Origin of the sequence: Pseudomonas sp. 3HC3 (assembly GCF_044904505.1) — a bacterium.
GTDB classification, from domain to species: Bacteria; Pseudomonadota; Gammaproteobacteria; order Pseudomonadales; family Pseudomonadaceae; genus Aquipseudomonas; species Aquipseudomonas putida_Y.
Genome location: NZ_JADDRH010000007.1, coordinates 1 through 115343, shown reverse-complemented (window position 1 = coordinate 115343; position 115343 = coordinate 1). Strand labels below are relative to the sequence as shown.

Sequence of the window (115343 nt, the reverse complement as noted above, 5' to 3'; positions counted from 1 at the left end):
AAAAAACGTTGGCTTGTTCAGCAGCACTGCTGGTCGCGCCTTATGCTTCTGCCGCGTTCGTGGAAGACTTCAAAGGCAGTCTTGAACTCCGTAACTTCTACTACAATCGCGATTTTCGCAATGACGGTGCCACTCAATCCAAGCGCGATGAGTGGGCGCAAGGCTTTATTTTGAACCTGCAGTCCGGTTTTACAGAAGGACCGGTGGGCTTCGGTATTGATGCGATGGGCTTGCTGGGGGTGAAGCTTGATTCCAGCCCGGACAGAACAGGATCAGGGCTGCTGGCCTACGATTCCGACAGGAATGTTGAGGATGAATACGGCAAGTTCGTGGCCACCGCCAAAGCAAGGATGGGCAAGACGGAATTGAGGATAGGGGGAGTAAACCCTCTGATGCCGCTACTCTGGAGTAATAATAGCCGCCTACTGCCTCAGATCTTTCGCGGTGGCTCGCTGACCGTCAACGACATCGATAAATTGACGGTAACGGCTACAAGGGTCAACGCAGTGAAGCAGCGTAATTCCACCGATTTCGAATCACTCACAGCATTTGGCTATGCCCCGGTTGAGGCAGATCACTACAACTACCTGGCATTTGACTTCAAGCCTGCGAAGGACATGACCTTCAGTTTGCACGCCGCTGAACTTGAAGATCTCTACAAGTCCTACTTCGCCGGCATTAAAGTCATCAAGCCGTTGTTGGAAGGCAATGTGATCGCGGATGTTCGCGTGTTCGATGCCAGCGAGACGGGCGCCAAAAAGCTGGGTGAGGTGGACAACAGAACGCTGAGTAGCTACTTCGCCTACAGCATCAAGGGGCACACCATCGGCGGCGGTTACCAGAAGGCTTGGGGCGACACCTCGTTTGCGTTCGTAAACGGCGCGGATACCTATCTGTTCGGCGAATCGCTGGTCAGTACATTCACTGCCCCTAACGAGCGAGTGTGGTTTGCGAGGTACGACTTTGATTTCGCCGCTTTGGGTGTACCGGGCTTGCTGTTCACCACCCGGTACATGAAAGGTGATGATGTCGATCCTGATCTGCTGACGAGCCGCCAAGCCGCTTCACTCCGCCTCAACGGGGAGGAGGGCAAAGAATGGGAGCGGGTCACTGATATTTCTTATGTCATTCAGAGTGGGCCGGCGAAGGGTGTTTCGTTCCAGTGGCGTAACTCCACGAACCGCTCGACCTACGCTGACAGCGCTAATGAAAATCGCTTGATCATGCGCTACACCTTCAACTTCTAAATAGCGAAATGGGCCGGCCCTCTGGAGCCGGCCCTTTGTTATTCGCCCCGGAAATCTCCTACCTGATTAAGGGGAGTGCGTGGGCATTCGGATTCGCCCATGGCCGCAAACGTTCCGGTGAGGGCAATGTTGGAAAGGTCACGCGCGTTGAGGTGCTTGGGCATGCCTTGACAGGGGCGCCGACTGGACGATCCATCCTGGATTGCTCGCAAGGCAGTGCGCCACTGTTCTTAGGCGCAAGCGAAGGAGGCGGCTATGGTTCAAGAAATCCCGATACGCCAGTGTTTAGTGTTATGGTATAACATCATTTGCCATAAGGCAGACGCAGATCTTGCCTTCTTCATCTGTGCGCCAATACACACTCAACCCCGCGTCAGGAACCTCCATGCGATTCACCCCAGCCTCGTTCGCCATCTTCACGGCAATGTTCACACCTGAAATCCTCGCCGAACAGACCGGTACCTCCACCATCGTCCTCGGTGAAGTGAATATCACCCAAACGGCCGGTACAGCCTTGAGCACTGAAAATGTGCTTACGTCGGTCGACGTCCTGGGCGGCGACCAGGTGCGAGACAAAAATGTGATGAACAGCTGGCAGTTGTTGGGGCAGATGCCGGGCATCCAGCTGACTGAAACGGGGCAAGGTGCCGAATCAGGCAAGGTCACTTTTCGCGCGTTCAATGGTGAGGGCTACATCAACGGCATCAAGACCCTGATCGACGGTGTGCCGAGCAACGTCAACAGTGGCAACCAGCGCTTCATCGATATGATCTTCCCGCTGGACATCGAGTACATCGAGGTGGTGCGCGGTACCAACGATCCGCGCTATGGGCTGCACAATATCGGCGGCAACATCAACTTCGCGACCCGCCAGGGGGGGAACTATGTCGATAGCCGTGTGACTTACGGCAGCTTCGATACGCGCGAAGTGCAGTTGGCGGTCGGGCACGAGGAGGGGAATTTCGCCCAGAACTATATCCTCGCCAAGCAAGACAGCAACGGCTATCGCGACCACAGCGAATCCAACAAATACACGCTCGGCGGCAAGTGGTTCGTCAGCAACGACGAACAAGACTTCCGTGTCGGCCTGATCGCTCGCCTGTACCACCACCAGGCCCAAGAGTCAGGCTTCCTCACCCGCGAACAACTGCACGCCAGCCGTACCCAATCGCCGGCCAAGAACGCCAATGATGGTGACGACCGTGACATGAAGCAGCTGAGCCTGCACGCCGACTGGCAGCTTGACGACGACCTGAGTCTGAGCAGCAAGCTGTACTACAACAGCTACAACGATGATCGAACCCTCACGTTCACCGATTACCAGCCCGGCAACGCGCCACGCCAGCGTCGGCAGTGGGATGAACAGCAGCGAGGCATGCTCAGCAACCTGACCTGGCGCGCTGACGATCTGCTGACGCTGGATGGCGGCATCAACTACGAGGAGCAGGACAACCAGTACCGTCGCCTGCGCTACAACTATGGGATCCCGACTGATTTCGACGCCACGCCGGCACGTGTGCAGAACGATGACACTTACACCCTGCGCAATATTGGCGGTTATGTGCAGGCGGTCATTCAGCCGACCGACGCGCTGAAGATCATTCCTGCCATGCGCGTCGACAAGTTTTCGGGTAACAGCGAGACACTCGGCGGTGTAAAGGCATCCCTTCAGGATTACGGCTGGATCCGCCAGCCGAAGCTGAGCGTAATCTATAGCCTCACGCCCGAGATCGACCTTTACGCCAACTGGGGGCGTACTTTCCAGATTCTTACGGGCTCCGGCGGGCCAGCTTATAGGGTGCCTGGGCAAGCCTCGTACGACCCGTCGATCAACACCGGCAAGGAAGTGGGCATCAAGTTTCAGCCATTCCCGGGCGCTCAGGCGCGGGTTGCGCTGTGGCAGCAGGACGCGACCGATGAAGTCGCGAACATGCCCAGCACTGGCACCACGGTTGGCCTTGGCGAAACACGCCGGCGTGGTGTGGACATGCAGATCAGTGCTCAGTTGGACGATCAATGGACGGTTTGGGCGTCCCACGCGATCCAGGAGGCCAAGGTGGTCAAGGCCTACGCTGCAAACGGCCAGTCATTGTCGGGAAAAGAGGTATTTTCCACTCCGCGCTACATCAGCAATGTGGGTGTCGACTACCGGTACAATGATGACTGGAAGTTCGGTGCGCAGGGGCGGGCGCAGGGCAGCTACTACATCGACGAGTTGAACGAGCAGGGCAAGTACGGCGGTTTTGTGGTCGTGGACGCCAGTGTCAGTTACCGTGTTACCTCGTCGACCAGCGTCGATCTGCAGGTTAAAAACCTGCTTGGCCGTGAATACGAATACGTCTGGTACGACAACTTCTTCTGGGGCGGCGACGACCAGGCGATGTTCTCGCCAGCACCTGGCCGCTCAGCGTTCGTGTCGATAAACATGAGTCTTTGACAGGGGCATTGGCAAGGAGCCTCTTGATGGCGAAACATATCGCCTTCAAGAGGTCTGCGGGATCAACAGGCCAGTGCAGCTTAAGCCACTGCTGCCAACTTGGCGCTGGTCTGCCGACGACGGTAGGCACTGTCACGGCTCGCCAGCCACCAGTACAGCGGCGAGGTGACCGCCAACCCTACCAGCCACGACAGGTCAGCCCCGTTTATGTGCTCGGAAATCGGCCCGACGTACAGCGGGGTGTTCATGAACGGTATCTGCACCACGATACCCACAGCGTAGGCGATCAGTGCCTGCGGGTTGTAGCGCCCGTAGATCCCACCATCGACCTGGAAGATCGACTGGATGTCGTAGTCGCCTTTGTGAATGGCGTAGAAGTCGATCAGGTTGATCGCCGTCCACGGTACCAGCACCACCAGCAGTACCAGCACCATGTCAACGAAGTGGCCGATGAAGTCTGCCGAAGCGAACACCGCTACCACGCAACAGGCCGACAGCACGATCAGCGACAGCACTGCCCGGCTTTTGGCGGTGGGGATCCAGCGGTAGGCGAACGTTTGCACCAGGGTGATGATCGACAGCACCGCACCATACAGGTTGAGGGCGTTATGGCTGATCACGCTGAGCAGGAACAGCACCAGCATGATCGGGCCGAGCGTGCCGGTGGCCAGCTTTACCGCATCCATGGTGTCCATGCCGGCGGGAATCGCCAGCACGGCTACGGCGCCGAAGATGAACGACAGGCTTGAACCCAGGGCCGAGCCCAGGTAGGTGGTCCAGAAGGTCGAGCTGACTTTTACATCTGCCGGCAGGTAGCGCGAGTAGTCCGACACATAGGGCGCAAAGGCGATTTGCCACAACGCCGCCAGCGACACGGTGGCCAGCCAGCCGGCCAGGTTGAAGCTGCCACGGGTGAGGAAATCGTCGCTTTGTACATGGGTGAAGATGTAGCCGAAGCCGACCACGATACCGATACCCAGTACCCAGGTGCCAATGCGATTGAGCACGTGGATGAAGCGGTAGCCGATGATGCCGATGATGCCTGAGCCCAGCGCACCGATGACGATGCCCACCGGTACCGGAACGGCGTCGACCACGCCATGCAGTGACTTGCCGGCAAGGACGATGTTGGAAGCGAAGAAGCCGATGTACATGACACCGGCGATCACCACCACCAGCAGCGCGCCGAGGGTGCCGAACTGAGCGCGGCTCTGGATCATCTGTGGAATGCCCATTTGCGGGCCCTGGGCCGAGTGCAGGGCCATCAGCACCCCGCCAACCAGGTGGCCGACAAGGATGGCGACGATGCCCCATACCAGGTTCAGGTGGAACAGTTGCACGCCCAGCGCGCCGGTGACGATGGGCAACGGCGCGATATTGCCGCCGAACCAGAGCGTGAATAGATCCCTTACCTTTCCGTGGCGGTCTTGCGGGGGCACGTAGCCGATCGTGTGTTTTTCTATCAGGGGTGCCGAATTGGCTGCACTGGTCATGACTGACTCCAAGGCAAGGTAGGGCATTGGGAACTGCCCGGGGGCGTGCCGGCGGTGGGCGACGCGTTCTTGTTGGAGCGATGATGAGGGGCGCGGGGATAACGAGAAATTAGTAAATATGTACCCATAAACCTTAAAAAACCTAAGGCTGACAAAAGCTTAAGCGGGTGACGGTAGCAAGGAGAGTGCCAGCTGGCTGAAGGCCTTGGGGTAGAGGGGCGGCGGGTTGGCAACCGGATCACGGTGGGCTGGGTTGGTGCGATGTGCGCGTTTTCAGGGCAGATGAAAGGTTGCCTGGGCCGGCCTCTTCGCGGGTAAACCCGCTCCTACAGCAGGCGCGGGTTTACCCGCGAAGAGGCCGGCACAAGAGGAAACAGCTACATGGGGAGCAACCGATCCTGAATCACTTCCTTCATCACCAAGGTCGAGCTCAAGCGTTTCACATTGGGAATACTGGTCAGATGCTCGTCATACAGCTTCTGAAACGCCGGCAGGTCCTTGGCCACCACATGCAGCAGGTAATCCGGGTCGCCAAACAGCCGCTGCGCTTCGACAATCTGCGGGATCTGCGCCAGTGCCGTTTCAAAGTCCGCCACCGGCTGGCGGGTCACCTCGCGTAGCGTCACGAATACCAGCGCGGCAAAGTTCAGCCCAAGGGCGCTCGGTGCCAGCCGTGCGTGATAGCCCAGAATGGCTCCGGACTCTTCCAGTGTCTTCAAACGCCGATGGCAGGGTGACAGGCTGAGACCTACACGGTCAGCCAGTTCGGTTACCGACAGCCGCCCGTCTTTTTGCAGCTCGGCAAGGATTTTTCGATCAGTTCTATCCATTGGGAAGAATCTTCCAATTCATGAATGCTAAGGGGAAATATACGGAAGAAAATCCCCGGGCGAAATCCGTAATCTTTCGACATCCCAATGCAGTAGATAAGGAAGATTCAAGTGGCTATCAGTGTGCTGACGGCGTTCTGGGCTGTGTCGATGCTGTTCGTGATGACCCCGGGTGCAGACTGGGCCTATGCCATCTCTGCAGGTATGCGCGGTCGCTGGGTGATGCCAGCGGTGGCGGGGATGTTGTCGGGGCATTTCCTGGCCACGCTGGTGGTGGCGGCCGGGGTTGGCAGCCTGCTGGCTGGTCACCCGTTGGCGCTGACCTTGCTGACCCTGGCGGGGTGCACCTATTTGCTGTGGCTGGGCGGCAACCTGTTGCTCAGCCCGGCATTGCCGGCGGCCGGGCAGGGTGGCGTGGGGGAGTCGGGCTCGCGCTGGGCGTTGAAGGGTTTTTGCGTCAGCGGCCTGAACCCCAAGGTATTCCTGCTGTTCCTGGCCCTGCTGCCGCAGTTCACCGACCCGCAGTCGAGCTGGCCCGTACCGTTGCAGATCTTGTTGCTGGGGCTGGTCCACCTGTGCAGTTCGCTGGTGATCTACACGCTGGTCGGCTATGGCGCCAAAGCTGTGCTGAGCACCCGGCCGGGAGCGGCAAAGCTGGTCGGGCGGGTGTCGGGGATGGCGATGATTACCGTGGCTCTGGGCTTGATAGCCGGGCAAGTGACCTGATTTACCGGTTCAGAATGACTTCAGATACACTCGCTGCACCCTAATGCACAACCAGGAAGTGCCCATGCCCGAAACCACGCAACTGCTCACGTTCGCCTTGATTTGCCTCGGCATGGTCCTGACCCCAGGGCCGAACATGATCTACCTGATTTCCCGCTCGATCTGCCAGGGCCGCCAAGCCGGGTTGATTTCGCTTGGCGGTGTGGCTCTAGGCTTCGTCATCTACATGTTCTGCGCGGCAATGGGCATCACAGCGCTGGTGATGGCGGTACCCTTTGCCTACGACGCGCTGCGTATCGGTGGCGCGCTGTACTTGTTGTACCTGGCCTGGCAGGCGCTGCGGCCGGGTGGCCGTTCGCCGTTTCAGCTCCGTGAACTGCCCGCCGACAGCCCGCGACGGCTATTCACCATGGGGTTTGCCACCAGCCTGCTCAACCCCAAGATTGCCGTCATGTACCTGTCGCTTATGCCGCAATTCATCGAGCCGGGCCACGGCAGCGTGCTGTTGCAGTCGCTGGTGCTGGGTTCGACGCAGATCGCCATCAGCGTTACGGTCAATGCGCTGATTGCGATCATGGCCGGTTCCATCGCCGTGTTCCTGGCTGGCAGACCGCTGTGGCAACAGGTTCAGCGTTGGTTGATGGGAACGGTGCTGGCGGGGCTGGCGGTGCGCATGCTGTCAGAAGGGCGCCGTTGATCACCTATTGCGATGCAAGGTATCAGTGGCCGAGTACTTTCCCGAGCATCTGGCACACCTGTTCTGCCGAGTAGGGTTTGGCCAGAAAGGTGAACCCTTGGTGCCCACCTTCGGCAATCGCCTCGCTGTACCCCGAAGTAAGGATCACCGGCAACTGCGGGCGCTGGCGGCGAAGTTCGCGGGCCAGCGCCAGGCCACCCAAGCCGGGCATGACCACATCGGAAAACACCGCATCAAAATCACCTGCGGGGCTGGTCAACTGCGCCAGCGCCTCTTCCGCTGAGCGCGCATAGCTGACCCGGTAGCCGTGGTCCTCGAGGAACTGAGCCGTGAAGCTGCCCAGGTCGGGGTTGTCTTCTACCACCAGTATTCGTTGCCGCTCGCCCTGTACCTGCGCCTGGCTGCCGGCCGAGGCGTCTTCGGGCAAGGTCACAGGTGAGTCCTCCTGCGGCAGGTACAGGGTAAAGGTGGTGCCCTGACCGGGGATGCTGTTCACCTGTACATCGCCCCCGGATTGCTTGGCGAAACCGAACACCTGCGACAACCCGAGCCCGGTACCTTCACCCGGGGCCTTGGTAGTGAAGAAAGGGTCGAAGATGCGCTCCATCAACTCGCTGGCAATACCGACCCCGTTGTCGCTCACCGATATCGCCGCGAATGGGCCTGGCAGTGGAGGCTGACCGCGCAAGGCCGGCAGGCACTGGTCGGCCTGCAGACGCAGCTGCAAGGCACCTTCACCCGCCATGGCATCGCGGCCGTTGAGCATCAGGTTGATCACCGCGGTTTCCAACTGGCTGAGGTCGGCGCGGATGTGGCAGGGCGCTTGCGGTAACTGCAGCTCGACCCGGATGCGCGCGCCAGTGACGGTGTCGAGCATGTCGGCCATGGCCTCCAGCCGAGGCCCGGCCTCGAACACCTGTGGGCTGAGGGCCTGCCGGCGGGCGAAGGCCAGTAGCTGGCCGGTCAGTTTGGCACCACGGTCGACCGTGTCGGACATGGTCTTGAGGTAGCGCTCGCGGCGCTCCTCGGCCAGGTTGGGGCGCTGCAGAAAGTGCAGTGACGAGCGGATGATGGTCAGCAGGTTGTTGAAGTCGTGGGCTACGCCACCGGTCAGCTGGCCAATGGCTTCCAGCTTCTGGGCCTGGCGCAGCACGGCCTCGGTGTGCAGCAACTGAGTGGTGCGTTCTTCGACGCGATGTTCCAAGGTGGTGTTGAGCGTTTCAAGGGCCGCCATCGCTTCGCGCACTTCGGCATGGGCCTGGGCCCGTTGTATGTGCGCCCAGCATCGTTCGGTCACTTCCCTGATCAGTGTTTGCTCGTAGTCGGTCCATGCCCGGGGTACGCGGTCGTGAATAGCCATCAGTGCGGTCAGCCTGCCACCCTTGATCAGTGGCATGCAGATGGTGGCCGTAATGCCGATGGCCTGAAAAGTTGCCGCCTCGTCAGCGGCCAGTTCGCGCAGGTTGTCGTTGATCACCAAGGCCAGGCCGCTGCGCAGGCGGCTGACCGCCAGGCTGCCGAAGTCATGCAGGTGATAGTGGCCCACCAGGCGTGGTGAGCCGGGTGTCACCGCATCGCCGCAAATGGTGAAACCGTCCTCGTCGGGGTCCATCACCGCATAGGCGCAGCTGGACAGGCCAAGGTGCTCGACCAGCATGCGGGTGGTGATGGCCATGATCTGGTCCGGGTCGGCCGCCTCGGTCACGGCCCGCCCGAGGGTATCGAGAAAGTGCAGGCGTTGGTTGGTGACCACGCTGGCGGTGGTTTCGGTGACCGTGTCGAGCATGCCCAGTATCTCGCCATCATGGCCGCGAATCGGGCTGTAGCAGAAGGTGAAATAGGCCCGCTCCAGGCCGCCGTTGCGGTCGATCGTCAGCGGGAAGTCCTCGATGTACACCGCTTCACCGGCCAACGCACGTTCTGCCATATGGCGGATTTCGTCCCAGGCTTCGTGCCACACGTCGCGAAAGGGGATGCCCAAGGCCAGGGGCTTGCGACCCAGAATCGGGGTGAAGGCATCGTTGTACAGGGTGATCAAGTCCGGGCCCCAGAGCACGGCTTGCGGAAAGCGCGAGGCAAGGCACAGAGCCATCGTGGTTTTCAGCGCGTCGGGCCACTGTTCCAGCGGGCCCAGCGGGGTGGTGGCCCAGTCGTGGTTGCGGATGCGTTCGGCCATTAGCCCGCCGCCGTCTAGCCATCTAGCCATGTGCTTTGCCGGTCCTCTTTCTCAAGGCCCCTAGGGTGCACCGAGAATAGACCGTTGGCGAGGGTTTTGTGAGTGGCCGTGCCACTGCACAAGCCTCTGCAACTGCGCGATCCGAGTGAGTGCAGGTTCAACCGCGAAGCGGCCGGACAGGCTAGCGGATGAAGTGCACCTTGCCGGTGTCATCATTGCCCATGTAAATGCCATACACCCCGGCCTGCCGCTCAAGGATGTAGCGCTCGAGAATTTGCCGGATCGCCGGGTAGTAGATCTCATCCCAGGGGATTTCATCCGGCTCGAAGAACTTGTACGCCAGCGTCTCCGGCCCGTACTGCCCGGTTTCTTCGGTGACGATGGCGCGGAAGATGATGTACACCTCGCTGATCTTTGGCACGCTGAAGATCGAATACGGCGAGACGATGTCCGCACGTACGCCGCTTTCTTCCCATACCTCGCGCAGCGCCGCCTGCTCGGTGGTTTCGCCAGCTTCCATGAACCCGGCAGGCAAGGTCCAGGTGCCGGGACGTGGCGGTATGGCGCGCTGGCACAGCAGGTACTTTCCATCGCGCTCGATGATGCAGCCGGCGATGATCTTGGGGTTGATGTAATGGATATAGCCGCAGCCGGCGCAATGCAGGCGTTCGTGGGTATCGCCTGTGGGAATGCCCCGGGCCAGTTCCGTGGTGCAGTGCGGGCAGTAGCGCGGGGCATTGGGCATGATCAGCGACCTATGCGGGGTTCCTTCAGGGCCAGGGGTTCGACAATGTCGCGCACCTTGGCGTTGTCATCCTGCTTCTGGCGCAGGTAGTCCAGGGCCACTTTGGCGGCGGCGCGGACGTGGTCGACCGAGGCCTGGTGGGCGACCAGCGGGTCGCCGCCCTTGATGGCCTCGACGATCTTTTCCATTTCGCGGTTGCTGGCGCCGCGGCGGTTTTCCTGCGATACCGAGGTGGCGCGCAGGTAGCTGATGCGGGCTTGCAACTGGCGCAACTGCTGGGCCGCCACCTGGTTGCCAGAGCCTTCCAGCAGCACATCGTAGAAACCTTGTACCGAATCCAGCACCTGTTGCAGCTCGCCTTCTTCCAGTGCCTCGCGGTTCACTTCCAGCGCACGTTCCAGAGCACGGATGTCCTTGGCCTTGGCGTTGAGGGTGAACAGTTGCACGATCAGGCCTTCGAGCACACAGCGCAGCTCATAGATGTCACGCGCGTCTTCCAGGGTGATGATGGCCACGCGCGGGCCCTTGGCGTCGGCGAACTCGACCAGGCCTTCGGACTCCAGATGACGCAGCGCTTCACGTACCGAAGTGCGGCTGACGCCGAGGCGGTCGCACAGGTCGCGCTCTACCAGGCGGTCGCCGGGCAGCAGGTGAAAGTTCATGATTGCGGTGCGCAGCTTGTCGAGCACGATTTCGCGCAGAGTAACGGGGTTGCGGTTGACCTTGAAGCTGTCGTCGAGTGGCTGGCGTTTCATCAGGTGCGCTCTTTATGAGGCTGTTGCGCCAACATCGCGGAATGCCCCGAACCGAGGCTTTCCATGCAGTGGTTCGAACAGCCCGTTGTTAACGGGTTGGCTCCGCATCGGCTTCGGCAAACGCTTCACGGGCCAGGCGGAAACTGTCCACCGCCGCGGGTACGCCGCAATAAATGCCGACCTGGAGCAGGATTTCGCGAATCTGTTCACGGCTCAGCCCATTGCGCAGGGCACCGCGAATGTGCAACTTGAGCTCGTGGGGCCTGTTGAGCGCGGAAATCATGGCCAAGTTTATCATGCTGCGCTCTTTCAGCGACAAGCCTTCGCGGCCCCAGACGTGACCCCAGCAATACTCGGTGACCAGCTCCTGCAACGGTTTGGTGAATTCATCTGCGTTCTGGATCGAGCGGTTGACGTAATCCTCGCCCAGCACTTGGGTGCGGATCTTCAGGCCCTTTTCGTACTTTTCATTGCTCATGTGCAGTACTCCGGCATAAAACAGGGGCCGCAACCGAGGGTGAGACGATTAGCGCGACCCCTGAAAACAGGGGCATCGGTGTTGGCTTCTTCGCGGGCTTGCCCGCTCCCACAGGTTCCAGAAACTGTGCAATACCTGTGGGAGCGGGGAAGCCCGCGAAGAGGCCAACACCGACTTCAAGATATATCAGCCAAGCGGCGGCAGGGCGCCGAGCTTGCCTTTGTGGTAGACCATGGGGGTCACCGGCTCGGCCGGCAACACCAGGTTCTTCACCGCACCGACAATGATCGCGTGGTCACCGCCGTCGTACTCGCGCCACAATTCGCACTCGATGATCGCCGTGGCCTTGGCCAGCAGGGGGTTGCCCAGCTCGCTCAGGTGCCACTCGATGTCTTTGGCCTTGTCCTTGCCCTTGCCTGCGAAGGCATAAGCCTCGGCGGTCTGGTCGGCGGACAGCAGGTGGATGGCGAACTGCTTGCTATCGCGCAGGATCGGGTAGGTGTCGGAGGCGTAGTTAGGGCAGAACAGCACCAGCGCCGGGTCGATCGACAGCGCGCTGAACGCACTGGCGGTGATGCCGACGATGCCGCCGTCGGCGTCCAGGGTAGTCACGACCGTGACGCCGGACGGGAAGGAGCCCATCACGTCTTTGTAGATGCCGGGTTCGATCATCTTGTGTTCCTCCTAGCGCATCACGAACGGGTCGGGCATCGGCGCGGTGGACAAGTTGATCCACACGGTCTTCAGCTCGGTATAGGCCAGCACCGAATCGATGCCGCTCTCGCGGCCGTAGCCGCTGTTCTTGAAGCCGCCTATCGGCGCCATGGCCGACACGGCGCGGTAGGTGTTGACCCAAATGATCCCCGAACGCACGTCACGGGCCAGGCGATGGGCACGGCCCAGATCGCGAGTCCAGATGCCGGCAGCCAGGCCGAATTGCGAGTCGTTGGCTATGGCCAGGGCTTCTTCTTCGGTCTTGAAGCGGATCACCGCGGCGACCGGGCCGAACACTTCTTCCTGCATGATGGTCATCGAGTTGCTGTCACACTCGAACAGGGTGGGCTCGTAGAACCAGCCGTCACCTTCAACGTCGGCACGCTTTCCGCCCATATGCAGTTTGGCGCCTTCGGCCTTGGCTGCTGCCACCAGGCCTTCGACGACAGCCAGCTGCTGTGCGGTGGCCATCGGGCCCATTTCGCTGGCGTCGTCCTGCGGGTTGCCGATGCGGATGCGCTTGGCGCGGGCAATCAGGCGCTCGACGAATACGTCGAAAATTTCATCCTGCACCAGCAGGCGCGAACCGGCCACGCAGCTTTGCCCGGAAGCGGCATAGATGCCGGCCACGGCGCCATTGATGGCGCTGTCCAGGTCGGCGTCGGCGAAGATGATGTTCGGCGACTTGCCACCCAGCTCCAGCGACAGCTTGGCGAAGTTTTCGGCACTGCTGCGCACCACGTGGCGGGCGGTGGCGGCACCGCCGGTGAAGGCGATCTTGCGCACCAGCGGGTGGCGGGTCAGCGCCGCGCCGGTGCTGGGGCCGTAGCCTGTGACCACGTTGACCACCCCGGCCGGGAAGCCGGCCTCAAGGGCTAGACGGGCCAGCTCGAGAATGGTCGCCGAGGCGTGCTCGGACGGTTTGAGTACGATGGTGTTGCCGGCAGCCAGGGCAGGGGCCAGCTTGATTGCGGTGAGGTACAGCGGGCTGTTCCAGGGGATGATCCCGGCAACCACGCCGATTGGCTCGTGCACGGTGTAGGCGAACAGGTCGGGTTTGTCCAGCGGCAGGGTGCCGCCTTCGAGCTTGTCGGCCAGCCCCGCAGTGTAGTGGAAGAACTCCGGCAGATAGCCGACCTGGCCGCGGGTTTCGCGGATCAGCTTGCCGTTGTCACGGCTTTCCAGCTGGGCCAGGTGCTCTTTGTTCTCGGCAATCAGGTCACCCAGACGACGCAGCATCTTGCCGCGCGCGGTGGCGGTGATGCTGCGCCACGCCTTGCTGTCGAAGGCACGCTGGGCGGCCTGAACGGCCAGCTCCACATCGGCTTCATCGGCGTCGGGCAGCTGCGCCCAGGCCTGGGCGGTGGCCGGGTTGAGGCTGTCGAAGGTCTTGCCGCTCTGGGCATCGCGCCATTGGCCGTCGATGCACATCTGGAAACGAACGAGGGTCATGCAACAATCCCCTTGGCGGATTCGGTGAGGGTGCGGGCTTGGGTGAGGAAGTCCAGCAGCATCTTGTTGACTTCACGCGGTGCTTCCACCGGCATCATATGCCGTTGCTCGGCGAGGACCACACTCTGTGCGCCAGGAATACAGGCGGCGAGCTGGCGGGTCATGGCCGGGGTGGAGCCCGAGTCGAGTTCGCCAGTGGCGATCAGCGTCGGCACCTGGATACTGCCCAGGTCGTCGGCGCGGTACATGTCCTGAGTGGCGAACAGCGAATAAGTGGTGTGGTAGCCCTGCGGGTCGTTGCTCGCCAGCACCTGGCGAATGGCGGCGACCTGCGCGGGGTTGGCAGCCTTGTATTCACGGCTGAACCAGCGGTCCAGGGCAGCATCGACGTTGGCGTCGGGGCCCAGTTCCGCCGCCTGGGCAGCACGCGCGATCACCCCGGCACTCTGCTCGGGGGTGCGGTTGAACACGCTGTTGAGCACGACCAGTGCAGCCAGGCGCTGCGGGTAATTGAGGGCGAATGCACGGGCAACCAGGCCACCCATGGAGAAGCCGATCACGGTGGCTTGTGCGATTTGCAGGTGGTCAAGCAGTTCGGCGAGCTGGTCGGCATAGCCTTCCAGCGGAGTGTCGGCAGCCGGTACGCGGCTTTGACCGTGGCCGAGTATGTCGTAGGCGATGACGCGGTAGTCGTTGGCCAGGCCAACGAACTGACCGCCCCACATTTCCTTGTTCAGGCCCACGCCGTGGATCAGTACCACGGGTTGGCCCTGGCCGACATCCAGATAACTGGTGCCGGCAGGTGTGCGTTCAGCGACAGGCTGAATCATGGAGGGCGCTCCTTGAAGGTCGGGCGCGGCGGGTAAGCACGCCACGCCCCGGCCCGTCTTGGTTATTGTTATTGAGCGTTGGCTTTTTCGGCAGCCAGTTCTTCCAGGTCGATGTAACGGTTGCCGATGCGCGGGTGCAGGCGGCCGCCGTCGGCTGCGCCCAGGACCACGACGATTTCATCGGCACGCGGTGCGTCTTCGATCTGCATTTCCAGGGTGATGTAGTGCGAACGCAGGCCTTCGTCGTCCTTCTGCATCATCGGGATCTGAATCGAAGTGCCTGGGCCGCCGCGCTTGTTGGTGAAGCTCAGGTAGCTCTTGGCCTGCACTGCCTCGCGGTAGTGGTTGCCGAAGCGCAGGGTGTGGATCACGGCCGAGGCGTGCTCGATTTCGCCATCGGCGCCGACAACGGCGGCCTTGCCGTAGGCTTCGATCTTGTCGGCACCGCCGATGGCAGCAGTCAGGCGCTCGACCATCAGGGCACCCAGCTCCGAGCAGTTGGCGCGAATTTCCGGCTTCAGATCTTCAACGAAACCGCGACCGGCCCATGGATTCTTGATCACGACGGCCAGGCCGACCATGGTCACCGGCTTGTCGGTGGCCTTGCCGCCTTCGATGCGGGTCTCTTCGGAGTAGGTGACGATCTTGCGGATTTCGAAACTCATGGGTGGCTCCTGGTGAGGGTTATCAGCTCTTGTTGTCTGATGGTATACCATAATATTTGTTGTGCAAGAGGTGTCAGGAAATTTCTCTTGTCGGGGGACGAAAGGTGGCCTGATGCCTTGATTTCTCTGTTGTCTGTACTGGTCTCTTCGCGGGCTTGCCCGCTCCCACAGGGACTGCACAGGTTTCAAAAAAAAGCCCGCTCACGCAGGCCGAAGGGGCCCACGGGAGCGGGCGCGTCCCGCAATGTTTCAGGCAATGGGAATTCAGGCGAACGCCGGCACCACTTCCTTGATGAACAGCTCCAGCGACTTTTTCTTCTCGGCGTGGGGCAGGCTGTTGTCGCACCAGAAGCTGAACTCGTCGACGCCCAGTTCCTGGTAGTACTTGATGCGTGCGATGATTTCTTCCGGGGTGCCGATCATGGTGTTCTTGCGGATGTTCTCCAGCTGGAACGCCGGCACTTCGGCAAATTTCGACTCTGGGCTTGGCTCGAGGAAGCCGTTTACCGGGGTGGTCTTGTTGCCGAACCAGGCATCGAACGTGCGGTAGAAGCGCGATATGGCCTGGGCGCCGACTTTCCAGCCTTCCGGTTCGGACGGGCTGTGCACGTGAGTGTGGCGCAGCACCATCAGTTGTGGGCGCGGCACGTCCGGATTGTTGTCCAGGGCGGCCTGGAACTTGTTCTTCAGGTCCAGCACTTCTTCGTCCCCCTTCATCAGCGGGGTGACCATGACGTTGCAGCCGTTGGCCACGGCAAAGTTGTGCGAGTCTGGATCGCGTGCGGCGATCCACATTGGCGGCGTGGCGTTGAACGGCTTCGGCACGCTGGTAGAGGTAGGGAACTTGTAGACTTCGCCATCGTGGGCGTAGTCGCCTTCCCACAGCTTTCGCACGACGGGCACCATCTCGCGCAGCGCCTTGCCTCCATCGGTGGCGGGCATGCCATTGGCCATGCGGTCGAATTCGAACTGATAGGCGCCGCGGGCCAGGCCCACTTCCATACGACCGTTACTGATCACGTCGAGTAGCGCGCATTCGCCCGCAACGCGGATCGGGTTCCAGAACGGCGCGATGATGGTGCCGGCGCCCAGGCGGATCTTCTCGGTGCGTGCGGCCAGGTAGGCCAGCAGTGGCATCGGGCTTGGCGAAATGGTGTATTCCATGGCGTGGTGTTCGCCGATCCACACGGTGCTGAAACCGCCGTTCTCGGCCATCAGGGTCAGTTCGGTCAGGTCTTCGAACAGCTGGCGGTGGCTGACCTGTTCATCCCAACGTTCCATGTGCACGAACAACGAAAATTTCATGGGTTTTTCCTCAACGCTTGTTGTTACCCGTCAGTAAAGCGGGCTTCAGTGTGGGGGCGGGCTTGCCCGCGAAACAGAACACGCGGTGGGTGGCACCGGCTTCGCCGGTGTTCGCGGGCAAGCCCGCTCCCACAGGGGTCTGCGTCGAATTGCAGGCTTCAGGCAAAGGCCGGCAGGCTGGCCATTTTGCCGCGGCAGTACACCATGGGCCGTGGTGCTTCTGCCGGGACGATCAGGTTGTGCACCTTGCCGACCATGATGGCGTGGTCGCCACCTTCGTATTCACGCCACAGTTCACATTCGATCACCGCGGTTGCGCCGGCCAGGATCGGGTTGCCCAGTTCGCTCAGGCTCCACTCGATACCGCTGGCCTTGTCCTTGCCCTTCTTGGCGAACGCGTAGGCTTCTGTCTGTTGCTCACCCGAGAGCAGATGAATGGCAAAGCGCTTCTGTTTGATCAGTACCGGGTAGGAGTCGGAGGTGTAGTTGGGGCAGAACAGCACCAGTGGCGGGTCCATCGACAGGGAGGAGAAGGCGCTGGCGGTCAGGCCGACGACCGAGCCGTCGTCGTCCTGGGTGGTGATGACGGTAACGCCGGACGGGAAGGAGCCCAGAACGTTCTTGTAGACAGTTGCGTCGATCATCGGGAGTACCTCTGAAGGGCTGCGGTGGTCCGCGGTTTTTATCGTTGATGTGTCTGATGGTATACCGTAATACCTATTTTGCAAGCGGAATTTTCAACCTGGCTTTTCCACGATGAACGGCTCAAGGCCACGTATATCGTGGCCTTGAGCGATCAGGTGGTTTGCCGCCTGGATTGCGCAAGCGGATCAGCGGGCGTTTTTTACTGCGGATCAGTGTTGTCAAAAGTTTGGAATACCATAATATGGTCCGCAGCTGAGAGGCCGCCTAGATGCGGTTTCCTTACAAAGATAAAAACGACCTTTCGAGCTGAAAACCATGTCCCAACCGTCGTCGCAACACCAGTTTGTCGAGAATCACACGGTCGATTACGTTCCACCTGCCGAGCGCCATGGGAAGGCGCGCGACCTGTTCACCCTCTGGTTCAGTACCAACATTGCACCACTGCCCATCGTCACTGGTGCCATGGTGGTCCAGGTGTTCCACCTGAACCTGTTGTGGGGGTTGATAGCCATCGTCCTGGGCCATCTGGTCGGGGGCGTGGTCATCGCCCTGGCCTCTGCGCAGGGGCCGCAGTTGGGCATTCCACAAATGGTGCAAAGCCGTGGCCAGTTCGGCCGTTACGGCGCCTTGCTGATCGTGTTCTTCACCGCGCTGATCTATGTCGGCTTCTTTATTTCCAACATTGTCCTGGCAGGCAAGACCATCCACGGCATCGCCCCGAGCGTGCCGATGCCCGGCGCGATCGTGATAGGCGCCCTGAGCGCTACTGCTATCGGCGTAATCGGCTATCGTTTCATCCATATTCTCAACCGCATCGGCACCTGGGTGATGGGTTCGGCTTTGCTGGCCGGTTTCATCATGATGTTCATCCAGGACCTGCCGGCAGACTTCTTCAGCCGCGGCGCGTTCAACCTGTCGGGCTTTATCGCCACCGTGTCGCTGGGCACCATCTGGCAGATCAGCTTCTCGCCATATACGTCAGACTATTCGCGTTATCTGCCGCGTGAAGTGGGTATTGCCAAACCGTTCTGGGCGACCTACCTGGGCGCGACCCTGGGTACCATCCTGTGCTTCAGCTTTGGTGCAGTGGCCGTGTTGTGTGTCCCGCAAGGCACTGACGCAATGGACGCGGTGAAGCAGGCTACCGGCTGGCTGGGCCCGATCCTGATGGTGCTGTTCCTGCTCAACATCATTAGCCATAACGCCCTCAACCTGTATGGCGCGGTGCTGTCGATCGTGACCGCAATCCAGACCTTCGTGGCCGAGTGGACGCCGAGCGTCAAGGTACGGGTGATCCTGGCCTCGGTCATTCTGGTGGGCTGCGGGATGGTTGCACTGAATGCCTCGGCGGACTTCATCGGCCAGTTCATCGGCCTGATCCTGGCGTTGCTGCTGGTGCTGGTGCCGTGGGCTTCGATCAACCTGATCGACTTCTACCTGATCAAGAAGGGCCAGTACGACATCGCCTCGATCTTCAGTGCTGACGGCGGCATCTATGGTCGCTTCAACCACCACGCGATCATTGCCTATGCCTGCGGCATCCTAGTGCAGTTGCCCTTTGCCAACACGTCGCTGTATGTGGGGCCGTATTCCAATATTGTGGAAGGGGCCGACTTGTCGTGGCTGTTTGGTTTGCTGGTGACGGTGCCGCTGTATTACTGCCTGGCGACGCGCGGCAAGGCGGTTAACGGTGCGCGGGTTATCAGCGTCAACGACTGACAGTTGCAACGGGGGGCTGCAAAGCAGCCCCGACTATGGCCGTTTGGTCGATTTCCGTGCTTTGCTGGATCAGGTATTCCCGCGCCCGCCATGCTGCCTGCGATACGCCCCCGGTTGTACCCCCACTGCCTTGGCAAACGCCCGGGTGAATGCGGCCACCGACTGATACCCTACCTGCGCGCCTACCTGCTCAACGGTATGCCCCGCCTGCAGCAACTGGCTGGCATGGCGCATGCGCAGCGCCAGCAGCACTTGCCCCGGCGATTGCCCGGCCAGTTCGCTGAAGCGCTTGAAAAATGCCGAGCGTGACAATCCGGTGCAAGCGGCCATGTTCTCCATGGTCCAGGGTCGCCCCGGTTGCTCGATCAATTGCTCCAGCAGCCCGGCAAATAGCGGCTGGCGGGCGAGGGTGACCAGCCCGCCCAGCGATTGGCCGGCGTGCACCTGCTGGCGCAGCACATACAGAAACAGCAAATGCGTCAGCCGCTCGAGCAGCGCCTGCGACGGCCCGGGCGCGCGTCGGCACTCCTCCAGAATCAACCCGAACAGCGCCCGCGCTGCGCAGCCTGCGGGGTCTTCGGCACGCAGCAGGATCCACTCGGCCAGGCCCTCGACGATCAGCGACGACAGGCCCGAGTGGAAATGAAAGAACCCGCAGACCAGCCCGACTCCGTCGCCAGCCGCATTGTCCAGTGCCTGCATGGCCTGACGCGGTTGCGCACACGCGTCGACCGGGTCATGGTCGCTGGACAAGCGATAGGCCAGGTCGCGCAGCAGGAACACGGCATCACCTTTCTCCAAGCGCACGGCCTGGGGCTGGCCGTCAATGTGCAGCCAGCAATGGCCTTGCACCACCAGGTGGAAGCTGGCGCGGCCCATGCCCTGGGTACTGGCATGCCAGCCGCCGCAATAGCGGCCTACATGAAACAGGCTGGCATCGAGCTCCAGGCCTTCTAATAACCAATCGACAAGCGGGCTGGACGAAATCATCTAATGCAAAGACTCAGGAGCAAGGAAAGGCGACTGACGAATATGGAGGGTAGTTCTTATAACCAACAGACTGTAGTGATACTCATCAAAGGAGATCACTGCATGTCCTCGCGCATTACTTTACACACGCTGCAGAGCGCCCCGGAAGCGGCACGGCCGTACCTTGAGAACGCGCAGAATAATTCCGGCTTCATCCCCAACCTGCTCGGCGTGCTGGCCAATGCCCCGGCGGCGCTGGAAACTTACGTGACCGTCTCGGCACTCAATGGCAAGTCTGAGCTTGGCCTGGCCGAGCGTGAAGTGGTGCAACTCATCGCTGCCACCCAGCATGGCTGCGACTTTTGCGTAGCCGGCCATACTGCCGTAGCACTGAACAAGGCCAAGCTGCCGCAGGAAGTGGTCGATGCCCTGCGTGCCCGTGGCGAACTCCCGAACGCCCGCTACGAAACCCTGGCCGCCTTTGCCCGGGAAGTGATCGCCACCCGCGGCAATGTCAGCGAAGCCACCTACCAGGCCTTCCGTGACGCCGGCTTCAGTGAAGGCAACGCCTTGGAGGTGATTCTGGGTGTAAGTCTCGCAACCCTGTGCAACTTTGCTAATGTTTTCGCCCAGACGCCACTCAACGAAGAGCTTGGCAAATACCGCTGGCAGCCTTCTGCGTAGGCCACCTGTGATAATGGCCATTACATGGCCGCTGTAGGAGCGGCCTTGTGCCGCGAACGGGCCGCACAGCGGCCCCGGCGTTCCCTAAGGAGCAAGACCATGCAAGATTGTGCATTTCGACACTGGCTGGATGCCAATGCCGAGGCCATCGATCGGGGCCTGTGCGAACCGCAGCAGGTGCTGGCCCAGATCGCAGAATCGCAGTTGCTGCGCACGGGGGTCGATCCAGCGTTGGGCGGTACGGGCGGCCAGGTGACCGACGCGGTCGAGGCCATCGCCGCCATTGCCAGCCGCTCGTTGGCTGCGGCTTTCGTCTGCTGGGGCCAGCGTGCCTTCATCGAATACCTGCTGCACAGCCCCAACCAGCCGCTGCGTGAGCGCCTGCTGCCACGTCTGTTGACCGGTGAATTGGCCGGTGCCACCGGGCTGTCCAACGCCATGAAGTTCCTGTCCGGTATCGAAGCGCTGCAGGTGCGTGGCCGCTCGGCAGCCGATGGCTGGCACCTGGAAGGGCGACTGCACTGGGTGACCAACTTGCGCAAAAGCGGCTTCGTGGTGGCGGCGGCCATCGAGGATGAAGCCGGCGGCGCGCCGTTTGTGCTGGCCATTCCTTCCGACGCTCCAGGCCTGGAGCGCTCTGATGATCTACAACTGATGGGCCTGCAGTCGAGCAACACGGCAGCACTGGCGTTTCACCAGGTGCCGCTGGCGCGCGACTGGCTGCTGCATGAAAATGCGCGCGAATTCCTGCCACGGGTACGCCCGGCATTCCTGGCGCTGCAATGTGGCATGGCCATTGGCCTGGCGCGACGGGCGCTGGAAGAGGTTCAGGCGCACCTGCATGGCCGAGCCTCGTTCCTCGACGAAGCCCGTCAGGTGCTCAGCGAACGCCTGGAAAACACCGTCAGCGAGCTCAAGCAGGGCTTGCTCGAAGGTCGCTTCCAGCAGCAGCCGGCGGCCTTGTTCAAGCTGCGCATCATCTTGGCTGAAAGTGCTGCCGACGCGGTACAACTGGAATTGCAGGCCAGTGGCGGCAAGGCTTACCTCAGCGAATATGGCGAAGGTTTTGCTCGCCGCTGGCGCGAGTCGGCCTTCGTTCCGATCGTCACGCCCAGCCTGGTGCAGCTGCGCGCCGAACTGCAACGCCAGGCGGGCGCTGCATGAGCGCAGTGTTGCTGGAGGCCCGCGACATCAGCCTGGGCTACCCGCGTGAGGGTGGTTGGCAGCAGGTACTGGCGCAGTTCGACCTGCAGCTTGCGCCGGGTGAAGTCGTGAGCATTCTTGGCCCCAGCGGTGTGGGCAAGTCAAGCCTGCTGCGGGTGCTGGCAGGGCTGCAGCAGCCTGGCGGCGGCAGCGTGAGCTTGCACGGCCAGCCGCTGCAGGGGCCGCACCCGCGTCTGGCGGTGGCCTTTCAGGACCCAAGCCTGCTGCCATGGCTGAGCCTGGAGAAAAATGTCGCCTTCGGCCTGGACTTCGCCCGTCAGCCCAGGCTGGCTGACGCCGAACGACGTGCACGCATCGACCACGCAATTGCCGCTGTGGGCCTGGCCCACGCCCGTGGCCAGTACCCGGCGCAGTTGTCTGGCGGCATGGCCCAGCGCACCGCACTGGCCCGTTGCCTGGCACGCCAGCCCGAAGTCTTGCTGCTGGATGAACCCTTCGGTGCGCTGGATGAGGTAACCCGTGCCGACATGCAGCAACTGCTGCTGCAACTGATCGCCACCCACAACACTGCGGCGGTGCTGATTACCCACGATATCGACGAAGCGTTGCTGCTGTCTGACCGGGTTCTGCTACTGGGCAACCACCCAGCGCACATCCTCGGCCAGTGGCACATCGACCTGCCTCAACCACGGACGCAGCGGGTCGAAGAACTGGGCGCTTTGCGTATCGAAATCCTCAAAACCCTTCGGCGGGCAAGCCGCACAGTCGAACCTGCCCCAACCCCGTTGCCCTCGGAGGCTGTCCATGTGCATGGATGACTGCTGTTCCTCTTCTTCACGTCGTGATTTTCTCAAGCTCGGCGCCATGCTCACAGCTGCCGGTGCATTGCCGTTGCTGTCGAGCTTGCAGGCGCGTGCTGCTGTCGAGCCGGACGCGCCGGTGCGCATCGGCTACCTGCCGATCACCGATGCCACGCCGCTGCTGGTGGCACATAACAACGGCCTGTTCGAGGCCGAAGGCATCAAGGCCGAGCGCCCGGTGCTGCTGCGCAGCTGGGCGCAGGTGATCGAGGCATTCATTTCCGGTCAGGTCAATGTCATCCACCTGCTTTCGCCGATGACGGTATGGGCGCGCTATGGCAGCAAGGTGCCAGCCAAGGTGGTGGCCTGGAACCACGTGGGCGGTTCGGGCCTGACTGTTGCGCCGGATATATCCGACGTGCAACAGCTCGGTGGCAAGACAGTGGCCATTCCGTTCTGGTACTCGATCCACAATGTGGTACTGCAACAGATGCTCAACGACAACGGCCTGACACCGGTGTCGAAGCCGGCCAATGCGCAACTGGCCGCCAACGAAGTCAACCTTCTGGTGCTGCCACCGTCCGACATGCCACCCGCCTTGGCCAGCAAGCGCATTGCCGGCTACATCGTTGCCGAGCCGTTCAACGCACTGGCCGAGAACCTCAAGGTAGGCCGCGTGCAGCGCTTTACCGGCGATGTTTGGCGCAGCCATGCGTGCTGCGTGGTGTTCATGCACGAGCATGACCTGAATAACCGCCCGGCGTGGTCGCAGAAAGTGGTCAACGCCATCGTCAAGGCCCAGCAATGGACCCGTGACCATCGCACCGAAGCCGCCGCACTGCTGTCCAGGGCGGGCCCCAACAAATACACCCCGCACGAGCCTGCGGTGCTGACCAAGGTCCTGGCGCCAGCCGCCGAAGACCGTGCTGGCTACATTGCCAGTGGCGCCATTCGCCATCAGCAGTGGGACGAAAAGCGCATCGACTTTCAGCCATACCCGTTCCCGAGTTACACCGAAGAGCTGGTCAAGCGCCTGAAAACCACCCTGATCGAAGGCGACAATGCGTTCCTTGCCGGGCTGGATCCGGCGTATGCCGCCCGCGACCTGGTCGACGATCGCTTCGTGCGTAATGCTATCGCGACAGTGGGTGGCCCGTCGGTATTCGGCATTGCCGACAACTTCGAGCGTAGCGAGGAGTTTGCGGTCTGATGCGCAAGCATGTCGTACATGCCGGCCTTGGGCTGGTCGGGTTGCTGGCCTTGTTGCTGCTATGGGGGGCCGGTGTTGCAGTGTTTGGCCAGGCCGACGGCCTGTCGGCGCGCTTTTCGCCGGCGGCAACCCTGGCCAGCCTGGTCGAGCTGCTGGGGCAGGGCGAGGTCTATGGGCATATCTGGGTCAGCCTCAAGCGCATCTTGGTTGGGCTGCTGCTGGCGCTGCTGATGGGCTTGCTGGTAGGCAGCTACCGGCACCTGGAGGCGGCGACCACGCCGGCATTCCAGTTTCTGCGCATGATATCGCCATTGTCGTGGATGCCTGTGGTGGTGATGCTGATGGGCGTGGGTGACCAGCCGATCTACTTCCTGCTGGCGTTTGCCGCGTTGTGGCCGATCTTGCTGAACACGGCGGCAGGGGTGCGTCAACTGGACCCGCGCTGGCTGCAACTGAGCCGCAGCTTGAGTGCCACGCGCTGGGAAACCTTGTGCAAGGTGATCGTGCCGGGGGTGATCGGTCACGTGCTGACGGGGGTGCGCCTGGCCATCGGCATTCTGTGGATTGTGCTGGTGCCGTGCGAAATGCTTGGGGTGAGTGCGGGGCTTGGGTATTTCATTCTTGATACCCGCGACCGGCTGGCGTATTCCGAACTGATGGCCATGGTGCTGCTGATTGGCGTGCTGGGGTTTGTGCTGGATGCCCTGGCGCGTGGGCTGCATCGACGCTGGGTACATGGCTGAAAGGCCAATGGGGCTTCTTCGCGGGCTCGCCCGCTCCCACAGGTACATCACCGGCCTTGGGCCTTACGGTATTCCTGTGGGAGCGGGCAAGCCCGCGAACAGGCCCTTGGATCAATGCACGTTCTTGCGCTGGCGCACACATTCCTGGGCTTGAGCGGCCAGTTCATCCAGCCACTCATCGCGCATCTGCTCCGCTTCGATCATCGCATCCTCACCCTGCTGGTTAAGCAGATAGGTGTGAATCTGCAGCACTTCAGCCGTCTGATAGATCGGCGCAATGTCCAGGCGCCCGATCAGCGCACCACTGGGCTGGCCGGTACTGCTCATCAGTACTTGCGGTCCATTGGCGGCCACTACTTGCATGCCCATCGCCTCGAACCACGGCACTTGGTTGGCAAAGGCGTTCAGCTCCACGCAGGCATGGCGTGACTGCAGGTCGCCCAGCAGAGCACGGGCGATGCCCTGGCGGCGATGGTTGGTGGAAACGGCCAGAAAGGCCAATGCACAGGCCTGCCCATCGTCCTGGGCTGGCAGCGAAAGGGCAAAGCCCAGCATCTGGTCCGGTGCTTCGGCATCCAGCGCCAGGGTGAGTGCCACGCCCAGACCGCGGGTGCCATCCAGCGCTTGCAGGTACTGGTGTACTTCCATGCCGACGCCGTACTGGTACAGCGGGTACAGCGGGTTGTCGACGGCGATGGCGACACTGCTCAATTCGCCGACATTGTGAATGACCAGCTCGCGGATCTGGTTCTGGAAAGATTCGGGCGGCACGCTGTCGAGGCGGCTCAGGATGAACATCTGGGGGGCTCCGGCGGATGAGAATACAACCCGCGCTGTGTTGGCGCGGGTTGTACAGTCTAACCGGTTTTGCCGTATCAGCCGTGTGTCTGTAAGGCACCGAGCATCAGGTCGAGGTTTTGCACGGCAGCACCAGAGGCACCTTTGCCCAGGTTGTCGAACACTGCGGTGAGCAGTACCTGGCCATGCTCGGGGTTGGCGTACAGCGCCAGGCGCAGGTCATTGCTGTCATTCAATGCCTCGGGATCGAGGTTTGCCGCAGCGCCGCACTGATGCAGGGGCATCACCTGGACATGGCGGGCACCCTGGTAATGCTGTTCCAGGCAGGCTTGCAGTTGCTCGGCGCTGATGTGTCCAGGCAGCAGGCGAAGTTGCAGGGGAATGCTCAGTACGATGCCTTGGCGGTAGGCGCCATAGCCGGGCATGAACATCGGCCGCGCCGACAACCCCGCATGCTGCTGGATCTCCGGTACGTGCTTGTGCGCCAGCTCCAGGCCATACAGCTGTAGCGCAGGGGCTTTGGCGGCGCCGGGCTGTTCATGCCGCTCAACTGCCGTGCGACCACCGCCGGAGTAACCAGAGACGGCGTGGATGCTCAACGGATAGTCAGCAGGCAGCAAACCGGCCTTGACCAGCGGGTGCAGCAGCGCGATGGCCCCAGTGGGATAGCAGCCGGGGTTGCTGACACGCTTGCTTTGCGCGATACGCTCGGCTTGCTGTTCGTCCAGCTCCGGCAGGCCATACACCCAGCCTGGTGTGGTGCGGTGCGCTGAGCTGGCGTCGATCACCCGTACTTGCGGGTTGTGGATTGCGGCTACGGCCTCGCGGGCGGCATCGTCGGGCAGGCACAGCAGGGCGATATCGGCGCTGTTGATCGCTTCGCAGCGGCGTTGCGGGTCCTTGCGCTCTGCCTCGGGGAGGGTCAGCAGGCGAAGGTCGGTACGGCCCTTCAGGCGGGCATGGATCTGCAGGCCTGTGGTGCCTTGGTCGCCGTCGATGAAAACAACAGGGGTGTGCATGGTCGGGGTCCGGTTGGAGAAAGATGGCCTATGCTCGCCCGTAGCTTTGGTAATGAAAATTTGAATATGATGATCAATATATTCAGGTTTTCTGAATGACTTTTTGAAATGCGTGGTGACCCTTTGGGTGTGCCCGCGAAAGGACCGGCTCTGACAATGCGCGAAATCAGCCTCGACCGCCTCCGCACACTGGTGGTCATCAGCGACCTGGGCTCCTTTGCCGAGGCTGCCCGCCAGCTTAACCTGGCGCCGCCCACCATCAGCTTGCATGTGGCTGAGCTGGAGGCGCGTATCGGCGCCCCGTTGCTCACCCGCACCCGCGGCCAGGTGCGGCCCACCGTCATCGGTGAAACACTGCTGGGGCGTGCCCGGCGCCTGCTGGCGGACGCTGACCTGGCGCTGGACGAAGTACGCCGGCAGGTCGAAGGGTTGACCGGGCGTGTGCGCCTGGGTGCCTCCACCGGTGCCATTGCCCATTTGCTGCCGCAGGCATTGGCGCGCCTGCGTGTGGAGCACCCTGGGATCGATGTGCAGGTCCAGGTGCTGACCTCCCAGGCGTCGCTCACGCGCTTGCGTGAGGGCACACTGGACATCGGCCTTGTCGCCTTGCCGCAGGTGGCCGGCAAAGGGCTGACGGTCACCCCCTGGCGGCGCGACCCGATCCTGGCATATGTGCCGGCCGACTGGCAGCCACCGGCCAGGATCACTCCGGCGTGGCTGGCGCAACGGGCGTTGATTCTCAACGACAGCACCACCCAGCTGTCGCGGGTTACCGGCGAGTGGTTTGCAGCGGCGGGGTTGTACCCCGAGCCGCGGATCGAGCTGAACTACAACGATGCAATCAAGAGCCTGGTCGGCGCCGGGTATGGGGCGACATTGTTGCCGCAGGAGGGGGAGGCGGCCGAGCTGGATCGGCGCATTGCCCGCCGACCGCTGCGGCCGGGGTTGTGGCGGCAGTTGGGGATTGCTTGTCGCGAAGGCCAAGTGGAGCGCGCCACGGGGTATGTGCTGGAGGCACTGGAACGGTTGTTGTAGGGGCGATTCCGCTATAGCAATACCTGTGGCAGGCCTGCACGGTCCAGCTCCAGTTCCAGCGCCTTGCCGAGCTCAGAACCAGCGATCGTTCTTCTTGCGCCCACGGGTCAGTGCCGGCAGGATCAGCCCCGCCAGCAAGCCTGCACCGGCAATGCTGCCGCCATACACCATGTAGCGCATCATCACCTGCTTGTTCTCATCCCCCAGGCGGGCCTGGGTATCGCGCAGGTCCGATTGGCTCTGATCGAGCTGCTCGTTCAGTGCCTTGTTGCGCGCCTCCAGTTCGTCAATCAGCTGCTTGCGCGAATCAAGTGTTTCCTGCATGCCCTGCACACGGTTCTTCCAGTTGTCGTCGATGGTCTTCAACTGCCCGGTCAGTTCGGCGACCTGGGCATCGAGCAATGGCAGGCGCTCGTTCTGCCCGGGTACCGTCTGCAGGTCGTTGCTGAGGATCCACACCACATCTCCGTTCTGCCCACGCACCCGGCTGTAATTGCCCTGGCTGCCGAGCAAGGTCAGCTTCTGACCGGACTTGAGCGTGCCGACAATGCGGTGCCCGTCGGTCGGGCCGCTGCGCACATAGGTGCTCAGGCTGTCGCTGACCCAGCGTGCGTCGCTGGCAGGCTCTTCGGCGTGCACGGGGGCGGCAATACCCACCACGGCGGCAATCAGGCCGATGCGCAGGGCAGGGAGGGCGGAAGCATTTGGGCGGGAATCGGGCATGTTGGGTCTTCGCTGAATTCGCTGGAACAGGACAAAAAGTAGGCCCGGTGACTGGGCCGATGAACCGGTCGGTGAGTTGACCGTCAGCGAAAGACCGTTTTTTTGTCAGCAGGTTCACTGCCTGACGTCGGAAATATCTGCAGAATGTTGCAGTACTTCACTCAGAGCGCTGCGTTGCCGATGGCGCAATTGTAATGCGCCGATCACCTTGGCGTTATCTGCCGGCCGTCAATCTCGGCCCGCCGACATAACAACAAATGCGACGTTCAAGGAGCATCGGATGACGTGTAGATCACCCCTGACACTGGCTGCTTGCCTGGCGCTGGCCAGCGTTGGCAGCCAGGTTGTTGCTGCAGAAAAAAGCGCGGACGGCTTCATGGAGGGCAGTACCCTCAGCGTGCTTAACCGCAACTTCTATTTCAACCGCGATAACCGCGATTCTGCGGCCCCGACACACAACCCGGGCAAACAGCCTGACAGCGGCTACTCCGAAGCCTGGGGGCACGCCGTGATTACCCGATTTGAGTCGGGCTTCACCCTGGGCACTGTCGGTGTTGGCGTGGATGCGTTTGCCATGCTTGGCCTTAAGCTCGACACTGGCGGCGGCCGCAACGGCGGGCGCAGTTCCTTCGACGTATTGCCGGTCGACCGCGACGGCCAGGCACGTGACGAGTACACCAAGGTGGGGGGCGCGGCCAAGGTGCGACTGTTCGACACGGTACTGAAGGTGGGCGATGTGTTCCCGGCCAACCCGGTGGTGGCTGCTGGCGACTCGCGGCTGCTGCCGGAAAGCTTCCGTGGGGTGACCCTGGAGAACAACAGCATCAAGGACCTTGCCCTGCAAGCCGGGCGTCTGCATGCCATGAGCCAACCGATGTCCAGCGACCTGCGGGAGAACTTCGTGACGTTCTTTGGCGGCCCGGTCGATTCGCCGTGGATCGCCTATGGCGGCGGTGACTACACGCTCGATGAGCATGTCAGCGTCAGCCTGTTCAGTAGCCGGCTCAAGGATGTGTGGAACCAGTACTACGTCGGCACCAGCCTGAGCTGGCCGCTGAGCGAGGAGCTGGCCCTGATTGGTGGTTTCAACTATTACAAGGCTGTTGATGAAGGGCAGCAGCGCCTGGGCGCCTTTGACAACGATATCTGGAGCGCCAAGCTGGGTGTGCGCTTTGGTGCTCACACCCTGGCCCTGACTCACCAGCGCAACAACGGCGACGACGACTTCGACTACCTGCGCCAATCCGACTCGATCTTCCTCGACAACTCCATCCAGTACAGCGACTTCAACTCGCCCAAGGAGCGTTCATGGATGCTGCGCTATGACCTGAACATGGCCACCTACGGCGTACCTGGGCTGTCGTTCATGACACGCTACGGCAAGGGTACAGACGCCGATTACTCCAATGCCAACGCCACTTACATGCGCCGCGACGTCGCGGGCAACCCGCTGACCGACCAGAAACGCTGGGAGCGTGACATCGAGGTCAAATATGTGGTGCAGACTGGCGCGGCCAAGGACCTGTCGTTGCGGGTGCGCCAGGCCACCACCCGGGCCACGGTGTTCGAGTCGGACCTGGACGAAGTGCGGCTGATCGTGGAGTACCCGTTGTCGATTTTGTGATTCCACTTTGGCAACCTCGTTGCTCCTTTGGTCTGGGTGGATTTTTTGGGCGCTCCGCTTGGGGCGCCTTTTTTTGTATCGGCGTCATCGCGTTTAAACCTGCATTGGCATCAGTTGGTCAGGCGTTACCAGTACGCCGGGGCTATGGGGCTAGACTCAAGGCTCACCTTCGATCTTGGAGCGAAGCCATGACTGCCAAGAACACCATCTGCCTGTGGTATGACCACGAAGCTGAAGCGGCGGCGAACTTCTATGCCCGAACGTTCCCCGATAGCCGAGTGGTCGCTGTGCACCAGGCGCCCGCCGATTACCCTTCAGGCAAGCAGGGCGATGTGATCACCGTGGAGTTCACGGTAATGGGCATTCCTTGCGTGGGGCTCAATGGGGGGGCGGCCTTCAAGCACTGTGAGGCATTTTCGTTCCAGGTCAGTACCGCGGACCAGGCAGAGACCGACCGCTTGTGGGATGCCATTATCGGCAACGGCGGCGAGGCCAGTGTTTGCGGTTGGTGCAAGGACAAATGGGGGATTTCGTGGCAGATCACTCCACGCATCCTCATCGAAGCCATCGGCCACCCCGACCGAGCGGCGGCCAAGCGTGCGTTCGAGGCCATGATGCAGATGGGCAAGATCGATGTGGCCCAGATAGAGGTGGCGTTAAAAGGTTGAAGCAGACCTGTGTTTGAAGCAGACCTGTGTTTTCAGCAGCAGCAGCAGCGGCCGCGTGCCGCGATCGGGCTGCACAGCAGCCCGTGGCTTTCTGGTTGGCGCAGTCAGTTGCTGGTTACTTCGGCCTCTGTCGCTGTCTTGGTCGATGCCTTCTTCTCCTGCACTACAATGTAGAACTCCTCTCCATGCTTCACCGCCCCATACAGTACGGCCTTCTCGATCAGCTCGTTGCCGCGCAGGTGGCGCAGCATCATCGGGTCCTTGCGCAGGTCGCGGTACAGCGCCAGGCATAGCAGTACCATCACCACCACGAATGGCAAGGCCACGACGATGGTCAGGTTCTGTAGCCCGGTCAGCGCCTCGCCAGGGTTACGTGGGTCGCCGATCGCCAGCATGATCGCCGCCACCGTACCGGTCAGCGAGCCCCAGAAAATCACTGTGCGTCGTGATGGCGCGGTGGTGCCGTGTTCCGACAGCGTGCCCATCACCAGCGAGGCGGCGTCGGCACCCGAAACAAAAAAGATGCCCACCAGGATCATCACCAGCACCGAGGTTGCCGAGGCCAGTGGGTAGCTGTCCAGCAACTGGTACAGCGCGTGGTTACTGTTGACCGCACCGTTGGCCAGCTGGAAGGCGCCCTCGCGCACGGCCTCGATGGCGGCGCCACCGAAGATGGTGAACCACACCAGGCTGACCAGGCTTGGCACCAGCAGCACCCCGGTCACGAACTGGCGAATGGTGCGACCGCGGCTGATGCGGGCGATGAACATGCCCACGAAAGGTGTCCAAGAGATCCACCAGGCCCAGTAGAACACGGTCCAGCCGGCCAGCCAGCTGTTCATCTGCTCGCCGCCGCTGGCGTTGGTGCGGGCCATCATTTCCGGCAGCATCTTGATGTAGATGCCGAGCGAGGTGGGCAGCAGATTTAGCATCAGCAGCGTCGGCCCGACCATGAACACGAACACTGCCAGCACCAGTGCCAGCACCATGTTGGTGTTGGACAGCCACTGGATACCCTTGCCGATGCCCGACACCGCCGAGGTGACGAAGGCAATGGTCAGCAGCGTGATGATCGAGATGTAGAACAGTTTACCGGGGCTTTCGATCCAGCCGTTGTATTCCAGGCCGCCGGCGATCTGCAGCGCGCCAAGGCCCAGCGAGGCGGCCGAGCCGAACAATGTGGCGAAGATCGCCATCATGTCGATCAGGCGGCCGAGTGGGCCGTTTGCGTGCTTGCCGATCAGCGGCCGAAAGGCAGCGGAAATCAGCTGCGAGCGGCCACGGCGGAAGGTGCCGTAGGCGATTACCAGGCCAACGATGGCGTACATGGCCCAAGGGTGCAAGGTCCAGTGGAACAGGGTGGTGGCCATTGCCACCTGCATCGCCTCGCTGGTCTGCCCGCTTGCCGAGCCTGGCGGCGGCGATATGTAGTGCGACAGCGGCTCGGCCACGCCGAAGAACATCAGGCCGATGCCCATACCGGCGCTGAACATCATCGCTACCCAGGACACCGTGCGAAATTCTGGCTGTTCGCCATCGCGGCCCAGCGGCACCCGCCCGTAACGGCTGGCGGCCAGCCACAGTACGAACACCACGAAGAGGGAGGAGGTGAGCACGAAGAACCAGCCGAAATTGAGAATGACCCAGGATTGCGCGCTGGAGGCGCTGCTGGCCAGGCTGGCCTGGTTGAGGAAGCCCCAGAGCACGAAAGCGATGGCCAGGAGGCTGGTGAAACCAAAGACGATCCAGTCAAGCTTGCCCTCGAAATGCCTATCCTGGCGGGCTTCTGCGGTTTTCGAGGGGTCTGTGACGCCAAGATCGAGTGTTTCGGGGATGTGTTCCTTTGCCATGTATGATGAGGCCCCATTTGTGTATTGCCTGAACGCGCAGGCTTGTTGTGTGGGCTGCCGAGCGAGATGACGGCCTCGGCGGGGTGGATTGCTGGCGGGATTATCCTGCGCAGCAGATGGCGGCTCATGTCCCCATAACGTCCTGGGGCGTCCATTGCGCGACTTGGCAAATACTTTTAGTTCTGGGGGCAGTGGCCCTTTCTGCCTCGGCTTCTGGTACCCTGATGGGCATAACCCGGGCCCGCACATACGAGCATCGTAGAAGCGCTGCTGCTTGCGGGCCTGGCCGCACCAGGAAACGGAGATTCGTCATAATGGCCACTGACCGTGTGAGCCTGATTCATTTCGATAAATTGAGCATGAGCCCAGCCGCTGCCGATCGGTTCCAGAAAGCCCTCGACGCGCTGGAAGCGCTCAAGCTGCAGGACCGTTACGTGTATCTCATCGCTCCCTATCTGGGTGATATCGCTGACGCCTCCGACGCCGAGCAACTGGCCACAGCCCTGGAGCAGGGCTTGCGCGTGGTCGAAGAGTTGCTGGCAGCCAGGTCGGTAACCAAGGTCAAGGCCGAAGAAGTGCGTCAGGTGTTCCACAGCGCGGGTGAACGTGCGCGGGCAGAACTGCCTGGCTGAGTAGTGGCATGGCCAAAGACATCGACAACCCCTGCGTCTCGTTATGCCAGCTCAACAGCGAACTGTGCGTGAGCTGCGGCCGTACCCGTGACGAAATCCGCAAGTGGCGGGGCATGAAGAGGCCCGAGAAAATGGCCACTGTGCAGCGGGCGGCGACGCGAATGAAGGCTATCGCCAAGAAGGCGGCAAAGCGGCAGAATGCCGACTGAACCTGCCCAGAATTGACGCAGCCTTTCCTGATTGTCTGACGAGCCTGAAATGGATTCTCACTCGCTATTCGCATTCACCCTGGTCGCCGCTATCGCGATCGCCAGCCCCGGCCCTGCCACCTTGATGGCTATCAACAACAGCCTTGCCCATGGTCAGCGCAGCGCGATCTGGTCGTCGCTGGGCAATGGCACGGGCCTGTTCTGTTTGTCGGCTGCAGCAATGCTGGGGCTAGGCGCACTGCTGGCCAGTTCTGAAGTACTGTTCAATGTCGTGAAGGTTCTGGGGGCGGGCTACCTGTTCTACCTGGGGGCGCGACAACTGCTGAAGAAGAGCCCGATGCTGGGGCAGGGTGCCGCAGAGAGTACGGCCAAGGTGCGCCCCTCGCCGCTGAAGCTGTTCAAATCGGCCTTCCTCACTGCAGTAACCAACCCCAAGGCAACCCTGTTCTTTACTGCACTGTTCCCGCAGTTCATCGACCAAGGGGCTGCATTGTTGCCACAGTTTCTGACCTTGACCGGGATCTTCGTGGCCTTGTCGCTGACTTCGCTGAGCGTGTATGCCGCTTTGGCTGCGCGGGCCAAGGGTGTGCTGACCCGGCCGTCGCTGTCGCGCTGGGTGAGCCGGGTGGTGGGCACCACCTTTATCGGTTTTGGCGCGGCGATCCTGGCGATGCGGCGGCAGGGAGGCTGAAAAGCCCAAGTTGTCGCCGGCCGTGCAGGCCCTCGCTGTCTGTCCTTCGGCAGATTTTTCTACTGGACGATGAAAGGCTCGTCTGCGGGTTGTTGATGGTCCAGACTATCTACAGCGCGCGGATGATAGCTGCAGGCGACCAGAGTAGGTGGCAGCCTTGGGCTACTACGCCGGGTCGCCGGGTGTTTCATGTGCCGAGGGTCTTGGATGATCGAGCGTCGCTTTCGCCACGCCTTGCTCATGGTGTGCCTGTCGCTGCTGCCTCTGGCTGCGGTAGCGGATGATGCATGCCTACGGTTGACCGCCACAGGCAACTCGGAATACCCCCCATACCTGTGGCGCGATCCGCTAAACCCTCAACAGTTGATCGGGGCCAATGCCGACTTGCTCAAGTACCTGGGCAAGCAGTTGGGCCTGGAAATAGAGGTGGTTTACGCCGGGCCGTGGTCGCGAGCCCAGGAAGAAGTGCGCACCGGGCGGATCGACTTGATGGCCGGGTATTTCCTGACCGAAGCGCGCCGGCAGCATGTGGACTACATTACCCCGCCGTTCTTGCGCACACCCAGCGTCATCTGGGTGCGCCAGGACAATGCCTTTGCCTACCAGCAATGGGCCGACCTCAAAGGCCGCAAGGGTGGCACTCTGGTCAACAACAGCCACGGCCAACAGTTCGATGAATACGCCCAGGCCAATCTCACCCTCGAGGCAGTGCCCAGTGCCAGGCAGGCGTTCGAGAAGCTGATGCACAAACGCAGCGATTACGTGGTGTACGAGCAGTATCCTGGCATGGCGCTGGCGCGCACGTTGGGCATCGCAGCCACTGTGCAGGTGTTGCAGCCACCCGTCTCCAGCGAAGGGTTGTACCTGGCAATCTCACGAGAGTCGCCCTGCAACCGGCCATCGCTGCGTGAGGCGCTGGCCCGGGAGATGGCGAAGATCGTTGGCGGGGCCTTGCCAGAGCAGTGGTTGAAACAGAACCTGGAACGGTGGCAGTGACAGATTAACTCAAGTGCTGCACAGTCTTTGTGGGAGCAGCCTTGTGTCGGTACATGTACCCCTCCAATTCAACGCATATGCAAGATGATGGGGCTGCTGCTGGCCGGGTCAGTATGCCCACGCAGCTTACCTACCGCCTGCGCATCCACCGCACCACCCTGATTGCCCCAGGCTGTACGCACAAAGCCAAGCACGTCGGCAATCTCCTGATCACTCAGCTGTTCGCGGAAAGCCGGCATGCGATAGGCGTCCGGCACCCCAGCAGCCACCACCCGCTGCGAACCATTAAGTGTGATATTGATTGCCGAGGCGTTCTCCTTGGCCAGTGCCGAGGTCGCTCCGGCCAATGGCGGCATCCACTTGTCCTGGCCCTTGCCGTCCAGGCCGTGGCAGGAGGCACAGCGTGTCACGTAGGTGCGGGCTCCTGGGCTGTCCAACCGTATAGCTACCGATTCGGCTTGGTATTGCCATGGCTCGCCGTCACGTTGGGGGTCGCCGGGCAGCGACTTCAGGTAGTGGGCGATGGCGGCCAGGTCGTCGTCATGCATGAATTGCGTGGAGTTGTTGAACGCCTCTGTCATCGAGCCGAATACCACTGCATGCCGGTTGCGCCCGGTCTTCAGGAACTGCGCGATCTCCGCCTCGCTCCAGCGCCCGAGCCCTGTGTTGTGGTCGGCGCGCAGGCTGGGTGCATACCAGCCGTCGAGCAGTGCACCGGACAGGAACTGCTTGCCGCTGTCATCCAGCGCCTTTTCATTGAAGGCCAGGCCGCGTGGCGTGTGGCAACTGCCGCAGTGTCCGGGGCCCTGGACGATATAGGCGCCACGGTTCCACTGCGCATCCTGCCCGGTCTTGTCGGTGTAAGGCGTGGTGGCGGCAAATAGGCCGTTCCACACGGCAATGGGCCAGCGCAGGTTCAGCGGCCAGGGGATGTCGCTGGCCAAGTTGGCCTGCCGCGCCGGTTGCACACCGTGCATGAAGAACGCATACAGCGCCTTGACGTCATCATCGCTGAGCTTGGCGTAGGACGGGTAAGGCATAGCTGGGTACAACCGCCGGCCACCGGGCGCGACCCCCTGGCGCACGGCGCGGTCGAAGTCGGCCAGGGTGTAGTTACCGATACCGTTGTCGCGGTCAGGGGTGATGTTGGTGGCGTGGATCGCCCCCAGTGGAGTGGCCATTTCCAGCCCGCCGGCGAACGGTTTGCCATCTGGCAGGCTATGGCAGGCCACGCAGTCACTGAGCCGGGCCACGTATTCGCCGCGGCTGACCAGCGCCGGGTCGGCAACAGTGGCCTGCGCATCGGCAAACGGCGATGCGGGTTCGCGTGTGACATACCAGGCCAGCAGGCCCGCCGCGACCAGGCACGGCAGCGCGAGCCAGCCGGTGGTTCTTGCGAAACGATGGGTCATGAGGCGTCCCTTGCGATCAGCTGAAGGTGTGGCGGCTCAATGGCAAACTGCGCACGCGCTGGCCGGTGAGCTGCGCGACCGCGTTGGCCACCGCCGGGGCCACGGCGGGTAGCGGTGGTTCGCCGATGCCGCCCATCTTCGCCCCGCTTTCGATGATGCGCACATGCACCCGGGCCATGCGCGAAGGCGGCAGGATCGGGTACAGGTCGTAGTTGCGCGCGCGCGGTTTGCCATCCACGTACACCGCTTCTTCCACCAGCGTCTGCGACAGGCCGAGGGCGACGGCGCCATTGACCTGATGCTCGATGATCGCCGGGTTGACGATGCTGCCAGGGTCGATGGCTTGCCAGATGTCGTGCACCTTGACCTGGCCGTTGTCGATCGAAACCTCGGCAATGACCGCAGCCTCCGAGCCGAACGGTGAGGCCATGGCCACGCCGCGTGCACGCTTGCTGCCGTCCTCGGCGGTGAACGGCCCGCGCTTCCAGCCGCCGGACAAGTCGGCCACAGCGTTCAGCAGGTTGGTCAGGCGCGGGTTGTCGCGCAGCAGGTGCAGGCGCAGCTCAAACGGGTCCTTGCCACCTTTATCAGCCAGTTCGTCGAGGAATGATTCGTAGAAGAAGTCGTTCAGCGAGTTACCTACCGAGCGCCAGTAACCGAGCATGGCCGGACCTTTGACATAGATCTGGGCAATGCGCTTGTTGGCGATGGCGTAGGACTTGCCTGACAGCCCCTCAAGCGCGGTCGGGTCGATCTTCTCCCCTTGTTTACCAGCAAGGGCCTCGGTTGGGCCTTCGGTGGCGCTTACCGCTTCGAGCGCCACCGGCATGCCGTCGGCATCCAGCCCGGCGCGGAACTTCACCACTGCGACGGGGCGCAGCACATCGCGCAGAAATTCCTCCTCGCGGCTCCAGATAAGCTTCACCGGCCGGCCAACCGCCTTTGCCAGGGCAATGGCCTGCGGGTAGGGGTTGGCAGAGTCGTACAGGAAGTGGCGGCCAAAGAAGCCGCCCAGCAGCGGCGAGTGCAGGTTGATTTGTGCAGGCTCCAGGCCGGTGCGTCTGGCAATGTCGTCACGGAACATGTCCGGGGCCTGGTTGGGTAGCCAGATGTCGAGGCTGCCGTCCGGGTTGAAGCGGGCGAGGGCGGACGGTGGCTCCAGCTGGGCATGGTTCAGGTACTGGTTGTGGTAGCTGGCCTCGACCTTGGTCTTGGCGTTGGCCAAGGCGCCGGCAATATCGCCTTCGTTCTCTTCATCGCGGGACGGCCCTTGCACCGTCGCAAGGTGTTCGCGCCAGGCGTCGCTGGAAAAATCGGCCGGCATCGGTCGCACTTTGCTGTCGGCGGCCGGCTCTTTCCAGTCCACCTGAATCGCCTCCACTGCACGCTTGGCGTGCCACCAGCGCTCGGCAACCACGGCCACGGCGCCTGGCAGCTGATGCACCGAATGTACGCCTTTCATGGCCTTGACCTGGTCTTCGTTGCGCAGGCTGCCGACCGTCATGCCCAGGCGCGGTGCATGCTGCACGGCAGCGTGGAGCATGCCGTCGACTTTGATGTCGATGCAGTACTGGGCCTTGCCGGTGGACTTGTCGTAGGCATCCAGGCGGCGTACGGGCTTTCCTATCCAGCGAAACTGGCTGGGGTCGCGCAGCTTGACGCTGGCCGGGTCGGGCACCGGCAGGTCCATGGCGCGACCGGCCAGCTCACCGTAGGTTACGGAACGTCCGGTCGTAGTATGTACCACGTTACCCGGCGTGGTAGAAAGCTCATCGACCGGTACACCCAGGTGTTCGGCGCCCGCCTGCAGCAGCATGCCCCGGGCGAGCGCGCCCAGGCGGCGCATGGTCGGGTAGCTCATGCGCACCGACATGCTGCCACCGGTGATGCGCATGCCGTTCTCCATCACCACGTAGGCTTCGCCCGGTGGTGCGCTATCGACCACGAAATGGGCCGGGTCGACATCCAGCTCTTCACCCACAATCTGCGCCATGGCGGTGAAAGGGCCTTGCCCGCCTTCCATGAAGGGGCTCAACAGGCGCACCGTGCCATCCGGGCGAATCTCCAGAAATGCAGGCACCTGGGTGCCGCGTTCCGTAGTTGCCGCGGCGGCGGCTGCCTGCACGCGGGCCGAACCCATGGGTAAGCCGAAACCTAGTACCAGGGCACCGACTGCGGTGCCCGCAAGAAAGCGCCTACGTGACAGGTTGACCGTTTCGCCCAACTGCAGCCTGAGCAGTTCGGCAGGCGTATCGACTGGCGTGTTCATCAGGCCTGCTCCCCCTGGGCCAGCTCATGCACGGCGGCATGGATAGCGTTGTAGGTGCCGCAGCGGCACAGGTTGACCATGGCTGCATCGATCTGCGCATCGCTGGGTTTTGGCGTGTGCTTGAGCAGCGCCGTGGCCGCCATTACCTGGCCGGACTGGCAATAGCCGCATTGAGCCACCTGGTGCTCGACCCAGGCGGTGACTACCCGTTTACCGACGGGGTCGGCCTCGATCGCCTCGATGGTGGTGACCTCGCGCCCCACCACACCGGCCACCGGGGTAACGCAGGCGCGCACCACATTGCCGTCCACCAGCACCGAACAGGCGCCGCACTGGGCCAAGCCGCAGCCATACTTGGTACCGGTCAGCCCCAAGTCATCGCGAATTACCCACAGCAGGGGCGTGTCGGCGTCCGCCTCGACCTGATAGGTCTTCTGGTTGATGCGTAGTTCCATGGTTTCACCTGCCCGTCACGGTTGTTGTCGCTGTGTTTCTGCATGGGGAATACGTTGTCCCCCGGTGCAGAAACGCTAGCACAGGAGGATGACCGCTGGTCTGGTGGCGGGGGTGGCTTCAGAGAATCAGGCAAGTAATCCGGCGGAATACGCAAGCCAGCTTCGAAAAATCAAGCCTGCGGTCGGCGTTGAACAGGACTTGCGCAACGAAAACCCGGATAATGCCGGCCAATTTCGTTTTGCACGCTTAAATCACGGTAATCCCGCATGGAAATCAAGGTCAATTTTCTCGACAATCTCCGTCTCGAAGCCAAATTCGATGACTTCACGGTGATCGCCGACCAACCTATCCGCTACAAAGGCGATGGTTCGGCCCCAGGCCCTTTCGACTATTTCCTGGCGTCTTCGGCCTTGTGCGCGGCTTACTTCGTCAAGCTGTACTGCCAGACCCGCGATATTCCCACCGAAAACATCCGCCTGTCGCAAAATAACATCGTCGACCCGGAAAACCGCTACAACCAGATCTTCAAGATCCAGGTCGAACTGCCCGAGGACATCTCCGACAAGGACCGCCAGGGCATCCTGCGCTCCATCGACCGCTGCACGGTGAAAAAGGTGGTGCAGACCGGCCCTGAGTTCGTGATCGAAGTGGTCGACAACCTCGATGCCGATGCCCAGGGGCTGCTGATGCCGGTGTCGGACACCAGCACCTATATCCCCGGCAAGGACCTGCCGCTGGAGCAGACCATTGCCAACATGTCGGGCATTCTTGCCGGGCTGGGGATGAAGATCGAGATCGCCTCGTGGCGCAACATTGTGCCCAACGTCTGGTCGCTGCACGTACGCGATGCGCAGTCGCCGATGTGCTTTACCAACGGTAAAGGGGCCACCAAGGAGGCTGCGCTGGCCTCGGCGCTGGGCGAGTTCATCGAGCGCCTCAACTGCAACTTCTTCTACAACGACCAGTTCTGGGGCGAAGACCTGGCCAATGCGTCGTTCGTGCACTACCCGAACGAGCAGTGGTTCAAGCCGGGCCCGCGCGACGCGTTGCCGGCCGAGATCCTCGATGAGCACTGCCTGGCGATCTACAACCCTGACGGGGAGCTGCGTGGTTCGCACCTGTATGACACCAACTCGGGTAACACGGCGCGGGGCATCTGTTCGCTGCCGTTCGTGCGCCAGTCCGACCAGCAGGTGGTGTACTTCCCGTCCAACCTGATCGAAAACCTGTTCCTCAGCAATGGCATGAGTGCGGGCAACACCTTGGCTGAGGCGCAGGTGCAGTGCCTGTCGGAAATCTTCGAGCGCGCGGTGAAGCGCGAAATCCTCGAAGGCGAGTTGTGCCTGCCGGACGTGCCGCAAGAGGTGCTGGCCAAATACCCGGCGATCCTCGCTGGCATCCAGGGCCTGGAAGAGCAAGGGTTCCCGGTGCTGGTCAAGGATGCGTCGCTGGGGGGCGAGTTCCCGGTCATGTGCGTGACCTTGATGAACCCGCGCACGGGTGGCGTGTTTGCCTCGTTCGGTGCCCACCCGAGCCTGGAAGTGGCGCTGGAGCGCAGCCTCACCGAACTGCTGCAGGGCCGCAGCTTCGAAGGCCTGAACGACCTGCCGCAACCCACCTTCGAAAGCCACGCGCTGACCGAGCCGAACAACTTCGTCGAGCATTTCATCGACTCTAGCGGCGTGGTGTCGTGGCGCTTCTTCAGCGCCAAGTCCGACTTCGAATTCGTCGAGTGGGACTTCTCCGGGCACGGCGAGGACTCCAACCAGCAGGAGGCCGCGACCCTGTTCGGCATCCTCGAAGACCTGGGCAAGGAAGTGTACATGGCGGTGTACGACAACCTTGGTGCCACCGCGTGCCGTATCCTGGTACCGGGCTATTCGGAAATCTACCCCGTCGAGGACCTGATCTGGGACAACACCAACCGCGCTTTGTCGTTCCGTGCCGACATCCTCAACCTGCACAGCCTCGACAGCCGCTCGCTGAAGCTGCTGCTCAAGCGCCTGGACAACTGCGATGTGGATGACTACACCACCATCACCACGCTGATTGGTGTGGAGTTCGACGAGAACACAGTGTGGGGCCAACTGACCATTCTCGAACTGAAGTTGCTGATCTGCCTCGCGGTGCAGCGTTTCGAGGACGCCAAGGAACTGGTCGAGGCATTCTTGCAGTTCAACGACAACACCGTAGACCGCGGCCTGTTCTACCAGGCGCTGAACGTGGTGCTGGAAGTGCAGCTGGATGACGAACTGGAGATGGATGACTACGAAGCCAACTTCCGCCGTATGTTCGGCAATGCGCGCATGGACGCGGTATTGGGTTCGGTGGACGGCAGTGTGCGCTTCCATGGCCTGACCCCGACCAGCATGAAGCTCGAAGGCCTTGATCGCCACCTGCGCCTGATCGACAGCTACAAGAAGCTGCACGCGGCCCGGGCCAAGTTCGCCTGACAGGCGCTGCGCCCAATCATCGCCGGCAAGCCAGCGCCACAGGTATTGCACCGCTCTTGAGATTTGTGCCGAACCTGTGGACGCTGGCTTGCCTGCGATAAGTCAGGAGCCGTCCTGCAGCCCTTTGATCTGGGCGCCATCCCCATTCTGTCTTGCCGCGTTGCCATCCAGGCGCATAGCGTTCTCTTCCTATCCACTTCAGGTGGTGACTATTCGGGCTTGGCAGGCCCACCTTCGAAAGCCTCCGCCGGTGGTGGCGCTGCACGGACATTGAAAAGCTTGCAGACACAGTACCAACAGAGAGCGACGGTCAGGTTGTAGGGGAACAGCACCGCCCAGAACGGCAATTGCCAGTTCTTTTTGCCCTGTATTTCACCGGGCTCACCGGTTCGCCAAGGGGCGTAGTGGCGCCAGGCTTCTGCCGGGGTCAGGCAGATGGCGTGCAGTGGCTTGTGCCACCAGTTGGGTTCACCGGGCGGGGGGAGTTTGTCCGGGCCGTGGTCCATGAAGTGGCGGAGGTATTCCCATACCTCGGCTACATGCTTGACGCCGGGTTCGGTGGGTTCGTTGCTGTCGACCCAGAGGCAGTCTTTTTGATGCAGGCTGCCGTCTTCGCGGCGGGGGGCGAAGGCGAGGGCATAGCTGGTAGTGAAGGAGGAGCCGCCGAATTCTGTGCGACTGAAAAGACCGCCTGCGACTTGGCTCCAGTCAAATATTATGAGTTTTTTGAATCGCTTATAGTAGATTTTCTTTGTGTGTCGATTTAAATATATGTTCGATAAGTTTTTTATGAAAAGTATTCTGTAGGCTAAGAATGGGGTAAAAATAAAGGGGAGTGAGATCAGGATGGCAACGAAAATGTCGCCGCCGTTGATTGAGTAGTCTATATTTTCATTAATGAGATTGTAGCATGATAATATCCAGGTGAATAGAAACATGGCAGTGTAGATTTTTCCCATGAATACAGAGTCGGACACCCAAGGGTTGCGCAGGCATAAGTGTGAACTGGTTGTTTGAATAAGTTGTCCGGAAATTTTTGGCTTGAATCCTGAATTGTGGGCTTGATTAAAAAGCCAGATAGTCGCCATAGGTTTAGCGTTCCAGATGAATAGTGGTAGTAGAAGGAGTGTCGTCATCCAGTCCTTGGTTGACATAGTAGTTAATCGTTAGAGTGGCAGACCTGATTTGTCTAGCATCAGTTTTGTAATGAAGTAATAAACCTGCTTGGGTGATATGGCAGTCAGGGGTTATTTGGAGTGGGGTTGTCTGCCTGTCGAGATTCTGGCTTACTAAACTCCCTGACCATTCGCTTTGACCTACTACGAATTCTGGTAAAAGTATAGTTAGCTCGAGTGTTGCGTTTTGTTTAGTGACCTGGGTATGGATAATTGTTGCCCAGTCAGGTGTTGGCCATTTGTTATTTATATCCAAATGTGTCGTTAGGGCGCCTAAGCCGAGCTGCTCAGAGTACGGTGCCAACAATGCTTTCGGTGAGAAAAATTCAATCTGCCATGACTTGATTTCTTCGTGAATGTGGCGAAAGGGTGGCAATTTTTTATCAAAGTCTAACTTTATATTCTCCCGTATTTCTCCATCGTTTTCCCTTGTCCCGAAGATGCTTCTGCTGGCCCATAATTCTAAAGGGCTGTGAAGGCGGGAGTGAGCTTTTGAGTAGAGGAATAGACCTCCACCGATCAAAGTTGCTCCGATCAGGGCGATTCCAGCTGCTGTCCAGCCTGCAAAGGGAATGAGGACTGTCGTGCCTGCGATGGCAAGGCTTCCTTCTAGAACAAGAATCGAACCTAAAGCAGTAGTCGCGCTGGCGGCCGCTGTATATAAGCCTGAAATAAGATTGCCGTTCTGCCATTGACGTACTGCCTTAAAAATATCTGAGGAAAACCCAATTATTATTGCCGGGTAGCCTGATGCTCGCGCGAAAAGATTACTCGTCAGAAAGTTGATGATGCCGTTACCAAAGGCCATGCCTGGCGCCGTTGAGATCCACTTCAACATCATGGCCTTTTGCGTCGCCCGCACGCTGACCAATGTCGCCGCCGCTGCACCGATCACCCCGAAAACAGATGAAGCGAACCCCAGGGTGTATTCCGGTGCATCGCTCTTCTGCAGGCTGCTGTAGGCCGTCTTGAGCGACAAGATGTTGAACCACAGCATCCCTGCGTTTAAACCACCACCACCGCCTGAGGTGAGTAACCCAAGGAAGTTAGGTTTCGCACGCGCAGTGGTGGTCAGCTCGATGGACACCGTGCGGCTGCCCGAGATGCGCAACGCTTTCATCTCTTCAACCTGCGCCATGCCGCTCTTCAAATACCGCTGCACCTCCTGGCTAAATGGATTTTCCGTAATGGCCTGCTCGGTGATTCGATAGCGCGCCGCCAGCAACCCCAGTGCTTTCTCGGCATTGGCCTCACGCGCTGCCAGCAACACTTGCTGGCGCAGGCCATGGCTGGCATCCCAGCGGGTCTGGCCACGCAGGCGCTTGAGCACCACGGTATTGACCGACTGGGCGGTGAGGTCGGTGATATCCGCCATGGCCGGGAAGCGACCAGCCAGCCCTTCGATCACGTTGTCGCTGGCGCCGAACAAGGAGCCGATGGCGTCGGCCTTGTCCTTGAACGGATTGAACGGCGCCAAGGCGGTGTAAAGCGGGCTGTCGTGCTGGTCCAGCCATTGCTCCAGGCGTTTGAAACGCCGGTCATGATCTTCGGTGCCGGGTGTCGGCTGGCCCATTGGGTGAATCAGCAACGCCAGTGAGATTTCCAGACCGCGGGCGGAGGTGCGTTCGTTGCGGTCGTAACAGGCCAAGGCGGCTGCCAGGCTGTAGGGGTTATCGATGTGTTGGGATTCGGCCGTCGCCAGCCAGGCGTCATGATCGTTGCTGGCTTGCAAGGCCAGGTTGCGCAGGGCGGCAATGCGCCGTTCCAGCGCGTCGCGTTCGGCGAGGAAACGCCGGTATTTGTCGACATCGAGGCGCTGTGCCAGGCGCGCGCCATTGGGGGAATAATCTTCATGGGTGAGGGCCTGGAAGTGTGACTCGGCCGGTGACAGGGCGGGCCCCCGGCGTGACGTGCCAAGCCTGAACGCGGCCAGTTCTGGTGAGGGAGCATCCGCCGGGTACAGGCTTTCCAGCGTCTTGTTCAGCAGCATGGCGACCAGGTTGCGATGGTGAAAGTCGCGGCTCTGCGGGCTGAGCTGCTCGGCATCCAGCCGGTAGCATGCCGGCACGCGCTCCTGCTCGGGAGGTTGGGCGGGTTTTGTGTGTTCCAGTTGCTCGGCCGGCATCAGGTCACGCAGTTGATGCTGGTAGGCCGAGACCGACAGGCTCAGGTCCAGGGCCATGCCTTCGGCATCGGCGAGCGCCACTACCACCGGCACTTTCGGTTGGGTCCAGGGGTAGTGGCGGGCGATGGCAGTGAGGTTGCTGATGGGCAAGGTTTCGGTGATCGGGTCGCTGCTCCAGGTCAGCGGCATGCGCCGCTCTGTCGGCTTGAAGTCTTCGACCCAGGTTTGCAGGGCGCTCACTGGCAACACATGGGGCTGGGTGGACGGCGCTTGGTTGCCGCTCACCAGCTCGGCCATGTCCAGCTGGCGCATGTGCCGTTTGCGCAGGGCTGGCGAACCGGTGATACGGGCGGTGATGGCGTTGGTCCACAGGTGCGGACTGTAGCCGATCCACACTTCCTTGGCGGATTCCTGACAGGTGTCGGCCCACACCCAGCCGGTGCTCTGGCCGGACAGGTAGCGCTCACGGCGGTGGTAGTCCTCCAGCCCTTGGTAGCGCAGCTCCTTGTAGAGGCCCGTGCCGACGTGCTCGTGAATGACCAGCTTTTCGCCCTGAGGGCCTTTCATGAACACGTAGACATAACCTGGGCGCAAAGCGCGGAGGGTGTAGGCCGAGTGCTGCAGCGGAGTGAAGCCTTGTTCCAGGTTGAAGCCTGCATCGGCATAGCGGCAGGCGGGGGCGTCGCCGGTGCGGGGTACGATGGCGTAGCGCACTGGCAGGATGGGCACGCGTGCGCTGCAGGCAGGGCCGGAGGTGGCGCGGCTGACGGAGGCGTTAGTCATGGGCAGGCTCCTTGCTTTCGACCAGTGCCTGGAGCTCGCGAAGGCGGGCCTGCGGCGACTCTTCGAGGTTGGTGTAGATTTTTCCCGCCTTGTCATTGCTCATCAGCCACATGTGCCCGGCTATCAGCCGAATGAATTGGCCCGCAACTTCCTCGCTCCGGAAATTGAGGGCTGTCAGTTGCGGCAGGAGTGTTTCTATCCAGAGGCGTATGTCCGCCAAGGTATGGTGGGCATGGGGCGGCATGGCCAGGACCTCATGCGCCAATGAGAGGACAAAGTGCTCGTGCATGCCTGCTTGCAGCCGATCAAGTTCAAGCTGCTGGAGGGTTAAAGGCAGTGCTGATTTTGAGCGGGCAGCAATCGGCTTGTTTTCGTGTGTTTTCCACTCATGAGCCGGCCCCCAGTTGACTCGCCATGCCAACCGAGACACCGGGCCAAGCCAGGCCTTGCGATGGTCGTCGTCCAGCGCATTCAGCCAGGCTGCCAGATGGTCCGGTGTGACATGGTGAGTGGCAACGCTCTGGTCAGGGAGCACGACCTGCACCAGGCTGGTGAAGTGGTCTGCCAGCGCTGCCAGGCCAACCTCGGCATCCAGCGCGATGGCGCCACCGATAGGCATCCAGGTCGTGATTGCATGGGCAAGCAGCTCGTGAGCGTCTGCAACGTCCACCAGCAAAGGCCCAAACTCATGACGGTCATCCAGGGCGCTGCTCTTCCATAACCATGCCTTTTGAGTATTCCGGCTGACAGCGTTTATAAGGTCGAGTACCGATGGGGCATAAGCAGGAACCAGTTCACCTTCCTGCGGGATGGGCCGATAGGCCCAGTTCTCGATTGCACTGGTCATGAGCAGCAGAAAGCGGCAGTTGTGAGCGAAGTCTTCGCTACGCGGAGGAGGTGATGACAAGGTGGTCATTGGACTTGCCCTCGGATACAGCGGCAATCGGGCAGGGGGCAGGAGCCATCAGGGCGGCGCCCACACAGGCGCTCCAGCGGCTTGCCAGTGTTCGGTGCACTGCTGATGGAAAAGGGGCTTGTCGTCCCATTTGCCGACTTGAGCATCTGGCCGGTGATGCGAATCGTCGGGCTGTCCAGCGTGATGCCTGTTTCGTCGATTCGAATGGAGCCCCCTGGGCCTTGAATGACCACGGCTTCCGATGCTCGAAGTTCATAACGGCGGGTACGTCTGCGGATATCCCCGCGAGCTTCCAGCTCGGCATGCCCTTCGACCCGTTGTTCGAAGTTGCCACCGATACGGGTGTGGTGATTGGCGGCGATCTGATCGTGACGGTGATTGCCGATGTTTTCGACACGGTCCTTGGCGATCCTGATCGTGTGGTTTCTACCGATGTCGAGCGCGGCATCCTGCCCAATGGTGATGCGCTCGTCATTGCCAACCGTTTCCGTACGGTCGTGGCCGATCAGGATCGATTCGTCGTTATCGACCTGCTCTTTGCGGTCATTGCCGACCTGCGTAGTCTCATCGTGCTTGACCACATTGTTCTGGTCCCTCTGGGCATGAATGAACACTTCCTCCTGGCCCAGTTCGTCCTCGAAGCGCAGCTCGTTGAAGCCATCGCCCTTGTGGGTCTGGCTCTTGATGGTCATGCGGGTCTTGTGGCGGGGAAGGTCGTAGGGTGGCAGCTGGTTACCGCAGTAAGTACGGCCGGTGATCATCGGCTGATCGGGGTCGCCGTTGACGTAGTGGATGATCACGTCCTGGCCGATCCGTGGGATGGCCATCGAGCCCCAGCTGCCGCCGGCCCAGCCTTGGGATACGCGTACCCAGCAGGAGCTGAACGCGTTGTCCTGGCTTTCTCTGTCCCAGGGGAAGCTGACCTTGACCCGGCCCCATTCGTCGCAGTAGATCTCTTCACCGGGCGGCCCGACCACAGTGGCCATGTGCGGGCCGTCAACGCGTGGTTTGGGCAACGGAGCTGGGCGCCACTCGGTTCTGCCTGGCACCAGTACCGCTTTTTGCTCGTAACGTGTGCCCTGGTCGGCCCCGGCAGCTTCTTCCTGCAGGCTGGTGAACTGGCTGCCTTCGTGGCGGACCGTGCTGACCCGCCAATGCACATTCAGGTCTTCGCGTGGGTGGCCGGTCAGGGTGAAGCTAAGGCCCGGTTGAAGGCGCACATCGTTGCCTTGCACCTCGGCAATGCGCACGTCGTGGCGCAGGCCAGTGATGCGGTTTTCGGTGAACGGCTTGCCAACGGCATCGCGTTTGTAACGGCCGGGGTAGTCGAAGCACTCATAATCCGTGGACTGGTGCTCAAGATAGGGGCCCGAGGCCCTGTGTTCCTGACGATAGGCTGGGTGGGTGAACGTGTAGTCGCGTTGAACCTGCCGTGCAGTACGCACTTGTTCGCTGTAGCGCAAGCGCCGTAGGCAAGGTTGAGCCTGGTCGCCGCCGTGGTTGGAATGGTACAGCACGGTGTCCGGGGCTGACGGTTCACGTTCACGGTAGAAGCGTTCGGCGTCGTCCTCGTGTTTGATGACACCGTGACTTATCAGACCGAGGGACTGCAGCCGATCGGTAATGATCAGCTTATGGCGCTTTTCGTTGTGCTCGAAGCGGTAGACCAAGCCTTCTTCGGCCGCCAGGCGGGCGATGAAGTCGAGGTCGTTTTCGCCGGCTTGTACGCAGAATTCGCGCACCTGATGGTCCATGCTGGCGCGTAGTTCGTACTGGTCGATGCCCTGGCGCTTGAGCATCAGCTCGAGAATTTGCGGAACGGTCTTGTGCTGGAAGATGCGCCAGTTCGAGCGCAGCCTGGCGCGGGCCAGTTGCGGTTCGACCAAGGCGTGATAGTAAGTGCGGTAGAAGCCACTCTCGCCCTGGCTGAAGCTGCTGACAAGGCCGTGCACGTACCGTACCGGGCGTTCTCCGTCCAAGATGGTGAAGAGCACGGGTTTGTCGAGCAAATGGCCGAAGTCGATATCGTTTTCGAAGCTGATCAGTTTCAGCTCCAGTTCAAAGGGTGCGCTGATACCCTCTCGGAGTTCGAACGACACCACTTCGAATTCAGCTTTGCCAACCAGCGGCTGGAAGCTGTAACGCACGTCAGATTGGCTAGGCATACACGATCCTTGTCCGCCGTCTGAATATTCGAAAAGCCCAGGCAGAGCACGCCTGCCTGGGGCATTTCAGTGAGATCAGGCGATCGGTTTGCGCCAGTCGTCAGAGCCTTCGGTACCCGCCGTTACGTGGGTCCAGGTGATCTTGCGATACATCATCGCCACTTCCACCAGCTGCGTGTAGTTCGCGTTCTTCGCATTCTGGGCGTGGGGTAGCACGGTGTTGATCTCGACGATGATGGCGTCTTCCAGCTTGGTGGTGAAGAAGTGCTCCTGCTCGCCCACTGCCGAGGTGCGGTACCAGTTGACTTCAACCGTTGGCAGCTTTTCGCCACTGGCCAGCGCTAGGTACATCAGTGGCGTGGCCTTGTTCAGCGAGCTGGTGAAAATGAAGGGCTTGTGGGTCCGTTGCCCGGCCGGTTGACCGCTTTGCGGGTCGGTGGGGACGGTGACTTGGTGCTTGACTTCCTGCACCAGAATTTCATCCTCATGGCCTTCCTGATAAATGTTGCCGACGGAGTCGGAGGTGAAGGCGCCCGCGGTGATGTTGCCTTGTTTCTGGGCTTCGATCTTGATGTAAGCGGGTGTTGGCATGGCAGTTACTCCTGCGTCCATGTGGGTAAAGCACGCGCACCACAGGTGGCGTGGCCATCGGGAGCGATGGGCTTGTCAGCGAGGCAAAAGCCTCACTAATTCGTTGCATTCAGTGATGCTGTGCACGGTTGGCTATTGCTGCAAAATGCCGTTCAGCGACTCCAGCACCTCGGTTGTGATCAGGTGCAGGCGGTAGCTGTAGATCCCGTAGGCCACCGCCATGGCGATGGCAGAGATGACCAACGGGCTCCACCACGGCCATATCCGGCTCATGCGGAAGTTTTTTGGGGCGACGTTGGTGTAGGGGTCGCAGACTTCTTCGGGGGTGGGGCCGCGTAGTTCGCGGATGATCCCGTGCAGTTGGTGAATCAGTGCGTTGAGTGTTTCTTCGCCTTTCGGCGCGAGCGCGTACTTGCCCTTCAGCCCAAGGCACAGTGCGTAGTACATGAACTCAAGTACGTCCTGATAACGCTTGGGCTCCTGCATCAGGCGGGTAATCACCGTGAAGATTTTTTCCCCACCCCAAGTCTCGTCGTGGAAGATGCTGAGCAGCGGCTCCTGGCTCCAGCAGCTGCTCTTGCCCCAGGGCCGCTCCATAACGGCCTCGTCTATGAACAGGCACAGACCGTAGGAATACGCCAGCAACTGAGCCGGCTCGTAACCGTGCTGGCGCATTTCTTCCTGAACGTTGTCGATCTGGCTGCGTACTTGCTGGTGCACGTCCTGGATGTTCGGCAGCTCGTCCAGCGTACGCAGGCGTATAACCAAGCCGAACAACGGTGATGCGGCATCCAGCATCAGGTTGGTGAAGCCGCCCCGCAGCTGAAATTCCGGGTCAGCGGGGTAGCCTTCGGAAACGGGCTCAGGCTCAGGTTTGTCCGTGGATACTTGCGCATTGCTTGCCGCAGCCCGGGGGGCGGGTACTGGCTGTTCAAGGGTTGAATCAAGCGCGTTGACTGCAGCGTTGTTTTCATCGGTGGGCGTATTGTTGTCTTTTCCCATGTCACTCACTCCTGATCGCCCAGAACTGCAGTTCAAGCCCTGGGAAGTCGCCCGCAATGTGGATGCCGAAGCCATTCGCCTTGCTCATGCACGCCCAGGCCGGGTCACGTCGGTCCAGCTCGAAGTAGCTGAAGCCCGCATGGAAGGGCAGGTCGCGGGGCGCCACGGGTAATGGCAACAAAGGGATGCCCGGCAATTGCAGCGGCACCAGGTCATTCAGTGACTCAAGTGAGGTGATCTTGGCTTTCTGGATGAACATCTGGCGCAACGCCTGTGGTGGCATGCTGGCGCGCACGGCGAGGATGAAGTCGGCTTCGTCGATCAGCCGGCGGTCTTCCAGCGTGGTCGTCATCACGCCGAATTGTTCGCTCTCCAGCGGCAGTGAAACAGCGCGCGGCCGCAAGACGGTGCTCAGAGACCGGCGCAAGGTATCTTCCAGCGGTTTGAAAGACGTGCGCAGTGCGGTGTGGTGATAGGCGGGGTACTCCTGCGGCAGCCGGTTCTGGTCGGTGAAGGTGACGAATTCGCCACAGGCCTGGCTCATGCACAGGTACAGCTGCTCGGGGTGCGTTTGCGCTTGCCTGGCCAGATGCTGGAAGCATGGCCACCAACGGTTCATGGCCTGCAGCAGGTTGAAGTCGCGAATGTCGGCGATCCCGGACTGGCTCGATGCACCAATCCGCGTGGCAAGGCCGCGCGCCCGCTCGCGCAAGGTATGGGTGATTTCTTCAAGAAACCGCTGCAGCGCTGGCACCGCCCGCACCGAAACGCTGGTGGGGTAGAACGCTTCGTCCAGTTGCAGGCTGCCGTCGGGGCGCCGTTCCAGAATACGTGCCAGGGCCAGGCGGGTGTAGGCGCTGCTGTCTTCGGTCTTGCGTTTGAGCTGCAGGTTGGGCACCGCAAGGTCGATCTGCACCAGGTCACCGTCAGCGGTGTGGGTATCCTTGATTTCCTGTGCCTGGGCGGTATAGCGGAAATTGGCTGCATTGTCGGGCCAGCTCACTTCGCGGCCGCCATCGGTGCGCAGCGGCAGGCACAGATACACCTCACTGTCTTTGCACGCGTCGTCACCGATTTCCAGCGGCGGCGGTGGCGGCAGGTCGGCGGGAATGTCGAACACCGTGCCGTCCGGCATGACGCCTCGCGCCCGGGTGATGGCGACTTTGCCCAGGCTCAGGTATTCGTCGTTCAACTGAAGTTCGCTGAAGCCGTAGAAGGCTGCATTGAGGCTGGCGAGGCGCTGGTGCAGGGCTGCTTCGCTGGCTCTGGCCGCCTGTTGGAAATGCTGCGGTTTGACGAAGAGGCCTTCGGGCCAGAGAACGGGATTGCGTGAACTCATGGGCGCTCCGTGTCAGCGTGAGTAAGCAGGAAGGGCAAAGGGTGTTGAGGCGCCATCAGTCTTCTTCCTTGAGCACGATGTGCGTGTCGTTGACCAACACCGACAGCATGATCTGGCGGCCACGCGGCGGAATGCGCAGTACTTGCCGCCAACTGGCGTTTTCATGGCCTCGGTAGTCGGCAATCACCGCAACGAAGCGGGTTTCGGCGTGGATGGGTTCGAACGGGATGTACTTGAACTGGCCAGGGCGCAGCAGGTAGTCGTCACTACGGATATAGGTACTGCCTAGCGCCTTGGCCGGGTCCTGCTCCAGTAGCTGGTACACGGTGTTGCGCAGCAGTGAGTCGTCGCGCAGTTGCAGGATCGTGATGGCAATGGGCGTGGCGACCAGCGCTGAGGCAACGCTTGTGGTGCGCGGCAAGGTCAACGCCACCTGAGGGTCGTCGTAGCTGCCGGGGCCGCTTTCTTCCAGGGGCGAGCGAGCCGGGTCGCTTTCGTCTCCTTCGTCCAGCTCGACGGGGGACATGGCCGGGAATTGCGCTTGCAGGTATTCGAGCAGAATCCCGATTTTTTCGGTCAACGCATAGGGGTCGCCAGCACTCAGGGTCACAGCGTAGGGGCTGGGCTCCAGGGCGCGATCCTGATCGGCTGCGACGTCAAGGCTGTCCGGATTGCCGTTGAGGGTAGGGCTGGCATTGATGCTGAATGCAATCTCGGTCGGGTGGTCCTTGGGCGGCCCGATGGGCAACGAGTGGTCCATGGCCACCTGGCTCATTCTGCTCAAAGAGGTGCAGCCGGCGGGCCCGACCAGCGCAAGCAGCAGGGGGGCGAGCAGAAGTGGATGAGGCTTCATGGGTATGCTCCGGCAATCAGGCGCTGCAGCGGGCTATCTTGGAATGCCCCTTCACCGTCTGCTGCATCCAGCGCTGCCAGAGGATCACTCCCCATGGCTGCTTTGAAGACCGAGCAGATCTCGACGGCTGGTTGGGGGGTAGAAGGCTGTGCCGGGCAAGCGGGGGCAGGCGCTTCGGCTATCAGGCGGTCGAGCACCCTCGGGGCCGGGTTGAACAGGTCCTCCAGCGAGCGTGTGCAGGCCTGATCCTGGGTGTACTGAACCTGTAGCCGATAGGCACCAATGAGAAGCTGGTCACCCTCAACCAGGCGCCTGGGTGGAAGCGGCCCCAGGCTGTTGGCACTGCCATTGACGTAGGTGCGGTGGCAGTGGTCGATCACACAGAAGCTGCCTTCGATCCAGCGGATTTCGCAGTGGATGGGCGCAACGGCCTTATCGCGGTCATTGATCCGCCAGCTTGCTCGCCCGCTGCCGATTGTGCCGCCCTTGCAATCGAACAGGTGCCTAGCAGTAACGCCGTGCTGCAGTTGGTCGAGGTTGGTGATGCTCAAGGTGACTGTGCTCATGAGCGCCCCCGGAAGCGTACAACCGGGCTGATCTGGCCATGCCGGTCGTCGACGAAGCTGGTCCAGCCCAGGTAGGCGGCCTGGCTGCGGTGCAAGCAGAAGGGTGGCAACGCGCTCTGCTTGAGGCGCAGCTCCAGGTCATAGGCCAGCCCGTCACGCAGCAGAAAGTCGATCAGTGCACGCAAACGGCCAAAGTTGATGCCGCTGGGCAGCAAGTCCCGCAGCTGCGTCTGGTCGAGTTCGCTGATCACGATGGTGAACTTGCTGCTGCGGGTGCGCGTGCGGCTGCCAATCATGAACGTGCTGCCCAGCTGGCCGTTGGTCCGCCCCAGGCTTGCAAGCTGCCTGGACGGCGTGACGACTGATCGCGTCTCGAACTCGCGGATGTGCACCTGCTTGAGGTCGAAGCAGTGCGCAATGATGCCGGCCACAGTGCCCGGCGCACGGCTGCGGCTGGCGATTACGCCGGCAAAACTGAGCAGGCGGCTCCAGGGCAGCGCCGTGTCCCCTCGCAACTGCTTGTCGTTAAGCCCCAGCAGGGCAAACACGTACTGCGAGAACCCGTCACTGGCACCTGGCTGGAAGCGGATGTAATAGCGGTACTTGCGCCAGATACGGTGCAACAGGCTGAGCAGGTAATGGTTGAAAAAGTCGAAGAAGGCCGGCCGTACACCGATGTCATGCGCATGTTCATACGCCACCTGTTCCAGGTAATAGGTGGGCAATGGCGAATCGGTACCGTGCAACCCCAGGAATGTGGCAACGATGCGGTAGCGCTCTTCCTCAGCGGGCATTCGCTGGGCTTTGTACACGTCCGATACAGGGAAGGTCAGCCGTGGGTCGCAGGCCAGGCGCACGCGCAGCCGGGTGGCCTTGTCCGGCCAACGCGGTTCCAGGTCATCGCCATGCAGCCCGTGCAACCGCTCCAGCAACTGGAAGAAGTTGTACTGGTGCGCTTCGCAGAGCAGCTTGTCGGCTAGATCAGCGGTTGCTTGCCGGTCTGTATTGGCCATGTGTAGTGCTCGTTATTGGTGGTGTTGATCACTTCCAGCTGGTGGAAGGAATTGATGCTGGCGTACAGCGCGAAGAAGTGCGCGAGCACACAGCTGAACAGGTACAAGTCGCCTTCGCAGAGGAAGGCGGTCTGGTCCAGTTTCAGCAGGGTGTGCAGGCCGCGAATGGGTTGCCCCTTGATCAGCCAATCCATGGGCTGCGTATGGATGTCGCGCATACCCTCCAGGCGTTTATGGGTGGTGCGGGCCTGCTGGATGTCGTGCAGGGCCATGAAGTCATAGGCGCGGATCACCGCTTTCAGCGGCTCTACCGAGAGCATGGACAGGTAGTTGAGCGACATGTTGGAGATCAACGCCCACTGCAACTGGCCGTCCAGCACCGGGCGACAGGGGCGGGTGGGGGTACAGAGATTGGTGTAGGTGGCCAGCGGCGGCGTAAGTTCGCTCAGGACGTTGATATCATCGATGCCTAGCGCCAGCGGTAGGTCCCGATTGGTGCAGGTGAGGTCGATGGACGCGGTTTCCAGCTCGCCTATGTAGTTGTTGGCGTCGGCGCGGACGAAGGCGATTCGATGCATGACGCCATTGCCGTGCAGGCACTCTTCCAGCTGGCAGCGGTAATACAGCGCCGTGCGCCCCTGGACGTGCTCGATTTCATGGGCGAATGACTCGAAGGGACGGAAGGTCCGAAGGTGCTCACCGGTGTTCCCGTCAGTCGTCGTTCGGGTGCTGATCACCTGGTCGACACTGAAGATTTCGTAGCCGTGCGGCGTTGTGCCCTTGGGCGTCAGTGGAACCATGGCGTCCTTGCCGGACAGGTCGATGGGTTCGGCGCTGTGCTGGAACAGGTTGACCGCAGGTGCGCAGAACAGGTTGAAATCTGCTTTGCCGACACGTAGCGAGTCGGGTAGCTGGCGCGTGAAGTGAAATTCGAGGATTACCTGCTGGCTATCATGAGCTGGCCAGATTTTTTCCAGGCCGGTAACGCTGAAAAAGTGGAAGCGTTGAGGGAACGCGAAGTATTCCTGCAGGATGCGATAGCCATCAAAGACGTTCTGTGGGTAAGGCAGCAAGGCGTCGTTGGGGCTGAACCCTGGGAATGCGATGCTGTTTGCCGGCAGCCGACGAACCTCGCCATTGATGGTCACGCTGACATGCTTGAGGTATTGAGAAACCCACAGGTAAAGCGTGCGGACGGTACGGATATCGCCGCTGAGGTAAAAGTCGAGGCTGGTACAGCCCAGGCTGTTCAACGGCCGATCGACCAGTGTTTGAAGGCCGATGCAGACCACAGAACTGTCGGATGTCCGGGTGGCGGCCACCGTGTCGATCTCGAACGGATGAATGTTGACCGCTGTACAGGTGCGGAACTCGCAGGCCACGCCGTCTACCGGTTTCGAGAACAGCCTCGACCCCTTCGGGATGTGCTGAGACTGGCTGAGGGATTGCCTCACCGGGCTGAACTTGATGATCGTCGCGCTGGGCAGCGGCCGCAGGTAGTTCGGCCACAGCAACTGCAGCATGGGATGGGTCAGCTCTGGCAAGTCGTCTTCCAGCTTCAGCCGTAGCTTGGCGGTCAGGAACGCAAAGGCTTCCATCAGGCGTTCGACATCGGGGTCGCTGGCACCTTTGCCAAGCAACCTCGCGAGTTGTGGGTTGTCCTTGGCAAAGTCGTTCCCCAGTTCGTGCAGGTAACGCAGTTCTTCGCTGAAACTGTCTCTCAGTGACATCGGTCACCTCACGCGCGTGTAGCGGTTGTGCCCATCGACCAGCAGCTCGAGTTGCAGCTGCTCTGCGTGGTTGTTGACCTGTACCAGGCAATCCAGCCTGAAATGCAGCTCCAGCGGGGCATGGGTATCGGGCACTGCGTTGAGCGTGCGTACCTGTATGCGCGGCTCGAAGCGCTGGAGGGTGCGGCGGATATCCGCGCTCACCTGCACAAGCAAGTCGCCGTTGCTCACGTCATGCCCGTTGAAGTCGCGCAGGCCCAGCTCAGGGCTGCTCTGGGAGCACCCCTGGCGGGCATTCAGCAGCGTTTCGAGGTGGCACTTGATGGCGGCGAACTTGCGGGAAGCGTTCTCGCGTTGGGAGGCCTCCCGGCGGGTGCACTGGTCCAGCATCAGGCGATCAAAAAGACCACTCATTGCGTATCGAGCCGCCCGACCAGGGAGATCTCGAAGTTCGCGCCCATGTACTTGAAGTGCGGACGTACGGCGAGCGAAACCTGGTACCAGCCCGGGTCACCCGCAACATCCGAGACCTCAATACTGGCGGCACGCAGCGGCCGGCGGCTGCGAACGTCGGCAGACGGGTTCTCCTGGTCGGCGACATACTGCTTGATCCATTTGTTCAGCTCGGACTCAAGGTCACGGCGCTCTTTCCAACTGCCGATCTGCTCGCGCTGCAGCACCTTGATGTAGTGGGCCAGCCGGTTGACGATGAACAGATAGGGCAACTGGGTACCCAGTTTGTAATTGGTCTGTGCCTGGAGCCCCTCAGGGGTTTTCGGGAAATGTTTGGGCTTTTGTACCGAGTTGGCCGAGAAGAACGCGGCGTTGTCGCTGTCTTTGCGCATGGTCAGGGCGATGAAACCCTCTTCGGCCAGTTCGAATTCCTTGCGGTCGGATATCAGCACTTCGGTAGGAATCTTGGCCTGCAACTGACCCAGGGATTCGTACAGGTGAACCGGCAAGTCTTCGACGGCACCGCCCGATTGTGGGCCGATGATGTTCGGGCACCAGCGGTAGCGGGCGAAGCTGTCGTTGATGCAGGTGGCTAACAGAAAAGCAGAATTGCCCCACAGGTAGTTGTCGTGCTGCCCGGCGATGTCTTCGTTGTAGTTGAAGCTCTCGATCGGTTGTTCCTGCGGGTGGTAAGCGGAGCGAAGCATGAAGCGCGGCCCGGTCAGGGCGACGTGGCGGGCGTCTTCGCTTTCACGAAAGGCGCGCCACTTGGCATGCCGTGGGCCGGCGAAGAGGTCTTTTATTTCCTTGAGGTTAGGCAGCTCCTCGAAGCTGTTCAAATTGAAGAATTCGGGGGCAGGTGCAGCAAGAAAAGGGGCATGAGACATGGCACCAACGGAGGCCATGTAACTTAGCAACTTGATGTCAGGGGAAGACGGGCCGAAATTGTAGTTACCAACCATGGCTGCAACCGGCTCTCCCCCGAATTGGCCATAACCTGCGGTGTAAACATGTTTGTAGATACCGCTACAGGTAATGTCCGCAGCATTTTCGAAGTCATCGAGCAAGTCCTCTTTAGTAGCGTGCAGGATTTCGAGCTTGATGTTCTCCCTGAAGTCCGTGCGGTCGACCAGAAGTTTCAGACTGCGCCATGATGATTCAAGCTGCTGGAACTCCGGTTGATGCAGAATGGCATCCATCTGTTTGCCTAGAATTCGGTCGATTTCGGCAATCATCTGGTCGGCCCGGTGCTTGTTGATCAGTTGATCCGGGTCATTGCTCTTGAGGATTTCGGCGATGAAGGCAGATACGCCCTGCCTGGCAATCTGGTAGCCCTCCTGGGCAGGTACCAGTTTGGTTTCTGCCATGATCTGGTCGAGCAAGGTGGCATTGCTCAATGTGTCGGCCGTTGCGTCTGTGGTGATGGCGGTGCTGCTTGGCTTGGGCATGGGGACGCTCCGTTGTCTCAATTTTTTTCTGGCGCCTCGAGCACCAGGTCCAGTTCTTGGGCGAGCTGCTTACGCGCCTGCTCGTTGTTAAGCAGGTGCTGCAATTGCTTGCGGAAGGCCGGGACGTTGCCCAGCGGGCCTTTCAGGGCGACCAGTGCTTCGCGCAGCTGCAGCAGCTTGTTCAGCTCGGGCACCTGACGCGCGATCCGGTCCGGCCCGAAATCGTTGATGGACCTGAACTGCAGGTGGACGGCCAGTTCGGTATCCGGGGCGGTGCCGAGCCTGGACGGTACCGTCACGTCCAGGCTCACGTTGGCGTCGTTCAACACGCTGTTGAATGTATGTTTATCGATGCGCATGACCTGACGGTCCTCAAGCGCACGGCTGTCATCCAGGCCGAAGTCGCCCAGCACCAGCATTTTGTGCGGCAGCTCCACCTCAGCCTGCTCATCACTGGTAGCGGGGACATACTTGATATTGACGCGCTCTTTCGGCGCAACGGATCCCGTATTTTTAGACATCGGTACGCAACTCCCTGTTGGGCTGTAGGATGTTCAGGTGTTAGTTGTGTTTATTATTGTCTTGGTCTTGTAGGAAGATTCCCACATATGTTTAATGGGTTGGGTTATTTATCCGTTTCCTATGAAAACGATGCACGGAAGAGTGCTCTTTGGTCGAGTGTTAAGATGTAAGGAAATATTTGTTTGTGTGCATTCGGTGCTGTGTAATAGGCTTCTGCTGGAGTTGTTTTAATTGGTCGCGCGGGTGCATGGGCATTGCTATTTGTTTGTAGGAAAGTTCTTTGCGCTATATAGGCCGTTTGTACTATTCAGAGAGTAAATTCAGGATGATTAACCGCTGTGCATATGGCGCCGGTCTCTCGTTGCTGTTTTGTCTGCAGCCGGTGCTGGCAGGCTCCACGCGGGACTGTCCCCGGATCGTCTCCAACGTCGAGCGACTGGCCTGTTTCGATCAGGCTGCTGGCACCCCGGCGTACACGCCAAAGCGGCAGTGGTCTGCACCGGAGCAGCAGGCCCCCACTGTGTTGCGCGTGATGGCAAATGAAGCTGGACGGGCACCGGATGACCTGACGTTTCGCATCCGGAGCCAGGCCCAGGACGGAGCAGGCGCACCAGCGCTTGTGATTTCGGCGCCCGCCATCGCATCGGGTGATGAACGTGCCTACATGGCAATCAGTTGCATCCAGGCCATCTCCCGGCTACAGCTGATTGCCAGGCGTCCGATCGAAGCAAGCTGGGTCAAGGTACGCCTGAGCGGGGAGGGCTGGTCTACCCGTGAGACCCCCTGGCAGGTGATGGAAAACGGCCAAGTGCTCGATGCCGGGCGGGGCCTGCCCGCCATCGAGCAGATCAGGAAGCTGATCGGTGCCCAGCGTATCGAGGTTGTGAGTGATCACGGCGAGGTCGACGGGCTGACCTTCGATGCGCAAGGCCTGGACCCCTTGATCAGCCGGGCGCGAAGCACATGTCGGTGGTAGCGCAGATATCCGCGGAAGAGGTCACTCGGTTGCTCGCGCCGATTGATCCGGCAGTTCCGGCTGGCCTGTTCGATGTCGAGGACGAAACCTATCAGGCCATTGATCAGGAGATGGTCAAGCTGGGTGGGCTGCAGGAAGCCTCGATCGACTGGGTCTACATCGAAGACGCCTCCCGTCAGTACCTGAGCCTGCAATGCAAGCACTTACGAATCGTTGCGCACCTGAGTGCCGCATGGTTGCGTAGCGGCTGTTGGGAGCAGTGGGGATGCACCTTGGCGTTGCTGGCCGGCATGCTCGAGTGCTATTGGGAGGCCGCTCATCCCAAGCCGGGACCGAAAGGCTTCCTTGGCAAGCGCAAGCTGGTTGCCCTGGTGATCAATCGCTTGGCCGAGGCACTCCCGCGTCTTGATCGTTTTACCTACTCCCCGACCCACGCAGCGGCAGCGCAGGCTGCCTTGAAACGCCTGCAACAACAGGAAACGGTGCAGCTGGACACGGCAGCACTGGGCGAACTTGAGCGCCTGCTAGGCAAATACTCGGAACTTTCCAGCGGTGGCGGCGAGGCTGCTGTGCCCAAAGCGCCGGCTGCAACCGAGAAGCCTGCACCGTTGGCCGATGTCATCGCCACACCTGTGTCACGCATGTCGATGGGCAATGAGCGTGAGACACGCCGGGCCGTGCTGTCCATGGCCGAGCTCATCAACCAGCAGGACCCTTACGACGCTACCGGCTACCAGTTACGGCGTTTCGGTTTGTGGGCGCACATTCAGATTGCTCCCCAGGTCAGGCAGGGCAACCGTACGGAATTGATGGCGGTTCCGCTGGATATCACGCGGGTCTATGAAGAGGCCATAGCCAGTCAGGTGGTTGACCCCGCCTTGCTGCAGCGCGTTGAAAAGAGCCTGACGGCTTGCCCCTTCTGGATTCGTGGCAGCTTTCTGGCTGCGACTGTCGCCACACAGCTGGCGATGTGCGAGGTGGCCGAAGCCATCCGTTGTGCCACCGCTCGGTTTGTACAGCGCATGCCCTCACTGCAGCAGCTGTGCTTCAGCGACGGCATGGTATTTGTCGACGACCAATGCCTGGCCTGGCTCAAGGGCACCCAAGGGCCGTCTGGCCAAGGTGCAACCCCCCAGGAGTTCAGCGGCCTGCGCGAGGAGCTTGTCAGCCAGCTGGAAACCGGTGGCATAGAGCCGCTGCTCCTTCGGCTGCAAGGGCTGCAAGCCGGCTTTCGTGCTCCCCGTGAGCGCTGCCACACCACCGTGATTGCAGCTGATCTGCTGGCTGCGCGGGGTGTGTCCTGGCTGGCCCAGGACCTGTGCGCCAACGTTGCCCGAACCATGCAGCAAACCACCGCCAGTGCGTGGGAGCCCGAGGTGTTTGAGCGGCTTCAGCAGTACGCGGCATCCCCAGTGTTGGCAGTTCAAGACAAGGATCAGGAGCCTCGATGAATCAAATATGGACGCAACTCAAACGTTGGGGCTGGCCGTGGGTAACGCGCATTGGCCTGGCGCTGCCGCTGCTGCTCGGGCTTGGCGCCTTGCTGATGCTGGTCGCCATCTGGTGGCTTGGCCCGCAATGGACATGGCGTGAGCAGCAGCCGCTGGCAAGTGTGGCTCATCGCAGCGTGGCAAGCCTGGTACTCGTGCTGGTGCCGCTTCTGTGCTGGCTTGGGGTGCTGCGCACGCGCTTTCGCCGCCTGCAAGCGGAGCGCCGCCATGCACTGGCCGCCGAACAGGATGTCGCGCTACCGTTCGTGCAGGCGCAAGAGCAGGCCTTGAGCCAGGGGCTTGCGCGGTACCTCGACAATGCCGGTGGGCGACGCGCGTTGTACCGGCTGCCCTGGTACCTGGTGTTGGGCGACGAACAGTCCGGTAAAAGCAGCTTCATCGACCGCACCGATCAGCGCTTTACCCTGACGCGTATCGACCAGGCCCAGGCACGGGGCCGACAGGCTGAAGCACTGTCCTACCCGGTAGGCTGGTGGGTCAGCGACGATGCGGTGATCATCGACCCGCCCGGTGTTTTCATCAGTCAAAAACCGCCGGCGGGCTCGGCGGCCAACGCCCCCTCCGAAGCCTCCGCGCCGCCCGGCATCCAGGCCCGGTTGTGGGAGCACCTGTTGGGCTGGCTGCAGCGTAAGCGAAGCCAGCGGGCGCTCAATGGTGTGTTGCTGGTGGTCGACCTGCCAGCGCTGCTGCATGGCAAGCCCGAGCAGCGCGTCGCGCTGGCCCATGGGTTGCGCACCCGCCTTTACGAAGTGAGCAGTCAGTTGGGGGCGCGCCTGCCGCTGTACGTGGTACTGACCAAGTTCGATCTGCTGGACGGCTTCGACCAGTTCTACAGCCAGCTTCCGGCCGCCAAGCGTGAAAGCCTGTTGGGGTTCACCTTCAAGCTGGATGCGGTTGACGCGTTCGACGCCTGGCTGGATGAGTATGACGAGCACTACGGGCGGCTTCTCACCCAATTGCAGGAGCAGGTCATCGACCGGTTGGATGTACTGGGCAAGACAGCACCGTGCGGGCGCCTGTTCTCACTGCATGCACAGCTGATCGGGTTGCGCCCCATACTGCAGGCATTCCTGCGCGAAACCTTGGCGAGTGACCGGTTCACCACGCCACCCTTGGTGCGTGGTGTGTACTGGTCGTCAGTGGTACAGCAAGGCGACATGCGCAATGCCTTTGTCCGTGAAGCGGCACAGCCCTACACGACGAAGCTGCCCCTGCGTGAAGGTAAGGCACAGGGGAAGGCGTTGGTCTATTTCATCCAGCAAGCATTCAGGCGGGTTATTTATCAGGAAGCCGGGCTGGCGGGTGACAATGTTCGGGTTGCGCGCAGCAAGCGCCACTTGCTGTGGGTGGGCTCTGGTGTAGGCATCCTGGCGTTCAGTATCGCCGTTGCCAGCTGGCAGCGTTACGCCGACATCAATGGCGCCAAGGCTGCCAGTGTGCTCGCCAAAAGCCAGGAGTACAGTGGTCACGAAGTCGATATGCGTCTTGATCCGACCGGGCGCAACCTGCTGGCGCCACTGGACCAGATTCGCGATGCGGTGGCGGTGTTTGGCGACTATCGTGCGGCCTGGCCAGTGGTTGCCGATTTTGGCTTGTACCAAGGGCGCAACATTGGTCCCTTGGTTGATGAGGCGTACCTCAGCTTGTTGTCGAAACGTTTCTTGCCGGCCTTGGCCAGTGGTGTGATCGATGCCATGAACGCAGCACCACCTGGCAGCGAGCAACAAATGGCCGCGCTCAGGGTTTACCGGATGATCGAGGAGCGTAACAGCCGCCGGCCAGAATTGGTCGAGGACTGGATGGCCCGTCAGTGGCAACGGGCCTTTCCTGGCCAGGGGCAGTTGCAGCGTGACCTCATGCAGCACCTGAAATACGCCTTGGCCTATGCCGATACCGATTTGCCGCAGTACCGCCAGCGGGTCAGCGAAGTGCAGCAGGCGCTGCGCAAATTGCCGTTGCCACAGCGAGTCTATGCAGGGCTGAAACAACAATCGTACCAGCAGTTGCACGCCGGGCTGGACCTGCGCCACCAGGTAGGGCCTGCGTTCGATGTGGTGTACCAGCCGTCTTCCGGGGCCAGGCAAGGGGATGAGGATGTACGGCTGGCCGCCATGCTCACCGCCAAAGGCTTCAGGGAATACTTCGAGCCGCACAGCCAACGCTTCGCTGAAATGGCGATGGTTGATCAATGGGCATTGGGGGAGCGCAGTCAACTCGACTATTCGGACGTTGACCGCGATGCGCTGACCGAGCGGCTGTATAACCTCTACAGCGCCGATTACATTGACAGCTGGCGGCGCGCCCTGAACGCTTTTACGGTGGCTGACTTCCGTGATCTGGACCATGGTGTCGCGATCCTGGAACAGTTGACCGGCCCCGCAGCACCGTTGCAACGGCTGCTGGATACGGTCAGGGATAACACCTCGCTTGCGCCTCCAACAGTTGTTGAATCACTGGGTGAGCTGAGTACGCTGCGGGTAGTAGCCGGAAAACCCGAGCAACAGCAAGCGTTGGCCATCCAGCGGGCGTTTGCAGGCTTGGGCGCCATGCTGCAGGCGACAGGAGAAAAGCCGAGCTACTACGATGAAACCCTTGGCGCTGTTGCGGCCGTGCTGGACTACGCCAAGGCCGTACAAGACAGCCCGGACCGCGGCAAGGCTGCATTGCAAGCCGTGCATCAGCGCTTTGCGATGACAGGGCAGGACCCGATCGGCACCCTGCAACGTGTTGCCACAGGTTTACCGGAGCCCATCAGCCACCAGGTCAGAAAGCTCGCCGACCAGACTGCTCAGGTGCTGAACGTTGAAGCATTGCGCGAACTGGAGCGACGTTGGGATGTTGACGTGTACAGTTTTTTCCAGCAACGCCTGGCAGGCCGCTACCCCTTTGTGGTGAAGGCACCCGATGCTTCTTTGGATGACTTCGAGGCGTTCTTCGGGCCGAAAGGGCGCCTGCAGCAGTTTAATGATCGGTATCTCAAGGTTTTCCTGAAGGACAATCTTGAGGCTTTGCAGTCCGCTCAGCACGGGCAATCCCTGATTCGTGACGACGTGATCGAGCAGCTCGAGCTGGCGGATCGCATCCGCGAAACATTTTTCGATCAGCGTGGCAAGCTAAGTGTGCAGTTCAGCATCGAGCCCTTGGGGCTCAGTGCGAACCAGCGTACCAGCCTGCTGGACCTGGATGGCCAGTTGATTTCCTACACCCATGGGCCAAGCCATATCACGGGTATTGTCTGGCCCAATACCTTGGGGCAGCAGGTCCGTAGCAATCTCACCTTGCTAAGGCAAAGTGGCAACAGCAGTAGCCTGGAGTACCGTGGCCCGTGGTCGATGTTCCGCTTGCTCAGCCGCGGCGCGCTCAATGGCCGGACGGCGACCAGCGTGGACCTGAGCTTCCGCACCGGAGATGGCGTGATGCGCTATCGGCTGAACGCTGAAAAAGCCTTCAATCCCATTACCCAGCAACCGTTCAAAGGTTTCCGCTTGCCCCGAGGCTTGTTGCAACAGCCAACCAATGGGGTGCAGGCGATGCTGTCGGGTGAGCAGCGACCATGAACATCGCCAGGGGCGCAGTTCATTGACTGAGCAGGCTTTCGAAGGCTGGGTATGCGCTGGCTGACCTCGGTCACTGCTTACTCCACAGCCTCGGCCACGCCCTGATCCTCACCCAGGAACCCGCCACTCTGGTGCTGCCACAACCGTGCATAGGTACCCATTTTCGCCAACAGTTCGGCATGGGTGCCTTGCTCGATGATGCGCCCTTCATCCATCACGATCAGCCGGTCCATGGCGGCGATCGTCGACAACCGGTGGGCGATGGCGATAACGGTCTTGCCCTGCATCATCTCATCCAGGCTCTCCTGAATGGCCACCTCCACCTCCGAGTCCAGCGCGCTGGTGGCTTCGTCCAGCAGCAGGATCGGTGCGTTCTTCAGCATCACCCGGGCAATTGCAATGCGCTGGCGCTGGCCGCCAGACAGCTTGATGCCGCGTTCACCCACCAGGGTGTCGTAACCGCTGTTGCCCTGGCGGTCGCTGAGCTGGCTGATGAAACCATCGGCCTGGGCATTGGCCGCAGCGGCGCGGATTTGTGCTTCGGTGGCATCGGGGCGGCCATAGGCAATGTTGTCGCGAATCGAACGGTGCAACAGCGAGGTGTCCTGCGTGACCATGCCGATGGCGCTGCGCAGGCTGTCTTGCGTGACCTTGGCGACGTTCTGCCCGTCGATGCGTATTTCCCCCTTGTCCACGTCGTAGAAGCGCAGCAGCAGGTTGATCAAGGTGGACTTGCCGGCGCCGGAGCGGCCGACCAGGCCGACTTTTTCGCCCGGACGAATGTGCAGCGTCAGCTCATTGAGCACCTGGCGCTCACCGTTGTAGTTGAAGCCGACCTTGTCGAAACTCACCGCGCCACCCGTGGTGACCAGCTCTGCAGCACCCGGCGCATCCTGCACCTTGGGGCCGCGGGTGAGGGTGGCCATACCGTCCTGCACGGTGCCGATATTTTCGAACAGCGAGGTAATTTCCCACATGATCCAGTGCGACATACCATTGACGCGCAAGGCCATGGCGGTAATCGCCGCCACGGCCCCGGTGCCGACCTGTCCCTGGTGCCATAGCCACAGTGCATAGCCACCGGCACCAAAGATCAAGCCCACCACCAGCGCCTGGTTGACGATTTCGAACTGGCTCACCAGGCGCATCTGGCGAAAACCGGTCTGCTTGAAGTCTTCCATGGCTGCGCGCGCAAAGTGCGCTTCGCGGTTGGAGTGCGAAAACAGTTTCACCGTGGTGATGTTGGTGTAAGCGTCAGAAACCCGCCCGGTCATCGACGACCGGGCATTGGCCTGCTCCTGGCCGACCTTGCCCAACCGGGGTACGAAATACAGCATGGCCAAACCGAACAGCACGACCCAGGCAATGAAGGGCAGCATCAGTTTCAGGGCAAAGCCGCCGGCCAGGGCAATGATCGCGATGAAATACACGCCAATCCCGGGCAGGATTTCGATGAGGGTGAACAGCACATCGCGCACTGCCAGTGCCGTCTGCATCACCTTGGTTGTGACCCGGCCAGAAAACTCGTCAGAAAAGAACGACAAGCTCTGGCGCAACATCAGCCGGTGAAAATCCCAACGCAGCCGCAGCGGCAGGTTGATCGCCAGCACCTGGTGCTGAACCATGGTGCGCAGTGCCACCAGTCCGATGCTGACCAGCAGGACGATGCCGATACCCCACAGCACTCGGCTTTCCTCGGGGCTAACAGTACCGCCGGCCTGCCAGGACGCGAGCAGGTCGACCACCTGACCGAGGAACGCGAACAGCCAGGCTTCGTATATCGACACCCCGGCACTGAGCAGTGCCAGCGCCAGGATGTAGCCACGAGCGCCGCGGGTACAAGCCCACATGAAGCGCAACAGGCCAACCGGCGGCGGTGGTACCTCGTCGGGCGGGAAGGGGTCGAGCCGACGTTCAAAGATACGCAGCATGCTTGTCTCCGGAAAACGGTTTTTGCATTGGCCAATGCCCTGCCGGCTTGCCTTTGGCGACTTTTGTTTTTAACCCGGAACAGGTCGGCCTTGGGGTGTTTGTTAACAAACCTTTGCAACTCATTACATTTCAGATTGATTTCATTTTGCCTTGATGCTGTATAATTGACGAAACCTTGTGCCATTCATCATATTTGTCGTTTTTTTGACGTGAGTCATAAAGCGTCAGCAGAGGATGTGACACATTCCGCCTTCAAACCGTTTCAATTTACCTTTTGCAGAGCCAGTGTTTTGACTAATGGAATGCAGTTGTTGGCGATTTCCGGCCTGAGCGTCGAGAGCAGCCAGCTTCATCAACAAGGACTGTACTGGTTAGCCTGTGACGCCGCCGAAGACGCCTCCTTGCTATGCCGCCAGGTAGTCGAAGGCATGCCCGATAATACCAGGGCAGCCTTGATCGCCGATGCGCAAGCCATGGATGACGTGCTGGGTGCGCTCGACGCAACGCGCGGCCCGGCCGAGCTGGCACTGTATGAGGCCAACTCGCAAGCCACCCGTTATCTGGTTGAAGACCTGCCTCGTCTTGATGCCCATGGGCGTGTGCTGGTGCTGCTGGCACCGGCACACGCCTGGCTGGATAGCGAAGTCGAGCACTGGTGCAATGCGCTGCGCACGGAATTGTTGGCTGAAGCGGCGTTGCTGCTGGTCGTTAGTGGGGGGCAGAGCACTGCCTTGGTCGAGCGTCTGCGCGTTTTCAACCAGTGCCTCGACGGCCTGGGGCAGGTGTACCGCGGCAAAGGTGGGGTACGCTACCTGCAGCATTTCTGGAGCAACCCGCTTGGCAAAGCAGCCACCCGGGACATGGAGCTGACTCGGCTGAGCGCGGGCTTTGCCGTTGCTGCCGCGCCTCAGGCACCCAGCGACACCGGTGGTGACGAGTTGCTGTGCCTGGCCCAGCGCCCGGTACTGGAAGGCGCGCCAGCCTTCTCCGAACACTGGCAGGTCTGCGAAAGCTTTGAGGAACTGGGGGGCAAAGCCAGCCGGGCGGTGTCTGCCACGGTGATCTTTGCCATGGACGGTGGGCAGCGTCTGGATAGCCTAGCGCGCCAACTGCACCACCTGCGGCAGTCGCGTGGCAACGCCTTGAAGCTGGTCGTGCGCGAAATGGCGCCGACCCTGCGTTATCAGGACGAACAGTTGCTGCTGGCTTGTGGTGCCAGCCAGATCGTGCCGTTCGGTGCCAGCTTGTCACGCTTCCTGACCATGGTGGAGAGCATCCAGGGTTACGTCTGGCGTCGACACCTGCCAACCGACTTCGATGCCTTGCTGGCACGTCTGCGGCCGCTGGCCATCTGCGGATTGGTAGCGCCACGGGCGTTCGCCGATGCAGTGCAAAGCATGTGGCACGGGGTGCGCAACGGCGAAATCGTCCACCAGTTGTTGGTGTTGCGCCCAGCGCCCGGCCTGACCCCGCTACAGGCTTGCTCGCGTACGGTATTCCGCCGTGATGGCGACATTGCCTGCGTGGTTGGCGAGGTGCTGTTCCTGTTCCTGTTCGCTTGCCGCTCCGAAGGGGTCGAGCAAGCGCTTGACCACATTTTCCAACTGTCATGGAAAGAGTTGTTCATCAGCCAGGAGGTGCTTGCCGGCGTCGACAGCCTGGCCACTCCGGCCTTCCTCGACAGCAACCTACCGCAGCCACCCCGGAGCGACACAGTGGCGCAACTGCCTGCACAGGCATGGTCGGCGCTGGCACCGCGCAAGGTCGGCCTGGCCAAGCGGGGTAGCGCATGAACTTCGTGCAACTGCTGCAGGTGGTCGGCATTACTGCTCTCGTCACGCTGGGCCTGGCCTTGTTGCTAGTGCGCCTGAGTTCGGCATTACGTGGCGGGTTGCGCCGTCGCCTTCCCCCCCGCTACCTGAAACCGCTGGGCGTACGCCGCCGCGCTGCACGCCAGGAACCCCAGAATGACTAATACCACCATCACCCTCCCGGTACTGGCCCGCTGGCCTGGACTGGGAGGGTGGAACCTCTATTTTTTTGCAAAGTTTCTGCTGGTCGCACTTGGCATGCTCGACTTCCAGGCGCTGCCGAACCTGTTGTTCGCTGCGTTTCTGCTTGTCCCTTTGCCGGGCAAGTGGCTGCGTATTGCCCGGCAACTGCTGGCGGTGCCAATCGGCATCGCGCTGTTCTACCAGGACACCTGGCTGCCACCCTTCAGCCGCCTGCTGGCGCAGCCGGGGGTGCTGGACTTCTCGTGGGACTATCTACTCGAACTGCTGGGCCGCTTCATCAACTGGAACCTGCTGGGGGCGCTGGCAATGTTGCTGGTGGGTTACCTGTACCTACGGCATTGGCTGCGCCTGAGCACCCTGAGCCTGCTGGGGTTGGCATGGCTGTCGGTCGGCGGCTTGCCGTCGCTGGGTGCAGGCCAGGCGCCCGGCGTGGCAGCGAGCACCGCTGCCGAACCCGCGCCTGCCACTGCAGCAGCCGACAATGCCACGCTCGACAGCTGGCTTGAGCGCTTCTTCGCCAGTGAGCGCGAGCGGGTGACGGCGTTCCCGGTCGCGAATGCCAATGAGCAACCGTTCGACCTGCTGGTGATCAACATCTGCTCGCTGGCCTGGGATGACCTGTCTGCCGTGGGGCTACGGGACAACCCGCTGTTGTCGCGCATGGACGTGATCTTCGACCAGTTCAACTCGGCGACCTCCTACAGCGGCCCGGCCGCCATCCGTGTGCTGCGAGCCAGCTGCGGGCAGTCGTCGCACGCTGGCCTGTACCAACCGGCCCCGGAGCAGTGCCTGTTGTTCCAGAACCTGGCCCGGCTGGGTTTCCAGAGCAATACCTTGCTCAACCACAGCGGCCGGTTCGACAACTTCATCGGCGACATTACCCAGCAGCACATGCCGCAACCGGGTATGCGAAATACCGACTTCCCACGGGCACTGGTGGGCTTCGACGGCTCGCCGATTGCCAGTGACCTGGATGTATTGCGCCGCTGGTGGGGGCAACGCAAAGGTACCCCGGACGAGCATGTGTCACTGTTCTACAACAGCATCAGCCTGCATGACGGCAACCGTATCGTCACTGCCGACGGCGGTACCCGCGTGGCTGACTATGCCACCCGCGCCAATCGCCTGTTTGGCGAGCTTGGTACCTTCCTTGACGAACTGGAGCGCAGTGGCCGCCGGGTAGTGGTGGCCATTGTCCCTGAGCATGGGGCCGCGTTGCATGGTGACCGCATGCAGTTGTCTGGCATGCGCGAAATTCCCACGCCGTCGATTACCCATGTACCGGTCGGCCTTAAGTTCATCGGCATGGGCCAGCCTGCCCGCAACGAGCCGCTGCGGGTCACAGCTGCCACCAGCTACCTGGCGTTGTCCGAGCTGATCTCGCGTGTGTATGCGGGCCTCGGCCAGCAGCAGGTGCTGGATGTGCCCGGCCTGCTGACCGACCTGCCAACCACCGAGCAGGTTGCCGAAACCTCTGGCGCACAGGTGCTGAATTACCAGGGGCGTGCCTACATGCGCCTGCAAGGCCAGCCTGACTGGCAGCCGATCCCCAAGGAGCGCCCATGATCACTGGCAAGGCAGACCCGTCCGACCGTAGCGACGATATTGCCCAGTTGCGCCAGCACCTGGACATGCCAGAGCTGAACTATCAGGACATCTCGATGCTGGTGGGCGTTCAGCAGGCCCTGCAGCGCTGGCCATTGCTGGGTGAAAGCTGCAGGGCCAGCAGCGACGATGCGCTGTACGCGGCTGTCACCCAGCGCGAGAGGATCGTGCCATGACCAGCCTGGCATTGCATGGGGTGCGCGGAGGCCTGGGGCGCAGCGCCTTGCTGGCTGCATTGGGCTACGCGCTGCAGGGCGTGGGCGAACGGGTGCTGCTGATTGACCTGTGCCCCAGCAACTTGCTCGGGCTGCACTTCAACCTGCCGCTGAATACGTCCGAGGGCTGGGCGCTGGCCGAGCGGGAAGGGCGGCCGTTCAGTGATGCCGTGTACGAGGTGCTCGATGGCCTGTGCCTGCTGCCGTACGGCAACCTGGCCGACGGTGCGCAGCACCGTGTGCCCGATGCGCAGTCATGGCGCGCCCGCCAGGTCGAGCTGGCCAAGCATTTCGACTGGCTGTTGTACGACCTGCCGCAATTGCCGGGCGATACCGCCGGCAACGGCATCGAGACTGATGTACGGGTACTGGTGGCGGAAGCCGAAATGGCCAGCCACCTGCTGCTCGGGCGCCGCCCGGTCGAGCACTTCGACATGCTGCTGGTCAACCGCTACGACCCGGCCAGCCGCTTGCAGAGCGACCTGTTGATGGTGTGGCGTGATCTGTTCCGTGATCGCTTGCCGATCCAGGTGGTCCATCGCGACGAAGCCTTCCTCGAAGCGCTGGCGTACAAGGCACCTCTTGGCCTTTACGCACCGCAGAGCCTGGCCTGCCGTGATGTGCAGAGCTTGGCGGTGCGCTGTCTGACGAGGCGCCAGCCGTGACCCTGACCCCTCTGTCGGCCTATACCTGGTTCAAAGTCCGTGGCACGCGCCTGCCGGTTGCATGGCTGTTCACCCTCGGCGTGTGGCTGGCCTTCCTGTTCCTGCGCCTGGAGTCTCCTGCCTGGCAGGCGCTGCTGGCCGAGCGCCAACGCCTGTACCCGCAGCTGGCGGGCAAGCGCCCCACGCTGGGTGACCCGCTACGCCTGTTGATCCAGAGCCTGTGGTTGTTGCTGCGGCGCCAACCGCAGGCACGTACTGCAGGGCCTGGCCGCCGCGCATTGGGCGCAGTGCGCATGCACCTGCGGGGGGCAGGCGGGGTGGCGCGCCACTACCGCGGCCTGCTGATCGATGCACTGCAACAGGTGCCTGCGCGCTACCGCGCCAGTGCTTTCAGGCACGAAGCCTCGGCACGCCTGCGCGGCCTGAACGCGGTTGCCCGGCGGACGTTCTACAGCGTGCTGACGGTGTTCGCCCTCAGCCTCGCCCTGCTGTGTGTGACCGAGCCGTTCGGCTACCTGGCGCAGCTGATGTTCATCTGTCTGCTGCTGGTCATCGCCATGCTGGTGCGACACATGCCGGGGCGTTTCCCGACTTTGATGCTGATCGTGCTGTCGACCATCATCTCCTGCCGCTATCTGTGGTGGCGCTACACCTCGACCCTGAACTGGAACGACAACACCGACTTGGTATTCGGGGTGATCCTGCTGGCGGCGGAAACCTATTCGTGGTTCGTGCTGATCCTGGGTTACATCCAGACCAGCTGGCCATTGCAGCGCAAGCCGGCGAACCTCCCGGCCAACACCAGGCACTGGCCAACCGTCGATTTGCTGATCCCCACCTACAACGAAGACCTGTCAGTGGTGCGCACCACGGTAATGGCCGCGCTGGGCCTGGACTGGCCACGCGAGTGCCTGCGCATCTACATCCTCGATGATGGCCGCCGCGACACGTTTCGTGCCTTTGCCGACGAAGTCGGGGTGGGCTATATCGTGCGGCCCGACAGCAAGCATGCCAAGGCCGGCAACCTCAACCATGCGCTGGGCGTCACCGACAGCGAGTTGATCGCCATCTTCGACTGCGACCATGTACCGGTGCGCTCCTTCCTGCAACTGACCGTGGGCTGGTTTCTCAAGGACTCGAAACTGGCGCTGGTGCAGACACCGCACCATTTCTTCTCTCCTGACCCGTTCGAGCGCAACCTCGGCTCGTTCCGCCGCCGTCCCAACGAAGGGGAGCTGTTCTACGGCCTGATCCAGGACGGCAACGATATGTGGAACGCGGCGTTTTTCTGCGGCTCTTGTGCCGTGCTGCGCCGCACCGCGCTGGAAAGCATCGGTGGTTTTGCCGTCGAGACTGTGACCGAAGATGCCCACACCGCCCTGCGCCTGCATCGCCAAGGGTGGACGTCGGCCTACCTGAGCATTCCGCAGGCCGCGGGTCTGGCCACCGAAAGCCTGTCGGCGCACATCGGCCAGCGCATTCGCTGGGCCCGTGGCATGGTGCAGATCTTCCGCACCGACAACCCGCTGTTCGGGCGTGGCCTTAGCCTGTTCCAGCGGGTGTGCTACGCCAACGCGATGCTGCACTTCCTGGCCGGCCTGCCGCGGCTGGTGTTCCTGACGGCGCCTCTGGCGTTCCTGTTGCTGCATGCCTACATCATCTACGCACCGGCATTGATGATTCTGCTGTACGTGCTGCCGCACATGATCCACGCCAGCCTGACCAACTCGCGGATGCAGGGCAAGTACCGACAAACCTTCTGGGGCGAGGTCTACGAGACCGTACTGGCCTGGTACATCGCCCGCCCGACCACGGTGGCGCTGTTCGCGCCGAAAAAAGGCACATTTAACGTCACCGCCAAGGGCGGCCTGATGGAGCAGGAACAGTTCGACTGGCGCATCGCCCAACCTTACCTGTGGCTGGCAGCGCTCAACGTGGTGGGTCTGGGCTTTGCGGTGTGGCGCCTGGTCACCGGCCCGGCGGCAGAAATCGGCACGGTGATCGTCAGCTCGCTGTGGGTGATCTACAACCTGCTGATCATCGGTGCCGCAGTTGCGGTGGCCGCCGAAGTGCGCCAGGTGCGCCGCGCACATCGGGTGCAGATGCGCTTGCCGGCGGGGTTGATGCTGGCCAGCGGTCATGCCTACCCCTGCACCCTGGTCGACTACTCCGACGGTGGTGTCGGCCTGCAGGTACAGCCCGGTCTGGAGCTGAACCCGGGGGAGCAGGTACGCCTGCTGCTCAACCGCGGCCAGCGCGAGTTCGCCTTCCAGGCGAGTGTCACCCGTACTGTCGGGCAACACGTGGGGCTGGTGTTCCACGACCTCGCCCTGCAGCAGCGCATCGACCTGGTCCACTGCACCTTTGCCCGCGCCGATGCCTGGCTTGGCTGGAACGAGCAGCACGAGGTCGAGCGCCCACTGCGCAGCCTGATCGATGTGTTGAAGCTGGGCGGCGTCGGTTACGTGCGCCTGGTCGAGCACATGCCGCCATGGCTGCGGGCGTGGTTGCGCCCACTGCGTTCGCTGGCGCTGTGGCTGGCCAGCTACTGGCCCCGCACACCGCGGGCCATCCCTTCCATGAACCCTGTTGATCGAGACGCATGATGACTGGTTATCCCGCGCGTACCTGGGGCCTGGCGATGGCGCTGTTTACCGCCTTGTCGCAGAGCGCCGCTGCTGCTCCTGTAGCCCCGCTTGCCGAGCCTGCGGTACCCACATCCACGGTACCAAACTGGCAGGTTGCGAAAACCTTCGAGCAGCTTGGGCATGCTTCCGACAGCCTGCTGCTAGGTGTACGCAACAGCGAGCATATCGAGTTCGGCCTGCGTCGCGATCGCCTGGCCACCGATGCAAGTTTGCAACTGGACTACACGCCTTCGCCAGCCTTGCTGCCGAACCTGTCGCACTTGCGCGTCTACCTCAACGACGAGCTGATGGGCGTAGTTCCGGTGGAAAAGGAGCAGTTGGGCCAGCGTGTGCGTCGCCAGCTGCCGTTGGACCCGAAACTGCTCGGCGACTTCAACCGGGTACGTCTGGAGTTTGTCGGGCACTATACCGATGTCTGCGAAGACCCGGCGCACAGCGGCCTGTGGCTTAACCTTAACCGCAAGAGCCAGGTGCAGTTGCACGAGCAGGCGCTGGTGCTGGAAAACGACCTGGCGTATTTCCCGTTGCCGTTCTTCGATACTCGCGACACCGGCAGGGTAGTACTGCCGGTGGTGTTCAGCGGCGTGCCGAGCCTGGGCGAGCAGCGTGCGGCGGCAATCCTGGCATCCTACTTCGGCAGCCAGGCCGGTTGGCGCAAGGCCAGCTTCCCTGTGCTGTACAACCACCTGCCGGCCCGTGGCGAAAAACCTGCACCGAGCATCGTGTTTGCCAGCAACGACCGTCGCCCTGCGTTCCTCGCCGATCTGCAGCAGTTCCCGCCAGTCGACGGCCCCGTGCTGCAGGTGATCGATCATCCGGACGACCGCTTCAGCAAAGTGCTGCTGGTGCTGGGCCGTAACGACGACGACCTGATCAAGGCCGCCTCGGCGCTGGCGGTCGGCAACAATCTGTTCCGTGGCGCGCGCGTCAAAGTGGAGCAGATGACCGCGCTGCAACCGCGTCAGCCCTACGATGCGCCGAACTGGACGCGCACCGACCGGCCGGTACGGTTTGCCGAGCTGCTGGATTACCCCGAGCAACTGCAAGTCAGCGGCCTGCAACCGCGGCCGGTGACACTGGAACTGAACCTGCCGCCCGACTTGTTCGTCTGGCGCAACCAGGGTATTCCGCTGCGCACCCTGTACCGCTATACGGCGCCAGCGGTGACCGACGAATCGCGCCTGAGCATCAGCGTCAACGATCAGTACATCACAAGCATGCCGCTGGTGGGCAATGACCGGCGCGGCGGTACCCTTGAGGAAATGCGCCTGGCAGTGCTGTCCGGTGACAACACTGCATTGACCGAGAACTCGCTGGTGCCGGCGCTGAAGATTGGCGACCGCAACCGCCTGCGCTTCGACTTCAGCTTTGCCAGCACCCTGGGCAGCGCCCAGCGCGATCGCTGCCAGACCTCGCTGCCGGTGGACGTGCGTGCAGCGATCGACGACAACTCCACCATCGACCTTTCCGGTTACCACCATTACATCGCCATGCCCGACCTGCGTGCATTCGCCCGCAGTGGCTTCCCGTTCAGCCGCATGGCCGACCTGTCCGAGACGCTGGTCATCATGCCGGCCAAACCTACGGCGATGCAGGTCGGCACTTTGCTCGACACGGTTGGCGGGTTGGCCGGACAGATCGGTTACCCGGCGCTTGGACTGCAATTGATCGACGACTGGCAACAGGCCGCAGCGGCAGATGCCGACTTGCTGCTGATCGGCAGCCTGCCCGAGGCCCTGCGCGATGCGCCCAACCTTGGCCTGTTGCTCAGCGCTCAGCGTGACTGGTTACTGCAGGGCCGCAGCGCATCGTTGCCCGGCGGCCAGCGTTTCGATACTGAGCCGGTGGCTGCAAGCAGCCGCGTGGCGGTCAGCGCCCAGGCGCCGATTGCGGCCATCACCGGGCTGAAGTCGCCGTTCCACGAGCAGCGCAGTGTTGTGGCCTTGCTGGCCAACAGCGACAGCGATTACGCATTGCTGCGCGACGTGCTTGGCGATGTGGGCAAGCTCGATGCGGTGGCGGGTTCGGTAACGCTGGTACGCAGCAGTGGCGTGAGCAGCCAGTTCGTCGGCGAGCACTACTTCGTGGGCGCGCTGCCGTGGTGGCTGCTGCTGTGGTTCCACTTGTCCGAGCACCCTGTGTTGCTGGCGGTGATCGCGGCTGTTTGTGTGGTGCTGTTCGCCTTCTTGTTGTGGCGGGCACTGCGCTGGGCTGGCAAGCGCCGCTTGGGTGAGGCGGGGTGATGATGCGCCAGATGCTGGTAGGGCTGGTCGCCTTGGGCCTGCCCGTTTTCGCCACTGCCGGGTCGGTTTGCCCATGGCCTGCCTGGGAGCGGTTCAAGGCCGAGCTGGTGAGTGTGGATGGCCGGGTCATCGACCCGAGTGACGAGCGCCTGATCACCACCTCGGAAGGGCAGAGTTACGCGCTGTTCTTCGCCCTGGTAGGCAACGACCGGCAAACCTTCGCGCAGTTGCTGCGTTGGACCAGCAACAACCTCGCCGAGGGTGACCTGGCCCGGCATCTGCCTGCCTGGCTGTGGGGCCGTGACGGGCAGCAGCAGTGGCAGGTGCTGGACGCCAACAACGCCAGTGATGCCGACCTGTGGATCGCCTACAGCCTGCTGGAAGCAGGGCGGTTGTGGGACCAGCCGGCCTACACGCAGCTGGGCCAGCACCTGCTGTGGCGTATCGCCGCGCAGACCGTGCGCAAGCTTCCAGGCCTCGGCGTGATGTTGCTGCCAGGTGACTACGGCTTCGAAGACGCCCAGGGTACCCGCCTGAACCCCAGCTACCTGCCGCTGCAGCTGCTCGAACGTTTCAGCGAGGTGGACCCATTGTGGGGTGAGCTGGCGGCCAACACGCGGCGTTTGTGGTTGGCATCGTCGCCAAAGGGCTTTGCCCCGGACTGGTTGCTGTGGACGCCGGCCGGAAAGCCAGCGGCAGACACGAAACATGGCAATGCCGGTGATTATGACGCCATTCGCGTGTACCTGTGGGTCGGCATGTTGGCCGAGGGGGCGGCGCAACGCCGCGAACTGGTGGCCCATTATGCGCCGATGGTGGCATTGACCCAGCGCCAGGGGCTACCTCCTGAGCACCTGGATACACGCAGCGGTGAAGCCCGCGGCCATGGCCCGGCGGGTTTCTCTGCGGCCTTGCTGCCATTGCTTGCTGCCTCGCCTGAGCACGTGGCCGGCTTGGCGGCCCAGCGCCAGCGCTTGCGCGAACAGCCGATCGAGGCCAAGGCGTATTACAGCCAGGTGCTGGCGCTGTTCGGCCAGGGCTTCGACGAGGCCCGTTACCGTTTTGACCCGCACGGCCGCCTGTTGCCGGCCTGGAGCGCGCCATGCAGCGAATGATCGGCGTGTTGATGCTGGCGGCAATAACCTGGCAGGCAGATGCGCAACCCAAGGATATCGATGAACAGCGCCAATGGCTGCTGGACCAGGTACGCCGCGGCGAAGCGCTGCACCGTGACGACCTGGTGCGCGATGCGCTGGGCCGTTTGCAGTTGCTTGAACCGCGCAACCCGGACGTGTTGCTGGCGGCCTTGAGCCTGGCATTGCGCGAGAAGAACAGCAGTGAAGCGGAGCAGTTGAGTGCGCGGATCAGTGCCGTTGCGCCTGGCAGCCTGCAAGCACGTCAGGCCAGGCGCCTGCTTGAACTTCAACAACCGGCGCCTGCGCGGCGCTTGCAGCAGGCGCGTCTGCTGGCGGTTACCGGCCGTAACGAAGAGGCGCTGGCGGTGTACGAACAGTTGTTTGCCGGCGAACCACCCAGCCTTGAATTGGCCCTGGACTACTGGCGCGTGCGCGGCAATCTGCCAGGCCAACGCCCAGAGGCGATCCGCCAGTTGCAGCGGTTGGATCAGCAGTATCCAGGCAGTGCCGGGCTGCGCCAGACCTTGGCTGGCTGGTTGTTCGCCGAAAAGCGTGACCGCGAGGCCTTGGCCCTGCTCGATCAGCTGGCGCGAGACCCCGGTGCACGGGATGCCGCTGCCCAGCGCGAGTTCGACTACCTGTCCGGGCAAGCCGTGAGTGCCACCAGCGCGGCGGCCTGGCAAGCCTTTCTTCAGCGTTACCCGGCTTCACCGTTGTTGGCACAGGCCAGCGAGACCTTGCAACAGCAGCGCAAGCTGCTGGCCGACCCGGCATGGCAGGCCGGTCAACGGGGTAAGGCGTTGCTCGACAAGGGCCGTAATGTCGAAGCCGAAACGCAGCTGCGCCGCGCCCTGCGCCAGTACCCGGGCGATGCCAGCCTGCAGGGGGCCCTGGGTTATGCGTTGATGCGCCAGGGCCGCCATGAAGACGCCCATGCTGCGTTCCGCGCGGCGAGCGCCAAGGAGCAGGACACCTACCGGATCAGCCAATGGAAGGACCTGGAGTCGTCCAGCCAGTATTGGGCCCTGCTGAAAAAAGCCGAGCGGGCCCTGGCGGCGAAAGACGTGCGCGGTGCGCGCACACTTTACCGGCAGGCTCGCCAGCAACGGCCAAAGGATGAATACGCGCTTTTGGGCCTGGCAGATGTCTCGCTGGCCGAGGGCGATGTGGCGGCTGCCGAGCGGCAGTACCTGCAGGTACGGCGTATGGCGCCGGATAACGAAAGTGCCGTGCGTGGCTTGATGCGCGTTTACCAGGCGCAATCGCCAGGCAAGGCGCAGGCATACCTGGACAGCCTGCCACCACGGCAGCAGGCGCAGTTCGCCAGCCTGCGACGTAGCCTGGAACTTGCGCGGCTGCGCCAGCAAGGGGACGAAGCCCTGCAGCGCGAGGACTGGTCGACGGCCAGCCACGTGCTGGGCCAGGCCGCGGCTCTGGCCCCCGATGAGCCTTGGCTGGTGTATCAGCTGGCCAACAGCCTGCGTCACCAAGGGCGTACTGGCGAGGCCGACGCGGCATTTGCCAGGCTGGTGCGGCACCAGCCACATGATCCGGCAACGCGCTATGCCCACGGCCTGTTCCTGGAATCCAGCGAGCGTGATGCCTTGGCTCTGGACAGCCTGAGGGCGGTACCTCAGGCGACCTGGAGTGGGGACATGCACGCATTGGAGCAGCGTATTCAGCGACGTATGACCCTGGCCTCTGCGCAGCAGTTGCAGGCACAAGGCCGCAGTGCCGAGGCGACAGCCTTGCTTGAAGCCGGCCTGGCGCGTGGTGAAGGTAGCCCGGACGACTTGATGCTGTTGGCTGACTGGGCAGCAGCGCGTGGTGAACATGGCAAGGCGCGCAGATATTACCAGCGTGTACTGGTCGTGCAGCCTGGGCGTCCTGATGCACGCCTTGGGGTGATGGAAAGCGCCGTGGCCGAAGGCAACCTGCAGCAGGCCCGGCACATGCTGGGCGTGAAGGTGCCACGATTTGCCGCTGATGACGGCAACGCCCAGCGGCGCCTGGCGGCGGTGTGGACCGCGTTGGGCGAACACGATCAGGCGGCCAGGTTGCTTGACCGTGTTGCAGCGCAGCAGACGCGCCCCGATCCGTTGTTACGGCGCGACGCCGCCCGCCTGGTAGCGCAGGATGATCCTCAACGAGCACTGGACCTTTATGCGGCGGCGATGGCCGATGCACAGTTGCTGGACCGTGCTGCCGTAGCGCCACGGGATGACCGTGCATTGACCCTGGCCAGCCGCGAGCAGGATGGCGACGACTGGCTGGCCCGCAGCCTGCGCAGTGATGTGGATGCCCTGTATCGCCAGCGCAATACCCATGTGACGGTGATGCATGACTACGGCTGGCGCGAGGATGACGGTACGCCCGGCACGTCGGAACTGAGTACCCAGTCGACCTTGTTGCATGTCGACACTCCTTGGCAGGAGGGCACCGCGTTTGCGCGGGTAGAGCGCATTGGCATGGATGCGGGGTCGTTCGAGCCGAACGATCAGGGGCGCTACACCCCCGACTTCGGCAGTTGTCAGTTTGTTGGCCAGACCGCTGACGGCAAAACACTGCCCGCGTGCACGGGGGGATCGCAGACTGCAAGCGGCAGTCTGTTGGCGTTGGGTTGGCAGGGCAGCCGCTGGGCGTTCGACCTGGGCACCACCCAGGGCTATGCAATCAACAACTGGCTGGGCGGCGCAACGGTCAACGGTGACCTCGGGCAGGTTGGCTGGTCGCTGACCGCCTCGCGCCGGCCGATGAGCAATTCATTGCTGTCGTTCGCCGGCGCACGCGACCGCCCGACGGGCGTGCGCTGGGGCGGGGTCACTGCCAATGGCGCCACGCTCGGCCTGAGCTGGGACCAAGGTGGCGACAACGGGGTGTGGGCCAGCCTGGGGCACCATTGGCTGTACGGCGAAAACGTGGCCGACAACCAGCGGACCCGGGCCATGGCCGGCTTTTACCACCGCGTGGTGGAAAAGGCCGACGAGCGTGTGCGTGTTGGCGTGACGCTGATGCACTGGCGCCACGACAAGGACCTGGGCGGCTACAGCCTGGGGCAGGGCGGTTACTACAGCCCGCAGCGTTACAGTTCGGTGGGCGTGCCGGTCAGTTATGCCTGGCGCAACTACGACTGGTCGCTGCTGCTGGAAGGTTCCGTCAGCTGGTCTCAGGCCCATAGTGGCAGTAGCCGCTTGTACCCGGACGCACACATCAACCGCAAGGTACTGGCGCAATATAGCGTCGATTCCAACCTCGATGCGATGACTGAAGCCAGCGACAGCAGTGGGTTGGGCTACCGCCTGCGCGGGCTGTTCGAACGGCGCCTGAGTGACCAGTGGGTACTGGGCGGCGGCTTCGACTGGCAGCACAGCGATGACTATGCGCCTAGCCATGGCATGCTCTACCTGCGCTACCTGTTCGAACCGTGGCGGGGCAACCTGGCCCTGCCGGTGACACCACTGGAGCCTTATAGCGAGTGGCGGTGACGGCAATCGCTGCGTTGCAAGGGGCGCGCCTGCACGGGGCGATGCGGGCCAAGGGTTGACACCAGGCACGCCGCCCCACCATTATCCAACCATACCTACGCAACGGGCTTGCCAGCATGTCCCCATCCAACCACGCCATTTCCGCTTCGGGCTTCATCGCCCAGGCAGGCGCGTGCGTTGCCGTTGCCAAGAAATCCAAGAAACAGCCGCTCATCTGACCGAGGCGCGCTGTCTCGTCAGGTGGGCTGACGAGACAGAAGGCGCCAGGTATCCCTGCCACCACCTCCACTCTTCGCCCTGCTGACGCTGACTTTCGGTCAACATCAGGAGTTTTTGCATGTCGAATTTTCGTGGTATCTGGATCGCCCTCGTTACGCCAATGCGCGCCAATGAAATCGACTTCCCAGGCCTGGAAAAGCTGGTGAAGAAACTGCTCGAAGACGGTGTGGCCGGTTTTGTGGTGTGCGGTACCACGGGTGAGGCAGCGGCGATGTCCAAGGCCGAGCAACTGGCGGTGCTGGATGCCGTGCTGGCCTGGGTGGAGCCGGGTAGGGTGGTCATGGGCCTGTCAGGTTACAACCTGCGCGAACTGTTGGCCTTACAGGCTGAGATCCAGCAGCGTGACATTGGCGGGCTGCTGGTTCCCGCACCTTGCTACATCCGCCCTTCGCAGGCTGGCATCGAAGCCTTCTTCGCCACCGTGGCCGATGCTGCCAGCGTGCCAGTGATCGTCTACGACATTCCCTACCGCACCGGCGTGCGCATCGAACGTGAAACCCTGCGCCGTATTGTGCGCCATCCACGCATTGCAGCGGTGAAAGACTGTGGCGGTGACAGCGAGACGACCATGGCCCTGATCGAGGACGGCCACGCCCAGGTGCTGGCCGGTGAAGACCTGCAGATCTTCAATAACCTGTGCCTGGGTGGGGCTGGGGCCATTTCAGCCTCCGCACATGTGCGCGCCGACCTGTACGTACGCATGGTGCAGCAGGTCGACAGCGGCGATTGGGCCGCCGCGCGTGGTACGTTCTACCAGTTGCTGCCCTGGATCAAGGTGGCCTTTGCCGAGCCCAACCCGGCCGTGGTCAAGGCGGCGTTGCAGGCGCAAAGCCTGATTGCAGACGAGCTGCGCGAGCCCATGCAGGCGTGCACGAATACCACCCGAAGCAAGCTGCAAAACGTGCTGTGTTCACTCGGCGCCTGAAGTTGATGGCGGGTTGAAAAGCAGCCAGGTACTTGGCCGAGGTGGGGTTGACGGGTGCCTTGCTGCGGCCTTCTACCAGCAGAGGAACCGTGCCTATTGCCAGGGCCGCTTTGCGGCCCTGTCGCGACCTCAGGCTGCTCCTACACTGGCTGGGTCGGCAGGCGCTTTTCCATCGGCTGATACACCAGCCCGGCAAGCTCGCCCACGTCGCCTGCCGGGGTAAAGCCGTAGCGTTGGTAAGCGGGTACAGAAGACAATGATGCCTTTACCGTCACCACCTCAGTTCTGGCATGCTCCAGTGCTGCGTTCATCAGGCGCTTGCCTATGCCCTGGCGTTGCAGGCCTGGTGCAATGAACAACATCGCAACGTGACGGCCTTCCTTGAGCTCGATCAGCCCCGCGATAGCGCCTTCGACAAAACAGGCCAGCATGAGGTTGTCACCCTGCATGCGCTCGGCAAACGCCTGGGGTGCCGACACCTGGGTAAAGGTCTCGATACCTTGCGCCGATAGCGTGGGCGCGACCGCCTGCATGAAGGCATCCATGCACAAGGCGCAGGCCTGGGGGAGGTCGTCAGGGGTGAGCGTGCGTACTTGCATGGTAATCGTCCTTGTATGGTTTCCTTCTGCTGCCAACTTTAACCTGTTACGGGTTCAAGGGCCGAGCCTTGAGGCGTTAACCCAAAGCACACAGCGCGTGCTTTTATTGGCGGCATCAAGCTGCCGTGGCAGCGCCCGGCATGCGTTCGCCAATCAGGATGTCTTCGAAGAATGCCCCGACAGGTTCGGTAGGGTGGCACAGTTGTATCTCCAGCACCCATACCACCTCGCTCGGGACAATCTCCACCTCGGCCAGCTTGTCCTGGCTATACAACACATGCGGGAAGTCGGCGATGCGATGCCCGGCCAGGTTGCGCTCCAGCTGCCAACCTTTGGCCTGGGCACTGCGCTCGGCGAAGTCATACAGTTCACGTCCGGTCAACCCGCGGCCCCAGGCCTGGCGAGTCTCGTCGAACACTTCATGCAGTGCCTTCACGCAGGCGTGGTGCAGGGCGTGCTGGCCAAACACGAACGTATCGCCATAGTCACCTTCATAGCCATCCCATACCGGGCCAACGTCGACCACGACGATGTCCGTGGCGCGTAGCGCACGTTGGAGGTCAATGCCTTGCCGTGGCGTACGCACGGTATCGTCGCCAAATCGGATGTAGGTGGGGTGCCAGGTGTGTGAGGCGCCCATCGCCTGCAGGGTATGCGCGGCCATCTCCAGTGCCTGTGCGGTGGTCATGCCGACCTGCAGTTGGCTGGCAATGGCGGCCACGGCCCGCACCGACTGTTCGCGGGCCGCGAGCATGCCGTCCAGCGAATAACGTGGGCCGACCTTTTCCAGCTCAGGGTGCAGCGTGCTGGCTGCTGAAGCCTGCGTTGTCAGTGCACCACTGGCGACAAAGGCCTCGGCCACAAAACGATGGGGCTGTACCCCTGCCGCAAGGCATTGCTCGCGGGCCTGGGTGATCATCGTGGCATTGCCGCAGGCATAGACCTGGGCTTCGTCCCACCGATGCGTCTGGCTGAGCGCCACCTGCTGTATACGTGCCTGGGCCGAGAGCACCGGTTGCCAGCGGAAGTGCGGGTGCGCACTGCTGGACACGTCGAGAAATTCGCGGTCATAAAAATCCGCCGGCGATGAGCCGCCCCAGTACAGCGTGACTTCGGCGTCGCCGGCCAAGGCCGTCAGCAGCAGCGGTTTGATGCCGGCGTAACCTGTGCCGGTGGCGAAAAGGATCAGCGGGCGCTGGTCATCGTGCTGCCAGGTACAGGCGCCCAGCGGGCCTTCGAGCTTTACCGTTGCACCTGCTTGCAGGGTGGGCAGCAAGCCTTCGGTGAACAGGCCGCCGCTGACCTTGCGGATGTGAAACACCAGTTGCCCTTGTTCCTGGGCAGGCAGGTTGGCGATGGAGAAACAGCGGCTGTCGCCGTTGTCCAACTGAAACCGCATGTACTGGCCCGCCCGCACCTCCAGCGGCTGAGCAGGCTGCAGCACCAGTTCGACAATATCTGCGCTCAGCGCGCGCTGGCCAACGACCTGTGCATGGGTTTCCAGTGCCGGGGCGTCCAGTGACCAGCCGGGTATTTCCAGGCGCATGTCGCTGCAGGCGTGGCTCTGGCACAGCAACATCTCGTCGGCGGCCAAGGGATAGGAAGGCGGCGGTGTGTCCGCATCCCGCTGCTTGTCCTGATGCTGCCCCGACACCACCTTGACCTTGCACGAGCCGCAGGCGCCGCGGCGGCAGGAGAAGGGTACCGGCAGGCCGCTGGCGAGCATGGCATCGAGCAGCAACTCCTGGCTGGCTTCGAAGGTTTTGCCCGAGGGCGACAACTCAATGACGTGGCGGCTTTGCATGAACACCTCGGGGCAAATGGAGGTCCGATTGTTGCTATAGTCCAGGACCAGCAGAACCTCCAGTTTTGGATATTTCATATGGTCCAGCTTCGTAAATGGCAGCCACTGCTCAAGCTCGATGGGGCGCAAGCGTCGTACCGGCAGATTGTCGAAGGGCTGGTGGCCGCAATCAGCGAGGGTCGCCTGCGCCCTGGCACGCCGTTGCCGGGCACGCGGGAGATGGCGCAACTGCTGAACGTCAATCGCAAGACCGTGATCCTTGCTTACGAGGAAGCCGAGACCAAGGGCTGGCTGCAAAGCGTGCAACGCCGGGGCACCTTTGTCAGCCAGCAGCTGGCGCCTGGCACAGCGGCCGTTTCCGGTGCCGTGCGGCCTTTTGCCCTGGCGCTGCCAGAGGAGCCTGCCGTTGCCTACTTCAAGGCGAACGAACAGGCTGTAGCCCAGCAAGGGCGTCCAGGGGCCTTGTTCTTCGACAACGGCGCCTGTGACCACCGCCTGCTGCCACAGGCTGTACTGCACCGTTATTACCGTAATGCCTTGCGCAGCAGCTTCACCAGCAACAGCGTGCGCCATGGCAGCGAGTGCAGCAGCCGCAATCTGCGCAGCGCCCTGGCCGATATGCTGCGGCACAATCGCAGCCTGAACGTTGGCGCCGAGCATATCTGCCTGACCCAAGGGGTGCAGATGTCGCTGTCCCTCGTGGCCAGTGTGTTGCTCAAGCCGGGTGACGTTGTGCTGGTCGAGCGCCTGAGTTACCCCCCAGCGTGGGAGATCTTCCGTCAGTTGGGTGCCCACCTGGTGACCGTGGAGCTGGACCATGAGGGTTGCCGGGTCGACCAGCTCGAGGCCCTGTGCCGGCAGCACAAGGTGCGGATGATGTACATAACGCCCCATCACCAGTTCCCGACCACGGTCAGCCTGCCAGCCGGGCGCAGGCAACAGCTGCTGGAACTGGCGCGCCAGCATGCCTTTTGCGTGGTCGAAGAAGATTACGACTACGAATACCACTTTGCCGGGCGGCCCTATCTGCCTTTGGCCAGCGACCGCCAGCAACGGCACGTGATTTACATCGGCTCACTGTCCAAGCCTTTGGGCAGTACGTTCCGTTGCAGCTATATCGTGGCACCGGTGGAAGTGACAACCGCGCTGGAACGCAGGGCCATGCTGACCCTGGGGCAGGGCGATGCAGTCATGCAGCAGATGTTGGCGGACCTGATCAATGATGGCGAGCTGAAGAAACACCTGCGCCGAGTCAACCGCGAGTACCGGCGCCGGCGTGAGACCTTGTTGGGGTGTTTGCGCGATGCGTTCGGTGAGCAGATCAGCGTGCAGGCGTCAGAAGGTGGCCTGGCGCTGTGGGTGAGGTTTGCCGATGGGATCAACGTGGATCAGTTGGTCGACAACGCACTGGAACTGGACCTGGTGGTGCGCAGTGGGCGACAGTTTTCACCGTTTGGCCATGCCGAGAACGCCTTGCGCCTGGGATTTGCTTCGCTGGATGCGGATGAGATCCGGCAGGCGACCCAACGCCTGGCAGACGCAGCGAAAGCGATTGGCAAGGCGCGGTAGCGGATGGCACGGGCTTCGCCCGTGTTCGCGGGCAAGCCCGCTCCCACAATAACCGCGCTGGCCTCAGGATTTATGCAAAAGGGTTATGCCCTCAAGGGTTTCGAGGCCTCTGGGTCTCAACGCATTCCGTTCGGTTACCGCACATAACCGCATCACGGCGCCTCAAGCCTGCGCCAGCACCTCCGATAGCTGCACACCCACCGTCGAATCATCGACCAGACGTGGTGCCAACAAGGAGTACTGCCTGCATGCTTGCCAACTTGAAAATTCGCACCGGAATGTTCTGGGTGTTGTCGCTGTTCAGCCTGACCCTGCTGTTTTCGACCGCCAGTGCCTGGTGGGCTGCCTTGGGTAGCGACCAGCAGATCACTGAACTGGACCAGACTGCGCACCAGTCGGACCGGTTGAACAATGCGTTGCTGATGGCGATTCGTTCCAGCGCCAACGTGTCTTCGGGCTTTATCGAGCAGTTGGGTGGCCATGACGAGAGTGCAGGCAAGCGCATGGCGCTGTCGGTGGAGCTGAACAACAAGAGCCAGGCGCTGGTCGACGAATTTGTCGAAAACGCCCGCGAACCCGCCCTTCGCGTGCTGGCAACCGAGCTGCAGGCAACCTTTGCCGAATACGCCAAGGCGGTGGCCGGGCAGCGTGATGCGACCCGCCAGCGTTCGCTGGAGCAGTATTTCAAGGTCAACAGCGATGCCGGTAATGCCATGGGACGGCTGCAAACCCTGCGCCAGCAACTGGTGACCACGCTGAGCGAGCGTGGCCAGCAAATCATGCTCGAGTCGGACCGGCGTCTGGCCCGGGCACAATTGCTGAGCGTGTGCCTGCTGGGCATGACCGTGGTGCTGGCGGTGCTGTGCTGGGCTTTCATTGCCCAGCGTGTGTTGCACCCACTGCGTGAAGCCGGTGGGCATTTCCAGCGCATTGCCAGTGGCGACCTGAGTGTGCCGGTGCAAGGGCAGGGTAACAACGAGATCGGCCAACTGTTCCATGAGCTGCAGCGCATGCAACAGAGCCAGCGCGACACCCTTGGGCAAATCAACAACTGTGCCCGGCAGCTGGACGCCGCTGCCACAGCGTTGAACGCGGTCACCGAGGAAAGCGCCAACAACCTGCGTCAGCAGGGGCAGGAGCTGGAGCAGGCCGCGACTGCCGTGACCGAAATGACCACGGCAGTGGAGGAGGTTGCGCGCAACGCGATCACCACCTCGCAAACCACCAGTGAATCCAACCAGCTGGCCGCGCAAAGCCGCCGGCAAGTCAGTGAAAACATTGACGGCACCGAAGCCATGACCCGCGAAATCCAGACCAGCAGTGCGCACCTGCAGCAGTTGGTGGGGCAGGTGCGGGACATCGGCAAGGTGCTGGAAGTGATCCGCTCGGTGTCCGAGCAGACCAACCTGCTGGCGCTCAATGCTGCCATCGAGGCGGCCCGTGCCGGTGAGGCCGGGCGCGGCTTTGCGGTGGTGGCGGATGAGGTGCGCACACTGGCCTACCGCACGCAACAATCGACCCAGGAAATCGAGCAGATGATCGGCAGCGTGCAGGCGGGGACCGAAGCTGCGGTGGCTTCCATGCAGGCCAGCACCAACCGCGCCCAGTCGACACTGGACGTGACTCTGGCCTCGGGGCAAGTGCTGGAGGGCATCTACAGTGCGATCGGCGAAATCAACGAGCGCAATCTGGTCATTGCCAGTGCGGCCGAAGAGCAGGCTCAGGTGGCGCGGGAAGTAGACCGCAACTTGCTGAACATCCGCGAACTGTCGAACCATTCCGCGGCAGGTGCGCAGCAGACCAGCGAGGCGAGCAAGGCGTTGTCGGGGCTGGTGGGGGAGATGACGGCGTTGGTGGGGCGGTTCAAGGTTTGAGCCGCTGCGCCTGCGTGGAACATTAAGATAAGGTTAAACTTATTCAAAGTTCCCTTTGCGGGTTGACTTCGATACTACGCTTGAATAAAGTTCGACCGCCCCGAGCGCGGGGCCTTTTTTCCCTTCACTGAAGAATTCAATGGACACAGTATCTAGTCGCTGTCTGACCCCTGCCGTATGGCCCGGTCAGGCACTTGAACCGGAACACCGGTCCCGACACCCCGGTCGGGCAAGCCGCGCCAGAGCCTGATGCTCCGCTGTGACTTGCCGCCGCCGGTGTTGGCCGGTTGGAGGCAAGCTCATGAACCTCACTTCATTCGTTTCACATCGCCAGCCTGCGTGCCTTGCGCCACAGCAGGCCCGCGCCTGGCCGCTGCGTCTGCACGGCTATCTTGACCACCACCAGGAACCCCCCAGTAGGTGCGGGGTGCTGGCGCGTCTTCATGCACGCTTGAGCCTCCGCACTTCTCACTGAATAACAGATATTAAACGGTATCTTTGTGCTCGAACTTTTCACGTTAAAAGTTCGCGGGATAACTATTGACCTGTGTTTATGAAAAGGGATTAAACCATGGATTGCGCGAGTAGAAAGTTCGCTGCCGAAACAACTTCCGACTCTCGGCAGCGGACAGACAACTGTCGGAAAGAACCAGCATTATTCAGCGACCCGACATGCCTTCGTTCACCGCCTGAGTGAAACGTCTGTGTGTCGTGCCGCCGCAGCGGCAGGAGCACAGCAACATGACTGTCAAACACCGTAACACCTCATCGGCCAAGGCCGAACGCGAAACCCGCCTGTCCACCCGCGCCGCCCGTGAAGCGCGCAATGGCCTGGCGGTCACCCTCGCCAACCTCGATGCCAGCGAACAGGGCCTGACCGAGCACGAAGCCGCCAAGCGCCTGGCGCGCAATGGGGCCAACCAGGTCGCCCACGGCCCGCAACCCCACGCCTTGGTACAGTTTCTCAAGGCCCTGCATAACCCGTTCATCTATGTACTGCTGACCCTGGCCGGGATCAGCTTCGTCACCGACTACTGGCTGCCGCTCAGCGCAGGCGAAGCCGACGACGCCGACCTGACCAAGGTCATCATCATCATGACCATGGTCAGCCTCAGCAGCCTGCTGCGCTTCTGGCAGGAGTACCGCTCGAACAAGGCTGCCGACGCGCTCAAGGCAATGGTGCGCACTACTGCCACCGTGTTGCGCCGCGAGCAGATCGGGCAAGCCCCGCGCCTGCGCGAAGTGCCCATGGACGAACTAGTGGCCGGCGACATCGTGCAGCTTTCTGCAGGTGACATGATTCCCGCCGATATCCGCCTGCTCGAAGCGCGAGACCTGTTTATCAGCCAGGCCGTGCTCACCGGCGAAGCGTTGCCGGTCGAAAAGTACGACACCTTGGGTAATGTCGCGCAGAAGTCCGCCGCCGAGCATGGCGCACATCAGGATAACCTGCTCGAGTTGCCGAACATCTGCTTCATGGGGACCAATGTGGTCAGTGGCCGCGCCCGCGCCGTGGTGGTCGCCACCGGCCGACGCACCTATTTTGGCTCGCTGGCCAAGGCCATTGCCGGTTCGCGCAGCCAGACCGCGTTTGACCGCGGCGTGAACAGCGTCAGCAGCCTGTTGATCCGCTTCATGCTGGTGATGGTGCCAGTGGTATTCATGATCAACGGAGTGGTTAAAGGCGACTGGGGTGATGCCTTCCTCTTCGCGCTTGCCGTGGCAGTGGGCCTGACCCCGGAAATGCTGCCGATGATCGTCAGCGCCAACCTGGCCAAGGGCGCCGTGGCCATGGCCCGGCGCAAGGTGGTGGTCAAACGCCTGAATGCCATCCAGAACCTGGGCTCCATGGATGTACTGTGCACCGACAAGACCGGCACGGTCACCCAGGACCGGATCATCCTCGAGCACCATGTGCGCTTCGACGGCCAAACCGACAATCACATCCTCGAGCTGGCTTGGCTCAACAGCCATCACCAAAGCGGCATCCGCAACCTGATGGACCAGGCCGTGCTGCATTTCGCCGGCCAGGACCGCCAGTTCCAGGCGCCTTACGCCTACGCAAAGGTCGACGAACTGCCGTTCGACTTCATCCGCCGCCGCCTGTCAGTGGTAGTGAAGAATGCCTTGGGCGATCACCTGCTGGTAAGCAAAGGGGCGGTCGAGGAAATGCTTGCCATCGCCACCCATGTGCAGGAAGGCGACAAGGTCGTTGCCCTTGACCCGTGCCGCCGCCAGCATCTGATGGCCAGTGTCGATGCCTTCAACCAGGACGGCTTCCGCGTGCTGGTGGTTGCCACCCGGGAGATCCCGGCGGCCGAAGGCAAGGCGCAGTATCACACCGAAGATGAGCGCAATCTGGTCATCCAGGGCATGCTGACCTTCCTCGACCCGCCCAAGGAAACTGCCGGCCCGGCCATTGCCGCCTTGCGCGACATGGGCGTGCAGGTAAAGGTACTGACCGGCGACAACCCGGTGGTCACGTCGAAGGTTTGCCGTGAAGTGGGCCTGGCGCCAGGCCAGCCATTGCTCGGCCAGGACATCGAGGGCATGGACGACACCACCCTGAAGCTTCAGGTGGAGGAGCGCACCGTCTTCGCCAAGCTCACCCCGTTGCAGAAATCACGGGTGCTCAAAGCCTTGCAGGCCAATGGTCACACCGTGGGCTTCCTTGGCGACGGCATCAACGACGCCGCAGCCCTGCGCGATGCTGATGTCGGTATCTCGGTGGACAGCGGCACTGACATCGCCAAGGAATCGGCCGATATCATTTTGCTGGAAAAGAGCCTGATGGTGCTCGAGGAGGGCGTGCTCAAAGGCCGCGAAACCTTTGGCAACATCATGAAGTACCTGTGCATGACTGCCAGTTCCAATTTCGGCAACGTGTTCTCGGTCCTGGTGGCCAGTGCGTTCATTCCGTTCCTGCCGATGCTGGCGATTCACTTGTTGCTGCAGAACCTGATGTATGACTTTTCCCAGCTGTCGCTGCCCTGGGACCGCATGGACAAGGCGTTCCTCAGCAAGCCACGCAAATGGGATGCCCGCAACATCGGCCGCTTCATGTTGTGGATAGGTCCTACGTCGTCGATCTTCGACATCACCACGTTCGCCCTGATGTGGTACGTGTTCGCCGCCAACAGCGTCGAAATGCAGGCGCTGTTCCAGTCTGGCTGGTTCATCGAGGGGTTGCTGTCTCAGACGCTGGTAGTGCACATGCTGCGCACTCGCAAGGTGCCGTTCTTCCAGAGTACCGCTGCATTGCCAGTGGTATTGGCAACGGGGCTGGTCATGGCATTGGGTATCTATATCCCGTTCTCCCCTGTGGGGGCGATGGTTGGCCTGGTGCCGCTGCCGTGGGAGTACTTCCCTTGGCTGGTCGCCACCCTGCTGGGCTACTGCGTGGTCGCCCAGGCCATGAAGACCCTCTACATCCGCCGTTTCGGCCAGTGGTTCTGAGTCATTCAAGGAGAGCCGACCATGCGAGTACTGATCTGTGCAGGACGCAACTACGCCGACACCCGGCGCTGCCGGCAGGCCTTGGACGACGTCCAGCGCCAGCGGCCAATCCGGGTGTTGATCCACGGTGGCAGCCAGTTCCTTGGCGGGGAAATCGAAAGCTGGGCGCGCGAACATGGCGCCGATCTGGTGCGCTACCCGCCAAACTGGCAGCTGCACGGCAAGCAGGCCGAACGCTTGCGCAACCTGTTCATGCTCAATGACAGCCGCCCTGACCTGTTGCTTGCCTTGCCCGGTGGCGATGACACCGAGGAGCTGCTGGCCAGGGCCCGTGGTGCCGAGGTTCAGGTGATGTGCGCCAGGCAACCACGTCAGCCCGAGCGGGGCGATTGCAGCTAATGCAAGCGCCTGGGGCCGTACGGTACCTGTGGGAGCGGGCTTGCCCGCGAAGCAGGCGCCTCGGTTTCACGGCCTCAAGCATTGCGCAGCCGCCCTGGGCGGCTGCTCAGCCTGGCTGCGCCGCCAGATCGTTGCTGACGTTGCGCCCCAGCACCAGCACGGTGACAAAGCCACAGCCCACCAGCGCCGTGGCCAGGCTCAGCAGTACCGCAGTGCCCATATGGTCTACGACTTGCCCGCCGAAGAACGAGCCCACGGCAATGATCACCTGGAACATGGCCACGAACAGTGGCATGCCACGCTCGACGTCCTTGGGCGCCACGACAAACATCCAGATATTGGCGCAAGCCGGGAACGCACCGAAGGCAAAGCCCCACAGTGCGATCAGCATCGCGGCACCCGTCATGCCGGTGGCGAAGTGGGGGAACAGGGCGGTGCTGACTGCGATCATGAGCGCGACCAGCATCAGCGTATGCCGCACGCTGCGGTTGGCAGCAAAGCCGGCGAAGATGTTACCCATGAAGCCGGCCACGCCATACAACAGCAACAATGAACCGATCGTAGGCCCGTCAAAGCCGGCATTCTGTTTGAAAAACGGTGCGACATAGGTGTACGCAGCAAAGTGTGCCAGGCCGATCAGCAATACGGCGATCAAGCCGACCCGTGCTTGCGGGTTGATGAACAACGCCGGCAGGTCGCGGATGCGGATGGCCTTTTCCGGCATCAGCCGCGGCAGCAGGAATACCTGTGCCAGCAGCACCGGTACGCCTACCAGTGCAGTGACCAGGAACGTCATGCGCCAGCCCATCAGGCCACTCAGCCAGGTGCCCACAGGCACGCCCACTACGGTCGCCAGGGTTACGCCAGCCATGATGATGGAGTTGGCTTTGGCTACGCCCATCCCGTCAGGTGCCAGGCGGCCGCTGAGGGCGATGGCTGTGGCCCAGAAGCCGCCAATACTGATACCCAGTAGCACCCGGCCGGCCAACAGCAGGCTGAAGTCGCTGGCGTAGGCCACGATGGCGTTGGCGATGATCATGATCAGCGTCAGGCCGATCAGCAGGTAGCGCCGGTCCAGTGCGCCGACGCCTACGGAAATCAGCGGGGCGGCCAATGCAGCCATGATGCCGGGCAAGGTCACCATCAGGCCGGCAAGGCCTGCACTGATGCCAAGGTCGCTGGCCACATCGTTCAGCACCCCCACCGGGAGGAACTCACTGGTGACCAGGGCGAACGCACCCACGGCTACTGAGAGGATTGCCAGCCATTGCTGGGTGATACTCTGTTGATTGTGTTCGGGAAGGCCGCGAGGGGCCTGGCTGTTGCTTGGCATGGGATAGGTTCCATGAGGGATCTCGCCTGTAGCAGGCGCAAGAGCGGGGGGATTTGCAGGCGATTGTAGAGACGGCCTTGCCTGGCCGACAGGCAGGCCGCTCGATAGTAATCATCAGTGCAATCGATGAAACGCCTTGCGTAGAGCGGCTGCTCTGAGCAATGGCGTCCCGCTTGCGAATGCTATGGGCGGGGGCCTTTCTTCCCTAACCCGCGCGCAGTCAGGCTAGCCAAGGGCGCTTGTGCTTGACCCGGACAGGTGCAAGAGGCGGCACTGCAGCGTGCTCATGCCGCCTATGGCGCCACCAGCACATCACACAGTGATTCGTTCAGCACATGCTTGGTGACGCTGCCCACCAGCAGCTCCTCCAGCGCGCTTGCCCCCTGCTTGCCGACCACAATCAGGTCGCACTCCAGCTCCTGCTCCTGCTCGACAATGCACCAGCCCGGGTTACCGTGCACCAGGACCTGCCGTGCATCGGCCATGCCGGCAGCCTCACTCAACGCCGCGAGTTGTGCTTCTGCATCCTTGCGAATGACATTGCGGTAGTGGGTGAGGGTGCTGTGGTCGATATGGGCGAAGCGCACGCTGGCTTCAAACGGGGCTTCGTACACATGCAGCAGAATGATCTCCGCTTGCGGGGCAATGGCCTTGGCCAGTTTGAGGGTGCGCAGTGAAACGGGCGAAAAATCGACCGGCACCAGCACAGTGCGGTAGGCATCACGAGGGGCCGGCTTGACCACGAGCAAAGGGCAGGGCATGTGGTTGAGCATTTTCTGCACGGTTGAACCCAGCAGCAGGCGCCGCGCCACGCTCTGGCCCCTGGCCCCACACACCAGCAGGTTGCTGTGCTTGTCCTGCGCCACCCGGTTGATCTCCGTGATCACCGACCCGCTGGCGACCTGCACGCCAGCGGAGATACCGTAGCGCTGGAACAGCATGGCTGCCAGTGCGCGGGTTTTTTCGCCAGCGCTATCCAGTACGCGTTTCAGCAGGTCGTCATCAGGCGTCATCAACTGTTTGAGGCGCTCGAAGGGTGCCGGGTTGGCAACGTAAAGCAGGTCCAGCGAGGCCTGCTGCGCATCGCTCAGGTAGGCAGCGCGCTCAGCTGCGTTGCGGGCGTGTGGGGAAAGGTCGGTGGCAACCAGTATGTGTTTCAGCGGGTTCATGTGGGGCTCCTTGTCCAAGGTCGCGCACCGTGATCAAGCGGTAAACCTTGAGCACAGTGCGCTTGGCGGTACTTGAGTCGTTCCTTGCGTGCAGCCATCGTCGCGCGAACTCGGCGCAAGGGCTTGATCTGGGTCAATGGCGTGTAGGTGTAGCGGCAGGTCATGCCGGCAACAGCACACGCAGCAACCCCGTCACGACAATGGCAAATACCACCACCGGCAAGAGGGAAAACCGCGCAGCGGCGTACACGGTAAGCCCCAGAGCAATCAGGTCGGCCGGGTGCCCGGAAACGAACTTGGGTGCGATCACGGCAATCAGCACGCAACCGGGCGCGGCGTTGAGCACCTGGGCCAGTTGCGGGCCCAGGGTGCGGTTGCGCAGCAGTAGAAAGCCCAGCGCACGGGTCAGGTAGGTGACCACGGCCATGCCAATGATGGTGACCAGCGTAGCAACGTCAATCATGGCTTGGCCCACAAATAGGCAGTCACCAGGCCGGCTACCGTGCCCGCGAGCACGTACCAGCCACCGGGGATCAGCAGGTAGAACAGCGCTGCGGTAAACAGGCTGAACAGCCATGGCAGGGCAGCGTGTACACCTTTCCACAGGCCTTTGAGCAGTACCAGGAAGACCGCGGCGAAGGCCATGTCGAAGCCATAGCTTCGCAGGTCGCCGAGCAGCGGCCCGATCTGCGTACCAAGGCTGGTGAAGGTGACCCAGGTGATCCAGAGGGATAGCGACACGCCCATGAAGTAGCGCAGGCTGAAGCCGCCACGCCGGCGTGCATCGGCCAGGCCCATGGCCCAACTCTCGTCACACATGAAGAACAGCGCCCCTAATACCTTGGGCAACGGCAGGTGGCTCAAGCAAGGCGCCAGTGTCGCGCCCATCAATAAGTGGCGGCTGTTGATCAGCAGGGTCATGGCAACAATCACAAGGATTGCCGGCGGTGAGGTCCACAGCTCGATTGCGGCGAACTCCGAGCCGCCACCGAAGTTGAGGCCGGTCATCAGTGCCACTGCGCCTGCTGTCAATTGGTGTTGGGAGGCTTGCGCACCGAGTACCAGGGCAAAGGGGATGAACCCAAGCAAGACCGGCAGGGCGGCAACGGCGCCACGGCGCAGCTCGCTGTGCGGCGTGGTATCGGGTGGGTCGTTCAGGACAGGTTCAAGGGTATTCATGGTTACCTCCAGTGGAGGCAAATTATTCCAAGGAACTACTGGAATTTGCTTGCGTAATTGCGCTCATGCACTGAATATTTGGAAGTGGCTACCTATAATATCGAGAAAAAGGTTTTTCAATGCCAATCAAGCTAGATGCCATCGATCGACGTATCCTCCGGGCGCTGCAGCGTGACGGCAGGTTGCAGAACCAGGAGCTGGCCAAACAGGTAGGCTTGTCTGCCTCGCCGTGCCTGCGCCGGGTACGCCTGCTGGAGGAGGCAGGGGTGATCGAGCGTTATGTGGCGCTGCTGGACCCGGCCAAAGTCTCGCTGGGCCTGACCCTTTTCGTGAGGGTGTGGCTCAAGCGTCAGGACCAGGAAACCACGGACGAATTTGTGGAGGCCGTACGCCAGTTGCCCGAAGTGGTGGAGTGCCATGTGATGGCGGGCGATTGTGATTTGATGCTACGGGTAGTGGCAGCAGACTTGGAGGCCTATCGACGCTTCCAGGTGGCGCACCTGACCAGCCTGAGCGTGGTCCAGAACGTAAAGACCGAAGTACCGATGGAAAAAATCAAGTTGACCACCGAACTGCCGGTGTAGCTGCAAACCTGCATGAAACGGGTCACCAGGTCAGCGCCAGGTTCCTTGGCCAAACCCTGGCGTTCACGCTGTAACGGCCGACCATTGCTCGAACGCTGCCTGCATGCTTTGCCGGGTCTGTGCGTCGGCGGGGATCAGGTGTTCGATGCGCAATGACTGCACGGTGACATCCAGCGGCATGCCGAAGGTGGTGAACGTGGACAGGAACCTCAGCTCGCCATACGGGGTGTTCACGCGGGTCAGCAACAAGGGGGTGGCTGTCGCCGTCTGGCACGGGCTTACCGGGGCCGGCAAGTCGCGCAAGTGCGCTGCCAGTGCCGGATTGCCTGCGGCCTCCCTGGATGCGCGGTGCCAGGCTGCAGCGCGGATTTCCGGCGCGTTGGCCAGGTGATCACCCAGACCACCGGGGCACAGCAGTGTCTGCAGCAGGTTGAGGCCGGTCGCCGCCTGTGCGCTGACACCGGCCATCGCCAGCAGCAGGCCGGTACTGGCATTGGCGGCGATGACGTCCCAGTTGCTGTCGATGACGATCGCCGGAGCGGGGTTGTTCACCTGCAGAATATGCTCGATGGCAGTATTCACCAAGGCCAGTTCAGGCGCATCGAGTGGTGTGGCGGCGTAGCGGGGCGCGTATCCTGCAGCAACGAACACTTCGTTGCACCGCTCCAGCGGTGCATCCAGGGCCGACAGGAGGGCATGCAAGGTGCCTGGGCTGGCTTTGGCGCGTCCTGTTTCCACACAGCTCAGATGACGCTGCGACAGTCCCGTCAGCAGCGCCAGTTCCAGCTGGCTGAGGTTGGCCTGACGGCGCAGTTCGCGAAGATGCTGGCCCGCTGAGATGTGTGGGGCAGGGTTGCTGCGATGGAACAGATGATGATTCATGCGTTGCCCTGATCGTCCTTGAGTGCAATGTCCATGACCTCACGGGTCATTGAGTGCAAGCAACCCTATCACTACTGTGCCGGCAAACCCTATCAAGGAGAGCCATATGGGCTTGCGTATCTGCGCGCTGGCGGTACTGGTGCTGTTTTCGCTGTACACCGGCTGGACGCTGCTGATTGCCGAGCAATCGCTGCTGGCATTCGGGTCGGCACTGCTGGCGCGGCCGGATACCGCCCAGGTGGTCATCGACCTGTACCTGATGGCCGGGCTGGCCGGTTGCTGGATGGTGAGAGACAACCGCATGCGCGGCAGAGCCGGGATCGCGGTGCTGCCTTACCTGATGCTGACCGTCATGTTCGTTTCGCTGGGGCCGTTGCTGTACCTGGTAACCAGAGGCGTTGCCGAGGGGCGCCAGCCATGAGCGGTGCTCTGCAGGTCTATGCGCTGTGCGTGGTGGTGCTGTTCCTCAAGATGTTCCTGGTTTCCTGCTATCAGGGCTATCACCGCTTGCGCTTCGTCGCGTTCACCAACCCGGAGGACGCTGCCGTGTTCAGGCGCGTCGCCCAGGCCGTTGAACGCCCGCAGGTGACACGTGCTGCCAAGGTATGGGCCAATGATCTGGAGAACATTCCCGTGTTCTTTGCCCTCGGCGGGCTGGCTGTCGCGCTGGAAGCAGCCACGCAACCGGTGCTGTGGCTGAGTACGGTGTTCACGGTTGCCAGGGTCTTGCATACGCTGGCCTATCTGCGGGGCCTGCAGCCATGGAGAACGTTGTTCTATGGCATCGGGGTCATTTGCCTGCTGGGCTTCTGCTCACTCATCACAGCGAAAATAGTCGGCTGACCCAAAATATTGCATGAGTCATCTTGATGCTTTCACATAGCAGTACTAATACTTAAGCACTGCCGAAGGGGATGATCATGCAGACACGCTTCGTTGTGGTTCCCGCAGTGCCACCCAAGAAAGAGGCTTATCCTCGGCGGCTCGGCTTTCCCGCCGCACTGGCGGAGGGGTATGACCTCTATGACACGCAAGACAAGATGCGTCTGAGCCTGAACTTTTCCACCCGTGCCCAAGCCGAGTTCGAATGTGCATGCCGCAACCGCTGTGGGGATGCCGGTGATGCAGATCTCGCCAGTATTGGTTGATCGCCTGCCGTGGCCCGGTTCTTGTTCCTTGTGCTGCTTTGCAGGGTCTATCGACACATAGAAGCGTTTGCGATGAGGCTGGTGCCGTTTCAGGGTTCCGCCTCAGCGGCTGATGGCACAGGCAAAAAGCTCTACCGCGCGGCTTGCCATTCAACAGTCACAAAGTTGTAACACAGCTGATGCAAAGTGTGCTGGCCATCACACGGAGCACTTTTTGATGAAACGCCTGATGAAGTCTGCTGCACTCGCCGTTGCGGTTTCCCTTTGCGCCACCTCGGCAGCCTTTGCTGCAGAAAACGTCCGCTTGACCGGTTCGGGCGCCAGCTTCCCTGCACCGATCTACCTGACCTGGTTCAAGGACTTCAGCAAGAACACGGCTGGCGTCACCGTCGATTACCAGTCCAAGGGCAGCGGCGCGGGCGTTCAGGACTTCCTGAACAAGACCGTCGACTTCGCCGCCAGCGACTCGGCCATGAGCGAAGCAGACATTGCCAAGGTTGGCGAAGGCGTGCAGTTGCTGCCAATGACAGCCGGTGAAATCGTCCTGGCTTACAACCTGCCGGGCAACCCTAAAGGGCTGAAGCTGCCGCGCGACGTCTACTCCAATATCTTCCTCGGCAAGATCACCCAGTGGAACGACCCGCAAATCGCGGCGGCCAACCCTGACCTGAAGCTGCCTGCCACCCCGATCACCGTGGTCGTGCGTGCCGACTCCAGTGGTACCACTGCCGTCTTCACCAAGCACCTGTCGGCCATCAACGCAGACTTCAAGCAAGGGCTGGGCGAAGGCAACACGGTCAACTGGCCGGCCACCGACAAGTTCATCAAGTCGCCGAAGAACGACGGCGTAACCGCCACCGTCCGCCAGACCCCGGGCGCCATCGGCTACATCGAGTACGGCTTCGCCAAGCTGGCCAAGGTCGATTTCGCCGTGTTGCAGAACAAGGCTGGCCAATACGTCGTGCCGAATGCCGAGAGCGGTGCCGAAGCACTGGCAGCAGTGAACATGCCGGAAAACCTGGTGGCCTGGCTGCCTGACCCGGACGGTGCCAAGTCCTACCCGATCACTTCCTATACCTGGATGATTTTCCGCAAGGACAACGGCAACCCGGAAAAAGCCAAGGCCATGCGTGAAATGGTCGAGTACAGCCTGACCAAAGGCCAGACCATCGCCGACTCGATGGGTTACATCCCGCTGCCGCCGTCGGTAGTCGACCAGGTGCGTAAAGCGTCCGCCAACATCCAGTAATACCCAGGCGCTCCCGGTATTGGCATGAAGCCGTGCCGGGGGTGTTTGTCTCTTGTCCCGGAACTCGCCAATGAACACACCTTTTGCCATACCGGATAACCCCGACTCCGCGTGCCAGCCACCGTCTGCGAAAGACTTCCTGGTCGATCGCACCTTCCGTGCGCTTGCGCGCATTGGCGTGGTGCTGGTACTGGCGCTGGTCTTCGCGCTGGTCTACGAAGTGGGCCGCAAGGCGCTGCCCGGCATTGAAAAGCATGGCTTTGACGTGTTGTTTGGCAGCGTCTGGGACGTTAACCAAGGCAAGTACGGTATTCTGCCAGCGATCTGGGGCACGCTGTACAGCGCCTTGATCGCCCTGTTGATCGCCGGTTTCTTCGGCGTCAGCATGGCCATTTTCCTGACCCAGGATTTCCTTCCGGCTAAGCTTGCTGCGGTGTTTCGCACCATCGTCGAGCTGCTCGCCGCCATCCCCAGCGTGGTGTACGGCCTGTGGGGCATCTATGTGGTCATCCCGGCGATTCGCCCGCTGACCGCCTGGCTGAACAGCGAGCTGGGCTGGATCCCGTTTTTCGGCACCTCCCTCAGTGGCCCAGGCCTGCTGCCTGCGGCGCTGGTACTGGCGATCATGATCCTGCCGACCATCGCTGCGGTTTCCCAGGATGCGCTGACCAGCGTACCGATGAAAACCAAGCAGGCTGCCTACGGCATGGGTACCACCCACTGGGAAGCCATCCTCAAGGTGATGGTGCCCTCGGCGGCTACCGGCATCTTCGGTTCGCTGGTGCTGGGCCTTGGCCGTGCACTCGGTGAAACCATGGCGCTGGCCATGCTGGTCGGCAACGCCAACACCATTTCCCTGTCCTTGTTCGCACCGGCCAACACCCTGGCGGCGCTGCTGGCGCTGAACTTCCCGGAAGCCGGCCCGAACGAGGTCGAAGTGCTGATGTACGCCGCACTGGTGCTGATGTTCATCACCCTGCTGGTGAACGTCCTCGGCTCGATGATCATGCTCTACGCCCAGCGTGGTAACAAACAATGACTGACCTGACGACCCCTGTAGCCGCGTTGCCCAGCCTGCAGCGCAAGCTGGAAGGCCGCGCCCTGCGCAGCCTGGTACTGACCACCCTGGCATGGTTTGCGGCACTGGTGGCCAGCGTGCCGCTGATTTCCGTGCTGTACATGCTGATCACTCGCGGCGGGGCACGCCTTAACCTGGAAGTGTTCACCGAACTGCCACCTACCGGTTTCGAAATGGGCGGCGGCTTCGGCAACGCCATGGCCGGTACCTTCGTCATGGTCGGCATTGCCGCCGCCATCGCTGTGCCGGTCGGTATCCTGGCAGCGGTGTTCCTGGCCGAGCTCGGCCCCGACAGCAAGCTGGCCAACGCTGCGCGCTTTGCCGCCAAGATGCTCACTGGCCTGCCATCGATCCTGGCCGGGGTGTTTGCCTACGCCCTGGTGGTGATGACCACCGGCACCTACTCGGCACCGGCTGGCGGCGTGGCGCTGGCGGTGCTGATGCTGCCGATCGTGGTGCTGACTGCCGAAGAGTCGATGAAGATGGTGCCCAAGATCATGAAGGACGCCGCCTACGGCATGGGCTGCACCCGCGCCCAGGTGATCTGGAAGATCGTTTTGCCGACCGGCCTGCCGGCCATCCTCACCGGCGTCATGCTGGCCGTGGCTCGCGCCGCTGGCGAAACCGCGCCACTGCTGTTCACCGCATTGTTCAGCAACTACTGGATCTACCACGACGGTGACCTGGCGGTGATGAACCCCACAGCCTCGCTTGCGGTACTGATCTACAACTTCTCCGGCATGCCGTTCGACAACCAACTGGAGCTCGCCTGGGCGGCCTCGCTGGTGCTGGTCATGATCGTGCTGGTCATCAACATTTTGAGCCGAGTCTTCGGCAAGCCCAAGTATTGAGAAAGGGAGCATCCAACTTGAACGTATCCACTGCGCAAAGAGCCGCTCCCATGGTCAGCGAAGCCCCCATTGTCATGGACTGCAAGCTCGACAAGATTTTCTACGGTAACTTCATGGCCGTGCGTGACAGCCATGTGCCGATCAGGAAAAACGAGATCACCGGTTTTATCGGCCCTTCGGGCTGCGGCAAGAGTACCGTGCTGCGTAGCTTGAACCGTATGAATGACCTGGTGAAGGGCTTCCGCTTCGAAGGCCATGTGCACTTTCTTGGGCAGGATGTCTACGGCAAGGGCGTCGACCCTGTTGTGGTGCGCCGCTATATCGGCATGGTGTTCCAGCAGCCCAACCCGTTCTCGATGAGCATCTTCGACAATGTGGCCTTCGGCCTGCGCCTGAACCGCTATAAAGGCGACCTGGGCGATCGCGTGAAGCACGCCTTGCAAGGCGCCGCGCTGTGGGACGAAGTGAAGGACAAGCTCAAGGTCAGCGGGCTGTCACTGTCTGGTGGCCAGCAGCAGCGCCTGTGCATCGCCCGTGCCATCGCCACCGAGCCGGAAGTGCTGTTGCTGGACGAGCCCTGCTCGGCACTCGACCCGATCGCCACCCGCCGCGTGGAAGAGCTGATGGTCGAGCTGAAGAAGGACTACACCATCGCGCTGGTGACCCATAACATGCAGCAGGCGATTCGTGTGGCCGACACCACCGCGTTCTTCTCGGTCGACATTTCCCAGGGCACCCGCACCGGCTATCTGGTCGAGATGGGCGCAACCGCGCAGATTTTCCAGAACCCGCGCGAGCAGCTGACCAGCGATTACATCAGCGGCAAGTTCAGCTGAGTCATGCAAGCCCAAGGTGGCCAGGTGTTGCAGCCAGGATGGTTGCAACGCCTGGCCGCGTTACCTTCCGTTAAAGTGTTACCCAGGATTACCAATGCGAGCGACGCGTCGTCTTGATCTGTCAGCGGTAGAGCGCGCACTGCGCGAGGTGCAGGGCCGTTTTACCGAACTCAGCCAGCATTTCACCGAACCGCGGGACCCGTTTACCGACGAGGTACTGCTGAATGTGCTTGAAGGCTATGCCCTGATTGACGACTATGTCGCCCGCGGTATCGACCTGTTCGACCTGCAACAGCTGAACCTGATGCTGGAAATCAATGCCACCGTGCTATGCGGCAGCGATCCGGCCCGTCGCCTGGAGTTCGCCCCGCACCTTGCAGCGACCGAGGCACATTTTTTCAACAACGTGGAAGGTGGCATCAAGGATTTGTACAACTGGTACTGCTCGTACCGCAGCGATTCGATCTGGAAGCGGGCCGCGGGTGTGTATGTACGGATCCTCAGCAAGCCGCAGCTGTTCATCGAAGGCAACAACCGCACGGGTTCGCTCATTGTCAGTTACTTGCTGATGCGTGCCGGGCTGCCGCCATTCGTGCTGTCACTGGACAACGCCGAGGGTTACTTCAACCCGTCCTCGGTCATACGCAACTCCGCCAAACACGGTGTCAAGGCTTTGTACGAACTCCCCAAGATCAAGAAAAAGTACGCCGCTTTCCTTGAAGCGAAGGCGCCTGAGCCCGGCAAGTTCTTCCTGAGCGGCACGCCCGTGCCTGCCTGTGAGGGGAGCCGCTGATGCAAGGTTCATCCCTGTTCGCACGAGGGCGGCAAGCCATCGAACGCAAGCTCAAGCGTGGCCAGGTACGCATTTCGTTCGATATCGACGACACGCTGGCCTGCCTGCCCGAGCACGCTGCCGCCGAAGACAGCAAGCTGCCGGGTTTCGTCCATCGCTGGCTGGGTGAGCCCCTGCGCAGCGGCACCTGCGAACTGATCCGCGACCTGCGCCGCCAGGGCTGCAGCATCTGGATCTACACCTCCTCGGGGCGTACCCCGGCTTACATCCGCCGGTGGCTGATGCTTTACGGCATTCATGTCGATGGTGTGGTCAACAGCGATCGGCACCAGCATATCCTGGCCCAGCGCGGGCTGGAAAATTCACCCTCCAAGCTGCCTTCGGCTTTTGATATTGATCTGCACGTAGATGATTCCGAAGGTGTGCGCCTGGAGGGTGTCGACCACGGTTTCCGCGTGGTGGTGGTGTGCCCGAAGGATGAGCACTGGACGCAGAAGGTGAAGGACGCGGTGGTGGATGTGCAGGCACGGCTGGCCTGGCAGCAACCGCACCGCTATGAAATGCCCGCTTGCCAGCGTCCGCAGGCACTGGCTTCCTGAAGCCAGGAGATTCCGCTCAGACAATGTAAAGGGGGCTGCTTTGCAGCCCTTCGCGGGCTCGCCCGCTCCCACAATTTCAGGATATCCACGACCCCTGTGGGAGCGGGCGAGCCCGCGAAGGGCCGCAAGGCGGCCCCGGTTCATTCAATCGTATTGATACCCGCCTGCCACTCCTACCTGAGCCATAAGTCTCGAACCAGGACCCAAGCAGGTACCGGGACCAAATCACCGGGCCACACCCTCCCGCCCCAAAGCACTCGCCACCCCACGCCAAAGCAGCGTTCCTGGCAATTTGCCCACTTCTGATAATCGCCTCCGACATCCCGTCCCCGTTTGGAGCGCGCCATGCACAACAACAATAAGCACCTGCCGCCTCGTTTTCTCGCAGCCGCCATCGCCAGCTTTTCTGCGCTTGGCCTGAGCAGCGTCGCCGAAGCCGAGATCATGCTGTACGACAAGGACCAGACGACGTTTTCCACCGATGGCTATATCAACGCCTTCTACGTCAACAGCAAGGTCGACCGCGAGGGCGAGCAGTTTGACCGCCGCCAGTCGCGGGTGAAGATGGGCTTCTTGCCCAACTACCTGGGCTTCAACATGGGCAAGCAGGTGGATGACCTGAAGCTCGGCGCGCGTGCCTCGTTCTGGGTAACCATCAACGACAGTGAAACCAACGGCACCGACACCGCCATCGACGTACGCCAGTTTTACGGCACGGTGGCCAACCCCGAGTGGGGCGAGGTGCTGATCGGCAAGGACTTCGGGCTGTTCGCCCGTTCCAACATCCTGCTCGACGAACTGCTGGCCGGCTATGGCCAGGTCAGCGACACCCTGGGGCTGGTGGACGGCGGCGGGGTGTCATTCGGCAACATTGGCAGCGGTTACCCGTACCCGTTCCCAACCTCGCAGATCACCTACCGCACGCCAGTGATGGACGGCTTGCGGGTGGCGGTGGGCATCATGGACCCGGTGGACACCAACGACAGCAGCCCGACCGGGAAGGCCTACCAGGAAAACCCACGCACCGAGAGCGAGATCACCTACCAGTTCGACCTGGGTGGGGCGCAGATCTACAGCTGGATAAACGGCAGTTACCAGACCTCGGACAATACTGACTCCACGGTAGAAACGGTCACTTCCAAGGGGGTGGGTTACGGGGTGCAGGCAAAGATGGGCGGCTGGTCGCTGACCGGCTCGGGGTTCCAGGCCAAGGGCATCAACCCGTTCTTCACCAACAATGCCGGCGAACCGGTTTTGCGCAATGTCGACAGTGACGGTTACCTGCTGCAGGGCTCGTACAAGTTCGGCAAGAACCGCGTGGCGCTGTCCTATGGCAAGACCAAGGACGATGGCAATGGTGCGGTTGGCAGCGGTGCGGACTACGAGACCCGGGGTGTGGCGCTGTTCCATGACATCAACGACAACCTGAAACTGGTGGCCGAGTACAACCAGTTTTCCATCGACGGGCATGACACCAGTGCGCAGAACGAAGACACCGATACCTTTGCCGTGGGCGCGGTATTGACCTGGTAAGCGCCCGGGGCCGCAAGGCGGCCCCGATTGACGCGGTCTTTTACGCCCATGGAACCGCCCACCCGCTACCCAAGTAGCATTCGTCACCCGCCACCACCTCCTTAAACTGATCGCTCAGCCACCCCGTGCCGGAGACCACGATGCAGCAGGCTCATAACGACGGTGTGGTCAGTGCCATGTCTCAGGCTACCGACGCACGGCTGGCCGCCCAGGACCTGGCGCGGCAGTTGCTGCACCCGCACTTGGGTTTCGTGCTGTTCTTCTGTTCCGCCGAATACGACTTGCAGGCTTTGGGCGAAGCGTTGGAGCAGGATTTTGGCGGCATACGCCTGGTCGGCTGCACCAGCGCCGGTGAAATCACCCCGCTGGGCTACGGCCGCAATTGCGTGACGGCGGTGGGCTTCGATCACCGACACTTTTCGATCGCCACCGCGTTGATCGATGAAATGGAGCGCTTCAGCCTGATCGACGCGCAGCAGATGGTCGAGCGGTTGGTCGGCACCTGCCGCAGCAATACCCTGGCGCCAATCAAGGGCCACAGCTTTGCACTCACACTGCTCGATGGCTTGTCCAGCCGCGAGGAGATGGTGCTTGCCGCACTCAGCGCAGCACTGGGGGATATCCCGCACTTCGGCGGCTCGGCCGGTGACGACAACTACCTGAACCGCACTCATGTGTATTACGGCGGTACATTCCACAACGGCGCAGCCGTGGTGGTGCTGGTCAACACCTGGCTCGACTTCGAAGTGTTCACCACGCATCACATCCTGCCGCGCCAGGAAAAGCTGGTGGTAACCGGTGCCGACAGCGCCCAGCGCCGGGTTTTCGAACTGAATGCCGAGCCGGCGGCCGAGGAATATGCCCGCCACATCGGTGTGCCCGTGGATGCGCTCGATCACCGGGTGTTCGCCGCCCACCCGCTAGCCGTGCGCATTCATGATCAGTACTACGTGCGGGCGATCCAGCAAATGCATCCTGACCTCAGCCTGAGCTTCTACTGCGCGGTGGAGAACGGCATCGTGCTCACGGCCATGACCCCGGGCCCGCTGTTGCCGAACCTGCACCAGCTGTTCGATGGCCTGCACCAGCGTCTCGGACCATTGCTGCTGACCATCGGTTGTGATTGTTTCCTGCGGCGGCTGGAACTGGAGGCCCATCACGGCCTGGAGCCGGTCGGCGCGTTCTTGCGCGAGCAACGGGTGATCGGTTTCAACACCTACGGAGAACAGTTCAATGGCATGCACATCAACCAGACCTTCACCGGGGTCGCCATTGCCCGCAACCGGCCTCCTGTCGGTCGCTGAACTGCAGGCCGAGCTGACCCGGCTGCAGCACCAGAACCACAAGCTGCAGCGCATCAATGACGCACTGATCGAGCGCATCGAGTCGGGCGTGACCCGGGGCAACGACCCATACGCCGCGTTCCAGCATTCGGTGGTGCTGGCCGAGCAGGTGCGCGAACGCACCGATGCGCTGAACCAGGCCATGGCCGAGCTCAAGGCCGTCAACCGCCTGCTCAGCGAGGCCCGGCAGCGGGCCGAGACGGCCCACCAGCACCAGATTCGCCTGATTACCGACAACGTCCCGGCGCTGATCGCCTACCTGAACGCCGATCTGGTCTACGAATTCACCAACAAGGTTTACGAAGAGTGGTATTGCTGGCCGCATGGCGTGATGCTGGGCCAGAGCCTGCGCGCGGCCCACAGCGAGCAGCACTACCAGCGCCTGGAAGGCTACGTGGTACGGGCGCTGGCGGGGGAGAGCGTGACGTTTGAATTTGCCGAAACCAATATCAACGGTCAGGAACGCTACATGCTGCGTTCCTACGTGCCGAACCGCCTGGCCAGTGGCGAGGTGGTGGGCATCTTCGTGCTGATCCGCGACATCACCGAGCGCCGCAACACCGCACAGGCCTTACACCAGGCCTATCAGCACCTGGAGCAACGGGTGCGCGAACGCACTGCCGAACTGACCAGCCTCAACGACCAGTTACTGCGTGAAATTGAGGAGCGCAGCCAGGCCGAGTCGCGTCTGCGCGAGGCCAAGCGCGAGGCCGAGCAGGCCAACCTGTCGAAAACCAAGTTCCTTGCTGCGGTCAGCCATGACCTGTTGCAACCGCTGAACGCGGCGCGGTTGTTCACCAGTGCGTTGCTCGAACGCGACGAGCCGCAAAACGCTGCCCACCTGGTGCGTAATGTCAGCAATTCGCTGGAGGATGTGGAAAGCCTGTTGGGCACGCTGGTAGATATTTCCAAGCTCGATGCTGGCGTGATCAAGGCCGATGTCGCCCCGTTCGCCCTCAGCGAGCTGATGGACAACCTGGCCGCCGAATACGCCCAGGTGGCGCGTAGCGAAGGGCTGGCGCTGCACTTTGTGGGGTGTTCTGCCGTAGTGCGCAGTGACATCCAGCTGCTGGCGCGCATCCTGCGCAACCTGCTCAGCAATGCCATTCGCTACACCCGCAGCGGGCGCGTGGTGCTGGGGTGTCGGCGCCAGCGCGGTGGCGTGCGGATTGAAGTATGGGACAGCGGCATCGGCATTGCCGAAGAACACCTGGAAGACATGTTCCTGGAGTTCAAGCGTGGTGATGTGCAGCGCCCGGACCAGGACCGTGGGCTGGGCCTGGGCCTGGCGATCGTGGAGAAGATCGCCGGCATCCTCGGCCACCGGATCCGCGTGCGGTCATGGCTGGGCAAAGGGTCAGTGTTCGCAGTCGAGGTACCGCTGAGCGCCACCGCCCCCAAAGCCCAGCCGAGCCAGGCGATATGCGAGCCGATGCTCGAACGCTTGCGCGGGGCGCGGGTGTGGGTGCTGGATAACGATGCGGCGATTTGCGCGGGCATGCGCACATTGCTGGAAGGTTGGGGCTGCCGGGTGGTCACTGCGCTGTCGGAGGAAGACCTGGCGCGCCAGGTGGACAACTACCACGCCGAGGCCGACCTGCTGATTGCCGACTACCACCTGGACAACGACTGCAATGGTGTTGACGCCGTAGCGCGGATCAATGCCCGCCGTGCCCAGCCGCTACCGGCGCTGATGATCACTGCCAACTACAGCAACGATCTCAAGCAGCAGATCCGCGAGCTGGGTCATACGCTGATGCACAAGCCCGTAAGGCCGATGAAACTCAAGACGGCGATGAGCCATCTGCTGGCCAGTGGCGTTGCATAACGGGTGGCCGCTTCGCGGGTTTATCCGCGAAACGGCGGGCAGGGATCAACGGCGCAGATAATCAGCAAAATCGATATCGCCGGCACTGAGGATGGCTTGTACCCGGTTGTGTACATTGAGTTTGCGCAGGATCGCCGAAACATGGGCCTTGACGGTGGTTTCGGCGATGTCCAGCGTGTAGGCGATCTGCTTGTTCGATTCACCTTTGGTCATGCGCTCGAGAACCAGCAGCTGCTTGCGGGTCAGGGCCTGGAGCATTTCCGGCGGGAAGCTCGGGGCATCGTTATGGCGCCGGCTGGTACTGCTTTTCTGTGCGCGGATGATGTCTGGCGGCAGGTAGACATTGCCATTGAGGATCTGCTCGATCGCTTCGATCATCTGTGAACGTGGCGACGACTTGGTGATGAAGCCCACGGCACCGTAGGTAATGGCCTGCAGCACGATCTGCTTTTCCTGCTCGGCCGAAACGATGACCACCGGCGTGGTCGGCGCCTCGTTGCGCAAGGTGATCAAGCCATTGAGGCCGTGCATGCCGGGCATGTTCAGGTCGAGCAGGATCAGGTCGAGGTCGTCATGCGCCTGGGTCAGGGCCAGGGCGCTTTCAAGGTCGGCGGTCTCCATGACCTCGCTGCCCTGGAAACCATCGCTGATGACGTTGTGGATGGCTTCGCGAAACAGGGGGTGATCGTCGGCAATCAGAATTTTGTACATGGCCTTTTCACCTTGTTTTTATTGGATGGAGCGGGGCACGCATATGCAGGCATTTCAGGGGAACGGTACCGGTTGTGCCGGCTGCAATGGCAGGTTGGCTTGCTGCCAGGCATCCAGGCCGTCGCGGTACCAATACAGGTTGTTATAGCCCAAGGCTTTCGCGCGTTTTACCGCGTTCCAGCTTAACCAGCAATCGGAGCGGCAGTAAAAGACCAGCGGTTGGTCCGGGTGACCGGCCGTGGCTTTTTGCAGGTTACGCACGAAGTAGTCCTGCCATGCCGGGCTCAGTGCGCCGTCGCCGGTGTTGGCCAGCCACAGGCTGCCGGGGAGGTTGCTGTGCGGTTCGTCTTCTATGAAGCGACCTTGCAGCCATTGACGGCGATAGACGTCGATCAGCACCGGCCGGGGCGTCTGGCCCAGCAGGCCTTGCAATGTGGCGGTGTCGACGACCTGGCCGCCTTCGACCTGTTGCGGGGTAGGGCTGCGATAGTGCGTGGTGCGATAGCCGTCGGCGGAGAACAGCGGCGTGGTGTCGGCGTGGGCGATGCCCAGCGACAGACTCAGCGCAAGGGCAACCAACAAAGGGCGCGGGGCACGTGGCATGGTTTTATCCTTCTTGTTATAAGCCCATTACATGCCAGGGACGGTGCGTTGTGAATGCGACGATTAGACAGCAAAGCCAGTACTAAAGGAGTAGATGGCCGGGCGCAAAGGGTGCTGCGCGCCCCTCCACATGAACCTTCGGCTTGTGGCCGCTCAGCGTGGTTTGCGCAGCGCCGCGTGCTGGGGGTTGAAGGTGAGTATCGCCAGCAGGGTGAACAATGCGGTCAAGCCCAGGCATACCGCCAGCGCCAGCAGGTTCAATCGCTCATAAAGTGCAAACCGCACCAGCTCTACGGCATGGGTGAACGGGTTCACAGCACACAGCCAGTACAACCACTGACTGGCCTCGCGCATTTTCCACAGCGGGTACAACGCCGAAGATAGGAAAAACAGCGGGAAGATCACGAAATTCATCACCCCGGCAAAGTTCTCCAGCTGGCGAATCGCGTTCGACAGCAATAGCCCCAGGGCGCTGAGCATGAAGGCCACCAGCAGCAACGCTGGCAGTGCCATCAGCAAGCCCGCAGCCGGTGGCTGTACCCCGTATAACCAGGCGATGGCGAGGAAGGCATAGACTTGCAGCAGGGAAATCAACGAAGTTGCCAGCAGTTTGCTGCCCAGCAGGAATGGGCGTGGCAGCGGGCTGGTCAGCAACACGCGCATGCTGCCCATCTCGCGGTCGTAAACCATCGACAGTGAGCCCTGCATGCCGTTGAACAGCAGAATCATGCAGGCCAGGCCGGGGATGATGTACACCTCGTAGGGGATGTAGGTGTCGTAGGGCTCGATGATGGCAATGCCCAGCGCTGCGCGAAACCCGGCAGCGAATACCAGCAACCACAGCAGCGGGCGCACCAGCGCGCTGAGCAGGCGTGTACGCTGCAGCACGAAGCGCAGCCACTCGCGCAGCATGATGCCGTTGAAACATTGCCAGTAAGCGTTCATCGGGCGTTGGCTCCTGAGGGGGCGTTGGTCAAGCGGGCAAAGGCGTGATCGAGGTCACCGCCGTGCTCAAGGCTCAGCGCATCGGCGGTGCCACTGGCCACCAGGCGCCCCTGATGCAGAATCAACAGGTCATCGCTGGGCTGCACTTCGTCCAGCAGGTGAGTGGCCCACAGCACACTGAGCTGCTGCTCGCGGCACAACCGGCGCAGGTGCTGGTTAAGCGCCAGGCGGCTGGCCGGGTCGAGGCCGACGCTGGCTTCGTCCAGCAGCAGCAGGCGCGGTTCATGCAGCAGCGCGCGGGCAATTTCCACCCGCCGCCGATGGCCGATGTTCAGTTCACGCACACGATCGCGCCGGCGTTCACCAAGGCCTTGGCGGGCCAGTTCGGCTTCGACCCGCAGGTTGCTCTGGCGCCGCGACAGGCCATGCAAGGCGGCGTGGTAGCGCAGGTTTTGCTCAACGCTCAGGTCCAGGTCCAGGGTGCTTTGCTGAAATACCACGCCCAGCTGGCGCAAGGCCGGGCGTGCAGCGTTGCGTAGCGAGCAGCCGCACACGCGGATGTCGCCATGCTGCAGGTCGTACAGGCGGGTGAGCAGGGCGATCAGGGTCGACTTGCCGGCACCATTGGGGCCCAGCAACGCGGCGAAGCGCCCGGGTGCCAGGCTGAAACCGACCTGCCTGAGTGCCTCGCGCTGGCCATAGGCAAAGCTCACGTCACTGACATCGAGGGCGTTCATGGTGTCACCACCACACCCCAGGGGTAGCGCCCGACCTTCACCGACTTGAGCACTTTGAGGTTCTTTGCATCAATGACCGAAACGTCACCGCTGACACCGTTGGTGGCCAGCAACTGGCGCTGGTCCGGGGTGAATGCCAGCTGCCAGACCCGCCGCCCGACCAGCAGGTAGTCGAGCACATCAAAGGTCTTGGCATCGACCACCGCCACGTGGTTGGCCGGGCCCAAGGCGACAAAGGCGTACTTGCCATCGGCGCTGAGCTTGATACCCACTGGCTGGACTTTGTCCGGGTGCACGCCCTTGATCTGGAAGTTCAGGGTTTTCAGCACCTGGCGCGTGGCCACGTCGAGTATGGTCACCGTGCCGCCGATCTCTGCCGAGGCCCACAGGTGCGAACCGTCTTTGCTGAACTCGACGAAGCGCGGGCGCTGGTCGACCAGCGTGCTGTCGGCCAGGGTCTGGGTGCTGGTGTCGATCCAGTGCAGCATGTTGGTGGTCTCGCTGGTGTTGACCGCCCACTTGCCGTCAGGGCTGACCGCCATGCCTTCGGGTTCGATGCCAACGTCGATCTGCCCGAGTACCTTGTCGGTGACGGTGTCGATCACGGTCACCAGCGCGTCGTCCTCGTTGGACACATACAGCCAGCGGTCGTTGGGGTGCAGGGCGAACTGCTCGGGGTCCTTGCCGGAAGGCAGCTCCTTGATGATCTTGCGGGTGGCCACGTCCATCACCTGCACCCGGTCCGAATCGCTGGCGCAGATATACAGCAGCTTGCTGTCGTGCGACAGCAGCAAGCCACGAGGGCGCTGGCCCACCGGCAGGGTTTCGGTGACTTCCAGCGTTTGCATGTCGATCAGGCTGAGGCTGTTGTCCTTCTCGTTGGAGACCCAGGCGGTGGCAGCCATGGCGTGACTGCTGGCCAGCGCCAGGGCGCCCGACAGCAGGCTGGGGTAAATCAGGGCCCGGTGGAAGAGGGGGCGGCGCATGGCGAATTCCTTATTGTTGTGGTTGTCGGGTCAGGGGTAGCTACACGTCACTTCGGGCTTGTCGTAGCCCAGGCTGTCCATTTCGTTGAAGGGATGCAGAAAGCCCTCCTGCGGCGAGGTGCTGACCAGGGCGCGGGGCTGAACCAACGGGATCGGCTGGCGCAGTTCGCCGTTCCACGGGCGGTAGCTGAGCTTGCGCCCCTTGAAACCGTCCAGCGGCAACTGCTCGCTGAGCAGCAACTGCTGCAGCGCGCGAGGTTCGGCCAGGCGCAGCTTGCTGGCTGCACTGGCGACACTGCGTACAGCCATCCAGGCGGCGAAGTCACGGTCATTCATCCAGCGCCCGGCCTGGGCCTCGAAGCGTTTTTGCAACTGCGCCGCCCCGAAGGTTTCCACCGTCTTGTGCCAACCCGTGGGGGTCAGGCCCTGGGTACCGGCCACCGGGCGCGGATACCACGTCTGGTAGGGCAGGTACTCGCCGAAGTCACCGCGCTCGTCGGCCACCAGCACCACGTCGTATTCGGCAGTCTGGGTGAACAACGGCATGTCGGCCTGGGCGCTGCGGCGCTGGTCGTTATCGAAGGTCCAGGTTTTTTCCGCGACCAGTTGCACGCCAAAACGCTTCACCGACCGGCGTAGGGCAGCGGCGTACGCCTGGTCGTCCGGGGTCTGGCCGACCACCAGCAGTGCCCGTTGCCATTTGCGCAGTACCAGGAACTGCGCCAAGGCATCTGCCAGCATGGCCCGGCTCGGCAGGCTGTGCAGGACATTGCCCAGGCACTGGCTGCTGCGCAGGCTGTCCTCGGGGCTGCCGGCGTTGAACAACAGGCTGTCGGGCAGGGCGGCAGACAGCGCGCGCAGGCTGGCGGCCGGGGCATTCACCACGAACAGGCGCAGGCCTTGGTCATGCTGGGCCCTGGCGGCTTGCAGCAGGGCCTCGGGGCTGTCGACGTTGGCGCTGGTCAGCTGAAATTGCTGCTTCAGGAAACGCCCGGTGCTGTTGCTGTCGACAATGGCCAGTTCGGCGCCTTGTAGCCCGGCATCGCCGGGTTCGGGGATGACATTGGACAGCAGCGGGCCAGTGGCGGGGCGATAGCCCAGGTAGCCGATGCGTATGTGCAGCGGGGCTGCGGCCTGGCCCTGAGCGGCGGGCGCCAGGGGGGCAGCCAGTGTTGCGGCCAAGGCCAGCAGGCAGGTCAAGGCAAGGTGGGCAGGCTGGCGCATAACACACTCCACGGCAGATGGCGCCAGCATAGGAAGCCCGCCGGGAGGGGGAAATATGCAGAAAGTAGCGCTCGGCCGGTACCAAGGTAGTAATTCAGTGCGGGGGCCGCAGTTTTACGATGGTCCACAACGGCCTGAGGAGAACCGCTTGTGCGCCTTGTCAACTTGTCGGCCCTGTGGCGAGTCAACCTCTGGGTCACGTTATGCTTCGCCTTGGTCACGCTGGCTTGTGCCGGGGTGCTGTTGCACCAGGCGGTGGCCGACGTCGAGCGTGAGTTGCAGTCAGCCGAAGCCGTGGTGGCGTACCTGGGCGACACCGCCGAACGCGACCCGGCAAACCTGCAGCCCGGCCTGACCAAGAGCCTGCGCCATGTGCGGGTGCACTGGCTGGCACCGGGTGAGGTGCCAAGGCTGCCGCAGGAGGCCGGTATGGATGCCTGGCTGGGCCGCCAGTTATTCGGCGAGCGCTACCACAGCAGCCGGCTGCTGGACTTGAGTGATGGCCGCCGCGTGTTGATTGCCGTGGATGCGCGGGATGAAATCGATGAAGTCTGGGACTCCCTGCAACAACTGCTTGGCGTTTGTGGCCTGGCGTTGTTGCTGAGCTTGTTGACCATCCGCTGGGCGGTGCGGCGGGCCATGGGCCTGCTGGATGAGCTGCTGGGCGCCTTGCACCAGGTCTCGGGCGGGCAATTGACGGCACGCCTGCGCGAAGCCGGCCTGCCGGAAGCGCGCCAACTGGCCAAACACTTCAACCGCATGGCCGCAACCCTGGAGCAGGCCCAGGCCGACAATGCCCAACTGACCCAGACCCTGCTGGCAGTGCAGGAGCAGGAGCGTACCCAGCTGGCGCAGACCCTGCACGATGATCTGGGGCAATACCTGGCAGGCATGCGTGCCCAGCTATGCCTGCTGCGTATGGTGGCCGAACAGCCAGAGGTGGTGACGCAGACGGCGCAGGCCCTTGAACTCAATTGCGAGCGCCTGCAGCAAGGTTTTCGCGCGCTGGTGCACAACCTGTATCCGGTGGCGCTGCACTACATGCCGCTGGCCGAGGCCTTCGGGCTTTTGGTGAGCCAGTGGCAGGCCAGCCAGGGCATCGAATGCCGGCTGCGGGTTGGCGAGCACTTGCCGACGCTGCCTGGGGCGAGCAGAACGCATTTGTACCGCTTGTTGCAGGAGGCCCTGACCAACGTCGCCCGGCATGCCGGTGCCAGCCAGGTGCGGGTACGCCTGCAGCGCAGTACCAAGGGCTTGCGCCTGTTCATTCGCGACAACGGCTGCGGCGCCCACCAGCCCCAGCGCCCAGGGGTAGGCCTGCACTCGATGGCCGAGCGCGCCCGCAGCCTTGGGGGCGAGTTACGCATTTTCAGCCGCCCGGGCGGTGGCTGGGCGCTGGCCCTTAACATTCCCGAGGAGGTGTGATGAATATCGTGTTGGTCGATGACCACGCCGTGGTCCGCCAGGGCTACGCCAGCCTGCTGCGGGCGGTGCTGCCATTGGTGCAGGTGCGCGAAGCTGCCAGTGGTGAAGAGGCGCTGGCCAGGGTCCAGGAGCAGGTGCCCAACCTGGTGATCATGGACTTTGGCCTGCCCGGTATCAGTGGCCTGGAAACCACCCGTCGCCTGCGCCAGCGTCTGCCGCAGTTGCGGGTGCTGTTTTTTAGCATGCACGACGAGCTGCCGCTGGTGCGCCAGGCACTGGATGCGGGGGCTTCGGGCTACCTGACCAAGAACTCGGCGCCCGAGGTGCTGATCGAGGCGGTGCAGCGGGTGTTGGCCGGGCATGCCTACATCGAGCAGCCCCTGGCCACCCAGCTGGCTTGCATGTCGCAGCAAAGCACCAATGACCCGCGGTTGCAGCGCATGACCCAGCGCGAACTGGAGATATTCACGATGCTGGCCAAGGGTACCCCTGCGCGGGTGATTGCCGAGCAGCTGTGTATCAGTGCCAAGACCGTGTCCAACCACCTGACCTTGCTCAAGAGCAAGTTGCAGGTCAGTTCGCATGCCGAGCTGGTGCATCTGGGGATTGACCTGGGGGTGGTGCGGGTGGCGGGGTGAGGTATTTCATTGCACCTGTTGGGGCTGCGTCGCAGCCCACCGCGCACAACGGAATGTGTCCAACATCCGGGGCGCAGCTCAATCAGGCGTAGGAGCGGGTTTGCCCGCGAATACGGTGGCGGCGGCAACGGTGAACGGCGGGTGGAGATTGGCCAGCAGGCCCGGCCCTTTCGCGGGTGAACCCGCTCCTACACGACGGCCTGCGCTCAACCACCGATGTGTGTCCACCACCGATCTGTGTGTGTAGGAGCGGGTTTACCCGCGAATACGGTGGCGGCGGCAACGGTGAACGGCGGGTGGAGATTGGCCAGCAGGCCCGGCCCTTTCACGGGTGAACCCGTTCCTACGAAGGCCTGCGCCCAACCACCGATGTGTGTCCACCACCGATCTGTGTGTGTAGGAGCGGGTTTACCCGCGAATACGGTGGCGGCGGCAACGGTGAACGGCGGGTGGAGATTGGCCAGCAGGCCCGGCCCTTTCGCGGGTGAACCCGCTCCTACACGACGGCCTGCGGCCAACCACCGATGTGTGTCCACCACCGATCTGTGTGTGTAGGAGCGGGTTTACCCGCGAATACGATGGCGGTGGCAATGGTGAACGGCGGGTGGGGATTGGCCAGCAGGGCCGGCCTTTTCGCGGGTGAACCCGTTCCTACACGACGGCCTGCGGCCAACCACCGATGTGTGTCCACCACCGATCTGTGTGTGTAGGAGCGGGTTTACCCGCGAATACGATGGCGGTGGCAATGGTGAACGGCGGGTGGGGATTGGCCAGCA

The 115343-nt window shown here is 61.9% G+C and carries 98 protein-coding genes (1 of these 98 running past the window's edge); 50 read left to right on the top strand and 48 right to left on the bottom strand.

The genetic code is table 11. The annotated features are described in order from the left end of the window. A protein-coding gene (locus INQ47_RS13130) for an OprD family porin (protein ID WP_209966770.1) crosses the window boundary here: on the top strand, positions 1-1247 show its 3' portion. The gene continues 73 nt to the left of window position 1, outside the view; 1247 of the gene's 1320 nt are visible here — the last part of the coding sequence; the start codon falls outside the window, past its left edge; its stop codon occupies positions 1245-1247. Between the two features lie 385 nt (positions 1248-1632). Further along, positions 1633-3684: a TonB-dependent receptor gene (locus INQ47_RS13125; protein WP_404701844.1), complete on the top strand. Its 2052-nt coding sequence runs from the start codon at positions 1633-1635 to the stop codon at positions 3682-3684. Between the two features lie 80 nt (positions 3685-3764). On the opposite strand, the gene INQ47_RS13120 is transcribed toward INQ47_RS13125, so the two are convergent. Both INQ47_RS13120 and INQ47_RS13115 read right to left on the bottom strand, forming a co-directional pair. After that, positions 3765-5177, bottom strand: coding sequence for a cytosine permease (locus tag INQ47_RS13120; protein ID WP_252458673.1), 1413 nt, complete (start codon positions 5175-5177; stop codon positions 3765-3767). A gap of 377 nt (positions 5178-5554) precedes the next feature. Then, the gene (locus tag INQ47_RS13115) at positions 5555-6007 is read right to left on the bottom strand and encodes an Lrp/AsnC family transcriptional regulator (protein ID WP_014590636.1); all 453 of its coding nucleotides are present in this window, start codon (positions 6005-6007) and stop codon (positions 5555-5557) included. Positions 6008-6118: 111 nt separating this feature from the next. On the opposite strand from INQ47_RS13115, the gene INQ47_RS13110 reads away from it, so the two are divergent. Together INQ47_RS13110 and INQ47_RS13105 are read left to right on the top strand one after the other, a co-directional pair. Then, complete coding sequence (locus INQ47_RS13110; RefSeq protein ID WP_404701843.1) at positions 6119-6733, top strand: LysE family translocator; 615 nt, start codon at positions 6119-6121, stop codon at positions 6731-6733. 64 nt (positions 6734-6797) lie between these two features. Next, the gene (locus tag INQ47_RS13105) at positions 6798-7430 is read left to right on the top strand and encodes a LysE family translocator (protein ID WP_041168404.1); all 633 of its coding nucleotides are present in this window, start codon (positions 6798-6800) and stop codon (positions 7428-7430) included. A 22-nt stretch (positions 7431-7452) separates the two neighbouring features. Here INQ47_RS13105 and INQ47_RS13100 read toward each other — a convergent pair whose 3' ends face one another. From INQ47_RS13100 to INQ47_RS13055, 10 genes are all read right to left on the bottom strand, one after another. After that, on the bottom strand, positions 7453-9636 hold the full coding sequence (locus tag INQ47_RS13100; protein WP_404701842.1) for an ATP-binding protein: 2184 nt from the start codon (positions 9634-9636) through the stop codon (positions 7453-7455). Positions 9637-9787: 151 nt separating this feature from the next. Next, positions 9788-10351, bottom strand: a complete 564-nt coding sequence (locus tag INQ47_RS13095) for an NUDIX hydrolase (protein ID WP_028697721.1) — start codon at positions 10349-10351, stop codon at positions 9788-9790. Positions 10352-10353: 2 nt separating this feature from the next. Further along, a complete protein-coding gene (locus tag INQ47_RS13090) occupies positions 10354-11106 on the bottom strand; it encodes a GntR family transcriptional regulator (protein WP_010954490.1) in 753 nt (250 codons plus the stop codon). A gap of 88 nt (positions 11107-11194) precedes the next feature. Then, positions 11195-11584, bottom strand: coding sequence for a carboxymuconolactone decarboxylase family protein (locus tag INQ47_RS13085; RefSeq protein WP_003256073.1), 390 nt, complete (start codon positions 11582-11584; stop codon positions 11195-11197). A 186-nt stretch (positions 11585-11770) separates the two neighbouring features. Next, a complete protein-coding gene (locus tag INQ47_RS13080; RefSeq protein ID WP_028697722.1) occupies positions 11771-12256 on the bottom strand; it encodes a flavin reductase family protein in 486 nt (161 codons plus the stop codon). A gap of 12 nt (positions 12257-12268) precedes the next feature. Next, positions 12269-13750, bottom strand: coding sequence for an aldehyde dehydrogenase (locus INQ47_RS13075; RefSeq protein WP_252458267.1), 1482 nt, complete (start codon positions 13748-13750; stop codon positions 12269-12271). Beyond that, positions 13747-14580, bottom strand: coding sequence for an alpha/beta fold hydrolase (locus tag INQ47_RS13070; RefSeq protein WP_252458266.1), 834 nt, complete (start codon positions 14578-14580; stop codon positions 13747-13749). Before INQ47_RS13070 ends, INQ47_RS13075 begins: the two co-directional genes overlap by 4 nt. Before the next feature lie 68 nt (positions 14581-14648). After that, positions 14649-15245, bottom strand: coding sequence for an amino acid synthesis family protein (locus INQ47_RS13065; protein WP_003256068.1), 597 nt, complete (start codon positions 15243-15245; stop codon positions 14649-14651). Positions 15246-15509: 264 nt separating this feature from the next. After that, complete coding sequence (locus INQ47_RS13060; protein WP_209966757.1) at positions 15510-16550, bottom strand: LLM class flavin-dependent oxidoreductase; 1041 nt, start codon at positions 16548-16550, stop codon at positions 15510-15512. 158 nt (positions 16551-16708) lie between these two features. Beyond that, the gene (locus INQ47_RS13055; protein WP_252460179.1) at positions 16709-17194 is read right to left on the bottom strand and encodes a flavin reductase family protein; all 486 of its coding nucleotides are present in this window, start codon (positions 17192-17194) and stop codon (positions 16709-16711) included. A gap of 316 nt (positions 17195-17510) precedes the next feature. Between INQ47_RS13055 and INQ47_RS13050 the strand changes: the two genes are divergently transcribed. Beyond that, the gene (locus tag INQ47_RS13050; RefSeq protein ID WP_209966751.1) at positions 17511-18914 is read left to right on the top strand and encodes a cytosine permease; all 1404 of its coding nucleotides are present in this window, start codon (positions 17511-17513) and stop codon (positions 18912-18914) included. A 69-nt stretch (positions 18915-18983) separates the two neighbouring features. Here INQ47_RS13050 and INQ47_RS13045 read toward each other — a convergent pair whose 3' ends face one another. After that, complete coding sequence (locus tag INQ47_RS13045) at positions 18984-19904, bottom strand: AraC family transcriptional regulator (RefSeq protein WP_209966749.1); 921 nt, start codon at positions 19902-19904, stop codon at positions 18984-18986. Between the two features lie 102 nt (positions 19905-20006). On the opposite strand from INQ47_RS13045, the gene INQ47_RS13040 reads away from it, so the two are divergent. From INQ47_RS13040 to INQ47_RS13020, 5 genes are all read left to right on the top strand, one after another. Continuing rightward, complete coding sequence (locus INQ47_RS13040) at positions 20007-20567, top strand: carboxymuconolactone decarboxylase family protein (protein WP_209966746.1); 561 nt, start codon at positions 20007-20009, stop codon at positions 20565-20567. Between the two features lie 99 nt (positions 20568-20666). After that, entirely contained in the window at positions 20667-21731 is a 1065-nt protein-coding gene (locus INQ47_RS13035) for an acyl-CoA dehydrogenase family protein (protein WP_404701841.1), read from the top strand. Beyond that, the gene (locus tag INQ47_RS13030) at positions 21728-22549 is read left to right on the top strand and encodes an ABC transporter ATP-binding protein (protein WP_252460176.1); all 822 of its coding nucleotides are present in this window, start codon (positions 21728-21730) and stop codon (positions 22547-22549) included. Before INQ47_RS13035 ends, INQ47_RS13030 begins: the two co-directional genes overlap by 4 nt. After that, positions 22536-23741, top strand: coding sequence for an ABC transporter substrate-binding protein (locus tag INQ47_RS13025; RefSeq protein ID WP_404701840.1), 1206 nt, complete (start codon positions 22536-22538; stop codon positions 23739-23741). Before INQ47_RS13030 ends, INQ47_RS13025 begins: the two co-directional genes overlap by 14 nt. Continuing rightward, positions 23741-24484: an ABC transporter permease gene (locus tag INQ47_RS13020; RefSeq protein ID WP_404701839.1), complete on the top strand. Its 744-nt coding sequence runs from the start codon at positions 23741-23743 to the stop codon at positions 24482-24484. Before INQ47_RS13025 ends, INQ47_RS13020 begins: the two co-directional genes overlap by 1 nt. Positions 24485-24595: 111 nt before the next feature. Here the strand turns inward: INQ47_RS13020 and INQ47_RS13015 are convergent, their stop codons facing one another. Then, positions 24596-25282, bottom strand: coding sequence for a GNAT family N-acetyltransferase (locus tag INQ47_RS13015; RefSeq protein ID WP_404701838.1), 687 nt, complete (start codon positions 25280-25282; stop codon positions 24596-24598). Between the two features lie 77 nt (positions 25283-25359). Continuing rightward, the gene (gene argC, locus INQ47_RS13010) at positions 25360-26301 is read right to left on the bottom strand and encodes an N-acetyl-gamma-glutamyl-phosphate reductase (RefSeq protein WP_404701837.1); all 942 of its coding nucleotides are present in this window, start codon (positions 26299-26301) and stop codon (positions 25360-25362) included. Between the two features lie 156 nt (positions 26302-26457). Between argC and INQ47_RS13005 the strand changes: the two genes are divergently transcribed. After that, positions 26458-27336 carry a LysR family transcriptional regulator gene (locus INQ47_RS13005; RefSeq protein ID WP_252460171.1) on the top strand — a complete coding sequence of 293 codons (879 nt, stop codon included), beginning with the start codon at positions 26458-26460 and terminating at the stop codon, positions 27334-27336. A 72-nt stretch (positions 27337-27408) separates the two neighbouring features. Here INQ47_RS13005 and INQ47_RS13000 read toward each other — a convergent pair whose 3' ends face one another. Continuing rightward, a complete protein-coding gene (locus INQ47_RS13000; RefSeq protein WP_176685731.1) occupies positions 27409-28059 on the bottom strand; it encodes a TIGR04211 family SH3 domain-containing protein in 651 nt (216 codons plus the stop codon). Positions 28060-28339: 280 nt separating this feature from the next. Here INQ47_RS13000 and INQ47_RS12995 point away from each other — a divergent pair, with 280 nt between their 5' ends. Continuing rightward, on the top strand, positions 28340-29683 hold the full coding sequence (locus tag INQ47_RS12995) for an OprD family porin (RefSeq protein ID WP_404701836.1): 1344 nt from the start codon (positions 28340-28342) through the stop codon (positions 29681-29683). 188 nt (positions 29684-29871) lie between these two features. Then, entirely contained in the window at positions 29872-30351 is a 480-nt protein-coding gene (locus INQ47_RS12990) for a VOC family protein (protein WP_176685729.1), read from the top strand. 104 nt (positions 30352-30455) lie between these two features. Here INQ47_RS12990 and INQ47_RS12985 read toward each other — a convergent pair whose 3' ends face one another. Then, the gene (locus tag INQ47_RS12985; RefSeq protein ID WP_392519125.1) at positions 30456-32201 is read right to left on the bottom strand and encodes a BCCT family transporter; all 1746 of its coding nucleotides are present in this window, start codon (positions 32199-32201) and stop codon (positions 30456-30458) included. A gap of 314 nt (positions 32202-32515) precedes the next feature. Here INQ47_RS12985 and INQ47_RS12980 point away from each other — a divergent pair, with 314 nt between their 5' ends. From INQ47_RS12980 to INQ47_RS12965, 4 genes are all read left to right on the top strand, one after another. Further along, positions 32516-32833 (top strand): hypothetical protein, encoded by a 318-nt coding sequence (locus INQ47_RS12980; RefSeq protein WP_003256033.1) that lies wholly within the window; start codon positions 32516-32518, stop codon positions 32831-32833. Positions 32834-32841: 8 nt separating this feature from the next. After that, positions 32842-33042, top strand: coding sequence for a DUF1289 domain-containing protein (locus tag INQ47_RS12975; protein ID WP_012271937.1), 201 nt, complete (start codon positions 32842-32844; stop codon positions 33040-33042). Positions 33043-33091: 49 nt separating this feature from the next. After that, positions 33092-33733 (top strand): LysE family translocator, encoded by a 642-nt coding sequence (locus tag INQ47_RS12970; RefSeq protein WP_252460167.1) that lies wholly within the window; start codon positions 33092-33094, stop codon positions 33731-33733. 207 nt (positions 33734-33940) lie between these two features. Further along, positions 33941-34729, top strand: a complete 789-nt coding sequence (locus INQ47_RS12965; protein WP_404701835.1) for a substrate-binding periplasmic protein — start codon at positions 33941-33943, stop codon at positions 34727-34729. Between the two features lie 68 nt (positions 34730-34797). Here INQ47_RS12965 and INQ47_RS12960 read toward each other — a convergent pair whose 3' ends face one another. The 3 genes from INQ47_RS12960 to INQ47_RS12950 are packed head-to-tail and all read right to left on the bottom strand — an operon-like array spanning position 34798 to position 38865. Beyond that, a complete protein-coding gene (locus tag INQ47_RS12960) occupies positions 34798-36141 on the bottom strand; it encodes a c-type cytochrome (RefSeq protein WP_404701834.1) in 1344 nt (447 codons plus the stop codon). Between the two features lie 16 nt (positions 36142-36157). Next, positions 36158-38410 (bottom strand): molybdopterin cofactor-binding domain-containing protein, encoded by a 2253-nt coding sequence (locus tag INQ47_RS12955; protein WP_404701833.1) that lies wholly within the window; start codon positions 38408-38410, stop codon positions 36158-36160. Then, complete coding sequence (locus INQ47_RS12950; protein WP_176685723.1) at positions 38410-38865, bottom strand: (2Fe-2S)-binding protein; 456 nt, start codon at positions 38863-38865, stop codon at positions 38410-38412. The genes INQ47_RS12955 and INQ47_RS12950 overlap by 1 nt, the downstream gene beginning before the upstream one ends. Positions 38866-39132: 267 nt before the next feature. Between INQ47_RS12950 and INQ47_RS12945 the strand changes: the two genes are divergently transcribed. Beyond that, positions 39133-41319 (top strand): OsmC domain/YcaO domain-containing protein, encoded by a 2187-nt coding sequence (locus INQ47_RS12945; RefSeq protein ID WP_209966721.1) that lies wholly within the window; start codon positions 39133-39135, stop codon positions 41317-41319. 209 nt (positions 41320-41528) lie between these two features. Here the strand turns inward: INQ47_RS12945 and INQ47_RS12940 are convergent, their stop codons facing one another. The 14 genes from INQ47_RS12940 to tssB form a co-directional block, all read right to left on the bottom strand. After that, positions 41529-42407, bottom strand: a complete 879-nt coding sequence (locus INQ47_RS12940) for a DUF6708 domain-containing protein (protein ID WP_404701832.1) — start codon at positions 42405-42407, stop codon at positions 41529-41531. Positions 42408-42411: 4 nt separating this feature from the next. Beyond that, positions 42412-45402 carry a T6SS effector BTH_I2691 family protein gene (locus INQ47_RS12935; protein WP_404701831.1) on the bottom strand — a complete coding sequence of 997 codons (2991 nt, stop codon included), beginning with the start codon at positions 45400-45402 and terminating at the stop codon, positions 42412-42414. Continuing rightward, positions 45395-46318 carry a DUF4123 domain-containing protein gene (locus INQ47_RS12930; protein ID WP_209966715.1) on the bottom strand — a complete coding sequence of 308 codons (924 nt, stop codon included), beginning with the start codon at positions 46316-46318 and terminating at the stop codon, positions 45395-45397. The genes INQ47_RS12935 and INQ47_RS12930 overlap by 8 nt, the downstream gene beginning before the upstream one ends. After that, a complete protein-coding gene (locus INQ47_RS12925) occupies positions 46315-48483 on the bottom strand; it encodes a type VI secretion system Vgr family protein (RefSeq protein WP_404701830.1) in 2169 nt (722 codons plus the stop codon). Before INQ47_RS12925 ends, INQ47_RS12930 begins: the two co-directional genes overlap by 4 nt. Positions 48484-48558: 75 nt before the next feature. After that, the gene (locus INQ47_RS12920) at positions 48559-49074 is read right to left on the bottom strand and encodes an Hcp family type VI secretion system effector (RefSeq protein ID WP_209966711.1); all 516 of its coding nucleotides are present in this window, start codon (positions 49072-49074) and stop codon (positions 48559-48561) included. A 132-nt stretch (positions 49075-49206) separates the two neighbouring features. Further along, positions 49207-50076: a type IVB secretion system protein IcmH/DotU gene (gene icmH, locus INQ47_RS12915; RefSeq protein ID WP_404701829.1), complete on the bottom strand. Its 870-nt coding sequence runs from the start codon at positions 50074-50076 to the stop codon at positions 49207-49209. A 1-nt stretch (position 50077) separates the two neighbouring features. Further along, positions 50078-51415 (bottom strand): type VI secretion system baseplate subunit TssK, encoded by a 1338-nt coding sequence (gene tssK / locus INQ47_RS12910; RefSeq protein WP_252460533.1) that lies wholly within the window; start codon positions 51413-51415, stop codon positions 50078-50080. A gap of 55 nt (positions 51416-51470) precedes the next feature. Then, entirely contained in the window at positions 51471-52268 is a 798-nt protein-coding gene (gene tssJ / locus INQ47_RS12905; RefSeq protein WP_252460534.1) for a type VI secretion system lipoprotein TssJ, read from the bottom strand. Then, positions 52265-52834 (bottom strand): FHA domain-containing protein, encoded by a 570-nt coding sequence (locus INQ47_RS12900; RefSeq protein WP_404701828.1) that lies wholly within the window; start codon positions 52832-52834, stop codon positions 52265-52267. Before INQ47_RS12900 ends, tssJ begins: the two co-directional genes overlap by 4 nt. Next, positions 52831-53847, bottom strand: a complete 1017-nt coding sequence (tssG, locus tag INQ47_RS12895) for a type VI secretion system baseplate subunit TssG (protein WP_404701827.1) — start codon at positions 53845-53847, stop codon at positions 52831-52833. Before tssG ends, INQ47_RS12900 begins: the two co-directional genes overlap by 4 nt. Further along, complete coding sequence (tssF, locus tag INQ47_RS12890) at positions 53811-55577, bottom strand: type VI secretion system baseplate subunit TssF (protein WP_404701826.1); 1767 nt, start codon at positions 55575-55577, stop codon at positions 53811-53813. Before tssF ends, tssG begins: the two co-directional genes overlap by 37 nt. A gap of 3 nt (positions 55578-55580) precedes the next feature. Then, complete coding sequence (gene tssE / locus INQ47_RS12885) at positions 55581-55991, bottom strand: type VI secretion system baseplate subunit TssE (RefSeq protein WP_404701825.1); 411 nt, start codon at positions 55989-55991, stop codon at positions 55581-55583. Beyond that, positions 55988-57478 (bottom strand): type VI secretion system contractile sheath large subunit, encoded by a 1491-nt coding sequence (gene tssC / locus INQ47_RS12880; RefSeq protein ID WP_404701824.1) that lies wholly within the window; start codon positions 57476-57478, stop codon positions 55988-55990. Before tssC ends, tssE begins: the two co-directional genes overlap by 4 nt. Positions 57479-57495: 17 nt before the next feature. Then, positions 57496-57999 carry a type VI secretion system contractile sheath small subunit gene (gene tssB / locus INQ47_RS12875; protein ID WP_404701823.1) on the bottom strand — a complete coding sequence of 168 codons (504 nt, stop codon included), beginning with the start codon at positions 57997-57999 and terminating at the stop codon, positions 57496-57498. A gap of 326 nt (positions 58000-58325) precedes the next feature. Between tssB and vasI the strand changes: the two genes are divergently transcribed. The 3 genes from vasI to tssM are packed head-to-tail and all read left to right on the top strand — an operon-like array spanning position 58326 to position 64044. Beyond that, positions 58326-58976, top strand: a complete 651-nt coding sequence (gene vasI, locus INQ47_RS12870) for a type VI secretion system-associated protein VasI (protein WP_354668547.1) — start codon at positions 58326-58328, stop codon at positions 58974-58976. Then, positions 58964-60427 (top strand): type VI secretion system protein TssA, encoded by a 1464-nt coding sequence (gene tssA, locus INQ47_RS12865; protein ID WP_404701822.1) that lies wholly within the window; start codon positions 58964-58966, stop codon positions 60425-60427. Before vasI ends, tssA begins: the two co-directional genes overlap by 13 nt. After that, positions 60424-64044: a type VI secretion system membrane subunit TssM gene (gene tssM, locus INQ47_RS12860; RefSeq protein ID WP_404701821.1), complete on the top strand. Its 3621-nt coding sequence runs from the start codon at positions 60424-60426 to the stop codon at positions 64042-64044. Before tssA ends, tssM begins: the two co-directional genes overlap by 4 nt. 77 nt (positions 64045-64121) lie before the next feature. On the opposite strand, the gene INQ47_RS12855 is transcribed toward tssM, so the two are convergent. After that, positions 64122-65975: an ABC transporter ATP-binding protein gene (locus INQ47_RS12855; RefSeq protein ID WP_252459123.1), complete on the bottom strand. Its 1854-nt coding sequence runs from the start codon at positions 65973-65975 to the stop codon at positions 64122-64124. A gap of 303 nt (positions 65976-66278) precedes the next feature. On the opposite strand from INQ47_RS12855, the gene INQ47_RS12850 reads away from it, so the two are divergent. The 10 genes from INQ47_RS12850 to dapA all read left to right on the top strand — a co-directional run bounded on the left by INQ47_RS12850 (position 66279) and on the right by dapA (position 81192). Continuing rightward, the gene (locus INQ47_RS12850) at positions 66279-67769 is read left to right on the top strand and encodes a BcsE family c-di-GMP-binding protein (protein WP_404701886.1); all 1491 of its coding nucleotides are present in this window, start codon (positions 66279-66281) and stop codon (positions 67767-67769) included. After that, positions 67766-67951 carry a cellulose biosynthesis protein BcsF gene (gene bcsF, locus INQ47_RS12845; protein ID WP_176684142.1) on the top strand — a complete coding sequence of 62 codons (186 nt, stop codon included), beginning with the start codon at positions 67766-67768 and terminating at the stop codon, positions 67949-67951. The genes INQ47_RS12850 and bcsF overlap by 4 nt, the downstream gene beginning before the upstream one ends. After that, positions 67944-69557: a cellulose biosynthesis protein BcsG gene (gene bcsG, locus INQ47_RS12840; RefSeq protein ID WP_209966684.1), complete on the top strand. Its 1614-nt coding sequence runs from the start codon at positions 67944-67946 to the stop codon at positions 69555-69557. The genes bcsF and bcsG overlap by 8 nt, the downstream gene beginning before the upstream one ends. Further along, on the top strand, positions 69554-69772 hold the full coding sequence (gene bcsR, locus INQ47_RS12835; protein WP_209966682.1) for a cellulose biosynthesis protein BcsR: 219 nt from the start codon (positions 69554-69556) through the stop codon (positions 69770-69772). The genes bcsG and bcsR overlap by 4 nt, the downstream gene beginning before the upstream one ends. Further along, complete coding sequence (gene bcsQ, locus INQ47_RS12830) at positions 69769-70476, top strand: cellulose biosynthesis protein BcsQ (RefSeq protein WP_176684139.1); 708 nt, start codon at positions 69769-69771, stop codon at positions 70474-70476. The genes bcsR and bcsQ overlap by 4 nt, the downstream gene beginning before the upstream one ends. Further along, the gene (gene bcsA / locus INQ47_RS12825) at positions 70473-73082 is read left to right on the top strand and encodes a UDP-forming cellulose synthase catalytic subunit (protein ID WP_404701820.1); all 2610 of its coding nucleotides are present in this window, start codon (positions 70473-70475) and stop codon (positions 73080-73082) included. Before bcsQ ends, bcsA begins: the two co-directional genes overlap by 4 nt. After that, positions 73079-75367, top strand: coding sequence for a cellulose biosynthesis cyclic di-GMP-binding regulatory protein BcsB (gene bcsB, locus INQ47_RS12820; RefSeq protein ID WP_404701819.1), 2289 nt, complete (start codon positions 73079-73081; stop codon positions 75365-75367). The genes bcsA and bcsB overlap by 4 nt, the downstream gene beginning before the upstream one ends. Beyond that, positions 75367-76482 carry a cellulose synthase complex periplasmic endoglucanase BcsZ gene (gene bcsZ / locus INQ47_RS12815; RefSeq protein ID WP_404701818.1) on the top strand — a complete coding sequence of 372 codons (1116 nt, stop codon included), beginning with the start codon at positions 75367-75369 and terminating at the stop codon, positions 76480-76482. The genes bcsB and bcsZ overlap by 1 nt, the downstream gene beginning before the upstream one ends. Next, complete coding sequence (gene bcsC, locus INQ47_RS12810; RefSeq protein ID WP_404701817.1) at positions 76470-79988, top strand: cellulose synthase complex outer membrane protein BcsC; 3519 nt, start codon at positions 76470-76472, stop codon at positions 79986-79988. Before bcsZ ends, bcsC begins: the two co-directional genes overlap by 13 nt. A 337-nt stretch (positions 79989-80325) precedes the next feature. Next, complete coding sequence (gene dapA / locus INQ47_RS12805) at positions 80326-81192, top strand: 4-hydroxy-tetrahydrodipicolinate synthase (RefSeq protein WP_404701816.1); 867 nt, start codon at positions 80326-80328, stop codon at positions 81190-81192. A 140-nt stretch (positions 81193-81332) separates the two neighbouring features. Here the strand turns inward: dapA and INQ47_RS12800 are convergent, their stop codons facing one another. After that, complete coding sequence (locus INQ47_RS12800) at positions 81333-81791, bottom strand: GNAT family N-acetyltransferase (RefSeq protein ID WP_252459121.1); 459 nt, start codon at positions 81789-81791, stop codon at positions 81333-81335. A gap of 115 nt (positions 81792-81906) precedes the next feature. After that, a complete protein-coding gene (locus tag INQ47_RS12795) occupies positions 81907-83673 on the bottom strand; it encodes a M24 family metallopeptidase (protein WP_404701815.1) in 1767 nt (588 codons plus the stop codon). Here INQ47_RS12795 and INQ47_RS12790 point away from each other — a divergent pair, their 5' ends adjacent. The 4 genes from INQ47_RS12790 (at position 83674) to INQ47_RS12775 (ending at position 90893) form a co-directional block, all read left to right on the top strand. After that, entirely contained in the window at positions 83674-85164 is a 1491-nt protein-coding gene (locus INQ47_RS12790) for a PLP-dependent aminotransferase family protein (RefSeq protein WP_404701814.1), read from the top strand. 248 nt (positions 85165-85412) lie between these two features. Beyond that, positions 85413-87038 (top strand): methyl-accepting chemotaxis protein, encoded by a 1626-nt coding sequence (locus INQ47_RS12785; RefSeq protein ID WP_339533818.1) that lies wholly within the window; start codon positions 85413-85415, stop codon positions 87036-87038. Between the two features lie 741 nt (positions 87039-87779). After that, positions 87780-90494, top strand: a complete 2715-nt coding sequence (gene mgtA / locus INQ47_RS12780) for a magnesium-translocating P-type ATPase (RefSeq protein ID WP_404701813.1) — start codon at positions 87780-87782, stop codon at positions 90492-90494. Positions 90495-90515: 21 nt separating this feature from the next. Continuing rightward, positions 90516-90893 carry a DUF2493 domain-containing protein gene (locus tag INQ47_RS12775; RefSeq protein ID WP_003254146.1) on the top strand — a complete coding sequence of 126 codons (378 nt, stop codon included), beginning with the start codon at positions 90516-90518 and terminating at the stop codon, positions 90891-90893. Positions 90894-90999: 106 nt separating this feature from the next. On the opposite strand, the gene INQ47_RS12770 is transcribed toward INQ47_RS12775, so the two are convergent. The 4 genes from INQ47_RS12770 to INQ47_RS12755 form a co-directional block, all read right to left on the bottom strand. Then, positions 91000-92226 (bottom strand): MFS transporter, encoded by a 1227-nt coding sequence (locus INQ47_RS12770; RefSeq protein ID WP_404701812.1) that lies wholly within the window; start codon positions 92224-92226, stop codon positions 91000-91002. Positions 92227-92519: 293 nt separating this feature from the next. Next, positions 92520-93395, bottom strand: a complete 876-nt coding sequence (locus INQ47_RS12765) for a universal stress protein (RefSeq protein WP_330509231.1) — start codon at positions 93393-93395, stop codon at positions 92520-92522. A 160-nt stretch (positions 93396-93555) separates the two neighbouring features. Beyond that, positions 93556-93858: an AzlD family protein gene (locus tag INQ47_RS12760; protein WP_209966648.1), complete on the bottom strand. Its 303-nt coding sequence runs from the start codon at positions 93856-93858 to the stop codon at positions 93556-93558. Next, positions 93855-94574 carry an AzlC family ABC transporter permease gene (locus INQ47_RS12755; protein ID WP_404701811.1) on the bottom strand — a complete coding sequence of 240 codons (720 nt, stop codon included), beginning with the start codon at positions 94572-94574 and terminating at the stop codon, positions 93855-93857. Before INQ47_RS12755 ends, INQ47_RS12760 begins: the two co-directional genes overlap by 4 nt. 119 nt (positions 94575-94693) lie before the next feature. On the opposite strand from INQ47_RS12755, the gene INQ47_RS12750 reads away from it, so the two are divergent. Beyond that, a complete protein-coding gene (locus tag INQ47_RS12750; protein WP_014753443.1) occupies positions 94694-95158 on the top strand; it encodes an Lrp/AsnC family transcriptional regulator in 465 nt (154 codons plus the stop codon). A gap of 63 nt (positions 95159-95221) precedes the next feature. On the opposite strand, the gene INQ47_RS12745 is transcribed toward INQ47_RS12750, so the two are convergent. Beyond that, on the bottom strand, positions 95222-96040 hold the full coding sequence (locus tag INQ47_RS12745; protein WP_404701810.1) for a helix-turn-helix domain-containing protein: 819 nt from the start codon (positions 96038-96040) through the stop codon (positions 95222-95224). Positions 96041-96146: 106 nt separating this feature from the next. On the opposite strand from INQ47_RS12745, the gene INQ47_RS12740 reads away from it, so the two are divergent. The 12 genes from INQ47_RS12740 (at position 96147) to INQ47_RS12685 (ending at position 107298) form a co-directional block, all read left to right on the top strand. After that, on the top strand, positions 96147-96461 hold the full coding sequence (locus INQ47_RS12740; RefSeq protein WP_404701809.1) for a DUF2834 domain-containing protein: 315 nt from the start codon (positions 96147-96149) through the stop codon (positions 96459-96461). Further along, the gene (locus INQ47_RS12735) at positions 96458-96883 is read left to right on the top strand and encodes an MAPEG family protein (protein WP_404701808.1); all 426 of its coding nucleotides are present in this window, start codon (positions 96458-96460) and stop codon (positions 96881-96883) included. Before INQ47_RS12740 ends, INQ47_RS12735 begins: the two co-directional genes overlap by 4 nt. 71 nt (positions 96884-96954) lie before the next feature. Further along, on the top strand, positions 96955-97188 hold the full coding sequence (locus INQ47_RS12730) for a hypothetical protein (RefSeq protein WP_021784019.1): 234 nt from the start codon (positions 96955-96957) through the stop codon (positions 97186-97188). A 217-nt stretch (positions 97189-97405) separates the two neighbouring features. After that, positions 97406-98437, top strand: coding sequence for a phosphate ABC transporter substrate-binding protein PstS (gene pstS, locus INQ47_RS12725; protein WP_176684119.1), 1032 nt, complete (start codon positions 97406-97408; stop codon positions 98435-98437). 70 nt (positions 98438-98507) lie between these two features. Then, positions 98508-99476: a phosphate ABC transporter permease subunit PstC gene (pstC, locus tag INQ47_RS12720; RefSeq protein ID WP_004574212.1), complete on the top strand. Its 969-nt coding sequence runs from the start codon at positions 98508-98510 to the stop codon at positions 99474-99476. Further along, positions 99473-100366, top strand: coding sequence for a phosphate ABC transporter permease PstA (pstA, locus tag INQ47_RS12715; protein ID WP_003254119.1), 894 nt, complete (start codon positions 99473-99475; stop codon positions 100364-100366). Before pstC ends, pstA begins: the two co-directional genes overlap by 4 nt. 50 nt (positions 100367-100416) lie before the next feature. Further along, positions 100417-101202 carry a phosphate ABC transporter ATP-binding protein PstB gene (gene pstB / locus INQ47_RS12710; RefSeq protein ID WP_021784018.1) on the top strand — a complete coding sequence of 262 codons (786 nt, stop codon included), beginning with the start codon at positions 100417-100419 and terminating at the stop codon, positions 101200-101202. Positions 101203-101296: 94 nt separating this feature from the next. After that, the gene (locus INQ47_RS12705) at positions 101297-101995 is read left to right on the top strand and encodes a hypothetical protein (protein WP_404701807.1); all 699 of its coding nucleotides are present in this window, start codon (positions 101297-101299) and stop codon (positions 101993-101995) included. Next, positions 101995-102594: a hypothetical protein gene (locus tag INQ47_RS12700; RefSeq protein ID WP_404701806.1), complete on the top strand. Its 600-nt coding sequence runs from the start codon at positions 101995-101997 to the stop codon at positions 102592-102594. The genes INQ47_RS12705 and INQ47_RS12700 overlap by 1 nt, the downstream gene beginning before the upstream one ends. A gap of 345 nt (positions 102595-102939) precedes the next feature. Beyond that, positions 102940-104127, top strand: a complete 1188-nt coding sequence (locus tag INQ47_RS12695) for a porin (protein WP_319298544.1) — start codon at positions 102940-102942, stop codon at positions 104125-104127. Between the two features lie 140 nt (positions 104128-104267). Further along, positions 104268-105431 (top strand): nitric oxide-sensing protein NosP, encoded by a 1164-nt coding sequence (nosP, locus tag INQ47_RS12690; protein ID WP_103462384.1) that lies wholly within the window; start codon positions 104268-104270, stop codon positions 105429-105431. Beyond that, positions 105400-107298 (top strand): NahK/ErcS family hybrid sensor histidine kinase/response regulator, encoded by a 1899-nt coding sequence (locus INQ47_RS12685; protein WP_252458308.1) that lies wholly within the window; start codon positions 105400-105402, stop codon positions 107296-107298. The genes nosP and INQ47_RS12685 overlap by 32 nt, the downstream gene beginning before the upstream one ends. 45 nt (positions 107299-107343) lie before the next feature. On the opposite strand, the gene INQ47_RS12680 is transcribed toward INQ47_RS12685, so the two are convergent. The 6 genes from INQ47_RS12680 to INQ47_RS12655 form a co-directional block, all read right to left on the bottom strand. Beyond that, complete coding sequence (locus INQ47_RS12680) at positions 107344-108009, bottom strand: response regulator transcription factor (protein WP_003254108.1); 666 nt, start codon at positions 108007-108009, stop codon at positions 107344-107346. A 54-nt stretch (positions 108010-108063) separates the two neighbouring features. Next, positions 108064-108612: a PQQ-dependent catabolism-associated CXXCW motif protein gene (locus INQ47_RS12675; protein WP_252458309.1), complete on the bottom strand. Its 549-nt coding sequence runs from the start codon at positions 108610-108612 to the stop codon at positions 108064-108066. A gap of 153 nt (positions 108613-108765) precedes the next feature. Then, positions 108766-109557, bottom strand: coding sequence for an ABC transporter permease (locus tag INQ47_RS12670; protein WP_010953586.1), 792 nt, complete (start codon positions 109555-109557; stop codon positions 108766-108768). Beyond that, complete coding sequence (locus tag INQ47_RS12665) at positions 109554-110294, bottom strand: ABC transporter ATP-binding protein (protein WP_129932255.1); 741 nt, start codon at positions 110292-110294, stop codon at positions 109554-109556. The genes INQ47_RS12670 and INQ47_RS12665 overlap by 4 nt, the downstream gene beginning before the upstream one ends. After that, positions 110291-111280, bottom strand: coding sequence for a YVTN family beta-propeller repeat protein (locus tag INQ47_RS12660; protein WP_209966628.1), 990 nt, complete (start codon positions 111278-111280; stop codon positions 110291-110293). Before INQ47_RS12660 ends, INQ47_RS12665 begins: the two co-directional genes overlap by 4 nt. Before the next feature lie 30 nt (positions 111281-111310). Next, the gene (locus INQ47_RS12655; protein WP_404701805.1) at positions 111311-112504 is read right to left on the bottom strand and encodes an ABC transporter substrate-binding protein; all 1194 of its coding nucleotides are present in this window, start codon (positions 112502-112504) and stop codon (positions 111311-111313) included. 150 nt (positions 112505-112654) lie between these two features. On the opposite strand from INQ47_RS12655, the gene INQ47_RS12650 reads away from it, so the two are divergent. Both INQ47_RS12650 and INQ47_RS12645 read left to right on the top strand, forming a co-directional pair. Further along, entirely contained in the window at positions 112655-113929 is a 1275-nt protein-coding gene (locus INQ47_RS12650) for a histidine kinase (RefSeq protein WP_404701804.1), read from the top strand. After that, positions 113929-114567: a response regulator transcription factor gene (locus INQ47_RS12645; protein WP_209966625.1), complete on the top strand. Its 639-nt coding sequence runs from the start codon at positions 113929-113931 to the stop codon at positions 114565-114567. Before INQ47_RS12650 ends, INQ47_RS12645 begins: the two co-directional genes overlap by 1 nt. Positions 114568-115343: the final 776 nt, after the last annotated feature.

Bases quoted from the DNA above. Each gene is read 5' to 3' on its own strand.
- INQ47_RS13125 (WP_404701844.1), top strand. From the start codon at position 1,633: ATGCGATTCACCCCAGCCTCGTTCGCCATCTTCACGGCAATGTTCACA.
- INQ47_RS13120 (WP_252458673.1), bottom strand. From the start codon at position 5,177: ATGACCAGTGCAGCCAATTCGGCACCCCTGATAGAAAAACACACGATC.
- INQ47_RS13115 (WP_014590636.1), bottom strand. From the start codon at position 6,007: ATGGATAGAACTGATCGAAAAATCCTTGCCGAGCTGCAAAAAGACGGG.
- INQ47_RS13105 (WP_041168404.1), top strand. From the start codon at position 6,798: ATGCCCGAAACCACGCAACTGCTCACGTTCGCCTTGATTTGCCTCGGC.
- INQ47_RS13100 (WP_404701842.1), bottom strand. From the start codon at position 9,636: ATGGCTAGATGGCTAGACGGCGGCGGGCTAATGGCCGAACGCATCCGC.
- INQ47_RS13095 (WP_028697721.1), bottom strand. From the start codon at position 10,351: ATGCCCAATGCCCCGCGCTACTGCCCGCACTGCACCACGGAACTGGCC.
- INQ47_RS13090 (WP_010954490.1), bottom strand. From the start codon at position 11,106: ATGAAACGCCAGCCACTCGACGACAGCTTCAAGGTCAACCGCAACCCC.
- INQ47_RS13085 (WP_003256073.1), bottom strand. From the start codon at position 11,584: ATGAGCAATGAAAAGTACGAAAAGGGCCTGAAGATCCGCACCCAAGTG.
- INQ47_RS13080 (WP_028697722.1), bottom strand. From the start codon at position 12,256: ATGATCGAACCCGGCATCTACAAAGACGTGATGGGCTCCTTCCCGTCC.
- INQ47_RS13075 (WP_252458267.1), bottom strand. From the start codon at position 13,750: ATGACCCTCGTTCGTTTCCAGATGTGCATCGACGGCCAATGGCGCGAT.
- INQ47_RS13070 (WP_252458266.1), bottom strand. From the start codon at position 14,580: ATGATTCAGCCTGTCGCTGAACGCACACCTGCCGGCACCAGTTATCTG.
- INQ47_RS13065 (WP_003256068.1), bottom strand. From the start codon at position 15,245: ATGAGTTTCGAAATCCGCAAGATCGTCACCTACTCCGAAGAGACCCGC.
- INQ47_RS13060 (WP_209966757.1), bottom strand. From the start codon at position 16,550: ATGAAATTTTCGTTGTTCGTGCACATGGAACGTTGGGATGAACAGGTC.
- INQ47_RS13055 (WP_252460179.1), bottom strand. From the start codon at position 17,194: ATGATCGACGCAACTGTCTACAAGAACGTTCTGGGCTCCTTCCCGTCC.
- INQ47_RS13050 (WP_209966751.1), top strand. From the start codon at position 17,511: ATGTCCCAACCGTCGTCGCAACACCAGTTTGTCGAGAATCACACGGTC.
- INQ47_RS13045 (WP_209966749.1), bottom strand. From the start codon at position 19,904: ATGATTTCGTCCAGCCCGCTTGTCGATTGGTTATTAGAAGGCCTGGAG.
- INQ47_RS13040 (WP_209966746.1), top strand. From the start codon at position 20,007: ATGTCCTCGCGCATTACTTTACACACGCTGCAGAGCGCCCCGGAAGCG.
- INQ47_RS13035 (WP_404701841.1), top strand. From the start codon at position 20,667: ATGCAAGATTGTGCATTTCGACACTGGCTGGATGCCAATGCCGAGGCC.
- INQ47_RS13030 (WP_252460176.1), top strand. From the start codon at position 21,728: ATGAGCGCAGTGTTGCTGGAGGCCCGCGACATCAGCCTGGGCTACCCG.
- INQ47_RS13025 (WP_404701840.1), top strand. From the start codon at position 22,536: ATGTGCATGGATGACTGCTGTTCCTCTTCTTCACGTCGTGATTTTCTC.
- INQ47_RS13020 (WP_404701839.1), top strand. From the start codon at position 23,741: ATGCGCAAGCATGTCGTACATGCCGGCCTTGGGCTGGTCGGGTTGCTG.
- INQ47_RS13015 (WP_404701838.1), bottom strand. From the start codon at position 25,282: ATGTTCATCCTGAGCCGCCTCGACAGCGTGCCGCCCGAATCTTTCCAG.
- argC (WP_404701837.1), bottom strand. From the start codon at position 26,301: ATGCACACCCCTGTTGTTTTCATCGACGGCGACCAAGGCACCACAGGC.
- INQ47_RS13005 (WP_252460171.1), top strand. From the start codon at position 26,458: ATGCGCGAAATCAGCCTCGACCGCCTCCGCACACTGGTGGTCATCAGC.
- INQ47_RS13000 (WP_176685731.1), bottom strand. From the start codon at position 28,059: ATGCCCGATTCCCGCCCAAATGCTTCCGCCCTCCCTGCCCTGCGCATC.
- INQ47_RS12995 (WP_404701836.1), top strand. From the start codon at position 28,340: ATGACGTGTAGATCACCCCTGACACTGGCTGCTTGCCTGGCGCTGGCC.
- INQ47_RS12990 (WP_176685729.1), top strand. From the start codon at position 29,872: ATGACTGCCAAGAACACCATCTGCCTGTGGTATGACCACGAAGCTGAA.
- INQ47_RS12985 (WP_392519125.1), bottom strand. From the start codon at position 32,201: ATGGCAAAGGAACACATCCCCGAAACACTCGATCTTGGCGTCACAGAC.
- INQ47_RS12980 (WP_003256033.1), top strand. From the start codon at position 32,516: ATGGCCACTGACCGTGTGAGCCTGATTCATTTCGATAAATTGAGCATG.
- INQ47_RS12975 (WP_012271937.1), top strand. From the start codon at position 32,842: ATGGCCAAAGACATCGACAACCCCTGCGTCTCGTTATGCCAGCTCAAC.
- INQ47_RS12970 (WP_252460167.1), top strand. From the start codon at position 33,092: ATGGATTCTCACTCGCTATTCGCATTCACCCTGGTCGCCGCTATCGCG.
- INQ47_RS12965 (WP_404701835.1), top strand. From the start codon at position 33,941: ATGATCGAGCGTCGCTTTCGCCACGCCTTGCTCATGGTGTGCCTGTCG.
- INQ47_RS12960 (WP_404701834.1), bottom strand. From the start codon at position 36,141: ATGACCCATCGTTTCGCAAGAACCACCGGCTGGCTCGCGCTGCCGTGC.
- INQ47_RS12955 (WP_404701833.1), bottom strand. From the start codon at position 38,410: ATGAACACGCCAGTCGATACGCCTGCCGAACTGCTCAGGCTGCAGTTG.
- INQ47_RS12950 (WP_176685723.1), bottom strand. From the start codon at position 38,865: ATGGAACTACGCATCAACCAGAAGACCTATCAGGTCGAGGCGGACGCC.
- INQ47_RS12945 (WP_209966721.1), top strand. From the start codon at position 39,133: ATGGAAATCAAGGTCAATTTTCTCGACAATCTCCGTCTCGAAGCCAAA.
- INQ47_RS12940 (WP_404701832.1), bottom strand. From the start codon at position 42,407: ATGGCGACTATCTGGCTTTTTAATCAAGCCCACAATTCAGGATTCAAG.
- INQ47_RS12935 (WP_404701831.1), bottom strand. From the start codon at position 45,402: ATGACTAACGCCTCCGTCAGCCGCGCCACCTCCGGCCCTGCCTGCAGC.
- INQ47_RS12930 (WP_209966715.1), bottom strand. From the start codon at position 46,318: ATGACCACCTTGTCATCACCTCCTCCGCGTAGCGAAGACTTCGCTCAC.
- INQ47_RS12925 (WP_404701830.1), bottom strand. From the start codon at position 48,483: ATGCCTAGCCAATCTGACGTGCGTTACAGCTTCCAGCCGCTGGTTGGC.
- INQ47_RS12920 (WP_209966711.1), bottom strand. From the start codon at position 49,074: ATGCCAACACCCGCTTACATCAAGATCGAAGCCCAGAAACAAGGCAAC.
- icmH (WP_404701829.1), bottom strand. From the start codon at position 50,076: ATGGGAAAAGACAACAATACGCCCACCGATGAAAACAACGCTGCAGTC.
- tssK (WP_252460533.1), bottom strand. From the start codon at position 51,415: ATGAGTTCACGCAATCCCGTTCTCTGGCCCGAAGGCCTCTTCGTCAAA.
- tssJ (WP_252460534.1), bottom strand. From the start codon at position 52,268: ATGAAGCCTCATCCACTTCTGCTCGCCCCCCTGCTGCTTGCGCTGGTC.
- INQ47_RS12900 (WP_404701828.1), bottom strand. From the start codon at position 52,834: ATGAGCACAGTCACCTTGAGCATCACCAACCTCGACCAACTGCAGCAC.
- tssG (WP_404701827.1), bottom strand. From the start codon at position 53,847: ATGGCCAATACAGACCGGCAAGCAACCGCTGATCTAGCCGACAAGCTG.
- tssF (WP_404701826.1), bottom strand. From the start codon at position 55,577: ATGTCACTGAGAGACAGTTTCAGCGAAGAACTGCGTTACCTGCACGAA.
- tssE (WP_404701825.1), bottom strand. From the start codon at position 55,991: ATGAGTGGTCTTTTTGATCGCCTGATGCTGGACCAGTGCACCCGCCGG.
- tssC (WP_404701824.1), bottom strand. From the start codon at position 57,478: ATGCCCAAGCCAAGCAGCACCGCCATCACCACAGACGCAACGGCCGAC.
- tssB (WP_404701823.1), bottom strand. From the start codon at position 57,999: ATGTCTAAAAATACGGGATCCGTTGCGCCGAAAGAGCGCGTCAATATC.
- vasI (WP_354668547.1), top strand. From the start codon at position 58,326: ATGATTAACCGCTGTGCATATGGCGCCGGTCTCTCGTTGCTGTTTTGT.
- tssA (WP_404701822.1), top strand. From the start codon at position 58,964: ATGTCGGTGGTAGCGCAGATATCCGCGGAAGAGGTCACTCGGTTGCTC.
- tssM (WP_404701821.1), top strand. From the start codon at position 60,424: ATGAATCAAATATGGACGCAACTCAAACGTTGGGGCTGGCCGTGGGTA.
- INQ47_RS12855 (WP_252459123.1), bottom strand. From the start codon at position 65,975: ATGCTGCGTATCTTTGAACGTCGGCTCGACCCCTTCCCGCCCGACGAG.
- INQ47_RS12850 (WP_404701886.1), top strand. From the start codon at position 66,279: ATGCAGTTGTTGGCGATTTCCGGCCTGAGCGTCGAGAGCAGCCAGCTT.
- bcsF (WP_176684142.1), top strand. From the start codon at position 67,766: ATGAACTTCGTGCAACTGCTGCAGGTGGTCGGCATTACTGCTCTCGTC.
- bcsG (WP_209966684.1), top strand. From the start codon at position 67,944: ATGACTAATACCACCATCACCCTCCCGGTACTGGCCCGCTGGCCTGGA.
- bcsR (WP_209966682.1), top strand. From the start codon at position 69,554: ATGATCACTGGCAAGGCAGACCCGTCCGACCGTAGCGACGATATTGCC.
- bcsQ (WP_176684139.1), top strand. From the start codon at position 69,769: ATGACCAGCCTGGCATTGCATGGGGTGCGCGGAGGCCTGGGGCGCAGC.
- bcsB (WP_404701819.1), top strand. From the start codon at position 73,079: ATGATGACTGGTTATCCCGCGCGTACCTGGGGCCTGGCGATGGCGCTG.
- bcsZ (WP_404701818.1), top strand. From the start codon at position 75,367: ATGATGCGCCAGATGCTGGTAGGGCTGGTCGCCTTGGGCCTGCCCGTT.
- bcsC (WP_404701817.1), top strand. From the start codon at position 76,470: ATGCAGCGAATGATCGGCGTGTTGATGCTGGCGGCAATAACCTGGCAG.
- dapA (WP_404701816.1), top strand. From the start codon at position 80,326: ATGTCGAATTTTCGTGGTATCTGGATCGCCCTCGTTACGCCAATGCGC.
- INQ47_RS12800 (WP_252459121.1), bottom strand. From the start codon at position 81,791: ATGCAAGTACGCACGCTCACCCCTGACGACCTCCCCCAGGCCTGCGCC.
- INQ47_RS12795 (WP_404701815.1), bottom strand. From the start codon at position 83,673: ATGAAATATCCAAAACTGGAGGTTCTGCTGGTCCTGGACTATAGCAAC.
- INQ47_RS12790 (WP_404701814.1), top strand. From the start codon at position 83,674: ATGGTCCAGCTTCGTAAATGGCAGCCACTGCTCAAGCTCGATGGGGCG.
- INQ47_RS12785 (WP_339533818.1), top strand. From the start codon at position 85,413: ATGCTTGCCAACTTGAAAATTCGCACCGGAATGTTCTGGGTGTTGTCG.
- mgtA (WP_404701813.1), top strand. From the start codon at position 87,780: ATGACTGTCAAACACCGTAACACCTCATCGGCCAAGGCCGAACGCGAA.
- INQ47_RS12775 (WP_003254146.1), top strand. From the start codon at position 90,516: ATGCGAGTACTGATCTGTGCAGGACGCAACTACGCCGACACCCGGCGC.
- INQ47_RS12770 (WP_404701812.1), bottom strand. From the start codon at position 92,226: ATGCCAAGCAACAGCCAGGCCCCTCGCGGCCTTCCCGAACACAATCAA.
- INQ47_RS12765 (WP_330509231.1), bottom strand. From the start codon at position 93,395: ATGAACCCGCTGAAACACATACTGGTTGCCACCGACCTTTCCCCACAC.
- INQ47_RS12760 (WP_209966648.1), bottom strand. From the start codon at position 93,858: ATGATTGACGTTGCTACGCTGGTCACCATCATTGGCATGGCCGTGGTC.
- INQ47_RS12755 (WP_404701811.1), bottom strand. From the start codon at position 94,574: ATGAATACCCTTGAACCTGTCCTGAACGACCCACCCGATACCACGCCG.
- INQ47_RS12750 (WP_014753443.1), top strand. From the start codon at position 94,694: ATGCCAATCAAGCTAGATGCCATCGATCGACGTATCCTCCGGGCGCTG.
- INQ47_RS12745 (WP_404701810.1), bottom strand. From the start codon at position 96,040: ATGAATCATCATCTGTTCCATCGCAGCAACCCTGCCCCACACATCTCA.
- INQ47_RS12740 (WP_404701809.1), top strand. From the start codon at position 96,147: ATGGGCTTGCGTATCTGCGCGCTGGCGGTACTGGTGCTGTTTTCGCTG.
- INQ47_RS12735 (WP_404701808.1), top strand. From the start codon at position 96,458: ATGAGCGGTGCTCTGCAGGTCTATGCGCTGTGCGTGGTGGTGCTGTTC.
- INQ47_RS12730 (WP_021784019.1), top strand. From the start codon at position 96,955: ATGATCATGCAGACACGCTTCGTTGTGGTTCCCGCAGTGCCACCCAAG.
- pstS (WP_176684119.1), top strand. From the start codon at position 97,406: ATGAAACGCCTGATGAAGTCTGCTGCACTCGCCGTTGCGGTTTCCCTT.
- pstC (WP_004574212.1), top strand. From the start codon at position 98,508: ATGAACACACCTTTTGCCATACCGGATAACCCCGACTCCGCGTGCCAG.
- pstA (WP_003254119.1), top strand. From the start codon at position 99,473: ATGACTGACCTGACGACCCCTGTAGCCGCGTTGCCCAGCCTGCAGCGC.
- pstB (WP_021784018.1), top strand. From the start codon at position 100,417: ATGGTCAGCGAAGCCCCCATTGTCATGGACTGCAAGCTCGACAAGATT.
- INQ47_RS12705 (WP_404701807.1), top strand. From the start codon at position 101,297: ATGCGAGCGACGCGTCGTCTTGATCTGTCAGCGGTAGAGCGCGCACTG.
- INQ47_RS12700 (WP_404701806.1), top strand. From the start codon at position 101,995: ATGCAAGGTTCATCCCTGTTCGCACGAGGGCGGCAAGCCATCGAACGC.
- INQ47_RS12695 (WP_319298544.1), top strand. From the start codon at position 102,940: ATGCACAACAACAATAAGCACCTGCCGCCTCGTTTTCTCGCAGCCGCC.
- nosP (WP_103462384.1), top strand. From the start codon at position 104,268: ATGCAGCAGGCTCATAACGACGGTGTGGTCAGTGCCATGTCTCAGGCT.
- INQ47_RS12680 (WP_003254108.1), bottom strand. From the start codon at position 108,009: ATGTACAAAATTCTGATTGCCGACGATCACCCCCTGTTTCGCGAAGCC.
- INQ47_RS12675 (WP_252458309.1), bottom strand. From the start codon at position 108,612: ATGCCACGTGCCCCGCGCCCTTTGTTGGTTGCCCTTGCGCTGAGTCTG.
- INQ47_RS12670 (WP_010953586.1), bottom strand. From the start codon at position 109,557: ATGAACGCTTACTGGCAATGTTTCAACGGCATCATGCTGCGCGAGTGG.
- INQ47_RS12665 (WP_129932255.1), bottom strand. From the start codon at position 110,294: ATGAACGCCCTCGATGTCAGTGACGTGAGCTTTGCCTATGGCCAGCGC.
- INQ47_RS12660 (WP_209966628.1), bottom strand. From the start codon at position 111,280: ATGCGCCGCCCCCTCTTCCACCGGGCCCTGATTTACCCCAGCCTGCTG.
- INQ47_RS12655 (WP_404701805.1), bottom strand. From the start codon at position 112,504: ATGCGCCAGCCTGCCCACCTTGCCTTGACCTGCCTGCTGGCCTTGGCC.
- INQ47_RS12645 (WP_209966625.1), top strand. From the start codon at position 113,929: ATGAATATCGTGTTGGTCGATGACCACGCCGTGGTCCGCCAGGGCTAC.